115 protein-coding genes, 3 tRNA genes and 1 other RNA gene (2 of these 119 running past the window's edge) are annotated in these 115,343 nt (G+C 40.4%); 48 read left to right on the plus strand and 71 right to left on the minus strand.

What is annotated here, in order from left to right; genetic code table 11:
* Positions 1-233, minus strand: the beginning of a protein-coding gene (locus PY091_RS04655; protein WP_275648538.1) for a hypothetical protein. It extends 292 nt beyond the left edge of the window; 233 of the gene's 525 nt are visible here — the first part of the coding sequence; the start codon lies at positions 231-233; the stop codon falls past the left edge of the window.
* 199 nt (positions 234-432) lie between these two features.
* On the opposite strand from PY091_RS04655, the gene PY091_RS04660 reads away from it, so the two are divergent.
* A complete protein-coding gene (locus PY091_RS04660) occupies positions 433-624 on the plus strand; it encodes a hypothetical protein (protein ID WP_275648539.1) in 192 nt (63 codons plus the stop codon).
* A gap of 14 nt (positions 625-638) precedes the next feature.
* Here PY091_RS04660 and pyrF read toward each other — a convergent pair whose 3' ends face one another.
* Positions 639-1,460 (minus strand): orotidine-5'-phosphate decarboxylase, encoded by an 822-nt coding sequence (gene pyrF, locus PY091_RS04665; RefSeq protein WP_275648540.1) that lies wholly within the window; start codon positions 1,458-1,460, stop codon positions 639-641.
* Positions 1,461-1,495: 35 nt separating this feature from the next.
* Positions 1,496-2,572: a peptide chain release factor 1 gene (gene prfA / locus PY091_RS04670; RefSeq protein ID WP_275648541.1), complete on the minus strand. Its 1,077-nt coding sequence runs from the start codon at positions 2,570-2,572 to the stop codon at positions 1,496-1,498.
* A 355-nt stretch (positions 2,573-2,927) separates the two neighbouring features.
* On the opposite strand from prfA, the gene PY091_RS04675 reads away from it, so the two are divergent.
* The gene (locus tag PY091_RS04675) at positions 2,928-3,593 is read left to right on the plus strand and encodes an ATP-binding cassette domain-containing protein (RefSeq protein WP_275648542.1); all 666 of its coding nucleotides are present in this window, start codon (positions 2,928-2,930) and stop codon (positions 3,591-3,593) included.
* Here the strand turns inward: PY091_RS04675 and PY091_RS04680 are convergent.
* From PY091_RS04680 to PY091_RS04710, 7 genes are all read right to left on the minus strand, one after another.
* Positions 3,574-4,833, minus strand: coding sequence for a DUF3570 domain-containing protein (locus tag PY091_RS04680; RefSeq protein WP_275648543.1), 1,260 nt, complete (start codon positions 4,831-4,833; stop codon positions 3,574-3,576). The two genes, PY091_RS04675 and PY091_RS04680, sit on opposite strands and share 20 nt — an antisense overlap.
* Positions 4,834-4,901: 68 nt before the next feature.
* A complete protein-coding gene (locus PY091_RS04685; RefSeq protein WP_275648544.1) occupies positions 4,902-5,111 on the minus strand; it encodes a DUF4266 domain-containing protein in 210 nt (69 codons plus the stop codon).
* Positions 5,112-5,123: 12 nt separating this feature from the next.
* The gene (locus PY091_RS04690; protein ID WP_275648545.1) at positions 5,124-6,119 is read right to left on the minus strand and encodes an FAD:protein FMN transferase; all 996 of its coding nucleotides are present in this window, start codon (positions 6,117-6,119) and stop codon (positions 5,124-5,126) included.
* Complete coding sequence (locus tag PY091_RS04695; protein ID WP_275648546.1) at positions 6,116-6,553, minus strand: thioredoxin family protein; 438 nt, start codon at positions 6,551-6,553, stop codon at positions 6,116-6,118. Before PY091_RS04695 ends, PY091_RS04690 begins: the two co-directional genes overlap by 4 nt.
* A gap of 21 nt (positions 6,554-6,574) precedes the next feature.
* On the minus strand, positions 6,575-7,015 hold the full coding sequence (locus PY091_RS04700) for a QcrA and Rieske domain-containing protein (RefSeq protein WP_275648547.1): 441 nt from the start codon (positions 7,013-7,015) through the stop codon (positions 6,575-6,577).
* A 47-nt stretch (positions 7,016-7,062) separates the two neighbouring features.
* Complete coding sequence (locus PY091_RS04705) at positions 7,063-8,241, minus strand: AIR synthase related protein (RefSeq protein WP_275648548.1); 1,179 nt, start codon at positions 8,239-8,241, stop codon at positions 7,063-7,065.
* A gap of 79 nt (positions 8,242-8,320) precedes the next feature.
* Positions 8,321-10,507, minus strand: a complete 2,187-nt coding sequence (locus PY091_RS04710) for a glutamine synthetase III family protein (protein WP_275648549.1) — start codon at positions 10,505-10,507, stop codon at positions 8,321-8,323.
* A gap of 211 nt (positions 10,508-10,718) precedes the next feature.
* Here PY091_RS04710 and PY091_RS04715 point away from each other — a divergent pair, with 211 nt between their 5' ends.
* Positions 10,719-11,729, plus strand: coding sequence for a glutamine synthetase beta-grasp domain-containing protein (locus PY091_RS04715; RefSeq protein WP_275648550.1), 1,011 nt, complete (start codon positions 10,719-10,721; stop codon positions 11,727-11,729).
* A 61-nt stretch (positions 11,730-11,790) separates the two neighbouring features.
* Here the strand turns inward: PY091_RS04715 and PY091_RS04720 are convergent, their stop codons facing one another.
* A complete protein-coding gene (locus PY091_RS04720; RefSeq protein WP_275648551.1) occupies positions 11,791-12,729 on the minus strand; it encodes a calcium/sodium antiporter in 939 nt (312 codons plus the stop codon).
* Positions 12,730-12,879: 150 nt separating this feature from the next.
* Here PY091_RS04720 and PY091_RS04725 point away from each other — a divergent pair, with 150 nt between their 5' ends.
* The 3 genes from PY091_RS04725 to PY091_RS04735 all read left to right on the plus strand — a co-directional run bounded on the left by PY091_RS04725 (position 12,880) and on the right by PY091_RS04735 (position 15,709).
* On the plus strand, positions 12,880-13,239 hold the full coding sequence (locus PY091_RS04725) for a BlaI/MecI/CopY family transcriptional regulator (RefSeq protein ID WP_275648552.1): 360 nt from the start codon (positions 12,880-12,882) through the stop codon (positions 13,237-13,239).
* A complete protein-coding gene (locus PY091_RS04730; RefSeq protein WP_275648553.1) occupies positions 13,239-15,038 on the plus strand; it encodes a M56 family metallopeptidase in 1,800 nt (599 codons plus the stop codon). Before PY091_RS04725 ends, PY091_RS04730 begins: the two co-directional genes overlap by 1 nt.
* 521 nt (positions 15,039-15,559) lie before the next feature.
* Complete coding sequence (locus tag PY091_RS04735; protein ID WP_275648554.1) at positions 15,560-15,709, plus strand: SsrA-binding protein; 150 nt, start codon at positions 15,560-15,562, stop codon at positions 15,707-15,709.
* Here PY091_RS04735 and PY091_RS04740 read toward each other — a convergent pair.
* A complete protein-coding gene (locus tag PY091_RS04740; protein ID WP_275648555.1) occupies positions 15,700-16,212 on the minus strand; it encodes an adenine phosphoribosyltransferase in 513 nt (170 codons plus the stop codon). The two genes, PY091_RS04735 and PY091_RS04740, sit on opposite strands and share 10 nt — an antisense overlap.
* A gap of 63 nt (positions 16,213-16,275) precedes the next feature.
* On the opposite strand from PY091_RS04740, the gene PY091_RS04745 reads away from it, so the two are divergent.
* A tRNA-Arg gene (locus tag PY091_RS04745) sits at positions 16,276-16,349 on the plus strand.
* On the opposite strand, the gene PY091_RS04750 is transcribed toward PY091_RS04745, so the two are convergent.
* The 5 genes from PY091_RS04750 to PY091_RS04770 all read right to left on the minus strand — a co-directional run bounded on the left by PY091_RS04750 (position 16,315) and on the right by PY091_RS04770 (position 19,914).
* Positions 16,315-17,919, minus strand: a complete 1,605-nt coding sequence (locus PY091_RS04750; protein WP_275648556.1) for a recombinase family protein — start codon at positions 17,917-17,919, stop codon at positions 16,315-16,317. The two genes, PY091_RS04745 and PY091_RS04750, sit on opposite strands and share 35 nt — an antisense overlap.
* Positions 17,916-18,089, minus strand: coding sequence for a hypothetical protein (locus PY091_RS04755; RefSeq protein WP_275648557.1), 174 nt, complete (start codon positions 18,087-18,089; stop codon positions 17,916-17,918). The genes PY091_RS04750 and PY091_RS04755 overlap by 4 nt, the downstream gene beginning before the upstream one ends.
* Positions 18,090-18,225: 136 nt before the next feature.
* Positions 18,226-18,516 (minus strand): hypothetical protein, encoded by a 291-nt coding sequence (locus tag PY091_RS04760; protein ID WP_275648558.1) that lies wholly within the window; start codon positions 18,514-18,516, stop codon positions 18,226-18,228.
* An 11-nt stretch (positions 18,517-18,527) separates the two neighbouring features.
* Entirely contained in the window at positions 18,528-19,577 is a 1,050-nt protein-coding gene (locus PY091_RS04765; RefSeq protein WP_275648559.1) for a relaxase/mobilization nuclease domain-containing protein, read from the minus strand.
* Positions 19,567-19,914: a plasmid mobilization protein gene (locus PY091_RS04770; protein ID WP_275648560.1), complete on the minus strand. Its 348-nt coding sequence runs from the start codon at positions 19,912-19,914 to the stop codon at positions 19,567-19,569. The genes PY091_RS04765 and PY091_RS04770 overlap by 11 nt, the downstream gene beginning before the upstream one ends.
* Before the next feature lie 377 nt (positions 19,915-20,291).
* Between PY091_RS04770 and PY091_RS04775 the strand changes: the two genes are divergently transcribed.
* From PY091_RS04775 to PY091_RS04795, 5 genes are all read left to right on the plus strand, one after another.
* Positions 20,292-20,612, plus strand: coding sequence for a DUF6922 domain-containing protein (locus PY091_RS04775; protein ID WP_163636113.1), 321 nt, complete (start codon positions 20,292-20,294; stop codon positions 20,610-20,612).
* A complete protein-coding gene (locus PY091_RS04780) occupies positions 20,612-21,406 on the plus strand; it encodes a nucleotidyl transferase AbiEii/AbiGii toxin family protein (RefSeq protein WP_163636112.1) in 795 nt (264 codons plus the stop codon). Before PY091_RS04775 ends, PY091_RS04780 begins: the two co-directional genes overlap by 1 nt.
* Positions 21,407-22,343: 937 nt before the next feature.
* A complete protein-coding gene (locus tag PY091_RS04785; protein WP_163636110.1) occupies positions 22,344-22,934 on the plus strand; it encodes a Crp/Fnr family transcriptional regulator in 591 nt (196 codons plus the stop codon).
* A 77-nt stretch (positions 22,935-23,011) separates the two neighbouring features.
* Positions 23,012-24,310, plus strand: a complete 1,299-nt coding sequence (locus PY091_RS04790; RefSeq protein ID WP_163636109.1) for a M20 metallopeptidase family protein — start codon at positions 23,012-23,014, stop codon at positions 24,308-24,310.
* 137 nt (positions 24,311-24,447) lie between these two features.
* Positions 24,448-24,939, plus strand: coding sequence for a hypothetical protein (locus PY091_RS04795; protein ID WP_163636108.1), 492 nt, complete (start codon positions 24,448-24,450; stop codon positions 24,937-24,939).
* A 17-nt stretch (positions 24,940-24,956) separates the two neighbouring features.
* On the opposite strand, the gene PY091_RS04800 is transcribed toward PY091_RS04795, so the two are convergent.
* The 9 genes from PY091_RS04800 to PY091_RS04840 all read right to left on the minus strand — a co-directional run bounded on the left by PY091_RS04800 (position 24,957) and on the right by PY091_RS04840 (position 36,865).
* Positions 24,957-25,787 carry an isoprenoid biosynthesis enzyme family protein gene (locus PY091_RS04800; RefSeq protein ID WP_275648561.1) on the minus strand — a complete coding sequence of 277 codons (831 nt, stop codon included), beginning with the start codon at positions 25,785-25,787 and terminating at the stop codon, positions 24,957-24,959.
* 250 nt (positions 25,788-26,037) lie between these two features.
* On the minus strand, positions 26,038-27,210 hold the full coding sequence (locus tag PY091_RS04805) for a carboxypeptidase-like regulatory domain-containing protein (RefSeq protein WP_163636102.1): 1,173 nt from the start codon (positions 27,208-27,210) through the stop codon (positions 26,038-26,040).
* Positions 27,211-27,382: 172 nt separating this feature from the next.
* Entirely contained in the window at positions 27,383-27,526 is a 144-nt protein-coding gene (locus PY091_RS04810) for a hypothetical protein (protein WP_158657163.1), read from the minus strand.
* 351 nt (positions 27,527-27,877) lie between these two features.
* A complete protein-coding gene (locus PY091_RS04815) occupies positions 27,878-28,318 on the minus strand; it encodes a DsrE family protein (RefSeq protein ID WP_275648562.1) in 441 nt (146 codons plus the stop codon).
* 47 nt (positions 28,319-28,365) lie between these two features.
* Entirely contained in the window at positions 28,366-30,132 is a 1,767-nt protein-coding gene (locus PY091_RS04820; protein WP_275648563.1) for a hypothetical protein, read from the minus strand.
* 10 nt (positions 30,133-30,142) lie between these two features.
* The gene (locus tag PY091_RS04825; RefSeq protein WP_275648564.1) at positions 30,143-31,474 is read right to left on the minus strand and encodes a DUF4249 domain-containing protein; all 1,332 of its coding nucleotides are present in this window, start codon (positions 31,472-31,474) and stop codon (positions 30,143-30,145) included.
* A 23-nt stretch (positions 31,475-31,497) separates the two neighbouring features.
* Entirely contained in the window at positions 31,498-32,817 is a 1,320-nt protein-coding gene (locus PY091_RS04830) for a DUF4249 domain-containing protein (RefSeq protein WP_275648565.1), read from the minus strand.
* Positions 32,814-34,121, minus strand: coding sequence for a DUF4249 domain-containing protein (locus PY091_RS04835; RefSeq protein WP_275648566.1), 1,308 nt, complete (start codon positions 34,119-34,121; stop codon positions 32,814-32,816). Before PY091_RS04835 ends, PY091_RS04830 begins: the two co-directional genes overlap by 4 nt.
* Positions 34,121-36,865 carry a TonB-dependent receptor gene (locus tag PY091_RS04840; RefSeq protein WP_275648567.1) on the minus strand — a complete coding sequence of 915 codons (2,745 nt, stop codon included), beginning with the start codon at positions 36,863-36,865 and terminating at the stop codon, positions 34,121-34,123. Before PY091_RS04840 ends, PY091_RS04835 begins: the two co-directional genes overlap by 1 nt.
* Before the next feature lie 232 nt (positions 36,866-37,097).
* On the opposite strand from PY091_RS04840, the gene PY091_RS04845 reads away from it, so the two are divergent.
* A complete protein-coding gene (locus PY091_RS04845) occupies positions 37,098-38,705 on the plus strand; it encodes an amidohydrolase family protein (RefSeq protein ID WP_275648568.1) in 1,608 nt (535 codons plus the stop codon).
* A 63-nt stretch (positions 38,706-38,768) separates the two neighbouring features.
* Here the strand turns inward: PY091_RS04845 and PY091_RS04850 are convergent, their stop codons facing one another.
* The 6 genes from PY091_RS04850 to PY091_RS04875 all read right to left on the minus strand — a co-directional run bounded on the left by PY091_RS04850 (position 38,769) and on the right by PY091_RS04875 (position 43,078).
* Positions 38,769-39,380, minus strand: a complete 612-nt coding sequence (locus PY091_RS04850) for a hypothetical protein (RefSeq protein WP_275648569.1) — start codon at positions 39,378-39,380, stop codon at positions 38,769-38,771.
* A 150-nt stretch (positions 39,381-39,530) separates the two neighbouring features.
* Positions 39,531-39,806, minus strand: coding sequence for an ATP-dependent Clp protease adaptor ClpS (locus PY091_RS04855; RefSeq protein ID WP_275648570.1), 276 nt, complete (start codon positions 39,804-39,806; stop codon positions 39,531-39,533).
* A gap of 22 nt (positions 39,807-39,828) precedes the next feature.
* Positions 39,829-40,662 (minus strand): 50S ribosomal protein L11 methyltransferase, encoded by an 834-nt coding sequence (prmA, locus tag PY091_RS04860; protein WP_275648571.1) that lies wholly within the window; start codon positions 40,660-40,662, stop codon positions 39,829-39,831.
* 3 nt (positions 40,663-40,665) lie between these two features.
* On the minus strand, positions 40,666-41,415 hold the full coding sequence (gene tpiA, locus PY091_RS04865) for a triose-phosphate isomerase (RefSeq protein WP_275648572.1): 750 nt from the start codon (positions 41,413-41,415) through the stop codon (positions 40,666-40,668).
* Positions 41,416-41,444: 29 nt separating this feature from the next.
* On the minus strand, positions 41,445-42,539 hold the full coding sequence (locus tag PY091_RS04870) for a BT_3928 family protein (protein ID WP_275648573.1): 1,095 nt from the start codon (positions 42,537-42,539) through the stop codon (positions 41,445-41,447).
* A complete protein-coding gene (locus PY091_RS04875; RefSeq protein WP_275648574.1) occupies positions 42,536-43,078 on the minus strand; it encodes a DUF1599 domain-containing protein in 543 nt (180 codons plus the stop codon). The genes PY091_RS04870 and PY091_RS04875 overlap by 4 nt, the downstream gene beginning before the upstream one ends.
* Before the next feature lie 95 nt (positions 43,079-43,173).
* On the opposite strand from PY091_RS04875, the gene folP reads away from it, so the two are divergent.
* The 3 genes from folP to PY091_RS04890 are packed head-to-tail and all read left to right on the plus strand — an operon-like array spanning position 43,174 to position 45,616.
* Entirely contained in the window at positions 43,174-44,007 is an 834-nt protein-coding gene (gene folP, locus PY091_RS04880; protein WP_275648575.1) for a dihydropteroate synthase, read from the plus strand.
* A gap of 44 nt (positions 44,008-44,051) precedes the next feature.
* Positions 44,052-44,840, plus strand: coding sequence for a diadenylate cyclase CdaA (cdaA, locus tag PY091_RS04885; RefSeq protein ID WP_275648576.1), 789 nt, complete (start codon positions 44,052-44,054; stop codon positions 44,838-44,840).
* Positions 44,837-45,616 carry a DUF3667 domain-containing protein gene (locus tag PY091_RS04890; protein ID WP_275648577.1) on the plus strand — a complete coding sequence of 260 codons (780 nt, stop codon included), beginning with the start codon at positions 44,837-44,839 and terminating at the stop codon, positions 45,614-45,616. Before cdaA ends, PY091_RS04890 begins: the two co-directional genes overlap by 4 nt.
* Here the strand turns inward: PY091_RS04890 and PY091_RS04895 are convergent, their stop codons facing one another.
* Together PY091_RS04895 and truA are read right to left on the minus strand one after the other, a co-directional pair.
* Positions 45,617-47,389, minus strand: coding sequence for an ABC transporter ATP-binding protein (locus PY091_RS04895; protein ID WP_275648578.1), 1,773 nt, complete (start codon positions 47,387-47,389; stop codon positions 45,617-45,619).
* A complete protein-coding gene (gene truA, locus PY091_RS04900) occupies positions 47,373-48,128 on the minus strand; it encodes a tRNA pseudouridine(38-40) synthase TruA (RefSeq protein WP_275648579.1) in 756 nt (251 codons plus the stop codon). Before truA ends, PY091_RS04895 begins: the two co-directional genes overlap by 17 nt.
* Positions 48,129-48,216: 88 nt before the next feature.
* Between truA and PY091_RS04905 the strand changes: the two genes are divergently transcribed.
* Positions 48,217-48,711 carry a metallophosphoesterase family protein gene (locus PY091_RS04905; protein WP_275648580.1) on the plus strand — a complete coding sequence of 165 codons (495 nt, stop codon included), beginning with the start codon at positions 48,217-48,219 and terminating at the stop codon, positions 48,709-48,711.
* Positions 48,712-48,777: 66 nt separating this feature from the next.
* Here PY091_RS04905 and PY091_RS04910 read toward each other — a convergent pair whose 3' ends face one another.
* Positions 48,778-49,188, minus strand: a complete 411-nt coding sequence (locus PY091_RS04910) for a DUF4293 domain-containing protein (protein WP_275648581.1) — start codon at positions 49,186-49,188, stop codon at positions 48,778-48,780.
* Positions 49,189-49,377: 189 nt separating this feature from the next.
* Here PY091_RS04910 and rho point away from each other — a divergent pair, with 189 nt between their 5' ends.
* From rho to PY091_RS04930, 4 genes are all read left to right on the plus strand, one after another.
* Complete coding sequence (rho, locus tag PY091_RS04915) at positions 49,378-50,982, plus strand: transcription termination factor Rho (RefSeq protein ID WP_275648582.1); 1,605 nt, start codon at positions 49,378-49,380, stop codon at positions 50,980-50,982.
* 131 nt (positions 50,983-51,113) lie between these two features.
* Positions 51,114-51,764 carry a hypothetical protein gene (locus tag PY091_RS04920; protein WP_275648583.1) on the plus strand — a complete coding sequence of 217 codons (651 nt, stop codon included), beginning with the start codon at positions 51,114-51,116 and terminating at the stop codon, positions 51,762-51,764.
* A 126-nt stretch (positions 51,765-51,890) separates the two neighbouring features.
* A complete protein-coding gene (locus PY091_RS04925) occupies positions 51,891-52,457 on the plus strand; it encodes a hypothetical protein (RefSeq protein ID WP_275648584.1) in 567 nt (188 codons plus the stop codon).
* 105 nt (positions 52,458-52,562) lie between these two features.
* Positions 52,563-53,249 carry a hypothetical protein gene (locus tag PY091_RS04930; RefSeq protein WP_275648585.1) on the plus strand — a complete coding sequence of 229 codons (687 nt, stop codon included), beginning with the start codon at positions 52,563-52,565 and terminating at the stop codon, positions 53,247-53,249.
* Between the two features lie 62 nt (positions 53,250-53,311).
* Here the strand turns inward: PY091_RS04930 and rpsT are convergent, their stop codons facing one another.
* The 4 genes from rpsT to proS all read right to left on the minus strand — a co-directional run bounded on the left by rpsT (position 53,312) and on the right by proS (position 55,372).
* Positions 53,312-53,563 carry a 30S ribosomal protein S20 gene (gene rpsT / locus PY091_RS04935; protein WP_275648586.1) on the minus strand — a complete coding sequence of 84 codons (252 nt, stop codon included), beginning with the start codon at positions 53,561-53,563 and terminating at the stop codon, positions 53,312-53,314.
* A gap of 35 nt (positions 53,564-53,598) precedes the next feature.
* Positions 53,599-53,670 (minus strand) — tRNA-Glu (locus PY091_RS04940).
* Positions 53,671-53,743: 73 nt separating this feature from the next.
* Positions 53,744-53,815 (minus strand) — tRNA-Glu (locus tag PY091_RS04945).
* Positions 53,816-53,896: 81 nt separating this feature from the next.
* The gene (gene proS, locus PY091_RS04950) at positions 53,897-55,372 is read right to left on the minus strand and encodes a proline--tRNA ligase (protein WP_275648587.1); all 1,476 of its coding nucleotides are present in this window, start codon (positions 55,370-55,372) and stop codon (positions 53,897-53,899) included.
* Positions 55,373-55,466: 94 nt separating this feature from the next.
* Here proS and PY091_RS04955 point away from each other — a divergent pair, with 94 nt between their 5' ends.
* Both PY091_RS04955 and PY091_RS04960 read left to right on the plus strand, forming a co-directional pair.
* Positions 55,467-56,777, plus strand: coding sequence for a hypothetical protein (locus PY091_RS04955; RefSeq protein ID WP_275648588.1), 1,311 nt, complete (start codon positions 55,467-55,469; stop codon positions 56,775-56,777).
* 38 nt (positions 56,778-56,815) lie between these two features.
* Entirely contained in the window at positions 56,816-58,318 is a 1,503-nt protein-coding gene (locus PY091_RS04960) for an OmpP1/FadL family transporter (RefSeq protein ID WP_275648589.1), read from the plus strand.
* A 55-nt stretch (positions 58,319-58,373) separates the two neighbouring features.
* Here PY091_RS04960 and PY091_RS04965 read toward each other — a convergent pair whose 3' ends face one another.
* Positions 58,374-59,816, minus strand: coding sequence for a T9SS type B sorting domain-containing protein (locus tag PY091_RS04965; RefSeq protein WP_275648590.1), 1,443 nt, complete (start codon positions 59,814-59,816; stop codon positions 58,374-58,376).
* Positions 59,817-59,929: 113 nt separating this feature from the next.
* The gene (locus PY091_RS04970) at positions 59,930-61,732 is read right to left on the minus strand and encodes a T9SS type B sorting domain-containing protein (protein WP_275648591.1); all 1,803 of its coding nucleotides are present in this window, start codon (positions 61,730-61,732) and stop codon (positions 59,930-59,932) included.
* A 133-nt stretch (positions 61,733-61,865) separates the two neighbouring features.
* Here PY091_RS04970 and folE point away from each other — a divergent pair, with 133 nt between their 5' ends.
* Positions 61,866-62,546 (plus strand): GTP cyclohydrolase I FolE, encoded by a 681-nt coding sequence (gene folE, locus PY091_RS04975; protein ID WP_275648592.1) that lies wholly within the window; start codon positions 61,866-61,868, stop codon positions 62,544-62,546.
* A 15-nt stretch (positions 62,547-62,561) separates the two neighbouring features.
* Positions 62,562-64,043, plus strand: a complete 1,482-nt coding sequence (gene cysS / locus PY091_RS04980) for a cysteine--tRNA ligase (RefSeq protein ID WP_275648593.1) — start codon at positions 62,562-62,564, stop codon at positions 64,041-64,043.
* Here cysS and PY091_RS04985 read toward each other — a convergent pair.
* Complete coding sequence (locus PY091_RS04985) at positions 64,040-64,903, minus strand: AraC family transcriptional regulator (protein WP_275648594.1); 864 nt, start codon at positions 64,901-64,903, stop codon at positions 64,040-64,042. The two genes, cysS and PY091_RS04985, sit on opposite strands and share 4 nt — an antisense overlap.
* 257 nt (positions 64,904-65,160) lie before the next feature.
* On the opposite strand from PY091_RS04985, the gene exaC reads away from it, so the two are divergent.
* The 8 genes from exaC to PY091_RS05025 all read left to right on the plus strand — a co-directional run bounded on the left by exaC (position 65,161) and on the right by PY091_RS05025 (position 72,228).
* Positions 65,161-66,684, plus strand: a complete 1,524-nt coding sequence (gene exaC, locus PY091_RS04990) for an acetaldehyde dehydrogenase ExaC (protein ID WP_275648595.1) — start codon at positions 65,161-65,163, stop codon at positions 66,682-66,684.
* A 1-nt stretch (position 66,685) separates the two neighbouring features.
* A complete protein-coding gene (locus PY091_RS04995) occupies positions 66,686-67,072 on the plus strand; it encodes a DUF779 domain-containing protein (protein ID WP_275648596.1) in 387 nt (128 codons plus the stop codon).
* Positions 67,073-67,134: 62 nt separating this feature from the next.
* A complete protein-coding gene (yidD, locus tag PY091_RS05000; RefSeq protein ID WP_275648597.1) occupies positions 67,135-67,356 on the plus strand; it encodes a membrane protein insertion efficiency factor YidD in 222 nt (73 codons plus the stop codon).
* A 67-nt stretch (positions 67,357-67,423) separates the two neighbouring features.
* The gene (gene lgt / locus PY091_RS05005; RefSeq protein WP_275648598.1) at positions 67,424-68,386 is read left to right on the plus strand and encodes a prolipoprotein diacylglyceryl transferase; all 963 of its coding nucleotides are present in this window, start codon (positions 67,424-67,426) and stop codon (positions 68,384-68,386) included.
* Positions 68,387-68,390: 4 nt separating this feature from the next.
* A complete protein-coding gene (locus PY091_RS05010; protein ID WP_275648599.1) occupies positions 68,391-68,876 on the plus strand; it encodes a DUF192 domain-containing protein in 486 nt (161 codons plus the stop codon).
* Positions 68,877-69,401 (plus strand): GNAT family N-acetyltransferase, encoded by a 525-nt coding sequence (locus PY091_RS05015; RefSeq protein WP_275648600.1) that lies wholly within the window; start codon positions 68,877-68,879, stop codon positions 69,399-69,401.
* 30 nt (positions 69,402-69,431) lie between these two features.
* A complete protein-coding gene (locus PY091_RS05020) occupies positions 69,432-70,682 on the plus strand; it encodes an ATP-binding cassette domain-containing protein (protein ID WP_275648601.1) in 1,251 nt (416 codons plus the stop codon).
* Positions 70,683-70,764: 82 nt separating this feature from the next.
* Positions 70,765-72,228: a glycosyltransferase gene (locus PY091_RS05025; RefSeq protein ID WP_275648602.1), complete on the plus strand. Its 1,464-nt coding sequence runs from the start codon at positions 70,765-70,767 to the stop codon at positions 72,226-72,228.
* A gap of 73 nt (positions 72,229-72,301) precedes the next feature.
* On the opposite strand, the gene secDF is transcribed toward PY091_RS05025, so the two are convergent.
* Positions 72,302-75,268, minus strand: coding sequence for a protein translocase subunit SecDF (gene secDF, locus PY091_RS05030; RefSeq protein WP_275648603.1), 2,967 nt, complete (start codon positions 75,266-75,268; stop codon positions 72,302-72,304).
* A 223-nt stretch (positions 75,269-75,491) separates the two neighbouring features.
* Positions 75,492-76,418: a malate dehydrogenase gene (gene mdh / locus PY091_RS05035; protein ID WP_275648604.1), complete on the minus strand. Its 927-nt coding sequence runs from the start codon at positions 76,416-76,418 to the stop codon at positions 75,492-75,494.
* A 244-nt stretch (positions 76,419-76,662) separates the two neighbouring features.
* Between mdh and PY091_RS05040 the strand changes: the two genes are divergently transcribed.
* Positions 76,663-77,034, plus strand: coding sequence for a hypothetical protein (locus PY091_RS05040; protein ID WP_275648605.1), 372 nt, complete (start codon positions 76,663-76,665; stop codon positions 77,032-77,034).
* Between the two features lie 80 nt (positions 77,035-77,114).
* Here the strand turns inward: PY091_RS05040 and PY091_RS05045 are convergent, their stop codons facing one another.
* The 3 genes from PY091_RS05045 to asnB all read right to left on the minus strand — a co-directional run bounded on the left by PY091_RS05045 (position 77,115) and on the right by asnB (position 82,063).
* Entirely contained in the window at positions 77,115-78,125 is a 1,011-nt protein-coding gene (locus tag PY091_RS05045; protein ID WP_275648606.1) for a DUF6588 family protein, read from the minus strand.
* Between the two features lie 72 nt (positions 78,126-78,197).
* The gene (gene gyrB / locus PY091_RS05050; RefSeq protein WP_275648607.1) at positions 78,198-80,138 is read right to left on the minus strand and encodes a DNA topoisomerase (ATP-hydrolyzing) subunit B; all 1,941 of its coding nucleotides are present in this window, start codon (positions 80,136-80,138) and stop codon (positions 78,198-78,200) included.
* A 254-nt stretch (positions 80,139-80,392) separates the two neighbouring features.
* A complete protein-coding gene (asnB, locus tag PY091_RS05055; protein WP_275648608.1) occupies positions 80,393-82,063 on the minus strand; it encodes an asparagine synthase B in 1,671 nt (556 codons plus the stop codon).
* Between the two features lie 240 nt (positions 82,064-82,303).
* Between asnB and PY091_RS05060 the strand changes: the two genes are divergently transcribed.
* A complete protein-coding gene (locus PY091_RS05060) occupies positions 82,304-82,837 on the plus strand; it encodes a DUF2911 domain-containing protein (RefSeq protein WP_275648609.1) in 534 nt (177 codons plus the stop codon).
* Positions 82,838-82,947: 110 nt separating this feature from the next.
* Here the strand turns inward: PY091_RS05060 and PY091_RS05065 are convergent, their stop codons facing one another.
* The 4 genes from PY091_RS05065 to PY091_RS05080 form a co-directional block, all read right to left on the minus strand.
* The gene (locus tag PY091_RS05065; RefSeq protein WP_275648610.1) at positions 82,948-84,567 is read right to left on the minus strand and encodes an amidohydrolase; all 1,620 of its coding nucleotides are present in this window, start codon (positions 84,565-84,567) and stop codon (positions 82,948-82,950) included.
* A 42-nt stretch (positions 84,568-84,609) separates the two neighbouring features.
* Complete coding sequence (locus tag PY091_RS05070; protein WP_275648611.1) at positions 84,610-85,704, minus strand: OmpA family protein; 1,095 nt, start codon at positions 85,702-85,704, stop codon at positions 84,610-84,612.
* Positions 85,705-85,806: 102 nt separating this feature from the next.
* Positions 85,807-87,558, minus strand: coding sequence for a TonB-dependent receptor (locus PY091_RS05075; RefSeq protein WP_275648612.1), 1,752 nt, complete (start codon positions 87,556-87,558; stop codon positions 85,807-85,809).
* Between the two features lie 12 nt (positions 87,559-87,570).
* A complete protein-coding gene (locus tag PY091_RS05080) occupies positions 87,571-90,594 on the minus strand; it encodes a tetratricopeptide repeat protein (RefSeq protein WP_275648613.1) in 3,024 nt (1,007 codons plus the stop codon).
* A 147-nt stretch (positions 90,595-90,741) separates the two neighbouring features.
* Here PY091_RS05080 and PY091_RS05085 point away from each other — a divergent pair, with 147 nt between their 5' ends.
* Both PY091_RS05085 and ppgK read left to right on the plus strand, forming a co-directional pair.
* Positions 90,742-91,425: a cell division ATP-binding protein FtsE gene (locus tag PY091_RS05085; protein ID WP_275648614.1), complete on the plus strand. Its 684-nt coding sequence runs from the start codon at positions 90,742-90,744 to the stop codon at positions 91,423-91,425.
* A 97-nt stretch (positions 91,426-91,522) separates the two neighbouring features.
* Positions 91,523-92,281, plus strand: a complete 759-nt coding sequence (ppgK, locus tag PY091_RS05090; RefSeq protein ID WP_275648615.1) for a polyphosphate--glucose phosphotransferase — start codon at positions 91,523-91,525, stop codon at positions 92,279-92,281.
* 213 nt (positions 92,282-92,494) lie between these two features.
* On the opposite strand, the gene typA is transcribed toward ppgK, so the two are convergent.
* The 4 genes from typA to PY091_RS05110 form a co-directional block, all read right to left on the minus strand.
* Positions 92,495-94,294: a translational GTPase TypA gene (typA, locus tag PY091_RS05095; protein ID WP_275648616.1), complete on the minus strand. Its 1,800-nt coding sequence runs from the start codon at positions 94,292-94,294 to the stop codon at positions 92,495-92,497.
* A gap of 96 nt (positions 94,295-94,390) precedes the next feature.
* On the minus strand, positions 94,391-94,933 hold the full coding sequence (locus PY091_RS05100; protein WP_275648617.1) for a hypothetical protein: 543 nt from the start codon (positions 94,931-94,933) through the stop codon (positions 94,391-94,393).
* A gap of 53 nt (positions 94,934-94,986) precedes the next feature.
* Entirely contained in the window at positions 94,987-95,544 is a 558-nt protein-coding gene (locus PY091_RS05105) for a hypothetical protein (RefSeq protein WP_275648618.1), read from the minus strand.
* 65 nt (positions 95,545-95,609) lie between these two features.
* Positions 95,610-96,191 (minus strand): hypothetical protein, encoded by a 582-nt coding sequence (locus tag PY091_RS05110; protein WP_275648619.1) that lies wholly within the window; start codon positions 96,189-96,191, stop codon positions 95,610-95,612.
* A gap of 73 nt (positions 96,192-96,264) precedes the next feature.
* Here PY091_RS05110 and kdsA point away from each other — a divergent pair, with 73 nt between their 5' ends.
* From kdsA to PY091_RS05140, 6 genes are all read left to right on the plus strand, one after another.
* Complete coding sequence (gene kdsA / locus PY091_RS05115; protein WP_275648620.1) at positions 96,265-97,083, plus strand: 3-deoxy-8-phosphooctulonate synthase; 819 nt, start codon at positions 96,265-96,267, stop codon at positions 97,081-97,083.
* A gap of 162 nt (positions 97,084-97,245) precedes the next feature.
* Positions 97,246-99,708 (plus strand): TonB-dependent receptor, encoded by a 2,463-nt coding sequence (locus PY091_RS05120; protein ID WP_275648621.1) that lies wholly within the window; start codon positions 97,246-97,248, stop codon positions 99,706-99,708.
* 9 nt (positions 99,709-99,717) lie between these two features.
* A complete protein-coding gene (locus tag PY091_RS05125) occupies positions 99,718-100,434 on the plus strand; it encodes a DUF4198 domain-containing protein (protein ID WP_275648622.1) in 717 nt (238 codons plus the stop codon).
* A 3-nt stretch (positions 100,435-100,437) separates the two neighbouring features.
* The gene (locus PY091_RS05130) at positions 100,438-100,770 is read left to right on the plus strand and encodes a hypothetical protein (protein WP_275648623.1); all 333 of its coding nucleotides are present in this window, start codon (positions 100,438-100,440) and stop codon (positions 100,768-100,770) included.
* A 3-nt stretch (positions 100,771-100,773) separates the two neighbouring features.
* Complete coding sequence (locus tag PY091_RS05135) at positions 100,774-101,073, plus strand: hypothetical protein (RefSeq protein ID WP_275648624.1); 300 nt, start codon at positions 100,774-100,776, stop codon at positions 101,071-101,073.
* 3 nt (positions 101,074-101,076) lie between these two features.
* Positions 101,077-102,642 (plus strand): PepSY-associated TM helix domain-containing protein, encoded by a 1,566-nt coding sequence (locus tag PY091_RS05140; protein ID WP_275648625.1) that lies wholly within the window; start codon positions 101,077-101,079, stop codon positions 102,640-102,642.
* 2 nt (positions 102,643-102,644) lie between these two features.
* Here the strand turns inward: PY091_RS05140 and PY091_RS05145 are convergent, their stop codons facing one another.
* From PY091_RS05145 to PY091_RS05155, 3 genes are all read right to left on the minus strand, one after another.
* Positions 102,645-103,013, minus strand: coding sequence for a DUF1801 domain-containing protein (locus PY091_RS05145; RefSeq protein WP_275648626.1), 369 nt, complete (start codon positions 103,011-103,013; stop codon positions 102,645-102,647).
* Between the two features lie 18 nt (positions 103,014-103,031).
* A complete protein-coding gene (locus PY091_RS05150) occupies positions 103,032-103,898 on the minus strand; it encodes a DUF808 domain-containing protein (protein ID WP_275648627.1) in 867 nt (288 codons plus the stop codon).
* An 87-nt stretch (positions 103,899-103,985) separates the two neighbouring features.
* A complete protein-coding gene (locus PY091_RS05155) occupies positions 103,986-104,441 on the minus strand; it encodes a COG2426 family protein (RefSeq protein ID WP_275648628.1) in 456 nt (151 codons plus the stop codon).
* A 211-nt stretch (positions 104,442-104,652) separates the two neighbouring features.
* Between PY091_RS05155 and PY091_RS05160 the strand changes: the two genes are divergently transcribed.
* The gene (locus tag PY091_RS05160) at positions 104,653-105,768 is read left to right on the plus strand and encodes an Sb-PDE family phosphodiesterase (protein ID WP_275648629.1); all 1,116 of its coding nucleotides are present in this window, start codon (positions 104,653-104,655) and stop codon (positions 105,766-105,768) included.
* Positions 105,769-105,777: 9 nt separating this feature from the next.
* On the opposite strand, the gene PY091_RS05165 is transcribed toward PY091_RS05160, so the two are convergent.
* Positions 105,778-106,047: a hypothetical protein gene (locus PY091_RS05165; RefSeq protein WP_275648630.1), complete on the minus strand. Its 270-nt coding sequence runs from the start codon at positions 106,045-106,047 to the stop codon at positions 105,778-105,780.
* Positions 106,048-106,127: 80 nt separating this feature from the next.
* Positions 106,128-107,333, minus strand: coding sequence for an NAD(P)-dependent oxidoreductase (locus PY091_RS05170; protein ID WP_275648631.1), 1,206 nt, complete (start codon positions 107,331-107,333; stop codon positions 106,128-106,130).
* A 324-nt stretch (positions 107,334-107,657) separates the two neighbouring features.
* Between PY091_RS05170 and ssrA the strand changes: the two genes are divergently transcribed.
* Positions 107,658-108,057: a transfer-messenger RNA gene (ssrA, locus tag PY091_RS05175) on the plus strand.
* 71 nt (positions 108,058-108,128) lie between these two features.
* On the opposite strand, the gene PY091_RS05180 is transcribed toward ssrA, so the two are convergent.
* Both PY091_RS05180 and PY091_RS05185 read right to left on the minus strand, forming a co-directional pair.
* Positions 108,129-108,701, minus strand: coding sequence for a hypothetical protein (locus PY091_RS05180; RefSeq protein ID WP_275648632.1), 573 nt, complete (start codon positions 108,699-108,701; stop codon positions 108,129-108,131).
* An 18-nt stretch (positions 108,702-108,719) separates the two neighbouring features.
* Positions 108,720-108,872, minus strand: a complete 153-nt coding sequence (locus PY091_RS05185) for a hypothetical protein (RefSeq protein WP_275648633.1) — start codon at positions 108,870-108,872, stop codon at positions 108,720-108,722.
* Positions 108,873-108,992: 120 nt separating this feature from the next.
* Here PY091_RS05185 and PY091_RS05190 point away from each other — a divergent pair, with 120 nt between their 5' ends.
* Positions 108,993-109,286 (plus strand): helix-turn-helix domain-containing protein, encoded by a 294-nt coding sequence (locus PY091_RS05190; protein WP_275648634.1) that lies wholly within the window; start codon positions 108,993-108,995, stop codon positions 109,284-109,286.
* Here the strand turns inward: PY091_RS05190 and PY091_RS05195 are convergent.
* Entirely contained in the window at positions 109,277-109,957 is a 681-nt protein-coding gene (locus PY091_RS05195; protein ID WP_275648635.1) for a hypothetical protein, read from the minus strand. The genes PY091_RS05190 and PY091_RS05195 overlap by 10 nt on opposite strands.
* A gap of 69 nt (positions 109,958-110,026) precedes the next feature.
* On the opposite strand from PY091_RS05195, the gene PY091_RS05200 reads away from it, so the two are divergent.
* Both PY091_RS05200 and PY091_RS05205 read left to right on the plus strand, forming a co-directional pair.
* Positions 110,027-110,491 (plus strand): hypothetical protein, encoded by a 465-nt coding sequence (locus PY091_RS05200; protein WP_275648636.1) that lies wholly within the window; start codon positions 110,027-110,029, stop codon positions 110,489-110,491.
* Between the two features lie 17 nt (positions 110,492-110,508).
* The gene (locus tag PY091_RS05205; protein ID WP_275648637.1) at positions 110,509-110,754 is read left to right on the plus strand and encodes a hypothetical protein; all 246 of its coding nucleotides are present in this window, start codon (positions 110,509-110,511) and stop codon (positions 110,752-110,754) included.
* A 97-nt stretch (positions 110,755-110,851) separates the two neighbouring features.
* Here PY091_RS05205 and PY091_RS05210 read toward each other — a convergent pair whose 3' ends face one another.
* From PY091_RS05210 to PY091_RS05245, 8 genes are all read right to left on the minus strand, one after another.
* Positions 110,852-111,391: a DUF6169 family protein gene (locus PY091_RS05210; RefSeq protein ID WP_275648638.1), complete on the minus strand. Its 540-nt coding sequence runs from the start codon at positions 111,389-111,391 to the stop codon at positions 110,852-110,854.
* Between the two features lie 328 nt (positions 111,392-111,719).
* Positions 111,720-111,944 carry a hypothetical protein gene (locus tag PY091_RS05215; RefSeq protein ID WP_275648639.1) on the minus strand — a complete coding sequence of 75 codons (225 nt, stop codon included), beginning with the start codon at positions 111,942-111,944 and terminating at the stop codon, positions 111,720-111,722.
* A complete protein-coding gene (locus tag PY091_RS05220) occupies positions 111,941-112,240 on the minus strand; it encodes a hypothetical protein (protein WP_275648640.1) in 300 nt (99 codons plus the stop codon). The genes PY091_RS05215 and PY091_RS05220 overlap by 4 nt, the downstream gene beginning before the upstream one ends.
* Positions 112,233-112,472 (minus strand): hypothetical protein, encoded by a 240-nt coding sequence (locus PY091_RS05225; protein ID WP_275648641.1) that lies wholly within the window; start codon positions 112,470-112,472, stop codon positions 112,233-112,235. The genes PY091_RS05220 and PY091_RS05225 overlap by 8 nt, the downstream gene beginning before the upstream one ends.
* Positions 112,469-112,780, minus strand: coding sequence for a hypothetical protein (locus PY091_RS05230; protein ID WP_275648642.1), 312 nt, complete (start codon positions 112,778-112,780; stop codon positions 112,469-112,471). Before PY091_RS05230 ends, PY091_RS05225 begins: the two co-directional genes overlap by 4 nt.
* A 32-nt stretch (positions 112,781-112,812) precedes the next feature.
* A complete protein-coding gene (locus tag PY091_RS05235) occupies positions 112,813-113,163 on the minus strand; it encodes a hypothetical protein (RefSeq protein ID WP_275648643.1) in 351 nt (116 codons plus the stop codon).
* 3 nt (positions 113,164-113,166) lie between these two features.
* The gene (locus PY091_RS05240) at positions 113,167-113,778 is read right to left on the minus strand and encodes a hypothetical protein (RefSeq protein WP_275648644.1); all 612 of its coding nucleotides are present in this window, start codon (positions 113,776-113,778) and stop codon (positions 113,167-113,169) included.
* A gap of 38 nt (positions 113,779-113,816) precedes the next feature.
* On the minus strand, positions 113,817-115,343 hold the 3' portion of the coding sequence (locus PY091_RS05245) for a hypothetical protein (protein WP_275648645.1). It continues 669 nt past the right edge of the window; only the last 1,527 of its 2,196 coding nucleotides appear in the window; its start codon lies beyond the right edge, outside the window — the gene reads right to left on this strand; its stop codon occupies positions 113,817-113,819.

Raw genomic sequence — 115,343 nt, forward strand, 5'->3', positions numbered from 1 at the left:
GTATAACCCGCTTTGGCACTTGTCCAATTTTCGCGAATTACACACCCATCCTCTTCCAATTGAATTTTGCTATAACCAGCAGGCGAACCATCTTTAAAATTGACAACCTCCCACTCTCCTATCCAAAAATTAAAAGCCTTATGGTCTTCCGAACAACAGTTACAATTGGATTTATCTTGAGCGGATAAGTAAACTCCAAAAAGCAGAAAAAAGACAAACATTAAAATTCTCATGCAGATATTTGATGTTAACAATCCAGTCTTTTAAAGGTACGTTAATTTTAACCCAACATCATGTTATCGGTTTTCTTAAAAAGGCCTCGATTCGTTAAATTTTAGATAAATAACCTGATTTATAGACGTATACCCCTATTCAGAATAGTCCACCAGCACGTTTTGAACGTATCTTTGTTATTAACAAATCTTGAGAGCTATGAATAATCAGTATTGTAAAGTTGGAGCGGTTACCCCAATCACCGGACTAAGCCAAGCAGCATCGGTTTTAGAGGTAATGCATAAAAACTTCATGGAAAAAGCTGCCAACGTTTCGGGCAAGGACAATCAACTTGGGGAATTTTTTAAGAGCAAAGCTCAAAGCATAAAAAGAACATTGGAAAAATTGTAGGTTAAAACATTCGCCTATTTAAGTTTCGCCAGTTCCAGTTCCATTTCTTGCTGGATTTCCTGTGCCTTTTTTGCCGCGGTTGTTGCAAAGTCATCTCCCGTTGATGCATAAATAATTCCACGTGATGAATTTACCAACAGACCTACATCTTTGGTAATCCCATATTGGCAAACTTCTTGTAAACTACCACCTTGCGCTCCCACTCCGGGCACCAATAAAAAGCTTTCCGGAACAATTCTTCTGATATCTTCAAGATAAGTCGCCTTAGTGGCACCTACCACATACATTAAGCGCTCAGAACCCTTGTAGGTCTTAGAAACCGACAGTACTTCTTTGTACAGTTCGTGTCCATCTACGTTTTTGGTCTGAAAATCAAAAGCACCTTGATTGGAAGTCAACGCCAAAAGTATGGTATGCCTGTTCTCAAACTCCAAGAAAGGTTCCACAGAATCCTTGCCCATATAGGGCGCAATGGTTATGGAATCAAAATCCATGGTCTCAAAAAATGCTTTTGCATATCGCGTTGACGTGTTTCCTATATCACCTCGCTTTGCATCGGCAATCGTAAACATTTCCGGGTGATTGGAATTTAAATATTCCATGGTCCGCTCCAGTGATTTCCAACCTTGAAGACCATAAGCCTCATAAAAAGCAATGTTGGGCTTGTAGGCCACACAAAAGGGATGCGTGGCATCGATTATAGCCTTATTGAAAGCAAAAATAGGGTCCTCTTCTTTAAGAAGATGCTTTGGGATTTTATCCAAATCGGTGTCGAGACCAACACAGAGGAACGATTTCTTTAGACGTATCTGGGCAATTAAATCTTCTATCTTCATTATGATGGGTTCTCTACCGCACTTCTACTTTAAGATTAAAATATCTCCGAAGCTTCCTTGAGTTTTTCAGTGTTTTCCACCAACATCAACTCATCAATAATTTTCTGGATATCCCCGTTGATGATGTTTTGCAAATCGTAAAGAGTGAGTCCTATTCTGTGATCGGTTACCCTACCCTGCGGATAATTATAAGTACGGATTTTTGCCGAACGGTCGCCACTACTCACCTGAGAGTTGCGTTTGGCGGCATCCTCCGCCTGTTTTTTGGCTAATTCCATATCATACAAACGGGAACGAAGCACCTTAAACGCTTTATCCTTGTTTTTGTGCTGGGACTTCTCATCCTGACACTGTGCTACGATTCCAGTTGGTTCGTGTGTTAATCGAACCGCCGAATAGGTCGTGTTCACCGATTGCCCACCAGGTCCGGAAGAACAGAAGTAATCGATTCGAACATCTTTGGGATCTATCTGAACATCGAACTCCTCTGCTTCTGGAATTACCATAACGGTGGCCGCACTTGTATGCACCCTACCCTGGGTCTCGGTCTGCGGTACACGCTGTACGCGATGCACTCCTGCCTCGAACTTAAGCGTTCCATAAACATCCTCTCCGTTCACTTCAAAATGGATTTCTTTGTATCCGCCACTGGTTCCCTCGCTAAGGTCGATCACATTGGTTTTCCAACCTTTTGATTCGCAATACTTGGTGTACATACGGAATAGGTCGCCCGCAAAAATACTGGCTTCGTCACCACCTGTTCCCGCACGAATTTCCATGACCACGTTCTTCTCATCCTCGGGGTCCTTTGGAATCAACAGGTATTTGATTTCCTCTTCCAACTTGGGCATGGCGCTTTTCGCCTCGTCCAATTGCATTTTGGCCATTTCCACCATTTCCGCATCACTTCCGTCCGCAATGATTTCTTCTGCCTCTTCAATATTATTGGTAAGGGTAATGTATTCGTCGCGTTTATCGCTGAGCAACTTAAGATCTTTGTATTCCTTGTTGAGTTTTACATATCTCTTTTGGTCCGCAATAATATCCGGCTGAATGATAAGGTCCGAAACCTCATCAAAACGCTGTTTTACGATGTTGAGTTTGTCTAGCATAAATCAATCCTCCTATGGGAATGCGAATTTACGATTAATTTGTACATTTAGTAAATACCATGGTTTCATTATTCCGTCTTAAAACATACCTACTAGTTTTTCTGTTCTACAAAACCATTCTCTTGGCATCCAATTTATTAGCCATTCTCCTAATGGTTTTAGAATCTACTTTAGCCTCAATTATCGCTTTAAAATTGGTTTTTATTGGTTTGGTCACTCTTAGATTCTCAGATTCAAGATATTCCAAAGATTTGGTTTTATATCAAAATTTCGGCATCACCAAAACCGCCCTTCTCTTCCTTGCATTTGTATTTGACTTGCTGATATCCCTTATCATTTACCTAATATTTTTCTTTTGATTCTAGAAATTGACAACATAGAACTCTCCTTCAACAACAAAAACATTTTGAGAGGAGTGTATTTAAAAGCCGAGAGCGGAAAAGTTACAGGTATTTTGGGTAGAAACGGCTCTGGAAAAACATCATTGCTCAACATTTTATTTGGGAGTGTAAAGCCTAAATACAAATCCATCCGGATTGATGGGAAATTTATGAAAGGCCCCTTATTTCAAAAGAATCAAATCGCCTATTTACCTCAACACAGACTCCTTACTGGAAATATGAAAGTAAGTAGCAGCCTCAAATTGTTTAATATTGATTGGAATAACCTTATAAACGATTTTGAACATTTCAAACCATTCAAAAACCACTTTACTTCGGAACTTTCGGGAGGTGAACTCAGATTATTGGAAACCTATCTTATCTTGAATAGCAACAAAAACATTATACTCCTTGATGAGCCTTTTTCCAATCTAGCACCCTTATATATTTCCAAGATCAAGGACATCATTCAAGCACAAAAAGTCAATAAAATCATACTGCTGACTGATCATTTGTACGAAGAAATTGTTTCGCTGAGCGACGATTTGTATTTTCTGAAAAACGGATGCTCCAAATTGATTCACAATATGGCTGACCTCGAAAACGAGGGCTATTTACCTATTAATTCCCAACAAAAGTAGTCCCCAACGTCACGATAAAGGCATTAAGCCCGTCGCTCCTATCGTATTGGCTAAATCGCAAATTGATGGTTTTCAACCCAAAATTAAGTACTCTGGCAGTTGTAAAAATATCTTTGTACTGAACTCCCATCCCGTATTGATGAGCATCATAATCAGACAAATCGTAGTCCGAAGTATAAAACTCGTATGTAGACAGTGCTTGCTCTTTGGGATAAAAATAATCCGCTGCAGTCTGAGTGTAATACCGATATGTGGGATACAATGTAAACTTATCGGTAAGCTTTATTGGGGCTTCTAAACTAGCCGTATGCGAACTGATGCCCCAATCGTCCCAATAATAACGGTAATAGGAACGCAATATCACCACATCGTTCAAATAATAATTCAATCGGCCGCCCACAGGTATTTTAAAGCGGCTATCTGGCAACTGCTCCACGTTGTCCGCCAACTGGAACTCATCAATAAAAAAATCCTCAAAATCCGAAAAGTAAACACGCTGGAACGGCGTGCTCAACAATCCGTTTTGGGAAACTACATCCATAAACAAGGCTCCTTGTAATTTCTGACTCAAAATCTGTGAAAAACTAAGGGATACTGAGTAAGAATTCCTGTTCTCGCTTTCAAATTCAGAAAAAATTGGGCGGTATGTCCCATTTCCCGTAATGCGATCATCAAAAAAACCATCACGCAATTCTATCGGGTATTGCGAATTCCATTTATCCAAAAACACACGACCACTTAGTGTAATTTCAGTATTCTTTTCATTGAACAATTTGGTATAGCTTCCACCAAAACCAATTGAAAAATAATCGTATTCCGAAGAAAAATAGGCGTTGGCACTCCAAATAGTGTTCCGATCATCCGAACTATGTTGGTATGTGGGATTGATATAAACCAAGACATCTTTACGCGACTCTCCAGAAGAGGCATCGAACGGAGTTACATTGAGACCTCCATCCAAAGGGTTTACATTACTGGATGATGCCGAAGTGTAAGCTGACAGACCAACATCAACCGTTAAAATATCGTCCTCGTTCATGGGCATTCGAAGAACAATGCTGGATGTGGCATCGGTTAATTCTTCGGTTCCTTCTCCACCGGTAACGGCGGCATTTTGTCCATCTTGATTGTAATAACTGAACAATAAATCGACCTCACTTGCTTCCAGAACCCTTCGCTTGTAAGAAGTATCGTCTTGCTGTGACCAGCCGATGAATGCCATGGAAAAGAACAAGACCATGCAAGCGGATTTTACTATTCTGGACAATTGGGTCATAAGCTTTTTTATATGATTAGATAGTTGCAGCACTAATTACATCCGCACCCGCCTCCTGTTTTACCACCATTTGCTCCCGAAGAAGCTTCCCTGTAAATATGGAAATTGGTCTCAAACCTTTCGCAGGGCCTTGCACTCAATTGCATTTCTTCATCGTTCACATATACCTTGTCGTACTCGCGAACGGCAACACAGGAGCTTGAAAAAACTAAGAGTAGCAATAAAAAAAACGGTCTTCCCATATACTAAATGTACTAATTCGTATCGAACATTATTCCTGAACTGCGATGAACTTTATTCTCAGAATCCACGACAACGGCCTCTACCCCATCAATTTGATTGATCATATGCAGACCAACATCACGGCCCATCGTAAAGACCGCGGTAGCCAAAGCATCACACAACTCTGCTTGCTTGGCGAATATGGAAACACTATTGATGCCTTTGGTAGGGTAACCCGTTCTTGGATCAATAATATGAGAATATTTTTCACCGTTGAGCATTATATATTTTTCGTAATTCCCTGAGGTCGCCACCGATGACTCTACAATTGGGAGCCAACTAAATACTTTGTCCTTGCTCAGTGGATTGGCAATCCCAACCAACCATTTTTCACCTGTAACCTTGGTACCCCAAGTAGTAAGATCGCCTGAAGCATTTATAATTCCGCCCTTCACATCTTTGGATACGAGTAGGTCCTTCGCCTTATCAGCGGCATATCCCTTACCAATGGCACCAAAACCAATTTTCATCCCTTTTTCTGGGAGATATACGGTTAGGTTTTCCTGATCCAATTGAATTTTTTTGAATCCAACCTTTGCAACTGAGTGTTTAATTTCTGTTGTAGTAGGCACCTTATCCATGGTTCCATCGAACTTCCAGATATTGTCCATGGAGGCATAGGTAATATCAAAAGCCCCATCGGTAATTTCGGATATTTTTATGGCCCGCTCGATTAAATTGAACAACTCTCGACTAACCTTAACTGGCTTTATTCCCGCATTTTTGTTGATCAGTGTGGTTTCCGAATTTTCGCTCCAAGAAGAAATAATGGCTTCTATACGTTCAATTTCCGATACGGCTTCATCTATGTTGATATAGCCAATTTCTTCATTCGGTGCCACAACGGTTATCTCAAAGCGAGTCCCCATTAATTTCAGGGTCTTTTTTACCGTGACATCCGTTTGCCTCGACTGCCCGAACGACAGCAGGCAAAAAAGACTGCAGGTCAAGGCAACAAGGTTTTTCATTTCAGAAATTTATTCAGGGTCTTAATATATTTTTCCGGGCTGGTGCGGGCCACAAACCCTGTTGTGCCCAAAACATGCTGATCTTTATCCATAACCACAACCAAAGGGAAATAACCCTTTGGGTTATATTTCTCGGCCAGGGATTTATTCTGCTTCATTTTTTCCTCGGGCAATTTATTCTGCTTCTTTCTAGGGAAATCGGCATCGTACATTACGTAATGATCCAACGCATAGGCCTGGAACTCTTCGCTATCAAAAATATGTCGCTTTAAACGGATGCAGGGAGCACACCAATCGGAACCGGAGAAAACCAAAACTATGGGTTTGTCCTCAGCAGAGGCCTTGGTAAGGGCATCATCAAAACTTTCTTGCCATTGTTGTGCCTGTAGCATACCACAGCTGGCAAACAACAATATGTAGATTAATTTTTTCATTCGATTTGGGGATTCTAAAAACTATTCATAAACCCGTAAAACAGAGCCATTGAGTTCTGTATTGTAGACTGTCAGTGCTCTGGCCGGAGTCCCATCCACTTGATTGAGCGGTGTTCCATTTTGATCAAATCGTGAACCATGCACATCGCAGTAAAAGATACCTCCACTCTGGTCTACAAAACGAACTTGATCGTACGATTGATGACTACAAACTTGGCTTGCTGCCACATACTCTCCTTGGAGATTTCTGGCCACAACCACTAAGTCCTTCAGAATAAAACCGCCATTTTGGGAAAGATTGGAAGCTTCTGCCGATGTTAGGTCGATCGTAAAGTCGACTCCAGTAGGCTCTTCCACTAGATTTCCATCAATATCATCGTTGGAACATCCTTGTAAACAGGGAAATGTAAGGGCAAAGGCTGCGCCTGCACCCAAACTTCGAAGAAACTCTTTTCTCTCCATAGCGTAAGGTTTATATAAATTAACGCTATTTATAAAGAAATCGTATGCTAATATTCAAACTTGCCGTAAGGGCTCTGGATGGTCAATTTTTTATTTTCGGATGATTCCACGTGTCCCACAATCTGTGCATCCACATCAAAACTTTGTGAAATGGCAATGATTTCCTCTGCAACCTTCTCATCTACATACAATTCCATGCGATGACCACAATTGAACACTTGGTACATTTCTTTCCAATCGGTCCCGGATTGTTCTTGAATCAATTTAAACAAAGGTGGAATGGAAAACATATTATCCTTGATGATGTGGAGATTTTCCACAAAGTGAAGGATTTTGGTCTGGGCACCGCCACTGCAATGTACCATACCGTGAATCTCATCGGAAGAATATTGCGCTAACACTTTTTTGATAATGGGTGCGTAAGTTCTCGTTGGAGACAGAACCAGTTTTCCTGCATCCAGAGGGGAATCGGATACTTTATCCGTTAGTTTGGTGTTCCCCGAATACACTAATTCCTCAGGAACGGATGCATCGAAACTTTCAGGATATTTTTCTGCCAAATATTTAGAGAACACATCGTGTCGGGCCGAGGTTAAACCATTACTTCCCATTCCCCCATTATACTCGGTTTCATAACTCGCCTGTCCAAAGGAAGCCAAACCAACGATAACATCTCCTGCTTTGATATTGGCATTATCGATGACGTTCTTTCGCTCCATTCTTGCCGTTACAGTGGAATCTACAATTATGGTACGAACCAAATCCCCTACATCGGCAGTTTCCCCTCCCGTGGAGCGGATGGTAATCCCGTGTTTGTCCAAATCTGAAATCAGTTCCTCAGTCCCATTGATGATGGCTGAAATCACTTCTCCGGGAATCAGGTTTTTATTTCGCCCAATGGTAGAGGACAACATAATATTGTCAGTGGCACCCACACAGATCAGGTCATCAACGTTCATGATAAGCGCATCTTGGGCAATTCCTTTCCAAACCGAAATATCTCCTGTTTCCTTCCAGTACATATAGGCCAAAGAGGATTTGGTACCTGCACCATCGGCATGCATTACCAAGCAATGGTCCTCACTACCGGTCAAATAATCGGGTACAATTTTGCAGAACGCTTTGGGAAAAAGTCCTTTATCAATGTTTTTGATGGCATTGTGCACATCTTCCTTGGAGGCAGAAACACCTCTTTGCGCATATCTTTTACTGGTATCCGATGACATATGAAAGGTTTGGGCAAAAATAACGGAAAGCCATCAAATAATTGATATGCTTTCCGTCTTTTCCATTTTGTGATATTTTCTATTTAGAGAACAACATTTCTCGGTACTTGGTAAACGGCCAAAATTCATCAGCGATGAGTTTCTCCAAAGTATCCGAATGCTCCCGAATTTTGTCAAAATAAGGTCTTACGTTGTTGCAATATGCCTGCGCCTTTTTATCCACTACGGACATACCGTTGGCACGCCTACGTGCATCGGCCATCTCGTCCGTTAATCTTTTTATCTCAACAATGTGCTCACCAATTTGCTCCAATATGTTCAATTGGCCCTCGGCCACTTTCTTGTGTGCCGCTCCATACACATCTTTTAGCCCCTGAATGTTCTCGAGCAAAAGATTTTGATATTTAACAGCTGCCGGAATAATGTGGTTATAGACCATTTCTCCCAAAACGCGCCCTTCTATCTGGATATGGAAAATGTAAGCGCCCAATTCCACTTCCTTGTGGGCCTTGAGCTCTACCTCGTTCATCACATCCATCTGCTTGAAAAGTTCATAACTTTCCTTTGAGGTAATTACTTGAAGGGCTTCTGGCGTGTTTTTATTAAAGCTCAGTTTTCTTCTTCTGGCCTCTTCCTGCCATTCTATACCGTAGCCATCACCTTCAAAACGGATGCGTTTGGAAGTTTTTATGTATTCTCGAAGCACATTGAAAACAGCTTCGTCCTTTTTCAGATTTTTCTTGTCGATAAGGGCATCAACCTCTTTTTTAAAGTCGGTCAACTGTTTGGCCACAATGGTATTCAGCATGGTCATGGGCTTGGCACAGTTCATTTTCGCACCAACGCCCCGCATCTCGAACTTGTTACCGGTAAAGGCAAAAGGAGAAGTTCTGTTCCTATCCGTGTTGTCCAATAATATCTCGGGAATCTTGCCCACAACATTGAGCTTGAGCTCTGTTTTTTCCTGTGGGGACAATTTTCCTTTTGAAACACCTTCGAGTTCATCCAAAACATCACTCAATTGTTGACCAATAAAAATGGAAATGATCGGTGGTGGCGCTTCATTGGCGCCCAAACGATGATCATTACTGGCAGAAGTAATTGAAGCCCTTAACAATTCTTCGTAGGTGTCCACTGCTTTAATGGTGTTTACGAAAAAAGTCAAGAACTGAAGATTTTTCATTGGGGTGCTGCCCGGACTTAAAAGGTTCACTCCAGTGTCCGTGGCCAACGACCAGTTGTTATGCTTACCGGAACCGTTTATTCCAGAAAATGGCTTTTCATGAAAAAGTACCGAAAAGTTATATCTGTCGGCTATCTCTTCCATCACATCCATCAGTAATAGATTATGATCAACCGAGAGGTTCGCCTCTTCAAAAACGGGAGCCAGCTCAAACTGATTTGGCGCCACTTCATTGTGGCGGGTCTTTACAGGTATGCCTAGTTGGGTACACTCTTTTTCGAGTTCACTCATAAATCCTAGGACCCGCGGAGGAATCACCCCAAAATAGTGGTCGTCCAATTGTTGTCCTTTAGCAGAGAAATTACCCACCAAAGTCCTTCCCGTAACGGAGAGGTCCAAACGGGAATTCACCAAGGCCTTATCTATAAGAAAGTACTCTTGCTCCCAACCTAATGTGGCGTGTACTTTTTTTACGTTTTTATCAAAATATTGGGCCACCCCTGTTGCTGCTTGATCAATGGCATGCAAGGCTCGCAAAAGTGGAGCTTTATTATCCAAAGCCTCTCCTGTGTAAGCAACAAATATGGTAGGAATACAGAGAGTAGTCTTATACACAAAGGCAGGCGAAGTTGGGTCCCAAGCCGTGTACCCACGGGCCTCGAAAGTATTTCTGATTCCACCACTTGGAAAACTGGAAGCATCCGGTTCTTGTTGTACCAATTGTGCACCACCAAACTTTTCCATGGCCCTTCCATTGGGTAGTATATCAAAAAATGCATCGTGCTTTTCGGCAGTGGCCCCAGTTAATGGTTGAAACCAATGGGTATAATGGGTGGCCCCCATGGACAGTGCCCAGGCCTTCATACCTTCGGCAACTTGATCAGCAATTTTCCTGTCTATTTTATTTCCTTGGAATATGGCCGATTTCACTTTTTCAAAAGCCTCCTCGGTAAGGAATTGCAGCATCTTATCTTCATTAAAAACATTCTTTCCAAATAGGTCCGAACGCTTACCCGTCTCGTTGATGTTTGCATGTGCTCTATTACGGCTTTCGGCCAAGGCTTGGAATCTTGTTTTTGGCATTTTCAACAATCTTTAATTTTCAAATCTACAATTAACAATTTAATAAAATATACAGTAAAAATTACTTTTTTTTCAGTCAACCCTCTTTAAAACAGGGGTAATATAAATAATAAACCCAAGTTTGTGATTTTACCCCCATAAAACATTGATAATTAAATGAAAAAACTATTTTTGTTAATCATAAAATTGAGAACGATTAACTACCAGAATTATGAGCAAATCTAAATTAGAGTATCTATGGTTGGATGGCTATGAGCCAACAGCCAACATTAGAAGTAAGACTAGAATAGAAGAAGATTTTAGTGGTAAATTGGAAGATTGCCCAATGTGGTCTTTCGATGGTTCATCTACCAAACAGGCCGAAGGCGGTTCTTCTGACTGCTTGTTGAAGCCAGTAGCGATCTACCCCGATCCAGCAAGAAGAAATGGTTATTTGGTTATGACAGAGGTGTTGAATCCTGATGGAACTCCACACGAAAGTAACTCTAGAGCCACTATTGATGATGAGGATGATGACTTCTGGTTTGGATTTGAGCAGGAGTACTTTATTATGGACACTGCCACTCAGCTACCTTTAGGATTCCCTGTTGGTGGTTATCCTGGTCCTCAAGGACTATATTACTGCTCCGTAGGTGGAAGAAACACTTGGGGCAGGGATTTGGTTGAAGAGCACGCTGACCTGTGTTTGGATGCTGGACTTCAGTTCGAAGGTATCAACCAGGAGGTTGCTGCCGGACAGTGGGAGTTCCAATTGTTCGCTAAAGGAGCCAAAAAAGCTGGTGACGAAATCTGGGTAGCTCGTTATATGCTACAAAGATTGACTGAAAGCTATGGCTACTACATTGAGTACCACCCAAAACCAATTAAAGGTGATTGGAACGGTTCCGGTATGCACGCCAACTTCTCCAACACTTTGTTGAGAACCTGTGGATCTAAAGATGTTTACGAAAAAGTTTGTGAAGCTTTCCGTCCTGTTACTGCTGAGCACATTGCTGTATACGGTGAGTACAATGACGAAAGGTTGACAGGTAAGCACGAAACTGCTTCCATTTCTGACTTTAGCTACGGAGTTTCCGATAGAGGTGCTTCAATTCGTATTCCTATTATGACCGTAGAAAAAGGTTGGAAAGGATGGTTGGAAGACAGAAGACCTGCTTCTAACGCTGATCCTTACAAAGTTGCGGCTGTTATTGTTAAGACAGTAAAGTCCGCTGACGTATAGACACGTATATAAATTAGTTGTTGATTATAGATGAAAACCGTCCCGCTTTTTGGGGCGGTTTTTATTTTATGGTCATGTAGATAAAAGTTGCGTAAAACGCCAAAAGTACAAGTCCATCCCTCCATCCCAATCTTAAGCCTTTTGGGAAGAATACCAACGGGAAAATAAGAAAGGAGATTCCTAACATCCAGAAAATATCGCTGGACAATAATCCTTCGTCTACAACGGTAATCGGGGTAATTATTGAAGTAATCCCCAATACGGCCAATAAATTGAATATGTTGGAGCCGATAAGGTTACCCAATGATATTGCCTTTTCCTTTTTGATTACAGCAATAACCGATGCCGCCAACTCAGGAATACTGGTTCCTACAGAAACGATGGTGATACCGATTATCCTATCGCTCACACCAAAAGAAGAAGCCATACCTACGGCACCTTTTATCAGTAATTCGGAACCTCCCCATAAGGCCGTACCGCCAATACCCAAGAACAATGCAATCTTATAAAGTGGCAAGGGCACGTCATCTTCCGGCATCTCATCTTCAACAGCCGTTTTTTGAAATCGTAATAGGTATACCAAGAAAACAAAAAGAAGCGCTACCAAGATTATCCCCTCGTATTGCTGCAATACTCCATCAAAATAAATAAAGCCACAAAAAAGCAACGAAGATGCAATCATAACGGGCCAGTCGGTGGTATAAAAACTTTTCCTGACATCTATACTACCCATTATTACGGTAATGGCCAGAACAAGACCCAAATTGGCTATATTGGACCCAACCACATTTCCCAAGGACAAATCCGGAAAGCCATCCAGAGCTGCTTTTATACTAACAATAAGTTCGGGTGCCGAGGTGGCAAAGGAAACCACCGTCATTCCAATTACAATTTTTGGAATAAATAGGCGCAAAGACAATGCTACTGCTGATTTTAATAACCAATTACCTCCTGCAATAAGCAGAACCAGCCCCAATACAATAAAAAGTAGATTTCCCAAAAAGTGAATTTTAGGGTAAAGATAATGGAAGATTTATTCACTAAAGAAGGTTATTTAAAAAAGAAAAACTATAAAAATAGTTAACAAACTATAATAATAGTTGTTTAACTATGATTTTAGTATTATGTTTGGGCATCAAATGTTCAAATCATGCAAAAATTAACCAATAAGGAAGAGGAAATCATGAAGATCCTTTGGGAGCTGGAAAAGGCTTTTGTAAAGGAAATCTTGGAAAAAATAGAAGGTGAGAAACCGCATTACAATACGCTTTCCACGATTGTGAGGAATCTTCAGGAAAAGGGATTTGTGGATTACGAGGCCTTTGGCAACACACATCGCTACTTCCCTGTTGTGAGCAAGGAACAATACCGTAAAAAATATGTGAATGCGGCCATTGCCGATTATTATAATGATTCTTATAAAAGTTTGGTATCACACTTCGCCCAAGAAGAAAAGATATCCATCTCCGAACTTAAAGAAATTATAGATCTAATAGAAAAGACCAAGTAATGCAACCCATATTCAACTTCCTTATACAATCGGTATTAATTTCTGCAGGTTTTTTAGCTGTATATCATCTCTTTTTAAAACGAGAGACCTTATTCAAAGAGAATAGATTGTTTTTATTGTCCGGCTTGGTGCTTGCCTTTACGTTTCCTTTGATTAAAATTCAAAAAACCGTAGTGGTTTCCAGATCTTCGCTTCTACAAGTATCGGAGACAGGTGCCGACACTGCTCCCTTGACCACTGAAAGCAGCTTGTTTACCCTTGAAAACATTCTTATTGCTATATATATTGGTGTATGCCTGGTATTGTTGACTAGGTTTATCATTAAACTTTTTGCGCTAAAAAAACTGGCCAGCAACGCTCACAGAAGACGTGAAAAACCATATTTACATTTAGAAACAAAAAAGAAAATATCACCGTTTTCCTTTTTTAACTACATTTTTTACAACCCACACCTTTTTGATGCTAATGAACTTCACACGGTTTTAGAACACGAAAAAGTACACGCACGACAACTACATACCGTGGATATCCTATTGCTGGAATTATTAAAAATCGTTTTCTGGTTCAACCCTTTTCTATGGCTCTACAAAAGTGCTGTAAAACAAAACTTGGAATACCTAGCGGATTATTATGCCATTGCCGGTGTAGAAAGTAGAAAATCGTACCAGTACATTATGCTTAAGCAAGCAGTCGAAAAACAAGAATACAGTTTAGCTAATTCATTTTATAATTCATTAATCAAAAAACGAATAGTCATGTTAAATCAAAATCAATCCAAAAAAATCAATGTACTCAAAACCATGGCGGTCGCTCCACTACTAGGGCTGTTATTGGCTAGCTTTAGTATTGAGGAGACCTATCTTTACAAGGAATCCGATAGTGTTGATGCTATAATGGCAGACGAGACCACTAAAGAGGACAAAACTATTGAGTTGACCATTGACAAGAACACTACTGATACCGAGTTGGACAACATTAAAAAAGATTTGGCCAAAGATGGTATCGATTTCAGCTATACCACCGTTAGAAACGATGAAAGGGAAATCATAGGCATATCATTGCAAATGAGCGGTAAAAATTCAGAAGGCAAAACCTTTAGCGGCAATTACAATACTGATTCGCCCGGTCCTATTGGCCCCATTACCGTTTTATATGACGATGAGAACAACGCTGTCTCCTTTTGGAACGCACCAAAGAAGAATACCGTTAGAATACACACTTTAGATAAGGACAATATTTCTTGGACCACCTCGAACAAAGAAGAAATCGTGGTAAAGAAAGTCGATGGCAAGAAGAAGGTATTCATAAATGGCAAAGAGTTAGATGAAGACAAGATGCAAAGCATGGATATCCATTTAGATAATGAGGACGGAGAAGGAAGTGTTTTTGTGGTTCAAAGAAATAATGACGACACAAAACATGTAAAAATTGAAAAGATTGTAAGCAAAAAGGACGGAATGAATATCGTGAAAATTGTTGATTCCGACGATGAAAATGACAAAGAGGTGAAAATAAAGAAAACCTCTAAAGTAATGATCATCAAAGACTCCGATGATGATGAAGATATTGAAGTAATCGGAGATGACGATGATACCAGCTATGTTTTTATAGACAATGATGGAAAGACCGAGCCTCTTTATTACATCGACGGTAAAAAAGTAAAATCCAAAGATTTAAAAGACCTTTCCCCGAGCGCCATTAAAAATATGGTTGTACTTAAAGGTGACAAAGCTTTGGAGAAATATGGTAAAAAAGCAAAAAATGGGGTAATTGAGATTACTCTTAAGAAGAATAAGTGATTACGAAATAATCATTTTTTGATTAGTCCAATGAACCGTCTTTAAAGGCGGTTCTTTTTTTCTACCTAAACGAAAGCCCCAAAATCGACCTCTTTTTAAACGAAACCTCCCTTGGTTTTTAAAATCCACTTAAAAAAGCCCCTACAATTCTAACATTTTTTAACTTTTAATAGCTTTTTCTATTACAATTATAAACTTTCAACAAGGAGAAGTGTTTCAGTTGTAGAGCCTTGTCGTTTTTTTTAATTCAATCTCGTATTCATTTGCATAGATTTTAATGTAATCACTTGGAAGCATGACTTTTATCATTATATATTCGAAAATATAACAGTAGCATAATTGTTTTTTTTAACTCTAAATCAATCACAAAATGATCGCAATCGTAAAGTTTTTCATCACACTTCTCATGCAACTCTTAACGGTTATTTTTATATAAAACCGTGGAGGGTTACCTCTTTAAAAGCAACGTTCCATAGCTTGTAGCCAGCTTTATCTATATTTGTCCAAAGCGATATAGTTTTATGTTTTACAAGATATTGGCAAAAATCAATAAAGTGTTGCTCCCCTCCTACACCAAAAAGGGTTTAGATCTATCACAAGCATCTAAATTGCAGTTGGCCATAATAGGATGGCGATACTTTGTGACCAAAAAGGCTTTAGATCAATATTGAAGCAATGTTTCCTTGGGGTAACCTTTAATTTTTTCGGCACCTTTTAAAAAGGTAAGTTCAATTAAAAAATTGCACTGGACCACCTCTCCGCCAAGTTTTTCAACAAGTTTACATACCGCTTGGGCTGTTCCTCCCGTCGCCAGTACATCATCATGTATTAACACCCTATCGCCTTTTTCTATGGCATCTGCGTGGATTTCCAAGGTTCCTGTTCCATATTCCAAGTCATAAGATTCGGAAATGGTCTCAAAAGGAAGTTTACCCGACTTTCGAACGGTCACAAAACCGGCTCCGATTTTTTCGGCGAGCATGGGAGCAAATATAAAGCCTCGACTATCTACACCTACCACTTTGTCAATTTTCAAATTGGCAGTTAATCCAACAAGCGCTTCACCTGCTTTTTGAAAAGCTTTGGGGTCTTTTAACAAAGGGGTAATGTCCTTAAAAACCACGCCTGGCTTAGGGAAGTCCTTGATATCACGTATGTATGGGGCAAAATCCATTATTTTATTTGCTAGGGTTTTGTGGTAAAGTTAAAAAGAAATATATTTGCAGCCCTTAAATAAGGCCGCGTGGCGCAACTGAATAGCGCATCTGATTACGGCTCAGAAGGTTGCAGGTTTGAATCCTGCCGCGGTCACTAAACGGGATTTTTCACAAATCGAGTGGAAATTCCCGTTTTTTATTTCCTTTAAATTACCTGAAAACGAACTGATTGCGCCAAAAATTTCGTTGACCCGAAAAGTTTGAACTGCTTTGTTTTTGAAGTCATACACAATCCCGTCGGGGAACACCATATATTGTATGGCCCTTTTTGTTTCCAAATCCCCTAACCTCCATAAATACGATAAGTTACAAGCGTAATCGAGTGCTATTTTTACTGACTTTTTGAGGTTTGAACTATTTATCCCGCCATTCTCCAATTTCATCTCCAATTCCCTTTGTTTAGCTTTCAGTTCAGGCATAAAAAGATCATATTGGGACTTTGTGATTTCGTTCAACAAAACGAATCTTCTTTCCAATGTATTTATCTGCTCTCCGATTTGAGCGAGTTCTTTGGTCAATCGTTTTTGGTCGTTAAGTGCTTCTTGATTATTAGCCAACAAGGTATCGTGTATGATATCGGTCAAAGGTTCGATATACTTTTTATCGGCTATGGCATACCTGTTCAAAACATTTATAAACTCTTCATGAAGCTTTTTTGCGCTTCTGCTTTCCCTGCTTCCCTTACGCCTGTTCTTGTAATAATATAGCCCCTTTTTCTTCACGATAAACCCAGTATAAGGTGTCCCACAAACTGAAGATCTGACAAACTGTTTTAATGGCAGATTTTCATCGTCGTACGAATATTTCTTGGGTGTATCTCCCTCGTGAAGTAGATTATGGATCTTTAAAAAGATTTCTTTCGATATCAGGGCCTCGTGTTTTCCTTGAATCACTTCTCCAGGAATTAGGCTATTGACAATAAGTCCACAATAGAATGGATTTCTAAAAAGATCGGTCAATTTTTTTGCATGTATGTCCATGCCCTTTTCTTTGAGCCGTTTTGCAATCTCGACATGGGACATATTGGCATTGGCCTTCCATAAAAAAGCTTGCTTCAACAATTTTCCTTCTTCGGTAATTACGAAATTCGGGACCTTTCCTTTCCCAGGATTTGTATTGGTATATCCAAATGGGTAGGCTCCCGTCCAATGCCCCCTTCGCAGCTTCTCCCGCATTCCCGTAATGGATTTGTCCCTACGGACCTGATTGTCGAAGTGGGAGAACATATGGTACAGGTTTTCTTGGAAGGTCCCAGCACTCGTGGTTACATCGATTTCCTGGGTGGCCGAAATAACGGCCACTCCCTGCTTTTTTAACTGCTCGCTGATATAGGCACCGTTCGCGCCCGTACGTGAAAACCTATCGTAGGAATAGACAATGATATAGCCAATGTTCTTTCTCCTTTTGACATATTTCAACATCCTTTGAAATTCCCTACGTTCATCGCTCTTTGCGGATTCATAGGTTCCCCCGAAATATTCCAGAACTTCCAATTCCTTTCGAAGTGCATACTCCTGGCAATATTTAAGTTGGGTGCTGAGACTGGCATTTTTGTCAAATTGCTCTTTACTGGAAACACGGGTGTAGATAACGGCCGTATTGTTTTTCCCTATAATCCTCCCCTTTTCCCTTTTGGCAAATTGATCAAATACCTCTAAGTTCATATGTTCCCTTTTTGGATATGGCGGCAAACTATGTTGGCGAGTTCCCTGAGTTGCTCCAAGATTTTTTCCGCCTCTTCCTCCGAATAATCCTCAAACCCTTTAAATGTCTTGAGCCATGTGCTGTTGAATGTTCTGTTTTTCTGCCTTTGTTCAATGATTGTGTTGGACATTTCCATTAAATAGCAGTAGCTCCTTTATCTCGTATGGTCACTACCGTATTTGTATAAGCAGGCTTTAATTTACCTTTTTTAACTATTTAAATCCAGTATCGGATGACAATTTTATCCCTTGAATATTAATGGTTGGTTAACTTCTTTTAGTTTTTCCGGAAGGGGAGACTTTTTTCCTGAATATCCTGTTTACACAAACAATCTTACCATTGCTCTGTTTGATTTCCAGGTTCTGAAAATCATGTTGCTTCAACAGGTCTATAATTCGCTCTCCTGTATGCATTCTCTCAAGACCTTCAATAACATCTACCTCTCCATTTTTAACAATCAGTTTGATGGATATGAACCTTTTGCTGCGTACCATTTCCAATACCTGGATTTCGGAAGGGGACAATCCTGAAAGTTTTTGCTTGTTGATTTTTTCCATAAGTTCAAGTTTTATAGGCCCAGCCCTTTCCTTTTCTTTTTTCTTTTGGACTTTTTCCTCGCACCATGGTCATTGAGTTCTAGTTTGAAAGGGGTCCAATCCGTTTCATTAGCCAAAGGCCCGGTCATTCCATTTCCCTCAATTTTTCCCACATGACCTTTTGATTGTTCAGAAGGATCTTCAGTGCCTTTTGCAACTCCCTCACTTCTTGGCTCAGGTTTGATTGCCGTTCCAAGGTTTCCTTTACCAAATCTATCAGTTCCCCGTTCTTTTCCATTAGTCGATAGTACAACTGCACGGTCTCTGTCTTGCCCATAATCGATTTGTTTTACGATACTGTTCCATGAATATTTTTTGCCAAGCGTACTGCCTTTGTACACTATGCCTTTATAGTTGAACGATATGCCCGAGACCCTGCCCGTGGTCTCGCTTATGTTGAATCTTGGCGAGATATTTTGCTCCTGTAGCAACTTGATAAATCCTGTTGTGTCCGTTGCCCTTGAGATTGCCGAACCGATCCGCTCCTGAAGTATCAGTTTGATGGGCAGATTACCCGTTCTCAGGGTTTTCTCGATCTCTTTCTGGGTAAGCGGTTTTTCGGCACCAGTCTTTACAGAAATTTGGGACAGCCCGTATTTCCTTTCCAAATCATTGAGCACTTCCCGGCTCCTTCTTTTAATGTTGCTGTCACTTGTTGTCCTGCCCGAATACCTGACCCTGTTGGCCACTATATGGATGTGTTCGTGTTCCGTGTCCGTATGACGGTACATAATGAACTGGTTGTTATCGAAACCCATCCTCATCAGATAGTCGCATCCGAAGGATGCAAACTCCTTATCGTTCAATCGATCTGAGTAGGGCAGGTTCAAGGAAACATGGAATACCGCATTCCCAAGCCCCGGACGCAATTGCCTGACTAAATTGAATTCCTGTGTCATGTTTACCGCTGTGGATTGTCCGATATTGGAATCGATCACATATCCGACCCCTTCTTCCACCTTCTTTTCATTGTAGGCCAGAACTCCGTAAAAATCCTTTCCTATGGTTATCTTACCTATCATGGTTGGTGATATTTGATTTGAGCTGTTGCAACAACATTTTTACCTCCTCCAATTGTTTGGTGATACTGAACTCATCACGGATACCTGAGTTCGAGACCCTGGCAAGTTGGTTCAGGTTGTTTCCCACCCGGCTCAGTTCGACAAAAAGTTTCCGGTCCAAAGGATCTACCTTTTTGGTCGGCAGGGATTTTCCTGTACATTTCCTTCGGATATATTCGGCTGTGGACAATCCAATTGTCTTCGCATTGTTGCCAATGATCAAGTATTCGCTTTTTGAAACTCTGAAGGCTATGACAATCGTCCTTTGTTTTGATATGTCCTTTTTAGGTCTTGCCATTTTCTATGGTTTTGGTATTGTTCTAAAGGTCATTTGTAAACGAAGTGCGCAGTTTTTGTTTACAAAAACACAACTTGCTTCGTGACCTCCGATCAACTATATGGCAAACCTATAATCTATGGATTGTTTGCAGGGGTTTTGCCGTACATGGACTTTTGTACGGCAAATCGTTGAAGGGTCTTTTCAGAAGAGAAATAAAAAAATGTACTGAACTTGAACCAAGGATTTCCATGGAAAGAGGGAAACCGGTCAATACGTTCCTTTGGACGGAATTTTCCATATTAGATCAATGGTCCGATTTTCGTCCCAAGTCATATTGAACACGGGGCCATGGGCCGGACACCGGGATATTTCGTATATTTGATATAGAAAGAGCCATGAAAAAGTCGCACAACATAGCACCGTCCAAAGGAAAGAACCTAAAGGGTTACTTTCCCGGACCTGTATTTTGGGATGTCGACCCCAGCGTGCTTGATGTGGAAAAGGACAAGATCTTTATCATCGAAAGGGTACTGTCCCGCAATATGGGGGACCCACAATATTTTGAGCTTCTCGAAAGACTGTATCCGATAAGTGACATTGTCCGGTGCGCGAAAAGGAGCGAACAGATTCGGGGGAACAGCAGTATCAGGGCCGTGGCCGAACGTTATGGCATCAGACCGGACCATATGAAGAACTACAATCCTTCCTTTGGATAATGGCCGTCGACCAAGCCGTTTCGGACGAGCTGAAAAGCGTCATCGTCCAATTGATGCAAGCAGATTATTTAAGGGACTTTAACCTTGGAGGTGGCACCAACCTCGCTATCCGGCACAATCATAGGGTCTCCACGGACATCGACCTCTTTTCCCAAGGTGTGGTCGGGGTCGAAAGATTGAGGGCAATAAGTGCCTATTTCAGATCGACCTTCAAAGACGGGCTTTTAGGCCTCTTGGAGGAAAACTTCGGGGACAATCAAATGGCCTTTCTCAGGGTGAACGTACAAAGGAACGGGGTCCCGATCAAAATAGACATCATCCAAAATATTCCATTGCTCCATCCCATAGAAACATTTGACAACATTAGATTGATCAATGAACTCGACATCGGGGCATTGAAATTGGTGTCGGCCGTAAATCGCGGGACCCAAAAGGATTTTGGGGACCTTTTGTTGCTCTGTGGACTGTATTCCCTTGAAAGACTGCATACCGAGCTTATGAAAAGGGAAAGTATGTTCATCGGTAAAGAGTTTGGCACCATCTTCAACGTTGAGGGACTTCCCAGCGGTTTGGCCGGTGACCTGTCCGCCCTGGGCAATTTCAACAGGGCAACGGACCGAAAAAGTGAAAGCAACCGTCTTATCTTAACGGAAAATTCCATTATCCCGGGTTCTTGGCCCGAACTTGGCCTAAGATGGGCAGGGATCGTCGAGGCATATGCAAAGTCGAAAGGCTTGCGTTTTACTCCTCCTTCCAGAAAAAGGAGGTGGAAAAACAAAGGGATCGGTCTTTAAAAAATCCATCTTATAGTTGACAGTTCCCATTTTTGAAAGTTTACGCCGATACGTTTTTCCTTGATCTATTCTAACCTTTGTAGGAATGAAAAGTGGAAAGGGAGAAAAAAACAAAAGGAGTATGGCATCCAGGTAAGGGAACGTGAAAATCAACATTGCTCAATATACCCCTTCGTACCATTACATTAATTAAGTGCTCATCAGATTTGTTCAAATATTAAAACAACTCTTCATTCGTATAATTATATAATTGTACACATGTACAATTGTATATACATACAATTGCATATTTAATCATTTGTATGGATAAATGAGTTTGGAGATTATTCGAAAGGCTTCTTAAGATGTGCCCGGCATGATCAAAATATCATTTAAGGAAAAGACGGGCTTAGCAGGTATTCATTCATTGCCCATCTCGAACCAATGGGATTGTCTGTATCCTGAAGGGAAAAAGTATCTTTGGAAATCCCCTCTTTTCCCCCTTTCCACAAAAAGCACCCGTAAGGGTGCCGATCCCATGACAAAATCAATGGAACGATTCATATCCATTACATCGAAAAATAGGAACAAAACTTCAATGATATCTTTATCTTAAATGGCAAGTAGATACTCCAAGACCATGGAAGCCATACTGAACGATAAATTACGGAAATTGGTGTAGCCAATTAAAAAAAGACAAGTACAAAAATTGAGAACATCAGGAACAGTTTGTCTTTTCTCTTATACAGAGCGATATATTATATTTGTTTGCTTATATATTAAGTGTAATTCTTTAAATTACATTAATCGAACGTATTAATTGTAAATTGTATGGAAGTATCTTGTGTGTTACTCTTGAGTATATAATTGTCTTAAATAATTAAATTATAAATACGCTACGGACTGAACGTAACTTTGTTCAGCCATACATTGGTAATAAGCTAAAGAAACATCCCGAATGGAGCAAGAGTTTAAGGTTTATATCAAATCTTACCTAGAACAATTTCCTGATTTGAGCTCGGAGGAACTAACTTTCATTTCCTCATATCTTATTATAGAAAAGTATGGCAAAAAAGAATTTTTATTTAAAAGCGGGGAGGTTCAAAAGGAAGTGGGATTTGTTTGCAAGGGACTTTTGAGAAGATACTACGTCAATGAAAAAGGAAACAAAATAACAACGGGTTTTATAATTGAAAATAACTATGCCACAGATTATCCCGCATTCATAAGGCAAAAACCATCAAAGTATTTTATCGAATGTCTTGAGCCATCGGTAATCATAAAATTGCCATATGATAAAATTCAAGAAGGGTACGGTAAATTTAAAACAAGTGAAAGGTATGGTAGGTTGATAGCCGAATATGTTTTGACCGTGCAAACCGACAGGGTAGAAAGTCTTTTGTTTGAGACAGCTGAAGAGCGTTACTTGAATTTTATAGACCGAAACCCAGACCTTGTAAACAGAATTAGTTTAACGCATTTAGCAACGTACTTGGGTATAGAACGGCAATCATTGAGCAGAATACGGAGTAAGATCGCCAAAAAATGATTTTGTCACAAATGTGTCAGGTAGAAAAGCCGATGATGTTTCATTTTTGCAATAGTTAGTTCCATAATATTGTAAAAATGACTTCAAATAATAAAATAACCAAAACAGCCTTAATTACTCAATTCCTCTTTTTTGGACTTGTTTCCAGTGGCCAAAATACAACTGTTGAACCATCCACACATTTGAAAGTCCAAGAGCGAACCGACAAAATTTTCGATAGCTTTGTAAAAATTCGCAGGGACTTTCATACCAATCCCGAAGTGTCAGGGCAAGAGAAAAGAACTTCCAAAAAGATTGCTGAATACCTTTTATCCTTGGGCCTTGAAGTTAAAACTGGAATAGGTGGTCATGGAGTCCTTGGAATCTTAAAAACTGGTAAGAAAGGAAAGCATATTGCTTGGAGAGCAGATATTGATGCCCTTGCTTCCGACCATCCCGATGTTGTCGATTTTTCATCAAAAATTAAAGGTGTAAGACATATTTGTGGACACGATGTACATACAACTATTGCACTTGGGATAGCTAATGTTTTAACAAGTTTAAAAGAAAGCCTTACAGGAACTATTTACTTCATCTTTCAACCATCAGAAGAAAATTTGGCGGGGGCAAAAGCCATGCTTGATCATGGCCTGCTCAATAGTATAGACCCAGAAGAAATTTATGCATTACACATTGCACCTATGTCTGAGGGGATTGTTACTACCAAAGCAAGAAACCCTTATGCAGACTATAAGGGAATTCAAATTACCTTAAAAAACACAAAGGAGAAAACGGCTCTTATTCAGTTTACGAAAGAGCTTTTTTTACATCTTCAAAATGTTTCACCTGAAAGTGAATTCTGGGACAATAAAAATCTATTGGACCCCAATATAGGATTGGGAAATCCAAATACCATATTTAAGGATTATATTACCGTTGATTCAAATATTGCTGTTAAAGAAAGTGATAAGAAGATTACAATTAGGGCCTATCTAAGTGCTGAAAAGGAAACTCAATTAGACTTTCTTTTAAGTCAAATAAAAAAGAAATTTAAAGGATCGGACTATTCAGATCAATTTTTAAATAGTTCATTTTATTATGAGACAGCGCTAGTGCTTAATGATGAACGATTAACTTCATTGACCATACCTACAATAAGTAAGATTTACGGAAATGAACACGTTCTCCCCCTTTATGGAGCTATACCTGACGGACGTGGGGATGATTTTGCACTGTTTCAACGTGAAATTCCGGGAGTCTATTTTTTATTGGGTGCATCAAATTTTGAAAAAGGAATAGTTTCCATGCCTCATTCACCAAATTTTGCTGTTGATGAAAGTTGTATAAAAACGGGAATCAACTACTTTACATCAATGATAATAGAGAGACTTAAGTAATAAGGTCGGTTGCCTACTTGTTATAACCGAAAATAATAAAACCAAGATTAAATTGATTGATTACATTCCTTTTTTTGGTGTATATAGATGTATTTTATACCCATATAATCAAGTTAGCAACAATAAATAAACACAATATGAAACATTTTCTTTGCACAATAATTTTCTTGACCGCTTCAATTAGTTCCATAGCTCAAGAAAAAACTGATGTTACCGTTAAATCCATTAACGGAATTATCGATGAACTACTTGATCAAATAACCATCGAAAAGGGCGAGAAAATGGATACTATAGCAATTAGGAACTTATTTCATCCATCGGCCATATTTACAGTTGCTGATGTTACAAATGCTGAAACCGTATCACTTAATGATTTCCTCATCCTCTTGAAAGATCCTTACTATGAACAAGGATATCTTGAAAAAGAAATTCATAAAGTTGTTGATCAATACAATGGAATTGCCCAAGTATTCCAGACTTTTTATGGCAAGGACTCTGAGGGAGCTGAAGAAAAAGGAATAAACAGCTATCAATTAACATATTATGGCGATCGATGGTGGATAGTCAGTCTCTTATGGACCATAGAATCCAAAAGTGCCGGAATACCTGTAAAATATGGTGGGGAATAAGTGAAGAAGTTGCTGAGTTAACCACTAAACCACGCAACACCCATAGCCGAAACCGTTGACAACCATTTAACCAAAAAATACAATCTCCTGTTTGATGAAAAAATTTTCCCTAACCCTTGTTCTAATCTATCAATATGTTTTGATTTCAAGTATTTATTAAATCTTATATATCCATTTATATTCAGGTTGTTTATTGTGATTGTATTTTGCATCCGCTGCAATTCATCCTTCCATCTGGGCGCTTTATAATCTCTCACAAATTCAAAGGCCCTTATAATATGTTCATAAGCCTTTAAGTATAGTTCTTCGGCCACACCTTCCAGATAAAGAAGCTTTTTTTGATCACCTAAACTATATGATTCAATGTCATCGACTCTCTTTTCTAAGTGGTTTTTTGAAATATTGAACTGCTGATTAATATAGTCTTCCTCATAATCTGAAACATCATCCAATATTTGAAAAGCAACATAAAAATCCTTGTGCGATTTAAGAACGTTTTGGTATTCATTTCGATAATGTTTCCCTGTAAGTACAAATAGTGCGTCTATCGCTATTTTTCCAAAAGAAGACTTGTAATCGCATAAAACCTCATATTCCGCAAACGAAGATATATTGTGGCTTTGCTTGTCCAATTTATAAGCCTTAACATATTCAAATTTTCTTTTGCCCCATATATCCCAAAATTCAGAATCAGTTTCAAAGAAAGTCGATAATATCTTGACAGTTTCCTCTTGGCAGATATTAATTGTTAGAAAGACGTTGAAATTCGATGTTTCCTTTTTGTTGTCAAAAATATCGTCCATCAAAATAATGGACCGATAGTAAAGAAATCCAGCGATTGACAACATATCCAACACCTCTTTATCAGAAAAATCGAAAGCTGAATTGAAAAGATATGGGTAATATAAATAGTAATCAGGGTTGTTCCGGATAAACTTTTGGTAGCAAATATTATCGATTACTTCCTTGGGATAGCCAAGCCCATTCAAGTATATCTGTACATTTTCAATCGCTTCTTTGAAAAGATTGTCATCTCTGTAATCAAAAAAATATTTTGTACTTATCAACCAATCACTGTTTATATAATTTTCTTAAAAATCAATTACGTAAATCCCTTATGTCCTTTAATATCTTTCTTTCCTCTTCACTAAAGAACATTGTATTGTTCTCATTCCAGCCTTCCAACTTTGGTATTGCAATAACTTGTTTGTTAAATCCTTCTTCAACATCGTAGTTAGTAGACAACTTTTTTGGTGATATGTGTTCTACAAGCGTCAATATATATTTGGCGTTTGAACTGTACCTGTAGCTTTCTTGGCCTAAAATGCCGTTCCTAACGTTGTCCACTTCAACAAAAGAAAGGAAGTATTTATCATGGACTTTACGATATTTTATCGTTGCTTTTGCCTCTATTAATATAAATACAGGCTTTTTTGATTTTTTCCCCTCAAGGGATGATGCCACAATCGCTTTAATTTTTTCTGGATCTTTTTGCGTTTCTATCTGAACAATTGCCATGGTTTCTCTTTCAATATAAATTTTACCCATATTGTTGTTATAGATATTGTCGTTTGATGGTGAGAACCCGATAATGAGAATAGGGTTTTCCCTAGATTCGATTTCTCCAACATATTTGAAAGTATAGTCTGAAAGATTGTCAATATCGAACATTCTGCTTTTTGAACGTACCATATCGGCGTTCCGAACAATCGTGGCTATGCCCCCAACGGCATCTAAATTTAGCTTTGTGTGGTTTTCTGTTCGACGACCCTGAATGATTTCTGCTTGATAGCCTTGGGGATTATTGTCTCCTTCATTATAAGTCATAAAGGAAACTTCGGTTAACATAGCGCCTTTTCCATCTTCCTGTACACTTTCACGATAAAAGCCATAAAGATTAAATGGATTCGATATTATATTCTGTGGGATGCTTTTAATAGCTTTTATTATAATATCCTTTGCGGTTTCTCCCCTAACAAAGACCTCCTCCAAACTGATAATATAAGGACTCAACCAAATTGTATCCTTTTTACTTAAGTTATTTTTTTTGATATTTTTTTTTCGATAAGCTAAATGAGAGAATTCTATATTATTGGATTCGACAAAATAATCAATTGAAAATTTCCCAACTTCGTTTGTGGTTGTTCCCTGACCTTTTTCATCAGTGATGTGGGCAAACTGTATTGGCTCCCTGGTCATCGAATCCAATACTATTTGAGAATGTAGATGAATACTCCCAAGAAAAAAGACAATAAAGTATATCTTTTTCATAAATCAGGCATCTTTTGGTAAATATTAAGACTAATTCGTTTAGAACAATATACATCTATTTGAATTATTTAGCTGAATTGCAACGAATTAATAAAGAAATTATATAGGATATTAGGGCAAAAGAAATCCGGATTCATTTATCATGAATCCGGATGACAAAAGTTTGATAGGTTTAGAAAGTGTAACTAGCTCCAATATAGCCTCTACAATCACCACTTGTACAAGCATAATTACTCTCGTTTTTCCACTTTGCCATCTCTAATCTTTGCTCTAGTTCTTCGACTTTGAAGTTTTTTAAATCCTCACTTTTGTTCATAATTATAGTTTTAGGTTAATGCAATAAAATGCCTTTCTATTTGTAGTATTAAACTTATGAATATTTTTTTAAATTGACACTATCTGGGTTCAGATTATTCAAAATTTTTCTTAAAATGAAATCCACTACAATTATTACAATACTGTTTTGTAGCCTTCCTTAAAAATGTAGGATATCATTAAATTCAGTGACCTCCTTTGTATTTCTAATATTAAATGATTTAGCGATAATAGTTTCGATATCCTCCTTCAAAAAGTTTGAACTCTGTCCCGTTGAGGTCACGAACTCATAGTTCCATAAAAAAACGCCAAGCTCTGCTTAGGCGTTTTTTTATCCGTTAAATTTAAAGAATCAGTATGTTAGAGTGTTGTAGCCCTTTGCCTGTAATTGCAATACCCTTACTGTCCATGTTGCAACGGGTTCCATGCCAGGAATAAGTTGGTCTTCTGAAACACCCAATTTGCCCATGGCAACACTACAGACACTTACTCGCACCTTACCTTTATATTTTTGATATAATACTTCCAGCTCAGAGTCCTTGACCAGGTTCTTTACAAATTTACCTTTGGCAACGATTTCATAATCGGAAATCTCTACCCCACTGGCCACAAGTTTGTCATATAAGCTCAATACCCCCCTAAAATGGCGTTCTTCACTAACACCAAAAGCATATTGTTTTGTTTTTTGAAGGACGGAGACGATTTCGGCATCAAACTTATCCTGTGCAGTAACTTTGTTTGTTGTACACAGCATTATAATACCCAAAAAGAAGAAGGCTCGTAATATTTTCATTTGATCAAGGTTTAATTTTCAGCGTAATTGCCGTTATAAAAATACAATTATTGGCTGGCATCTTTCACTATGATCGTACTATAAACGGTAATGGGTTTGCCATAGGTCGTAAAACCGTCTAAAACCACTTCAAACTCACCTGTAAGGTCGGAGGTGTAAAACTCAAACTGTACATCTTCCTCCGCCACCTCTACATGGGGTTCCCAGAGCAGTATTCTTCGGTAATCCGGTATGCGTTTTCCATTCGCTGATTCCACTTGGTAACGCTGCTTAAAATAGTTCTTTTTGGGAGAGGCTTTTTTAATCGGCACATTGATACCATGTTCCGGCACGTAATTCTCAAAAAAATCACCTTCAATGGTTGTCACCGCCATCATTCCTTGATAATCCTTTCCAGCCATTCTAAATTGGTCTCTTACCAAACTAATGGACTCGATTTGCTTCGCATCAAAATCCTTGATTTTCTCATGGTCCGGTATATAAACCCCATCGAACAAAACAATAGCGGGAAAATCGTTGGCTTTTTCATTATAGGTTTCAAAATCTTGGGCTATACGAATATAATCGCTTCCATTGGGGTTATTTCTATAACCGGCGTAATTCAAAACTTCTACAAGCGTTTCTTGAAAAGTTGGAAAACGAGTAAAGTCGTCCAAGTTTATGGTCTGAGGTAAACCTCCATCAAAAGGATCAATGGGTGTTCCCAAAAGTACAGAGTCCGGTTTTATGGAGAAAAACTGGTTTTCCAATTGATTGTGAACACTGCGCAGTTCAATGGCATCGGCATAACCGGGCTTCAACACAAATGGATTAAAATCGAGTTCCGAAGCATCTAGGTGAGGTACTGAACCAAGGGCAACCTCAACATCCTGTATATTTTCGCTGACCTGCATTATGGCCCTACCCTGCTTATAATCCTTTCTTAAGTAGGTATAAAAATTGCCGTTATCATCTGTAGTAGCAAACTTTAACAAAAACTCCTCCCCCGGCACGGACACCACCATTTTGGTATCTCCCATCGAATTTCCACTTTTATCGGTGACCTTGCCGAATAAGAGTTCACCACGCTGTTCTGGTAAAAAAAGACTATCCCCAACGGTTTTATCCAATGCTCCCTTTACGTTTAAATACTCATTGGCATAGGATATGGCATTTTTGGCCGGACGCACGTCCATTTCACTCTTTTTTTGAATTTTTATGGTATAGTTGCCATGCCCCAGTTGCGCCTTATAATTTTTAAGGGACATTGTAACCTTTTCCCTAGTTCCAAAAACTTCCTTATCCAATTTGAGCTGCACTACGGAAGAATCCAAGGGCTGATCATAATCGGCAATCGGTGTTTCTTCTGTAGTATCTGTCAACAGCTGCGATTGATCTACTTGATAGGGGTTTATGATCACCAAGTCATCTTTAAAGACTTGCTCCATACCATTGTTTTTCATCCATTGGGTATAACCGAGTAGTTTATAATTCCCGGAAGGAACATCGGTATTGATAAAAAAGTCTCCTTGGGATTTTCCTCTCTGTAATCGAATCTTTTGTTCCAGCACATATTCCCCTTGCTGATTCACCAACGCTACATAGCCAACGAAACTTACATTACTGGCCCTATTGTTCTGTGCATTAAAGCAGTAAAAGGAGTAGTGCAAGTATTCACCTGTAAAAATAATTGGTCCTGTATGATGCAAAAAGACCTTTTCCTGGGGCAGGCTTTTTAAGTTTTGTAGCTCTTCTTGGCTACCGATTACATATTGTGCCTGCACTGGCAGGGCCACAGCTGCTAGAATCAAAAAAGCTATCCAATGTTTTTTCATAAGTCGTGTTTTAATCGATCCAAAAATCAGGTTTAACATTTGAGCCAACCACATTACAATCCCCACAAATTGTTGGGACAACAAAATAAGGTCCTTCGCATTCACCTGGCGGAATAGTGTTATCTTGGTAATATTCCACTAGACCAAGTTTAATACGGTCCATAAGGGAACGAGGGCACTGGCCCATAGAAGGAGGGGGTCCATCCCTTTCGGGATTAGGCAACATGGGCGCCGTAGGATTCTCGCAGTTTATGGTTCCAAAATATGGAGGGAGAGATTCTCCTGGGAACAAATCTTCGAAATTAAAATATAAGCGTTCGCTTACCTCGGTACTTACATCAAAAAAGCCCACTACCGGTACATTACCGCCTACACTAAAAACATTACCTTCTAAACTACCGGGTTGTACTTGACTAAAAAGTGACTCGCTTTGACTAAATGCTACCAATTTCTCATAAAAATCAAAAGCTTCCCGAGACACGCCCCTTTGTTTCACCAAAATACTGTATCGATGCGATATTATGGGATTATCGACCCCAATAAATCTTACCATGGTTCGTTCTGCCCTATTACCATTAAGAATATTAGCATTCAACAACACTTCTCCGGTTGAAAGGTCGGTTCTATAACAGACCTGCTCTTCCCTTTGCCTTGGAACCAATTGCACATCCGGATATAGAATCTCCTGCACATTACCTAGGTCATCAAAAACAAATTCATTTTCATCCCTAATAATCTCAAATTCATATGGGGTCCAATGGGGAGCAATTATTTTATATGTTTCTTCATAGGCGTATCGAAACAACTTGTTCCCATCAGATTCAAAAGATGAATCCACAAATATTCCGACACCATCCAAACCGGTGTCACTTACCATACGTTCAGCATAAATATTCTCTATGGAAGAGGTTTGGGGCAATCTCATAGGGTCAGATGTAAATTCTTCGTTATTTGATGTGGACACATACAATTGATAGGACACATTGGGAACAGCTCGAAAAGGAACTATGGATGCATAAGTACCGTCTTCAGTTTCTTCAAACCCATATACTATACCATTTTCTGCCCTAATTTCAACTTCTGCCCCACTTTCAAATTGAGGTCCCAAACCATGTTCAATTATTAAGGGCGTATGCACATTAAAGAGTCTATCTTCCTGAACATTTACGGTACTGTCTGTTTCCACACGTTGCATACGGCTCAAAAAAACTTTTTGAATGGTTTCCAAATCAGTAATATTCGCCTCTACTACCAAGGCCCCAACCATACTGGTATCGGCTAAAATATCGGCGGTAGCATCAAAAGGCTCTACACAGGCGGATACAACCAATAATAGAAACAAACCCTGTATGTAGACTTTAAAACTCACTCTTCTATCCAAAAATCAGGTTCCACATTACTGCCCAATAAGGTACAATCCCCGCAAATTCGGGGTACAAATACGTATGGCCCGCTGCACAAAGGGTCGGGCAATAAATCTTCGTCATATTCTCCGAAATAGCTTATTATCCCCAAATTAACCCGCTCTATCACCGATGTGGGGCAAGGATTAGGTTCTGGAGTTGGGTCACAATACGATTGATGTGATTCCTCTGCCGTTAGCAAATTGCAATTAAAAGGAAACTCAGGTAGTTCTTCATCTACAAAAAAGTCATCAAAATTGAAAAACAATCGCTGATCGGAAACACCCACGGCCTCTACATACCCTAACACATTTTCACTTGCACCGTCCTTTCTGTGTACATTGGCATAAATGGCACCAGGTTGTACTTGGGAAAAAATATTTTCGGATTTTGAAAACCCATTTAGGGTCTCGTAAAAAGAGTAAGCATCTGCAGATTGTACTTGCTGTTGCACCAGGATGCTGTATCGCTCTGAAATTATAAAATTATCCTTCCCAATAAACCGGACCATATGCTTGGATATATTCCTGTCCGGGCTCCCCGAAGTGCTAAATTGTTGTATAGTTGTGGATGCTACGGTATTATAACATACCCTATTTTGAACTTCTCTTGCTACAATTTCTAAATCGTATGTCGGAAAGGGAAGAGCACAAGGGTCATAATTTGTTAGCCTAAACTCGCTTCCAACCCAATTTGGAGATATGACCTTATAGGTTTCTTCATAGGTATAGCGATAAAACTGTGTATTGCCTTGTTGAGGATCACTATCCACATAAATGGCTACCCCCTCTTCACCATTATCGCTCACGGCACGTTCTGCATAAACATTTGTAAGTTGCGATCTACCTTCTAGCACCAGAGGGTCTGACTCATACTCCACACCATTCTGTGTTGAAATATCCAAAGTATATCCTACACCCATTTGCAATGCAAAAGGTTGGTTGGACAGGTAGGTGCCTTCTTCACCCTCGGTAAATTGGTAAGTTGATCCATCATCCCCAAAAACTCTCACTGTTGCCCCTCCTTCCATATCCACGGAATCAATAGATCGGCTCCCAAGCGGGATGTATGGATTATAAATGGTATCGGTCTCTAAATCCAAACGTAAACTACTTCGGCTCAAATATACCTTTTGGGTAATGGGTTCATCGGTAAAAACAGCTTCCACCACCAAGGCCGGTGATGTGTCATTCTCTTCCAATACATCAATTTCAAGCTCATCCAAACACGAAAAGCAGAAAAAAAGTACTGAAAACAGGCCTATGTATTTAAGAATCCTCATTCCACCCAAAAATCTGGTTCCACATTACTGCCCAACAGAGTACAATCCCCACAAATTCGGGGTACAAACACATATGGACCCGGACAGGATGCATTTGGCACCAATGCCTCATCGTATGCCTCGTAATAGGTTACGGTACCCTTATCCAGTCTACTCAATAAATCCTCGGGGCATGAGGGAGGTGGTGGTGAGTTATATATTCTAGCTGTCATGGGACTACAGTTGAAAGGAAACTGGGGCAGTTCTTCATCAGCAAAAAAGTCATCAAAATTGAAAAACAACCTTTGATCTGAGACTCCCACGGCCTCTACATAGCCCAACACGTTCTCATTTGAACCATCTTTTCTATGCACATTGGCGTAAAGTGCACCAGGTTGTACCTGCGAAAAAATATTTTCGGATTGCGAAAAACTTTTCAAGGTCTCGTAAAAAGAATAGGCATCTGCGGATTGTACTTGCTGTTGCACCAAAATACTATAGCGCTCAGAAATGATAAAGTTTTCTTTGCTGATAAACCGAACCATCTGTTTGGAAATATTCCTATCGGGACTACCAGCAGTGCTTATTTGTTCTATACTGGTTGATGGCACTGTATTGTAACAGATACGGTTTTGAACCTCTCGCTGCACAATATCCAAGTTAAAAAGTGGAGGATAAACAGAATTATCGTAACCCGTTAACTCAAAATCAATAGGACGCCAATCTGGCGCAACAACCTTATAGGTTTCTTCATAGGCAAAACGGTAAAATTGTGTATTGCCTTCTTGTGGCTCACTATCCACATAAATAGCGACCCCATCTTCACCACTATCGCTCAGGGTCCTTTCTGCATAAACATTGGTCAACTGGGACCTTCCTTCAACCAGTAAAGGGTCGGATTCATACTCCAATCCATTCCTTGTTGAAATATCCAGAGTATACCCCACTCCCATCTGTAAAGCAAATGGTTGATTGGAAAGATAGACTCCTTCTTCACCTTCTGTGAACTGATAAGTAACACCATCATCCCCCAAAAGTCTTACTGTTGCCCCTCCTTCCATATCCACAGAGTCAATGGGACGACTGCCCAATGGTATATACGGATTGTAAACGGTATCCGTCTCTAAATCTAAACGTAGACTACTTCGGCTCAAATATACCTTTTGGGTAATGAGCTCATCAGTAAAAACAGCTTCCACAACAAGTGCGGGAGAAGCATCTTCTTCCCCTAATGTATCAATTTCGAGTTCGTCCAAACATGCTCCGAAAACAGTAAGGAACACGAGGCACAGAACTATACGATATAAACCCTTTCTCAACTTCATCAAAATTTAAAATTATAGGTTATAGAAGGGATAGGAACTCCAAAAATGGAGCTCTGCAATGCTTTTACTTCACCATCCTCTGTTACAAAAAAGACAGAATACGGGTTGTTCCTGCCCAGAACATTATACACCTGAATAGTAATAAAACTATGTGCCAATTTATTCTTCTTGTGGTTACCCTCGATGTTGATGCCCAGGTCCAATCGATAATAATCGGGTATTCTAAACTTGTTCCTATCACTAAATGTGACGTAATCCGAATTATTGAACCTAAAGGTTCCCACAGGATAGGTAATGGGCCTTCCCGTTTGATAAACAAAGTTCATGGAAACACTGTACCGTTTCGTAAACTTGTAATTTGCGATTACACTAAGATCGTGCGGCTTGTCAAAATTAGATGGAAAAAATTCGCCATTGTTGATGCGCTCCTCACTGGTGTCTCCATCAAACTTATATTTTGATCTGGAATATGTGTAACTGAGCCACCCATTCAGATCTCCTCTGTTCTTTTTCAAAAGAAATTCAACACCATATGCTTTTCCCTCGCCTTGCAGTACCTCTGTCTCTACATTTTCATTGAGCAAAAGGTCGGCACCGGTCTTAAAATCGAGCACATCGTCCATTCTTTTGTAATATCCTTCCAAACTTAACTCGAACATGTTTTCCTTAAAATTCTTGAAGAAACCAAAGGTTGCCTGATAGCCTTTTTGAGGTTTAATGTTCAGGTCTGACAATTTCCATGTATCTATTGGCGATACCGTGGTATTATTGGATAAGGTATGGATAAATTGATATGAGTTGTTAAAACTCGCCTTTACCGAAAAATCTGGGGTAAAAAGGTAACGAGCGGAAACCCTGGCCTCCGGCCCACCATATGTTTTTATAAACTCCCCACTCCCATAACTTAAGGTATCCTGTACCGTGGATTCACTTCGTGGTGCCCCTTCTTGATAGGAGTTTTGGGTCGCCTCTCCCATTGCTGCATAAAATGCATATCGTGCCCCAACATCTATCAGAAGTTTATCGGACACCTTAAATTCATCTCCTATGAACAATGCCCCTTCCAATGCTTGTTCCCGATCAATGGAAACGGGATCTACATTGGAGTTTGGACCTTTGGGCTCCACATTACCAGGGTCAACCGAATAATATTTTGCGGACAGGCCATAATCCAATGTGTGTGCATCATTTAATCGAGTATTTAATTTATACCGTAATTCCGACTCATTTATAGTATAATCCAATTCGAAATTGCTGTTCCCTTCATCTTCATAATCAATTCCGAAATTATAGTTGCTATTGCTAGCCGTAAGTACTCCAGTGCTTTTCTCACTAAGCTTATGTGCCCATCTTACGGACCCCAATCGGTTGCTGTAATTATAAAGGGAATCGGAAGTAATGCTGAAATTATCTTTGCTGTAATATGCGGTACCTCTTATTTCACTGTTTTCGTTAAACCTGTGATGGTATTTGACAATGCCATCAAAAAAGGAAGCTTCGCTATTATTAAGGGATTCCTCGTCCAAAGCTTGTAAGATCCAGTCAGCATATGCGCCACGAGCACCCAAAATCAATGATGATTTATCTTCTTTTATCGGAATTTCAAGAGCGAGGTTACCCGTAACCGGGCCAATGGATCCCTCTCCCGATATTTTTTCCACATTTCCATTTTTGGTTTCGATATCCAATACGGATGAAAGTCGACCACCAAACTCAACGGGCGGAGCTCCTTTATATATATTTACTTTATCCGTTGTAAAAGGGTTCAACGCTTGAAAAATACCAAAGAAATGGGTGGGATTATAAATAACAGCATCGTCCAACAATACCAGGTTTTGGTCAGTTTTACCTCCCCTAACATTTAAACCTGTTGCACCTTCACCTGCAGAAGATATACCCGGCAGAGCTTTCGCTACTTCCAAAATATTCCGTTCCCCTAACACCAAAGGTATATCCTTGGATTCCTCGGAGCTTATCTCCTCGCTACCGGAAACGGCTTCTTCCACATTACTCACAGCATCCGCCTCTACTACAACTTCCTGCAACTGCTCCAAACTTTCCTGCAATAGTAGATTCAAGGTTCCATCATTGTACATAATAACTTCCCTCTCCGAGTCACGGATTCCCATTGCGCTGGTGGTAATTACATTGTAGCCGGCAGGCAATTCCATAGTAAACTCCCCCTGCTCATTGGTGACCGCCACACGACCACTGCCACGAGACCTAATGGCCAAATCTGGAATGGGGGAACCGGATTGGGCATTGATCACCCTACCGGTCAATTGATACGTTGGTCGTAAATTTTGTTCATCTGCCCTACCCACACGTGCTATAGGCAACTTTTGAGCGGTCTGGGACACCTCATCATTATAAAATGTAGGTGGTGGTATGTTATTCCGGTTTTCGGCAACTTGTGACATTATCACAGTATCCGAACGTTGGTAAAATGCCGGAGGAAGTTCGTCATAAACTACGGTGTTTTGTAGAAAGAACACCCGCCGTTCATCTTCCAAAACATAAAAGTTTAATGATGTATCCGATAAAATGCTTTCAAGAATATCGGTAATAGAGGCATTCGTGAAATTATCATTTATCTCTAAATCCTGAATCCAATCCTCGAGATAAAACAAAGAATAATTGGATTTATCCTCAAGTTCGTTGAGGAATTCTATGGTCGTTTTCGTATCACTTGAAATTGTGATAGGTTCGGTTTGTGAGAAAGTAAATTGTCCCCATAAAAACATGGTAAACAAACTTCCTATCTTTAAAAATAAAGAACGAGGTTTAAGAAAAAGTGTCAATGGTTTGTTGAATTAGCGTACATCAATTTAATAAAAAATCAATAGGATGCTTAAATTAGCGTATTAAATCTGCATTATTTATTGAGATAATGGGAAATCTTTAAATTTTCATCAAACCAAATAACAGATTTTTAATTGAATTGCCTTAGATTGAAAAACCAACTAAACCAATTATATGAAAATGCTAAAAACCAAAACTTTACTACTGGCTTTTTTACTTATTGGACTTTATTCCAATGCCCAAATTGAAAAAGCACCACCAAGGGCCGAAGGAGAAGGTCCGTGGTCCCAATTGATCATACGAGGTGTCACCGTTATCGATGGGACCCTATCACCTCCCATTGGTCCGGTAGATATTGTTGTGGAAAACAACAGAATTGTTTCCGTTGAAGTAGTGGGCTTTCCGGGTATGGACATTAACCCCAACAGAAGACCTCAATTAAAGCCAGGTGGAAAAGAACTGAATGCCGAAGGCATGTATCTGCTTCCCGGATTTGTGGACACACATGCCCACATTGGCGGAGTTCCCCAAGGAACACCTGCAGAATACGTGTACAAACTTTGGATGGGACATGGTATTACAACCATTTGTGACCCCGGTTCCGGTAACGGAATAGATTGGGTATTGGACCAGAAAGAAAAAAGTAACAAGAACGAAATTACAGCTCCCAGAATTCAGGCATACACATGGTTCGGAAGCAACTTGAACGGTGAAAGAGGACGAGGTGACATTACCACACCCGAAGCTGCTCGCGAATGGGTACGGGCAAATGCTAAAAAAGGCGCGGATGGCATAAAGTTCGGAGGTGGATTGCCAGAAGTAATGACGGCTGCTCTGGACGAAAACAAAAAACTAGGGCTTCGGTCCAAGACGCATCACGCGCAATTATATGTGGGTAGGTGGAACGTACTGAACAGTGCCAGAGCCGGGTTGACTTCCATGGAACACTGGTATGGACTCCCAGAAGCCATGTTCGAGGATAGGACGGTACAAGATTATTCTTTGGATTACAACTACCAAAACGAACAAGACCGCTTTGGCGAGGCTGGACAACTTTGGAAACAAGCGGCGAAACCTTTCTCCAAAAAGTGGAACGAAGTTATGGATGAATTGATTTCCTTGGACTTCTCCCTTTCCCCAACCATGGTTATTTACGAAGCAAATAGAGATTTGCAAAGGGCCAGACGAGCAGAATGGCACGAGGAGTATACATTGCCTTCGCTTTGGGAGTTTTATGCCCCAAGTAGGCAATCCCATGGTTCCTACTGGCATTACTGGGGTACCGAACAAGAAATTGATTGGAAAGAGAATTATAAACTTTGGATGACCTTTTTGAACGAATATAAAAACAGGGGCGGAAGGGTTACTATTGGCACCGATGCAGGGTTCATCTATCAGTTGTACGGATTTGCATACCCTCGGGAACTTGAGCTAATGAGAGAAGCAGGATTCCATCCATTGGAAGTGATCAAAGCGGCCACATTGAACGGAGCTGAAGCGCTTGGACTCGATGATGAAATTGGCACCATTAAAGTAGGCAAATTGGCCGATTTTGTAATTACGGAAGAAAATCCATTGGAAAACTTCAAATCCTTGTATGGTACAGGAGCCATTCAATTACAGGAAGACAACACAATTGAACGTGTAGGAGGTGTAAAATACACGATCAAAGATGGTATTGTTTACGATGCAAAAAAGTTACTGGAAGATGTAAAAGCCATTGTTGAAAAGGCCAAGTCAGCATCGAACTATGAAATTGTTCAACCTGGAATGAAACCTTGATCATCACTGATCAGATAAAACAATATTAAAAAAGGCGGCAATTGAATTTGTCGCCTTTTTTAATCAATCTTTATTTTCTAGGGAATCCAAGGTTTGTTTGGTATTTAGCAATTCCCTTTGCAACTTCTCATTCTCTAAAATATATTGTTCACGTAACTGCTCTATTCTCCGTTCAAACTCATCCGCAGGAACATAATCTGGTTCCAACAGTGTTTCTTTAAATATGCTAATCAGGGTAAACAGGAAACTTATGGCTACTGCAGCAATAAGACCAATGAGCAACGTTTTTTCCTTTTTTAAGGTTGGCGTTGTCGTTTTTTTAAGGAGCTTCTTTTCTTCTTTGGTGAGTTTTGGCCCAGTGGATAACTGACTCAAAAACACATCCCATTTCTCCTCTTCCTTTACATAAAGATTCATAAATCCGCCATCTTCCAAAAAATCCTCGGTACTTGGTGTGGATGCCAACATAAATATATCCATACCATTGCCTCCCATTACATCCAATAGGTTTGGGTCGTATTCTTTAATTTCCATGATCAATTTTTGGACGTACTCCAAACTATAGTTTGGCCTTAAAAACTCATCATAAAGGGTTTGGATTTGAAAGTAATCACTTCTTTCCAATGCATACTCCAGAAAACGATCCTTTAGTTCAGCCTTAAAAAATTCGCTCATTTTTCCGAATGGGTGGTTAAGCGGGTTGGTTTTTTTTTTGGCTAAGTTTAAAGAGTTGGGGTTAAATGGGCTAGGAATTCAAGGTTAAGAAATCATGAAAGTATATTTAGAAGTATTCTTATAAATGAACAACGAATTGAAATTATTGCACTACACAATCTCGGCACTAAGGCCAGCCTGTAATAGTTTGCTACATTTTGGTTTAAGAAAAGAGTATTCACCGGTCTTTACAGTGCATTTACCATTGTAATGTACGATCAGAGAACATTGTTCTGCTTGTTCGGGGGTATGATCACAAACATTGATCAAGGTTTCTATTACATGATCAAAGGTATTTACATCATCATTAAAAAGAACTATTTCGTGCTCCTTTATGGTTTCTTCTTCCACAAGAACATCTTCCAACTCTTTTTCTCTCGTACCCATAACTCACGGATTTTACTTCTTTCTAATTTACATATTTTGCTGCAACCCAGTTATTCTTGTCCAGATTTTTTTCAAATTCCAAACCGTAGGCTGCACATTTTGAAGAAATTGCATCTAAATCCTCTAAATAAAAGCCACTTAAAAAAAGTGTTCCTCCCTTTTTAAGGCAATCGACATAAACGGGGATGTCCTCCAAAAGGATATTTCGGTTGATATTGGCCAAGATTACATCAAACTTTTTGCCATCCAGCAAACTACTATCACCCTGAAATGCCTTGATATCTGGACAGTTGTTGCGCTCCACATTTTCCTCGGTATTCAAAAAGCACCATTCATCAATATCAATGGCCTCGGTATACCCAGCTCCTCGCTTTTTGGCCAATATGGCCAGCACACCGGTACCACAGCCCATATCCAATACTGACTTACCCTGAAAATCATTGTCCAATATATGTTGTAGCATCATATGGGTGGTTTCGTGATGACCCGTACCAAAACTCATTTTAGGTTCGATAATAATGTCATATTCCACTTCAATGGCTTCATGAAATGGTGCACGAACCATACACCTGTCCCCTACTATTATGGGATGAAAATTTTTCTCCCATTCGGCATTCCAGTTTTGCTGTTCAATTTCCTTACTGGTCCAGCTAATTTTAAAATTGGGATTTTGGAATACAAAGAGATTATCCAATATATCCTCTCGCCACTCAGATTTTAGGATATAAGCCAAAAGTCCTGTTTCATTTTCCACAAAACTTTCGAAACCCATTTCCCCCAACTCCGCAATCAAAATATCGGTTGCGGGTTGGAGTGGGTTTATTTTAAAATCGTATTCGAGATAAACCAAGGACATTGATTATATCGCCTTGATGATATCTGTAAAATCTTTTGCAACCAAAGAGGCACCACCTATTAAACCACCGTCAACATCGGGTTTTGAGAAAATTTCGGCGGCATTTGCTGGTTTTACGCTTCCTCCATAAAGTATGGAAACATCTTCTGCAATGGACGCATTGAATCCATCTGCAATGGTTTTTCTGATAAACGCGTGCATTTCCTGAGCTTGCTCTGGACTTGCCGTTTCGCCAGTACCAATAGCCCAAACAGGCTCATAGGCAAGAACGATTTTGCTCCAAGCACTTGCATCAAGATCAAATAGGGCATTTTTCAATTGGCTTTCCACCACGGAAAAATGTTTATCCGATTTTCTATCTTCCAATTCTTCACCAAAACAAAAAATAACCTTCAAACCTTTCTCGATGGCCGTTTTCATTTTTTTAGCTAATAGTTCATCGTTCTCCCCAAAGTACGCACGTCTTTCCGAGTGTCCAAGGATTACAACGTCCACACCTAAACTTAGCAACATATCGGCAGAAATCTCACCTGTGTAGGCTCCGCTTTCGGCAAAATGCATGTTCTGTGCAGCTACTTGTATTTTAGAATCTTGCAACGCTTGCTTGGCCGCCTGGAGGTTTACAAAGGTCGGCGCCACAATGACATCGGCATCGGTATCGGGTAGTTTGGCAGAGAGTTCGGCCAACAATTCCTCAGTTTCCTGTAGGTTTTTGTTCATCTTCCAGTTTCCTGCAACAATCTTAGTTCTCATGTTATTTGGATTTTTCTTTAGTGTTATGATTAGAAAGTAAGTTCGTCAAAATCGTTGTAATGGACCTTTTGCTGAATGGTTCCTTTACTGAGTACTAAAATAGCCGGATTGGAACGCACAATAGTCTTCAAAGTTGTTTCATCTGTAAAATAGAACTCAAAATCCAGTCCGTAAGTGTCTATTATCTTATTCGCCATATCACTGCTCGAAGCTGACATCCCAATGACTTTGTAACCCTTTTGTTTTGCCTTGGCAGTTACTTCGGCGACTCCCTCAAAAGCTTCAAGGTTACTTTTAGCCATATCGTAGGCGATCACCATTACCAATTTATCCTCTTCCAGCAATTCCGCCGCATAATCCTGTCCTTCTTGCTCAATGGTAAAATCGTGTATGGGCGGTTCGTAACCCGCTTGTATCTGAGTAGTTTCCACATCGATAAACTCCCCATCCACCGAAGGATAGTCCCCTTCGGTGACATATATTTTTTCTTGGCCATCTACCTTAAAACGCCAGGCATATTCGTAAACAGGCTTCGGGGCATCTTCGGGAACCGACATTCCCTCTTGAATGTTAGCACCAATTTTATAGGGTCTAAAATCTACCGATGGTAAATGGGCCAATACGTGATTTGCAAACAAAGCACAAGCTACCAATGATACGCCACCTATAATCCAATTGGTCTTTGAATTAAACAAGGGTGTAATATATTTTCTACCGAAAAACAGTATCAAAATAAAAACAAGGAGAATAACATCTTTGGTAAAGGATTCCCATGGTGTCAGTTTCACTGCATCCCCAAAGCACCCACAGTCGGTCACTTTATTGAAATATGCAGAATAAAAAGTCAAAAAGGTAAAGAACACAATCATGAGCAAAAGGCTCCAAACCGTGAATTTGGGTTTAAATCCAATCAAAAGTAAAACTCCCAAAATCACCTCAACAATGACCACAAAAATGGAGATGGCCAATGCCAAAGGGGTTAAAAATGGTAGGTCCAATACACCTGGGCTAAAATATTCTTCCAGTTTAAAGGAAAAGCCCATGGGATCGTTCAATTTTATAAGTCCACTTATAATGAACAACACTCCTACTATAATTCTTGATATCCAGACCAAATATTTCATTCTTCTTCTTTTAAATGAATCAATGCAAAAACAGCATAATTAACCATATCCTGATAGTTGGCATCCACACCTTCACTCACCAAAGTTGTCCCCTGGTTGTTCTCTATCTGTTTTACGCGCAACAACTTTTGCAAAATCAAATCCGTGAGCGAACTTACCCGCATATCCCGCCAAGCTTCCCCATAATCATGGTTTTTGTCCTCCATCAACTTTTTCGTGATAGCCACTTGCTCATCATAAAGTGCGATTGCTTCTTCAGCCGTTAGGTCCGGTTGCTCCACTACTCCTTTCTTTATCTGAATCAAAGCCATAATAGAGTAGTTTATGATTCCGATGAACTCGGAACGCTCACCTTCATCAACCTTTCTAACTTCATTTTGCTGAAGGCCACGAATGCGTTGGGCCTTGATAAAAATCTGGTCAGTTAACGACGGTAACCTAAGGATTCGCCAAGCAGTGCCATAATCCTTGGCTTTTTTTGAAAACAATTCACGACAGGTTTGTATCACCTCATCGTATTGTTGGGAAGTCTGCTGCATGTATTGTTGCTAATTTGCGTAAATTTCGTCCAACTTATCTGTGCTCAGAAGCACTTTGCCAAAGATAATGAAACCCAACAAAGCAGATATTTTTTATGACCATAAACTGCAAAGGTGAGCTTGTAGATCTAAAAAAGCCCAAAGTAATGGGTATCCTTAACCTTACTCCCGACTCTTTTTTTGATGGTGGAAAGTATAAGGACGAAGCATCCATTTTACATCAAGTTGAATATATGCTGAACCATGGAGCCACTTTTATTGACATGGGTGCCTACAGTTCCCGCCCCGGTGCAAAGCACGTTCCGGAAGATGAAGAATTGAAGCGAATGGTTCCCGTTATTGACCTTATCCTTAAAAAATTTCCAGATACTTTGATTTCCGTAGATACCTTCCGAAGCAAAGTGGCAAACGAAAGTATCGAAAACGGTGCTGCCATCATCAACGATATTGCGGCCGGGAATTTGGATAATGCCATGTTTGATACCGTTGCCAAACATCAAGTACCATACATTATGATGCATATGAAGGGGACACCCCAGTCCATGCAAAAAGAAGCGGAGTATGAGAATTTGATCAATGACCTTCGATTCTATTTTTCCGAAAAGATAAAAGAGACCACATCCAAAAAAATCAATGATATCATTATTGATCCAGGTTTTGGTTTTGCCAAAACAACAGGTCAAAATTATACATTGCTCAACCACTTAGATATGTTCCAAACCTTTGGTTTGCCCATTTTAATAGGCTTGAGCAGAAAGTCAATGATTTATAAGGTCTTGGAATCATCACCAAAAGAGGCGTTGAACGGCACCACGGCCTTGCACACCATTGCTCTTTTAAAAGGCGCCAACATTATTCGTGCACATGATGTAAAAGAAGCCTCGGAATGTGTTAAACTTGTAGAAGCTTTAAAAGAGAATGCACTCTGATTTGAGGTTCTCCTATTTTTGCTAATTTTACAAAAACGCTGCCATTGGATTTTCTAAATTTTCTCGAGTTCAAGATTACGGATGTCATTGACATAGTCCTCGTGGCCGCACTTCTCTATTACATTTATAAGCTGGTAAAAGGCACGGTGGCCATCAATATTTTTATTGGTATTGTAATTGTTTGGGCCCTCTGGAAATTGACCGAATTGCTCCAAATGAAAATGATCAGCAGCATGGTCGGTGGGTTTATGAACATTGGTCTGATCGCACTTATTATCGTATTCCAACAGGAGATCCGAAAATTTTTACTGATGATCGGTTCCACCAATTTTGCATCCAAACGAAATTTTCTCAAACATTTTAAATTCCTGAAACAAGAGGCCATCTCCACCAGTACCGATGTGGAGGCCATTATTGGTGCATGTGAGCGAATGGGCACTTCAAAAACCGGGGCGTTGATCGTTATTGAACGCAACAATTCCATGGATTTTGTAAAATCCACAGGAGATGCCATGAACATAAAAGTGACACAGCCCATTTTAGAAAGTATTTTCTTTAAGAACAGTCCATTGCACGACGGCGCTATTGTTATCCAGGATAATTATATTACCGCGACCCGTGTAATTCTCCCCGTTTCCAACGATCGAAATATTCCGCTACGTTTTGGACTGAGACACAGGGCCGCTGTAGGCATCACTGAAAAAACAGATGCCCTTTGCTTGGTAGTTAGCGAGGAGACAGGATCAATATCCTATATTAAAAATGGAGACTTTGTTCCCTTCAAAAACAGGGAGGAATTGGTGAAACGCATTAAAAAGGACTTGGAGCAATGACCTGTAAAAATTGTAACTCAAGACTACGCACTGATTTTCTTTATTGTCCTGCTTGTGGTGGAAAAGTGATCCGCAACAGAATTACCCTTAAAAATCTTTGGACCGATATTCTGGACAGATACTTTAATCTGGACAACACCTTCATCAATACGTTTGTTCATTTGTTCACCAAACCGGAAGCGGTTATCGAAGGATACCTGCATGGGCTTAGACGTAAATACTTAAACCCCATTAGTTATATCGGTATTGCACTGACACTTTCTGGATTAATCGTAGTTATGATGACCAAGTCTCTGGATTCCATGAGTTTTGATTTTTTGGAGACGGAAGCTCAAACGGTTTACCAAGAAAAATTAATGTCCTTTATTTCGGACTATCAAGCGATAATATTTATTATTTATATTCCTTTAATGGCTATTTCAGGGTGGCTATGTTTTGATGAAAAGAAATACAACTTTGCGGAACGGACCATTATTTTCACCTACACGCTTGCTCATTATAGCTTGCTCATTTTTATTCCCTCGGTAGTAATACTTTTATTTAGCCCAGAAATTTATATGTCGTTTTCCATGGTTGGTATTCTGGTAATGCTGATTTATACCGCCTTTGTAATTGTAAGAATTAGTAATTCTAATGGTATTGCCCTAATAGCAAGATTACTCTTGTTCTTTATGATTTTTGGAATTCTCTACTTGTTGTCCTCCATACTTATTCCAATCATCATGATTTTGTTGGGAGAAATAAGCCCGGAAGATTTACTGCCTTCCCCAAAATAATTAAGCCACCTCTTCTTCCAAGAACTGGGCATTGTACAAATCGTTGTAGTAACCACCTTTTTCCAATAGTTCTTTGTGGGTTCCTATTTCAATGATTTTCCCTGCATCCATCACGATAATCTTATCTGCTTTTTTGATGGTCGCCAAACGGTGGGCAATAATTATAGAAGTTCGCCCTTCGGTAATCTTATCGGTAGCCTGTTGAATCAATTGTTCGGAATAGGTATCCACGGAAGATGTGGCCTCATCCAAAATTAGAATACTCGGATTGCTTACATAAGCCCGCAAGAAGGCAATCAACTGACGCTGACCACTGGAAAGCATAGTGCCGCGCTCCTTTACATTATACTCGTACCCGCCCGGAAGGCTGGAAATAAATTCGTGCACTCCTATTTGTTTGGCCGCTGCTTCTATTTGTGCCGTGGTAATGTTTTTATCACGCAGCGAAATATTGTTGGCTATGGTATCCGCAAATAAGAAAACGTCTTGTAGCACAATGGCAATGTGGGAACGAAGTGATTGTAAGGTATAATCTTCCAAACACACATTGTCCACCTTTATTTTACCAGAATTGATTTCGTAGAAACGGTTGAGCAAATTAATGATAGTGGATTTACCAGCCCCCGTTGCACCAACAATAGCCACTGTTTCACCCGCATTTACATTGAAAGAGATACCGTGCAAGACTTCCTCATCCGGTACATACCCAAAACGTACATCCTTAAATTCAATATCCCCCTTTACATTCTTCTTTTCTACTGTTCCATTGTCATCGATATGACTGTCGGTATCCAAGATCTTAAAGACACGATTGGCCGCTACCATTCCCATCTGTAGAGTGTTGAACTTATCGGCTATCTGCCGTAAAGGTCTGAACAATAGGTCCATCAAGAAAAAGAAGGCCACAATGGCGCCTTTGTTGTCCATTCCAACATTCTCGATATTTTGTATTACTCCAAAATATACCACCAATCCAATACCAATGGAGTTGGAAATTTCCGCAATCGGAAAGAATATGGAGTTGTACCAAACTGTTTTTAACCAAGCATTTTGATGCTTTTCGTTGATTACTCGGAATTTTTCCTTTTCAATTTCCTCTCGGTTAAAAAGCTGAACAATCTTCATTCCTGCAATTCGCTCCTGTACAAATGAGTTAAGATTGGACACTTGCGCCCTCACTTCCACAAATGCCACCTTCATGGCTTGTTGAAACAAACGGGTCGCAACCAGAATAACCGGAAGTATCGCAAATACGATCAGTGCCAATTTCCAATTGATCACAACCATAATAATGGCTGCGGACAACATTTTAAGAGCGTCAGCCACAATCATAAAAAATCCTTGACTAAAAATCTCACCGATACGTTGCATATCCGCAACTGCCCTCGTTACCAAAACGCCAATGGAAGAATTATCGAAATAGGTCATTTTAAAACTGGTCATCTTTTCAAAAAGATTGACCCTAATATCCTTGATAACCGATTCTCCCAAAAGGTTTGCGTAGTAATTGAACAAAAGCTGGGTAGTTACCTGCCCCAATAAAAAGGCAAGCATTAATAGAACGTTGCTCAACAATTGTTCAGCATCTTTGTTTTCCAAAGATTGGTTAATGATGGTTTTGACCAATAAAGGTATACCTATGGCAAATGCAGCGGACAATATGGCCACTATGGCAACCAACCAAAAAATGCCCCTGTAGGGCCTGGTTCGCGAAAAAACCCGCTTGAACAATCTAAAATCAAACGCTTTTCCTACATCATCCTTTTTGCTCATCAAAAATTTCTTTTGGATATGAAACCTTGGTCAAATATAATCCTTTTGCAGGGACGGAGACTCCTGCCTCTCCCCTATCTTTACTGGCAATAACCTTGTGAATGTCCTGAACGGGCATTTTTCCCATGCCCACATCGAGCAAAGTACCTACTACTGCCCGTACCATATTTCGTAAAAAACGGTCGGCGGAAATGGTAAATACCAACTTCTCGCCTTGAATTGCCCAAACGGCCTGTCTAACATCACAATTGAATGTTTTAACATCGGTATTGGATTTGGAAAAACACTCAAAATCGGTATAATCCAAAAGAATTTGGGCAGCTTGGTTCATGGCTTCCAAATCAAGAGCATGTTTCACAAAATGGGCATGATCGAATAAAAATGGGTCCTTTTCCTTAACTATCCAATATTCGTAAGTGCGTTCCGTGGCATCGAACCTCGCATGAGCATCGTGAGCGACCGGATAGATTCCTTGCACCGCAATATCATCTGGCAAAAAGGCATTCAATCTATATACCAAGTCATCCACATCAGGAATGCCATCAACATTGAAATGACAGTACATTTCCCTTGCATGCACCCCTGCATCTGTCCTTCCCGCTCCTACAACCTCAACCTTTTCGCGCAACAATGTGGAGAAAGCCTTTTCCAGCACTTCTTGTACCGTAATGGCATTGGGTTGGTTCTGCCATCCATGGTAGGCCTTTCCGAAATAAGAAAATTGGACAAAATATCTCAAAGGGATCGCTTACTTTTAAGCCTGTAAAGATAATTGAATCCTTTCCAACATAATTCCAACCCTTGGTTTTTAGCATATTTTTAGCGAAATGACAAAAATTCTATTGCTTTCCGACACCCACGGACATATGGACAAGACCATATTAAAATACGCTGCGCAAGCCGATGAAATTTGGCATGCCGGCGACATTGGGAGCTTGACGGTGACAGACCAATTGGAGAACCTAAAACCTGTACGCGGTGTTCACGGAAACATTGATGACCACGTAATACAAAAAGAATTTCCGGAAGACAATAGGTTTATGTGCGAAGGTGTCGACGTTTGGATCACACATATTGGCGGTTATCCGAATAAATACAACATAAGGGTACGCGATGAAATAAGAAAAAATCCGCCTAAACTTTTTATTTGTGGGCATTCGCACATTTTAAAGGTGATGCACGATAAAAAGCTGGGACTATTGCACATGAATCCCGGTGCTTGCGGAAAACATGGCTTCCATCAAGTGCGAACCATGTTACGATTTGTAATCGATGGTGATAAGATATCTGATTTGGAAGTTGTAGAATTGGGAAAGCGCTAACACAAAACATAAAAATCCCGACCAAGGCCGGGATTTTTTCGCACTAATACTACTAAGATGTTAGGTTTAACGTAAGCGATCAACAGATTTTACAAGATCTTCATCCTTTTTGATAGCCCTGTTGGCCAGGACAAGAAAAACGATAGAAAATACAGGAATCAGCATCCCAATACCCTTCTCAGAAACTACAGTTTCTCCGGATAAGCTTAGCGATCGATAAACGAAAAATCCTAGTAAAAAAAGGTTCAATATCATATTCAATCTGTTTACCACAAATTGATTTTGTCTTTTCTTATACATTAAAATCGACACCACGGCCAAAACGGTAACCACGTAAAAAACCAGACTTACCATTACCTCGTCTTGGGCAAATACTTCTTTGCCACCAACTTCTACCCAAAGATTCAAAAAGAACGGAAGTACGCCCGAAATTAGGCCTACTATCAGTAAAAAAAACGTTTGTATACGCTGAATCATTGTGCAAATCGATTTCGAAACGCAAAAATAGGCGTCTTTTTGATAAATAAGGCCTTATTCTTAAAAAATAATTTGTAATATTGTCATGTTATTAGCAAGCACCTACCTCGGAATTCTTTCTCCAGTAGCATCCAAAATAACTTTACTTCAAATTTAGATTCACACAAGTTTAACTTATTTCTTTACTTAATGTTCGAGATTTCAGATCTAAAAGCTAAAAAGCTTCCTGAGTTGCAAGAGATTGCAAAGGATCTTAATGTTCCCAAATTCAAATCATTGAAAAAATTGGACCTGGTTTACCAAATACTGGATGTACAGGCTTCCAACCCTAAAGCTGTAGCGGAAACCGTCGCCGCTTCCAACGACGAAAAACCAGCCCCCAAACCAACAAGATCAAGAACTCCTCGTCCCAAGAAGACTGAGGACAAAGGTTCAAGTCCTAAAGGTGAAACTGCTGAAAAAGAGCCTCAAAAAAAGGCGCCAAGAAACAAAAAAGACGATTCTAAAGGACAAAGTCCACAACAGAAAAAGGACAATAAGCCGCAGAACAATGCCAATACCCAGAAGAATCAGAACAACAACAGAAGAAACAATCAGCACAACAAAGGTCATCACGACAAAAAGAGCAGCAATTTTGACAAGGATTTGAGAAACAGGTATAAAGAACCTGAATTCGAATTCGATAGCATAATTGAAAGCGAAGGTGTGTTGGATATTATGCAAGATGGTTACGGATTTTTGAGATCTTCCGATTACAACTATCTTTCTTCTCCCGATGATATTTATGTATCCCAATCCCAGATACGTCTGTTCGGTCTTAAATCCGGGGATACTGTTTTAGGAAATATTAGACCTCCCAAAGAAGGAGAAAAGTATTTCCCACTGATCAAAGTGAACAAAATTAATGGTCTAGACCCACAAGTGGTTCGGGACAGGGTAGCTTTTGAGCACCTTACTCCATTGTTTCCCAAGGAAAAGTTCAAATTAGCAGAAAAACAAAGTACTATTTCTACTAGGATCATGGATTTGTTCTCCCCAATAGGGAAAGGACAAAGGGGAATGATTGTTTCCCAGCCCAAAACGGGTAAAACCATGTTGTTAAAAGATATCGCCAATGCGATTGCTGCCAACCACCCAGAGGTTTACCAGATTATTTTATTGATAGATGAACGCCCTGAGGAGGTAACCGATATGCAGCGTAACGTACGTGGCGAGGTAGTTGCTTCTACTTTTGATAAAGAGGCTACCGAGCACGTAAGGGTTGCCAATATTGTTTTGGACAAAGCAAAAAGATTGGTAGAATGCGGACATGATGTGGTAATCCTTCTAGACTCCATTACACGTTTGGCACGTGCCTACAACACGGTACAACCAGCCTCTGGAAAAGTATTGAGTGGTGGTGTGGATGCGAATGCACTTCATAAACCAAAACGTTTCTTTGGTGCCGCACGTAACATAGAGAATGGTGGCTCGCTTTCCATTATTGCTACGGCCTTAACAGAAACCGGTTCTAAAATGGACGAGGTAATCTTTGAGGAATTCAAAGGTACCGGTAACATGGAGCTTCAATTGGATAGAAGAATTTCCAATAGAAGAATTTTCCCAGCTATCGACCTTATTTCTTCTTCTACACGAAGAGACGATTTGTTGCTGGATGAGAACACCATTCAACGTATGTGGATCATGCGCAAGTATTTGGCTGACATGAACCCTGTGGAAGCAATGGAGTTTATGGAGCAACGCATAAAACAAACTAAGAACAACGAGGAGTTTTTACTTACCATGAACGAGTAAAATCCAATAACCTCTATTCCATAAAGTTAAAAGCCCTTCAATTTTTTTGAAGGGCTTTTTGTTGAGCCAATTCTTAGAAAAGGCATATCTTTATTACGGTTTCCTCAAAACTGAACTATAAACACTTAACTATGAAAAACATCCAAAAGGCTTTTGCAGCTTTTTTGGGAGCTTCTATCTTGCTATTGGGAGCTTGCCAAGAATCACCTAAAAAAGAAGAACCAACAGATCCAAAACAAGAAGAAATCCTTCCTCCAGAAGGCATTATTTCCTTGGAGGAATCTAAATCCCTGTATGACAATTATACCAAAAACAGGGTAGAAATGATCAGCAAATTTGAAGCTGAACGCGATACCGAAGAAAAGTTTATCCCGGCACGTTTTACCACCTTCACTTATGCAGATATGAAACAATATATGGAATATGTTGAACATGAAGCTAAGGAAGCTGGCGTTAAAGTAGCCTCTCTTAGATTATATTTTGCCAACTACCCCAACAAGCCAGATTTTCCAGATGGCAAAAAAGTGGTACACCCAAGACAGAATTCTATTTTTATAGTACCTACCACTATGATCGATGGGGAGGAGCGAGGATTTTATATTGGAACCGACGGAAAAGCCAAATCCATAAAAGGAGTTGTTGGCAATACTGAAACAGGTGAACCAAATGAAACTACAACATCAAAAGCCAGTATTTTTCCTGCCACTCTATTTCAGGACGACATCAAAAGCTTAAACCTGAACCATGGAGGTTCCGGACCACCACCTTACACAGATTTCTAAAAGATGCCCGAAGAGCTCCTTAAATATTTGACCGATCACTTTTATGTCCCTTTATACTTTATAACATGGATTGTATCGGTTATTCGATATCGCAGGTATTTCGACACACCGTTGAAATACTTACCCATGATTATCATCTATACTTTTTTTACGGAGCTCTTGGGGGTACTTATTAAGTACAATAATAATTTTCAGTTTTTCTCGGATGGCAGGTATGCATGGCACAATGTTATAATATATAATGTGTACCAAATTGTCTTTTTTATTTTCTTTTTTGAAGTTTTTAGAAAAGTGACCAAAAAACCTTCCATCAAAAAGCAAATACGGTATTTGAGTATTTTATGCGTTGTAGTGTATATTACAAACGCGATAATCCTCAACCCTTTGCACAATCAGATGACCCACGCCCATATTATAGGCTCCATTATGATGGTGTATATTGTTGTGATGTACTTTCTGGAGAAAGTGTCCGAAGAGCCAGCACCGCCATTAAAATTCAATCTGCTTTTTTGGATTAGCTCAGGGCTCATAATTTTTTACACCCTCTTTTCTATAATTTCCACTATATACCTTCTTGATTTTGACATAGGCATACAAATCTATTTTAGACCGCTTTTGCTCACTTCCATTGCGTTGATGTATGGACTTATGATAGTAGGGCTGCTCGTTGGAAAAAGAAAAGCATTCCGATGATCAATAATAGAACATCAAATCAATAAAGCCTCCTTAACTGGGGGCTTTTTGCTTATTTTAGCGACTATTAAAAATTTGACAACCAATTGATGTGTCAAATCAACAATGGAGGAGCTTCTTAAATTTCTTAGTGAACATTACACTATCCCCTTTTATCTATTCGTATGGATTGTGGCGATGGCACGTTACCGTACCTATTTTGACACCCCATTAAAATATTACCCCATGTACCTGATGTACACCTTTTTAACCGAGGTGCTGGGCTATTTTGTGAAATATGTGGATGGTATTCAGTTTTTTTCTGATGAACGGTACAACTGGCACAATGTTATTATCTACAACATTTACTCCGTAATCAGTATGCTGTTCTTTTATTATGTCTATTGGAAGATCTTAAAGACCAAAAAATACCGGGATTGGGTCAAGTATGGCGCCATATTGGCCATGTTGGCCTATTTCGTAAGTGTGTTTTTCCAGAATCCGTTGCATTACAATCTGTATTATGCAGATATGATTTCCGCTTATATACTCATTTTTGTAATTGCACTTTACTATAAAGAAAAGAAAGTGGAGGACAATCCACTACCCCAATCACAAAACCTTATGTTTTGGACTAGTTTTGGACTAGTGGCCTTCCATCTATTTTTTCCGTTGATATTTTTGGCAGGTTATGAAGCGCCCCGATTTTATATCAATTATCACCTAAGGGATATACTACTTGTATTGATCTTGATTATGTACGGTTCTTTTATGGTTGGGGTCATCGTTCACAAACGAAGGGCTTTCAGATAACTATGGCAAATAAAAACGCCCCCATAAAGGAGGCGTTTAAACATATTATGCTTTGTCAAAAATTACAAGGCTGCAACTTTTGTCATTAGTTTACTCTTAAGGTTTGCGGCCTTATTGTTATGAATGATATTTTTCTTAGCTAATTTATCAATCATACCAACTACGGTAGGCAACAAAGCTTCAGCAGCTTTTTTATCTTCTTCGTTACGTAATTTTTTAATGGCATTACGCACGGTTTTGTGCTGATACCTGTTACGCAAACGTACTGCTTCGTTTCTTCTGATTCTCTTTAATGCTGACTTATGGTTTGCCATTGCTTAAAATTAATTCTTTCTAAATCCTTTCTTTGTAGCCCGTAGGGGAATCGAACCCCTGTTACCAGGATGAAAACCTGGCGTCCTAACCCCTAGACGAACGGGCCATTATTTCAATTTTCAAAGTTTAAACGTCTACAGCCTGTAAAATAAGCAAATTTCTGCTTAAACCTTGCTTTGTAGCCCGTAGGGGAATCGAACCCCTGTTACCAGGATGAAAACCTGGCGTCCTAACCCCTAGACGAACGGGCCATTATGCTTGCATAATTGCGGATGCAAAAATACAACTATTTTTAAGTCTTGCAACAGTATTTTTTATTTTTTGCAACCTGTTTAATAGGCCTTTGCAAACAACACCCTCCGAACAGACGGTTTTCCTGTTACAATACATTGCCCCTCTTCGTTTTCTGCATCCAATGGAATACAGCGAATAGTGGCCTTGGTCTCTTCTTTTATCTTATCCTCGGTTTCGGTGGTACCGTCCCAATGTGCGGATACAAAACCTCCTTTTTCCTCGATTACTTTTTTAAATTCTTCATAAGAATCCACTTTAGTAATATGCTCTTTTCGGTAATCAAGTGCTTTTTTAAAGATATTCTCCTGAATTTCATCCATCAAGGAAACTACTTTATCCACAACTTCTTCGGCCTTTACGACTTCCTTGGTCAATGTATCCCTACGAGCGACTTCGAAGGTGCCATTTTCAAGATCTCTGTTGCCAACTGCCAAACGTACAGGAACGCCCTTCAATTCATATTCATTGAATTTAAAGCCGGGTTTATGGGTATCCCTTGTATCAAACTTTACGGTAAGTCCCCTATCTCTCAACTCCTTCACCAAAGGATCTACTTTTTCAGAAATGGCATCCAATTGATCCAACCCTTTATAAATTGGGACAATTACCACTTGTATTGGTGCCAACTTTGGCGGCAATACCAAACCATTGTCATCACTGTGCGTCATTACCAAAGCTCCCATTAATCTTGTGGACACACCCCAGGATGTTGCCCAAACATAATCCTGGGTCCCCTCTTTATTGGCAAACTTTACATCAAAAGCCTTTGCAAAGTTCTGACCTAAAAAGTGAGAAGTACCGGCCTGCAGTGCCTTACCGTCTTGCATAAGCGCCTCTATACAATAAGTCTCCTCAGCCCCGGCAAAACGTTCACTCTCGGTTTTGGTTCCCTTGATTACGGGCACGCCCATATAATTCTCAACAAACTCGGCATACACATTCATCATAAGCTCTGCTTCTTCCAGTGCCTCTTCTCTTGTCTCATGTGCCGTATGCCCCTCTTGCCATAAAAATTCAGCTGTCCTTAAAAAAAGACGAGTTCTCATTTCCCATCGAACTACATTGGCCCACTGATTTATCTTTAATGGCAAATCCCTGTATGATTGTACCCACTTTCTAAATGTATCCCAAATAATGGTTTCGGATGTTGGACGAACGATCAGTTCCTCTTCCAGCTTCGCATTCTCATCTACCACAATTCCACTACCATCTTCCGCATTCTTTAATCGGTAATGGGTGACCACTGCGCATTCCTTGGCAAAGCCCTCTACATGGCTTGCCTCTTTGCTCAGGTAGGATTTTGGTATAAACAAGGGAAAATAGGCATTTTCATGACCTGTTTCCTTGAACATTTTATCCAATTGCGCCTGCATCTTTTCCCATATGGCATAGCCGTAAGGCTTTATTACCATACAACCTCTAACTCCCGAGTTTTCAGCCAAATCGGACTTTACAACCAGTTCGTTATACCATTTGGAATAATCTTCCGCTCTACTTGTTAAATTTTTACCCATCTATTGTAGTTTGGCACAAAACTTGTGACTTTGATAGTGAAATGATTGGGTAAAACTAATTATTTTTAGTATGTTCAACAATAAAAATTGCACCATGTTAAAGTCTTTACTCCATAATAAATTAGGAACCCCTACCATATTGATGGTTAGCGCCCTCTTTATGGCTTCTTGTGGTTCGTATCAACAAACTTCTTATTACGATGATGGCATCTACTCTTCCAACAATAGAGTTGTAGGCGTAGAGAAGAAAAATGCCCAGGCATTACGAATCGAAGAACAAGAGAACAATATATACGGAGATTATTTCGGAGATAAAGCCAATGAATATGGTGAAATCTTGGACAACGAAGTCTTTACCGATATAGACAGCTACTCCAGTCAAATGGCAAATGACACTATTCCTTATGGTGAACAAACCGATTACTTGGCTTACAACAATAATTATAATGGAAACCCAGGATGGGGTGACAACCCAACCAACATCTCCATAAATGTTTACGACAATAGTTGGGGATGGGGCGGATATTATGGATGGAACGACCCTTACTTTGCTTGGGGATGGGGATGGAATTACCCCTACTTCAACAATTGGGGATGGGGATGGAACAACCCTTGGAGATTTAACCGTTGGGGATGGGCCGGATATTACGGCTGGGGCTCCCCTTATGCTAGCTGGGGATGGGCTGGATATTATGGATGGGGAGCTTATGGTGGTTACTATGGCCGCTATTGGAACCGCCCATATTATGCCAGAAACTACTACGGCAACAGCTATGCCTACATTTCCGGCAGAAGAGGCTATACCTCAAGAATTCCAGGCACCACATTATCTTCTAGAAGAAGTACACTAAACACAAGATACAATAACAATAGTGGACGCTCCAATGCAACATTGTCTCGCAGCAACAGTGTAGCAAGAAGAAGTACACAAGGATACAGCAACAGATCTAATGTTAGAAGATCCATTAGTGCAGATGCGGTTGCAAGAAATAGAAATTACAGAACTAGCAGAAGTACAAGGACATCTCCTAGTTACAGCGGAACTTCTAGAACCACACGTCCATCTTACGGCTCATCTTCACGAGCAACCAGAAGCGGACAAAGCTATAACAGAAGTGGCTCATATTCCACCAGAAATTACGGAAGAACCACGAGAAGTTTTCAATCAAGAAGCTCTGCACCCAGTAGAAGCTACAGTAGATCATCCAGTGGAAATTCCAGCTCTAGAAGCTACAGGAGCAGTGGTTCATCAAGAAGCAGCAGGTCTAGCGGAAGTTACCGAAGTTCAGGTGGCAGCTCCAGAAGTTCTGGGGTAAGTAGATCCTCGGGCGGTTCAAGGTCTTCTGGAGGAGGTCGATCTTCTGGAGGAAGCAGCAGAGGTGGTCGCGGTGGCGGTAGACCATAATTCACATTAAACTAAATTGGTTAACAAAAAAAATAGAAATGAAAAGAGTCTTAACTTTCATAATGGTATTGGCATGCACTTTTGCAAGTGCCCAGACCATTGATGATGTACTGCGCTACAGTACCGAAGATTTGCAAGGAACCGCAAGATTTCAAGCCATGGGTGGTGCGTTTGGTGCTTTGGGTGGAGATTTATCCGCTTTGAACATTAACCCTGCTGGTTCCGCGGTATTCAATTTTAGTGAGATCGCCATTACCGGCTCCAACTACCACAGGAACAACGATGCCCTTTATGGCAATAACTTAAGAAATACAACTATCAATTCATTGGATTTCAATCAGGTTGGTGGTGTATTCGTCTTTAATTCTTCTGACAACAGTCCGTGGAAAAAAATAGCATTGGCAGTCAATTATGACCTAGTGCAGAATTTCGACAACGAATATATTGCATCAGGAACCACGGCAGTTGGGATAGACAATTATTTCCTCAATTTTGCCCAAGGAGAGCCTTTGGGGCCGTTGCGCACGCAACAAGGTGAATATATTGAGGACGCCTACTTGGATATAGGGGCCAATCTTGGATATTCCGCACAGCAAGCATTTCTTGGATTTCAATCTGGAATTATTGAACCAACGGATGATACTGATCAGAATACTTCCTATTTTTCGAATGCCCAATATGGCAATGTAAATCAGAGGTTTTTACAGAACACCTCAGGATACAACAGTAAATTCACATTGAACTTTGCAAGCCAGTATAGGGAAGACCTTTATTTAGGGGCCTCCATAAATTTCCATAATGTTCTTTATGACAGGATTACCTATTTAGACGAAGAAGGGTACGATGTGGACTCTCCAATCCAGTATATCTCTTTTGATAATTATTTACACACTGAGGGATATGGTTTTTCCTTTAGCTTAGGTGCGATTGCCAAGGTCAACGAGGCGATTCGTATTGGGGGAAGTTACCAATCACCAACATGGTATAGGTTGACCGATGATACATCTCAGCGCATCAATACAAATTTGGCCGTTCCGGATATTGATTTTATTAACTTCAGTATTGTCAATCTATATGAGGAATACAGGATAAAAACACCAGAAAAGTACACCGGTAGTGTGGCTTTGGTTTTTGGTCAAGACGGACTTATCAGTCTGGATTACTCCTATCAAGATATGTCCAAAGCTGAATTGAGACCTACCTCCGACCCTAGCTTCTCTGCTGAAAACAATTACATCTCAGAAACTCTGGGAGCAGTTAATTCCTATCGCATTGGAGGTGAATACAGAATTGAGCAAGTAAGTTTAAGAGCTGGATACCGATTTGAAGAAAGCCCTTATGAAAACAGTGATTTTATAGGGGACCTGAATGGTTTTTCTGCTGGTATCGGCTATAATTTTGGGCCAAATAGAGTGGACTTGGCCTATAGTAGAACTGAACAGGATGTTAACTCATATTTCTTTGATGGCGGAATCGACAGTGCTGCTTTGATCAATAGAATAAATACCAATATCTCATTGGGTTACACCTTAAAGTTTTAACTATTCTTAAAAAAGAAAATATAAGACAAGGTTGGAAGAAATTCCGGCCTTTTTTTTATCGCACCAACGAAAAGTGCCTACGAACAGAGGTAGCTACAAGAACACCTTCATTATCTTGCTCGTAATCCAATCTAAACCAATAATCGGAAGATGGCATATCCCTACCGTTAAAGGTTCCATCCCAACCAACGTTTACATCGATTTGTTTTAAAAGTTTTCCATATCTGTCAAATATGAACACTACTGGATTTATAAGCTCTTCCACTCCGTAGACATTCCAGTTATCGTGTATCCCATCACTATTGGGAGTAAAGAATTTTGGGTAACCAACCACCAAAAATTCTATTGGTTCGGTAATTCCACAACCGTTCTTATCGTTGATCACTACTGTATTAGTACCGGGCGGAACATCATAAAAAATTGGATCGTCCTGAAATTCACCTCCATTAATGGCGTACTCATAATTACCGTTCCCTACCGGAACAATTTCCACATTGTAAGGGTCGGTCTGATTACTGTTCACCAAATCATCAATCACACGGACCTCATCCAGCTCCGGTGTACCATAAAAGGTTATCAATACATCATCGGTTACCGTTGTTCCGAAAGTAGATGTTATCGTAACCCTATAACGTCCGGAGTTGGGACTGGAAACAATCAATTCTGTAGCTCCTGCTCCCGTGGCCAAAACAGTTTCATAGGTGCCATCATCGTCGGCATCCAATTCCCAAGTTATATCGGAAATACTTGGGCCCACAGGCGAATTTAATGCGGACAATGTAATATCCGGGTCGCCCTCACAGGCCACTATATCAAAACCTAAAAACTGATCACGCAGGGTACAATCCAATGCACTATCCTGATCGGCATCTACTGAGCTGCCGGTAAAGGTCAATATAAAATCTTCGGGTTCCTCGTCAAAATTGGTGTTGTAATTGTTAATGTACAGGTAATACACTTCACCTGCCGTAACATTCAACCATTCATCATAGGTGTTTTGACTTCCTTTTACAAAAGGAGCTCCTTCCCGCCCATCAACGGGATTAATACCAATACCGGTATAACCAGTATCGTTGTATTCATAATTACAGCGAATGGGTTGGGCGCTACCATCCCCAATTATGGTGCAGAAATTTTCGTTCGAAGTCTCATCAAAAGGACCATACAATGCAAAATCCCATTCAGCGGTTACAGGGCTTCCGGGGTTTACGGGTAAAGCTTCTATATCAAACCCTATTTGACCATTTGTTCCTGCTCTAAAAACGAACCAAGCCGTGTTGTTTTCAATATTCGCCGAACTCACACTTCCTTTTTCCAAGCAACCGGTTTGGGTAATTACTTCTGGGTCAAAGTCATCAATATCACCGCCTCCGTCCGTTGTTCCCATAATAGGGGCATCGGCGCAAACAGGAATTGCGGTCCTACAATCCGGTGAGTTTTGGGCGCTAACTATCTGGGCAAGAAACAGTATGCTGATAGCGCTAAATAGAGCTCTCATAGAATTTTGGGGCTAATGGTTATTCTACTTACAACCTGTATAACTCCATAACAGACCCTTTTAGTATGCTTTTAACGAAGAAATTTGTAGTTAATCGACAAACGGACAGCTTATTATCGCCTCAAAGAAAAATGACTCTGTAAATATTTGGCATATGTCCTATTGCCATCGTCGTCCAAATAAGATAGTTTAAACCAGTAATCCGTAGATGGCAGCGGCTTGCCATTAAAGCTTCCGTCCCAACCGGCATCAAAAGCATTCATTTGTTTTATAAGCTTTCCATAGCGGTCATAAATCGTAACGATTGGAGAGTTTAAAGTGGAAAGCCCTTCAATTTGCCAAGTTTCGTTGAGAACATCCCCGTTCGGTGAAAATATCGACATAAACCCGACAACAACAATATCCTCTTCAACAACGCCACAGCCATAAGGGTCACGCATGCTTACCGTATGAACACCTGGTGAGACCCCATCAAAAACATTACTGCCCTGGAATTCTCCCCCATCCATACTAAATTCATATTCCCCCATATTCTCCGTATTGATGGTGACGATATTGTTCACACTCATATCCTCAATATCTATACTGGAAATTTGAGGCATATTGGAAATATCAACGGTAATGGTTTTACTTGTTTCACAAACAACTCCATTGGATTGATGGGTAACCGTTAAGGTGTATTCTCCCTCCTGAGAAACTGTGATTGATGGTGTTTGCTCACCGGTACTCCATTGGTACACATAATTGAAATCGGGTTGCACCTCACCTATCTCCACACTTCCAACGGACTCACAGATAACGGCCCTTTCATCAAAATTTAGAATAGGGGTCTCAATTGCGTTTAAAACAAAGTTTTGGGAAGCATCAAAACAATCCGGATTGGCCAAGGAAGTAGTCCGAACATAAATAATCTCCGACCCTCCCATTAAAACATACTGCTTCTCCAATGGGTGGATTCCAGCATCTGCATCAATTTGCGAACTATGGTAGCTCACTATAAAATTATCCGGATCCATTCCCCCCAAGGCCTCGCTATTTTTAGTATTCAAGTCAAAGGTCATATCCACCTCATGGCAAAACGTTTCATCCGCCAAAGTTCCGGTAACGGGAACCTCATTGAACCCAACTTGCACATCACTCACCAAACTTTCTACAGAAGTGGTCACTACCACACGGTATTGCCCAGAGTCTTGTACGTTATAAGTAGCATTATTTTCGCCTGCGATCAATTGATAACCACTCCCCATATTACTGTACCATTCATAATTGATGGCACCCATGGTTGTGGCATCCAGTTCTACATTATCTCCCTGGCAAGCAGCGATAGGTGGTCCCAACAAATTACTCACAATGGAACAGTCCAAAGCACTATTGGGATGATCTGTCCAAATTTCCCCAGTAAACTGAATGGAAAAACCAGAATTTAAATTGCTAAAATTATTGATGAACAAGTAGTAGTCTTCTCCAGCCTCCACTTGAAGCCAATCCTCGTAGTGCACTGAATCCTCGATTCCCGTGGGGTCCTCGCCCACACCTATAAAAGAGGTGTTCTCACTATTGTCGAAAAAGTTGCAACGTATTGGGTCGCCCAAATTGTCACAATCGGTAGCCCTGTACAAGGCAAAATCCCAATCTTCGTTACTATTATGCCCAATATTGAAACCCAACTGTCCTGCCTCTGCCGTCCTAAAACGGTACCAGGCCGAATTGGATTCGATAGCACCGGTGGTAGTCTGTTCCAAACAACCACTAGAGGGAGCCCCATTAAAATCATCGGCACCATATCCATTGGTACCACCATTAATGGGCGTATTGCTGCAAATAGGTGTTGCATTGATACAATCTTGGGCCACCTGAGCATCCGCAGCTTGCCAAAACAGTATGAGTATTAAGGTCCTAAAGAGTGTTTTAAACATAAAAGACTGTAGGTTTGGGCATTATAAAAGTACCTTGACAGTACACTTAACAATAATTTATGTTGTCAAACGTCGGATAGCAGATGTTAAATCGGTCATTAATGTATATCTTTGCTCACCTTAAGCAATAGCTATGAAACTAGAGCAGGCATTGGAAGAACAATATGATGAAAGAGGAAACGACCATGTTGGTTCCTCATCGGATACCCCATTAAGGGATGATGCTTTTGTATTGAGCGACGAAGAAAAAATCGAAAGAATACAAAAAAGTGTAAGGGAAATTATGCTTACACTTGGCCTTGATTTGGATGATGACAGTTTAAAGGGAACTCCAAAAAGGGTCGCTAAAATGTATGTACAGGAAATTTTTGGCGGCTTGCACCCGGACAGGAAACCAAAATCATCAACTTTTGACAATAAATACAAATACGGTGAAATGTTGGTGGAAAAGAATATCGTGGTCTACTCCACTTGTGAGCACCACCTTCTTCCCATAGTAGGAAGGGCGCATATTGCCTATATCTCCAACGGTACCGTTGTTGGACTTTCCAAAATGAACCGTGTTGTGGATTATTTTGCAAAGCGTCCACAAGTGCAGGAACGAATGAACATCCAAATTGTCAAAGAGCTTCAAAAAGTATTGGGCACGGAAGATGTGGCTTGTGTAATCGATGCAAAGCACCTTTGTGTGAACTCTAGGGGCATACGCGATATCGAAAGCAGTACGGTGACCGCAGAGTATGGTGGAAAATTTAAAGAAGAGGCCACAAGAAGGGAGTTTTTGGATTATATAAACCTAGAAACCGAATTTTAAACACCAACCATTTAAATGCAACTTTATAAAGACCAAACCTTAAGAATCCATAATTCACTTACTGGAAAAAAAGACGTATTCGAACCCATAAACGAAGGTCATGTAGGCATGTATGTCTGTGGACCCACTGTTTATAGTAATGTTCACTTGGGCAACTGCCGTACTTTTATGTCTTTTGACATGATTTTCAGATACTTCAAACATTTGGGGTACAAAGTGCGTTACGTCCGTAACATAACAGATGCCGGGCATTTGGAAAACGATGCGGATGAAGGTGAGGACAAAATTGCAAAAAAAGCCAAGCTAGAGCAGATAGAGCCAATGGAGGTAGTGCAACGCTATACCGTTGATTTCCACAATACACTACAACAGTTTAATTTATTGCCCCCCAGCATTGAACCCACAGCCACGGGCCATATCATCGAGCAAATTGAAATTATAAAGGAGATTCTCGAAAAAGGTTTGGCCTATGAAGCAAATGGCTCTGTATACTTTGATGTTATCAAGTTCAATGAAAATCATGATTACGGTAAACTGAGCGGAAGAAAGTTGGAGGACATGATCACCAATACCCGTGAGCTTACCGCCCAGGACGAAAAAAGAAACCCTCAGGATTTTGCGCTTTGGAAAAAAGCCGAACCCCAACATATTATGCGATGGCCATCCCCATGGGGAGATGGTTTTCCGGGATGGCACCTGGAATGTACCGCGATGAGCACTAAATACTTAGGTGAAAATTTTGATATTCATGGTGGCGGAATGGACCTTAAGTTCCCACACCACGAGTGCGAAATCGCACAAGCCGAAGCCAGTACCGGAAAATCACCGGTAAACTATTGGATGCATGCCAATATGCTGACCCTGAACGGTAGAAAAATGTCCAAGTCCACAGACAACAACATCTATCCTGCCGAAATATTTAGTGGCAACAATAATATACTGAGCAAACCCTACACTCCCGCAGTAGTACGCTTTTTTATGATGCAGGCCCACTACACCAGTATTTTAGATCTTAGTGATGATGCCCTGCAGGCTTCCGAAAAAGGGTACAACCGTTTAATGGAAGCCCTTGACAACGTTGATAAATTAAAAACAAGTGGGAAGTCGGATTTTGATGTAAAAGCATGGCAGCAAAAATGCTATGAAGCCATGAACGACGACTTTAATACACCAATTTTAATAGCACAATTGTTCGAGGCCGTTAAACACATCAATCTTATAAAAGAAGATAACGAAACCATATCGGCAGAGGACAAAGACCTATTGGCAAGTTCGCTCAAAGCATTTGTATATGATGTCCTCGGTATAGAAAACCAATCCTTGACCAAGGATGATTCCAACACCCTTAACGGAGTAATGGAATTATTGATCGATATTAGAAACGAAGCACGGGCCAAAAAGGACTTTGCCACTTCTGACAAAATCAGAGATCAGTTGGTGGAATTGGGAATTCAAATAAAGGACGGTAAGGACGGAACAACCTTCAGCGTAAACTAGTGCTTTACGAATTTTGATTGGTACTCGCCTGGCGAAACATGAATTTTTCGCTTGAACAAACGGTTAAAATAAGAACGGTTCTCAAACCCACATTCCAAATAAATCTCCTTGATTTTCCTATGTGGATCTTTCAACAGGTTGATGGCCATTTTTATGCGTTCGCTATTTATATAGTCAATCGGTGTTACGCCCAATTCTTCCTTGAAAGTTTTATGAAAGTGGGATTCGCTCATACAGGCTTTTTTACTCAAATCACTGACAGATAAAGGCTCGTGCAAGTGCTGTGAAATATATTCAATTACATAAGCCAACCGATTGTTCGAACTTATTTTAGACGCATTTTGCATGTATTTTTCCCGGGTATTTCCCTGTAATATCCTAATAATCAATTCTTGCAACATATTGTCGACAAAAAAATCCTTGGACGGATGGTTTTCCGTAAACAGGTACAATAACCGTTGGATGATACCATAAATACTGGCATCATTTGTAAAATGATAGTTGTAATCCATCAATGCCCATTCGGTACCATCATGCTTTGGCATTGATTCGTTCATTAAATTGATGACCTTATTTATTTTCTCATCTGAAATTGCCATGGCCAAGCAACGTGTCGGATTCTCTTCGTTCGCCTCGGGAAAATCTATACACATAACTTCATTGGAAGGAAGTATTAAAGATTCACCAGGTAAAAAGTTAAAAGATTTCTTGTCACGCAGATGCATCACCTTTTTTCCGATCAACATTGAGGCAAGAACAGCTTGGTCAAATTGAAGAAGTACTTTTTCCGCCTGTAAATGCGTCTCGAACACATGCATCGATGCATTGTTCAACGTGTAGGAGGTTTGGTTCTCGACCAAATGTTCAAGCTTTCTTTCTTTAAAAAATTTCTCTGGCAACTGCATATAAACTACCTACTCCTTAATATATTATATAAATACTTACTAAATATAAAAATTATACTATGATATTTTGTTAAAAATATAAAAACAAAGAGAATCGGTCATGTCATTAATAGAATACGTCAGATGTACAGGATTCAAAATCAATACTTTTAGAATCAGTCACTTGAGCAAAGTGTAAACGAACTTAAAAATTAATTTTAACAACAAGTATTATGAGCAATGTACAAACTACTGAACAAAGTGTTTTGGAAAAACCAAAGTTCAAAGATCAGTATGAAAATTACATCGGTGGAAAATGGACCCCACCGACCAAAGGGGAATATTTTGACAATATATCCCCTGTAGATGGAAACGCATTTACCAAAATTGCGCGATCCACAGCAGAGGATGTGGACAAGGCCATCGATGCCGCTTGGGCAGCCGCGCCAGAGTGGAACAACTCCTCAGCAACTTATCGCAGTAATCTTTTATTGAAGATTGCCGATGTTATGGAACGAAATTTAGAGGTTTTGGCCCGTGCGGAAACTTGGGACAATGGTAAAGCCTTGCGTGAAACCCGTGCAGCGGATATGCCATTGGCCGTTGATCACTTTAGATATTTTGCCGGGGTTATTCGAGCAGAAGAAGGATCGGTAAGTGAATTGGACAGCAATACAGTTTCCATGAACGTTATGGAGCCACTGGGTGTTGTTGGTCAAATCATCCCTTGGAACTTCCCTATTCTGATGGCCGCCTGGAAATTGGCCCCAGCTTTGGCAGCAGGAAACTGTGTGGTGTTAAAACCAGCAGAGCAAACTCCTGTTGGAATCTTGATTTTGATGGAATTGATCGAGGATATCCTTCCTGCAGGTGTACTTAACATAGTTAACGGTTTTGGCCTGGAAGCAGGTAAACCATTGGCATCCAGCCCTAGAATCAAAAAAATAGCCTTTACAGGGGAGACCACTACTGGGCAATTGATCATGCAATATGCATCCAAGAACATTATCCCGGTAACATTGGAATTGGGAGGTAAATCACCCAATGTTTTCTTTGAAAGCATAATGGATGCCGATGACGAATTCTTCGACAAGTGCTTGGAAGGTGCTGTAATGTTCGCCTTAAACCAAGGTGAAGTATGTACCTGCCCATCCAGAATCTTGGTACAGGAAAGTATTTATGACAAATTCATTGAGCGTGTCGTGGAGCGTACCAAAGCCATTAAACTTGGTCACCCCTTAGACCCAACAACTATGATGGGTGCTCAAGCCTCAAACGATCAGTTCGAGAAAATTTTGAACTACATCCAAATAGGTAAAGAAGAAGGATGTGAAGTATTGGCAGGTGGTGAAGCAGCCTACAACGAAGGATTGGAAGGCGGATATTACATTCAACCCACTATCTTAAAAGGAAACAACAAAATGCGTGTGTTCCAAGAAGAAATTTTTGGTCCGGTAGTATGTGTCACTACTTTTAAAGATGAAGCCGAAGCTTTGGAAATTGCGAACGACACCCTATACGGTTTAGGCGCAGGGGTTTGGACTCGTGATATGCACCAAGCCTATAAAATCTCCAGACAGATACAAGCTGGTAGGGTTTGGGTAAACTGTTACCATAACTACCCTGCCCATGCACCATTTGGAGGGTACAAAAAATCTGGTATCGGTAGAGAAAATCATAAAATGATGCTCAGCCATTATACACAGACCAAAAACATGTTGATTTCCTATGACAAGAACAAATTAGGCTTTTTCTAGGATGGAAAATTTGATAAAACGCGTGTTGGTTTCGGACCAAGCCATAAAAATTATTAATCAGCTCAGGGAACGCCACGGTGAATTGATGTTTCACCAAAGTGGAGGCTGTTGCGACGGCTCCTCCCCTATGTGCTTTCCAAAAGGTGAGTTGATGCTCAATGAAAATGATGTAAAATTGGGCACCATCCACGGATGCGATTTTTTTATGAGCAAGGATCAGTTCGAATACTGGAAACACACACAACTTACAGTCGATGTGACCACGGGACGTGGTGCCAGTTTTAGTCTGGAAATACCGTTAGGACTCCGTTTTGTCATAAAGTCGAGATTATATACAGATGAGGAACGGGAACATTTAGAACCCGTGCAATCAGCTGAAGAAGTTTAATACAAGCCCCGACTTTGTCGGGGCTTTTTGCTACCTTGTATTTTCATTGCAGCTAAGATCTTATGAAGAAAATTTTGATAGCGCCGTTTATCCTCCTCGTGAGGTTTTACCAGCTTTTCATCTCCCCAATGCTCCCGTCTACCTGCCGCTATTCCCCAACTTGTTCGCAGTATACCTTGGAAGCTCTTAAAAAACATGGCCTGTTCAAGGGCGGCTGGCTCTCCATCAAACGTATCGCAAGTTGCAACCCGTGGGGAGGAAGTGGATATGACCCTGTCCCTTAAAAAATTGCGCTTTAATTAACACCGCCCAACCGTTCAAAGTAGTTATATTAGTCCAAAATTTAGATAAATGTATTTCCTCGGATTTGACTGGAACCCCGAAGGAACCCTTTTTAAATTGGGTTTCATACAGATAAAATATTATAATTTGTTATGGATTGCGGCCTTTGTTCTTGGCTGGTTCATCATGAAGAAAATCTTTGTGAATGAGAAAAAATCCATGGAAAAACTGGATTCCCTTTTTATTTATACTGTCGTCTCCATAATGCTTGGAGCCCGATTGGGACACGTTTTCTTTTATGATTGGGACTACTACAAAGATCACTTAGCTGAAATTCTATTGCCGATCCATGAAAATGCCAATAGTTCACTTTTTGGAATCATCAATGGATACGAGTTTACGGGTTTTACCGGTTTGGCAAGTCACGGTGCCACCATCGCGGCGATTATCGGAATATGGTTGTACACCCGTAAGTGGAAAGACATTAAAATGCTTTGGTTGTTGGACCGTTTAGTGATTCCTTCAGCCATAGGTGCTGCCTTTGTTAGGTTCGGAAATTTCTTTAACTCAGAAATCAATGGTAAAAAAGTGGACGAGTCCTATTTTTTGGCCACTCGGTTTATTCGAGATTCAGATGATATGCCCGCCTATCAAGCCATGGCGCTCACCAAGGAACAAACTCCGGGTGCCGCCTATAAGGCCATCCAGAACAATCCGGAATTTTCCGAGGTCTTACAAGCCATTCCATTTCGTCACCCAGCACAATTGTACGAAGCCATTTGCTACATTTTCGTATTTATTGCCCTATACCTTTTGTATTGGAAAACGGATTGGAAAAACAAACCAGGTTTCCTTTTTGGTTTGTTCATGGTACTCCTGTTCGTGGTTCGGTTCTTTGTGGAATTCTACAAGAAAAGTCAGGGTGGATTCGAAGACACACTTGGAATGCTCTCCACTGGGCAATGGCTCAGTATCCCCATGATACTTATCGGGGTTTACTTTATGATTAAACCTGCACCCGTAGAACTGTAACAGCATGGTACAAGTTGGAAAAATAGCAATATTGGCATTTGCCATCATATTTGCCTCTTGCAAAACGGAATCTAAACAATCCCTTAAAACAGAAACCATCTCCTTTACCAAGGAAGGTGAGTTAACTGTAATTTCTACTGAAACAGACTCTATAAAGGCCAGTTTCGATATTGAAATTGCTGAAACGGATTACGAGACCAAAACAGGTTTGATGTACCGAAAATCGATGAAAGAAGACCGGGGAATGCTTTTTATACAACCAACAGAGTCCCAGCAGTATTTTTATATGAAAAACACCGAAATCCCTCTGGACATCATATACATCAACTCGGGCATGAAAGTCGTGAGCTTTCAAAAAAACGCAGAACCCTTCAACGAGGCAACCTTGCCCTCTAACGCTCCTGCCAAATATGTATTTGAAATCAACGCGGGACTATCGGACAAATTGGGGCTTCAAGTCGGTGACAGCATCTCTTTTGTAAGGAATTAAATGTCAAAATATCTTTTAGAAAATCAATCTTCGGAACGATTGGTCTTTCGCAGACTGAAGCCATCTGATTTTGAAGATTGGCTGCCCTTTTATCACGACCCCAGATCTACCCAATACTGGGAAGGACTACCAACTGACCCGATTGAAGCTTGTAAAACTCAGTTTGACCGAATTTTTGAACGCTACAAAAACAATCTGGGTGGAATGAACGCTCTTATTTCCAAAGAATCAGGAGAATTGGTCGGTATCTGTGGTTTACTCGTGCAATCGGTTGACGACATACAAGAACTTGAAATCGGTTATTCCGTACTACCAACATTTTGGCGACAAGGTTTTGCGTTCGAAGCTGCAAAAAAATGTAAAGAGGTCGCTTTTAAAAATAACTTCGCCAAGTCTTTGATTTCCATCATCCATGTAGACAATCTGCCATCGCAAAAAGTAGCATTAAAAAATGGCATGTTGTTGGACAAAACCACCATCTACAAGAATAATCCAGTTCATATTTTTCGGGTGATGCAAGTATAATCGTAATTTTGAGGCCATACGTTTTAACCTATGACTCCAACCAAAAGTTACGCTATACTTACCCAGAACAATTCCAAAACCGACCAATTGGTAAAAGATATGCTTCGCAACAAAGCCATTGGTGAACTTGAGGAATTGCAAACCTTGAACGGTGTTCTTTTTTCACGATCGGAAATTAATCGGTACATGGATGAAGAGGAACGTCATGATATCAAAATATTGACAAAAGATAGCGACCAATACCTAAAAACCATGAGCAGTGGGGAGCAGAAAAAGGCATTGCTCAAATATTTGTTGGCACAGGACCCAGATTTTATGATCTTGGTCAACCCATTTGATAATTTGGATGTCGCCACACAAAGCAGTCTAAAAGAACAACTTTTACATATTGCTTCCAAAAAAATACTTGTTCAACTGGTGAGTAGGTTGGATGATATTTTACCCAATACAACAGATTTTTTAAAACTGGACGGTGAGATTTTACATAGGTATGAATCTCCCGAAGTCTTTTGGAAAGAAAACAAAACCGAGTCCATTAATTTTAATGGAGCCATTCCTGCACCCCTTTCCCCTGTTGATGTTAACCTAGAGGAACTGGTTAGTTTTAAAAAAGTCTCCGTTAGCTTTGATGGCCGCCAGGTATTGAATCAAATAGATTGGACCATCAAAAAAGGAGAGTTTTGGCAATTGATCGGACCTAATGGTAGTGGGAAGTCCACCTTACTCTCCATGATTACCGGTGACAGTCATAAAGGCTATGGCGAGGACCTCACGATTTTTGGACAAAAAAAAGGGAGCGGTGAAAGTGTTTGGGACCTCAAACAAAAAATTGGATACTACACGCCTGCCATCACCAATAAATTCCGTGGATATCACAGTCTGGAAAATATGATTATTTCTGGAATCCATGACTCTATTGGGTTGTACGTACAGCCTACCGATAGTGAAAAACAATTAGCTGGGGAATGGTTACATCTTTTAGACCTGAAAGATAGAAAAAATGACCACTTTCGGGATTTATCTGTTGGTGACAAACGCTTGGTTATGATGGCACGTGCCATGGTAAAACACCCACCTTTACTTATTTTGGACGAACCTACTGCAGGTTTGGACGATTCAAGTGCCAACTTGTTTGTAGCCTTGGTAAATAAAATTGCCAAGGAAAGTGATTCTGCCATTGTTTTTGTCTCTCATCGCAAAGAACCCCAGCTGAATCCCGAACAAATTTTTGAACTCCACCCAACCACAAATGGTTCTACCGGGGTTACAAACAACACGTAATGATTTAACCCACAACCAATTAACATACTCATCCGTTTTTTTGCTATCTTATAGGGAATTCAATCGTTAACCATTCCCTTTCATGCAAAAAATAAATGTAAAGCCAGGTGCCAAACTAGTGGACTACAAGGCATATGGCTCCCTCTATTCCTCTGTTCTAGACTTTATGGAACAGGCCAAAGACCCAATTGATTCCCTTAAGGGAAGAACTATTTGGATGATCAACTCCACAGCCATTGGTGGCGGTGTAGCCGAAATGCTTCCCAGTCAAATGCGCATATTGCGCGAATTAGGGGTATCCATTGAATGGCTGGTAATCGAAGCAAAAAAAGATGCCTTTTTTGATTTGACCAAGCGTATACATAATGCCATACATGGAAGTGGCAACGGTGTGTTCACAGAGGAGGACCGCAAAATCTACGAGGAAGTAAATCGCAATAACCTTTCAAAAGCGTTGGAACTCATTAATGATGGGGATATCGTTGTGGTCCACGACCCACAACCAATGCCATTGGCTGCGATGATAAAAAAAGAGAAAAACGTTTCCATAATTTGGCGATGCCATATTGGTTTGGAAGATGACACGGATGTAACGGATGCTGTTTGGAAGTTTTTGGAACCCTATACAAACGATTATGATCATTTTGTGTTCAGTCTTCCCTCCTACGTCCCCAAACCCCTAAAGAACAGAACTTCGATAATTCCACCGGCCATAGACCCTTTAAGCCACAAGAACCGAGAACTTCAATTACACAAGTGTATCGGTATTTTGTATCAATCAGGCATATTGGACGATCACAAGGCCATTCTTTATGATCGCTACGAGCACTTGGTTAGAAAGGTGATGCCCGATGGATCTTTTGATGTTCTGGATGCAGGCAAAAATTTAGATTTGATCTATCGTCCAATTGTCACGGAAATTTCACGATGGGATCGCTTAAAAGGTTTCAAGGAATTGATGGAAGCCTTTATTAAAATGAAATTGGACAACCGAAAATATGGGGATCCCGAAAGTTTGGAGTACAAACGTATTGAAATGACCTTATTGGTGATGGGTGGACCTGACCCTGCATTTGTCTCGGACGACCCCGAAGGCAAAGAGGTTTTAAAGGAATTGACCGAAACCTACAAGAAGGTGGATAAAAGTATGCAAAACGATATTGCCATACTGCTACTACCACTGGATAATCCCAAACAAAATGCATTGATCGTAAATGCGCTTCAGCGTACATCGAGCATTATTGTTCAAAATTCCATTCAAGAAGGATTTGGACTTACCGCCACCGAGGCCATGTGGAAAAGAAAACCTGTATTGGTTTCCAATGCTGCCGGTCTTAAATTCCAGGTAGTCCACAACAAGACAGGACAAATAAATCCTGACCCCACAAACATTGAGGGTTTGGCCAAAACTTTGGCCTATATGTTAAATCACCCCAAAGAAAGGGACAAATGGGGCTTTAACGGACAATTACGCGTCATTCAAAACTTTACCTTGTTCAGTCAATTATTGTCATGGCTAGAGACATTGTCCAACAACAAAGCCTAACAAAAGCATCAAAAAACAAAGGCCCTCAAAATTGAGGGCCTTTATTATAAAGTGTAATAAAAAAAACGAAAAACTATGCTCCTGTAGCAGCAGCAATTTTCTTCTTTAATGAGTCGAACATTACGGGTGTTGCGATAAATACAGAAGAGTAGGTACCTACAATTACACCTATAATCATTGCGAACATAAATCCTCTTAAGCTTTCACCTCCAAAAATGAAGATGGCCAACAACACGATCAATGTGGTAAGCGAGGTATTCAATGTTCTACTCAAAGTACTGTTCAAGGCTGCATTTATATTTTCTCCACCTTTAAAACCTTTAAGCCCTGTAATTTCACGAATACGGTCGAATACTACCACCGTATCGTTCAGGGAATAACCGATTACCGTTAGAATGGCGGCAATAAAGGCTTGGTCGATTTCCATATTAAACGGCATAATACTACCGGTTAAGGAGAATATACCCAATACGATCAATACATCGTGGAATACCGCAACAACGGCACCCAAAGAGAATTGCCATTTTCTAAATCGCAATAGAATGTAAAGGAAAACCACAGCCAAAGATCCTATAATGGCCAATATGGCACTCTTTTTAATATCATCCGCGATAGTTGGCCCTACCTTACGGTATTTCAAAACTCCTAAGTCCTCAGAGGTTCCGCCTGGTTTGAAGTCATCATAGCTGGTACCATCAGGGAAATACTTTTGAAGATGTGTGAACATTTCGTTCAAAATTTCAGTATCCACCTCAGGACCATTTTCTTCGAACCTATAGTTTGTGGTAATTATAATCTGATTGGCGGCACCAAAGGTTTTAGCATTTGTTCCACTACCAAAAACTGAATTCAGGTCACCAGCAATTTCTGATGGGTTCACCGCTTGCTCAAAACGGATTTGATAAGAACGTCCTCCTACAAAGTCAACACCTTGTTGAAGTTTAAGCGTAAACAATGAAATGATACTTACAGCTACCAAAATTCCAGAGATAACATATGCAATCTTGCGCTTGGACAAAAAGTCTATGCTCAAATTTTGGAACAAGTTCTTTGTAATACCAGTACTGAAATCCAATCTACGACCTTTTTTGTTTGTGTAGGCATTGATCATTAATCGGGTTACAAAAATTGCTGTAAACAAAGAGGTTACAATACCGATCATCAATGTAGTGGCAAAACCTTTAATAGGTCCAGAACCAAAAATAAAGAGGATAATTGCGGTTAAGCCAGTGGTAATGTTGGCATCCAAAATAGAAGAAAGTGCATTACCAAAACCATCAGCAATAGCTTGGGCCTTTCCTTTTCCTCTCTCCAATTCTTCTTTTACCCTTTCAAAGATAAGTACGTTGGCATCCACCGACATACCAATGGTCAATACGATACCCGCGATACCCGGCAATGTCAATACAGCTCCTAAGCTAGTCAAAACTCCAAATATCAACAGGATGTTGAACAACAATGCGATATCTGCGAAAACCCCTGCTCTTCCGTAATAGAAAATCATCCACACCAATACAAATAGCATGGCGATAACAAAAGACATCAAACCACTGTTGATGGCTTCTTGACCCAATGATGGTCCTACCACAAAGGAATCTATAATCTCTGCAGATGCAGGAAGTTTACCTGCACGCAATACGTTGGCAATATCTTTGGTCTCGTTTACCGTAAACGTACCTGTAATTTCTGAACGTCCTCCGGAAATTGGTCCTGAAGAAACACCTGGGGCTGTATATACCTTGTTATCCAAAACAATGGCAATACCTGTTTGATTGTTGTAAGCATCACCGGTCAATTCTTCCCACTCTTTGGCACCACGTGTGTTCATGGTCATGCTTACTGCGGGCTTATTGAATTGATCAAAGGTATCCTGTGCATCAGAAACTACATCTCCACTAATTCTTGGAGTACCCTCTCTATTCGATTTAAGTGCATATAAATCAACAACCTCTGCGTCTTGCGACGGGCGCTCCCAAAGGAACTTGGTAAATTGAATATCATTTGGCAACAATCTTTTTATCTCTGGCATTCTCAAATACCCACCTAACTCGGCAGTATCTGAAACCATCGCACGGGCAATGGCATGGCTACCTGGATTAGCAGGAATCAATTTGCCCAAAATAGGATTGGTCTCCACGGACATATCAAGAGAGTCCTGAGACACATCGGAAAGTAGAGAATCTATCTCCGATTCGGGTTTGGCAACTTCTTCCTCAGTAGCTTTTGGCTCCAAAATTTCTTTTAGTCGCTCATTGGCATTTACCAAGAAGTTTCCAATACTTTGATTGGTCTGTGGGTATGTTTCCCAGAACTCCAATTGTGCAGTACTGGACAATAGCTCTTGAGCCCTTGCAATATCTTTTGCACCTGGAAGCTCAACAACGATCCTTCCTGAGTTACCTTCCCTTTGAATGTTTGGCTGGGTCACCCCAAAACCGTCAATACGCTCACGAAGTACCTCGAATGCAGAAACAATGGATTCATCAATTTTTCTTCTGATGATAGGCTTTACCTCATCATCCGACATTTGGAAATTGATATCATCGCTAAGCCCTTTGTTTGCAAAAATATCGGGAGAAGCCAATTTGGTATCTCCTTTAATATTATCAAAAGCCTCGAAGAAAAGCTCCAAATAAGTATCATCACTATTGGTAGATGCTTCATCGGCATCGGCCAAAGCTTTGTTGAAAACCGGGTTTTTGGTATTGTTGGCCAAACCTTTCAAGATGTCCTTCACGGAAATCTGCAAGGTAACGTTGATACCCCCCTTAAGGTCCAATCCTTTGTTCAACTCTTTAGTCTTGGCTTCCTCATAGCTCGTAAAGCCCAAAACAGTGTTGTCACTGATGGAGTCCAAATACGATGCCTCTAAAGCTTCACGCTTTGCAACATAGTCTTCCTCAGCTTCCGAAATTTGGCTAACTGCATAAGCCTCAGCGTCTCCCTCCAACTTGTTAGTGATGAAAGTATAAGACAACTGATAGATGCTCACCAAGCCAAAAAGGATAGCGAAAAGCCTTATAAGTCCTTTATTCTGCATTGATTGTTAATTTTTTAGAAGTTTTCTTAAACAGCGTGCAAATATATCATTTCCGATAAGATTTGACAATAGAAATTGATGTAATTGCAATTACGGTTGATGGTTATGCTGTTAAAATGAAATTGTCATTCCGGACAGATCTCGAAAACTCCATGCAAATTGATGGAAAATTTTCGGTAGACTACGCCCGAAATGACAATCCAGTTGGTTATTGTCTATGTGTTTAAACCTCTAACAGTCCGTTGGTTTTCTTAACGCCTTCGGCACTTTCTTGCATTTTTGCCTTTTCAGCATCGGACAATTCAATCTCAACGATTTTCTCGATTCCGTCCTTGCCCAAGATTACTGGTACACCAATACAAATATCATCCAAACCATATTCGCCTTCCAATAATGTGGAACATGGGAACATCTTCTTTTGGTCGCATGCAATGGCCTGTACCAAGCCAGAAACGGCAGCTCCTGGAGCGTACCATGCACTAGTACCCAACAATCCGGTCAAAGTGGCTCCACCTACCTTGGTTTCTTCCACAACCCAGTTCATTTTCTCTTCGGATAGGAACTCGGAAACCTTAACACTGTTTCTTGTGGCATGACCGATCAAAGGAACCATACCTTTATCGCTGTGACCACCGATTACCATACCGTCAACATCGGAAATTGGCGCTTCTAGCGCTTGGGCCAATCTATACTTGAAACGCGCACTATCCAATGCACCGCCCATTCCAATAATTTTGTTCTTTGGCAATCCTGTGGCCTTGTGTACCAAATAAGTCATAGTATCCATAGGATTACTCACCACGATAATGGTTACGTTTGGAGAATGCTCCAATAAGCTGGTAGCTACTGTTTTAACGATTCCAGCGTTTATACCTATCAATTCCTCGCGGGTCATCCCTGGTTTACGTGGAATACCAGAGGTAATTACTGCGATATCACTACCGGCAGTTTTACTATAATCGTTGGTGCTTCCTGTGATTTTGGTATCAAAACCGTTCAAAGAGGCCGTTTGCATCAAATCCATGGCCTTTCCTTCAGCATAACCTTCTTTGATATCCAATAAAACAACTTCTGCTGCAAAATTTTTCATTGCTATGTACTCAGCACAGCTTGCTCCAACTGCGCCTGCTCCAACTACGGTAACTTTCATTTGTATAGATTTAAATTTTAGTCTTCAAAAATAAGGCATTTAAGGCAGAAATATGCTGACTTTTACCAGTTTTAGACGGCTCTTGGTTACAAAATGTGCTAAGTTGATATCGGTTTATGATATGTAAATGAGGCGTATTTTGGCAAAACCATATTCCGGACGTAAAATATTGAGCTTTTTATACAATAGTTTCCTACAAACTTACGTTCTATTAGTCCCAAAATCATTTTAACCTACTTGACCTATGAAAAAGCTCTTTTCATTGTTGTCCATTATTGGCATCATTGCCGTAAGCAACTGTACACGAGTACCGGACAACCACGACCCTATCTTGGGTATTTGGGCAAGAACCGAATCCCCCGATCTTCAAGAAAAAAACTCCAATACCATTCGTGAAGAGTGGATTTTTAACGATGTATATTTAGGTAGGTACCAAAAATATTCCAATTCCGAATTGATTTTTTATACCGATTTTAAATGGTCCGAACAAAACGGAACCTATTCCATTATTTATGGTGATCCCGAAGTAACGGATATTACTGTAAACTTGGAAAAGACTCAAGAACCAGAACAATTGACCTTGGGTAATGGCTCGGTCTTCGCCACCAGGGAATGACGTGAAGACTACATATATGAAAATAGGAGGCCCCTTTTACGGGGCCTTCTTTATTTTTGGTCGGTTGATTTGGTGGTTTTCTATCTGAAACCAAAGTTTACACCAAAGGTAAAGGTGCTGAATTCAGATATATTGTATTCTGCATTGAGCCTAAAGAACCCAAGTTTTAATTTTGTACCCAAATTGGCGGTTACCCCACTGACACTTTCAGAAACAGAGAAAGGATCAACAACCGTTTCTGAGAAAAAAGGTCCATTGGCCTCATAAGTCCCCAATAAATCAATGTCGGACTTGCCGGTAATATAGCCAACACCTCCGTAAAAATTGATCACTGGGATATTTTTGGTGGATACTACTGCGCTAAAATTCCATGTTTTAAAAGATGCATCGATGCGCTGATCACTGCCATCTATCGTGGAGGACTCCGTAAAATCGTATTCTCCATTTAAATTGGTGTACCCTATTACTGCAGAAATAGCAACGGGCAACACTTTGTCCGCCGGCAACATTTTAGTAAAATCGTATTGAAGACCCGCTCCGAACATTCCAATCTTGGCATCATCGTCAAACTTGATTTTTGGCAAAAATCTTGCTTTGACCTCCAATCCCTTTATTAAACCAACGCTCCCTTGAAGATATCCGGAGGGAATAAAATTCAGATCCTCTGCGGACAACCCAGTTGGCAAATTGAATTCTTCACGGAACAGACCACTTTCGTCTTCCACAAAAACAGTAACGTCCTCTATATCACCCAAACCTGTGGCGACCATTCTAGCTTGGCCAGGGTTATTTACAAAATCCAAATTTTCATATTCGGCAGGGTCGAGTAGAAAGGCTTTTTTATCGTCCTTATTTTTAAATCCTGTAATATTTCCGATCAAGGAAATCTCAAAGCCTCCGAGAGATTTCGCATCGGCAGTGTTATACCAACCATTGGATATACTGTAAATAGATGCTTCGGACACCGGAGCCAAATAAGCATTGGCAAAACGTTCGGCATCTGCTACACCGGAAACGAATATATCGTTCAAATCTTGGGCCCTACCTGCAAAAACAGACACTAAGGCAAGTGCAAAAATTATTCTTTTCATGATGTGAGATTTTTCCCAAAACTAAAAAACTCGCCTTTTTAGGGCGAGTTTTTGTTGTGAAATACCTCATATCTATGCGTCTATGTTCGCATAAACGGCATTTTTCTCTATAAATTCACGTCTTGGTGGCACTTCGTCCCCCATCAACATAGAGAATATTCGGTCTGATTCTGTAGCATTATCTATGCTCACTTGGCGCAATGTCCTAAACTCCGGGTTCATAGTAGTATCCCAAAGTTGTTCTGCATTCATCTCTCCAAGACCTTTATAACGTTGTATGCTTGCTCCACCGTTCATCTCTGCATTTATGGCTTCACGTTCCTTTTCGTTCCATGCATAGCGTTTTTTGGAACCTTTCTTGAGCAAATAAAGTGGAGGTGTTGCGATATACACATGTCCGCCCTCAATCAACTCCCTCATGTAACGGAAGAAAAATGTTAGAATCAAGGTCTCAATGTGGCTACCATCAACATCCGCATCACACATTATGACAACTTTATGGTATCGGAGCTTTTCCAAGTTCAATGCTTTACTGTCCTCTTCGGTACCAATGGTAACTCCAAGAGCAGTATAGATATTCTTGATCTCTTCGTTTTCGAACACTTTGTGTTGCATGGCTTTTTCAACGTTCAAGATTTTACCTCGTAACGGAAGTATCGCCTGAAAATTTCTGTCCCTACCTTGTTTGGCGGTTCCACCTGCGGAATCTCCCTCTACCAAGAACACCTCACATTTGGAAGGGTCTTGTTCCGAGCAATCGGATAATTTTCCTGGCAATCCACCAACACTCATTGGATTTTTGCGCTGTACCATTTCCCGTGCTTTGGCAGCAGCGTGCCTAGCTTGGGCTGCCAACTTCACCTTTTCAACAATTTGCTTGGCATCATCCGGATTCTCTTCCAAATAATCTGTCAGCATTTCGGAAACAGCTTGACTCACGGCACTGGTCACCTCTCGGTTACCCAATTTAGTTTTGGTCTGTCCCTCAAATTGTGGTTCCGCTACTTTTACAGAAACTATTGCAGTAAGTCCTTCACGAAAATCATCACCGGATATTTCGAACTTTAGCTTATCCAACATACCGGAATTATCGGCATACTTCTTAAGCGTAGTGGTCAAACCTCTTCTAAATCCGGAAAGGTGCGTACCCCCTTCGTGGGTGTTGATATTGTTTACATAGGAATGAAGGTTCTCGGTATAACCTGTATTGTACACCATGGCCACCTCTACAGGGATACCATTCTTTTCCCCTTCCATGGAAATAACATTCTGAATCAAAGGCTCCCTGGTACCATCCAAGAATTTGATGAATTCCTTTAGTCCTTCATCGGAGTGAAAGGTCTCTGAAACGAATTCTCCTTTTTCATCCTTATTTCTCTTATCCGTAAGCGTTATGGTAACCCCTTTGTTCAAATAGGCAAGCTCTCTCATCCTATTGGCAAGGGTCTCGTAGCTATACTCGGTAGTTTGGGTAAATATGGTATCGTCGGGAACAAAAGTTACAATGGTACCTGTTTCCTTGCTCTCTCCAACACTTTTTACAGGATATAGGGTCTTACCTCTTTCATATTCCTGTTCCCACACTTTTCCGTCCCTATAAACGGTAGCCTTTAAGTGGGAAGACAATGCATTCACACAGGATACACCAACTCCGTGCAATCCACCGGAAACTTTATAGGAATCCTTATCGAACTTACCTCCGGCACCGATTTTGGTCATAACGACCTCCAATGCGGAAACACCTTCCTTTTTATGAAGGTCCACAGGAATACCCCTACCGTTATCTTGGGTGGTTATAGAGTTATCCTCGTTGATGATTACATCTATCCTATCACAATGACCGGCCATGGCCTCATCTATGGAGTTATCCACCACTTCGTACACCAAATGGTGCAATCCCCTGACCCCTACATCCCCAATATACATGGAAGGTCTCATACGTACGTGCTCCATTCCCTCAAGGGCCTGGATACTATCCGCGGAGTATTGTTTCTTGTTAGCTTCTTCGCTCATATATTTTCAGTATTTGCCTCAATTTTTTCAAATCTTACAAATATAAACAATACCCCATGGAAATGGTCTGAAAGACCTCTAGGAAGAGGGTAAGTTATCAACAAATCCTGTGGAAAACAGCCTGTTTCAGCAGGATTTTCTTTATCAGGCTTACAGCAACTAAAAAGCCCCTTGGGCAAGGGGCTTTTACGGACTAATTAAAATGAAACAAATAGATTTACTGCTTCATATCGTTTGGTTGGTTTAAACGGGGGTTATTTCACATACGCATCGGTGTGAACCTTAGCCACAGCTCGTCCCGATGGGTCGTTCATATTCTTAAAGGCTTCATCCCACTCCAAGGCAATCTTGGTACTACAGGCCACGGATGGCTCCTGAGGCACGCTCAATGCCGCAGCATCTGAGGGGAAGTGACTTTCAAAAATTGTACGATAATAATATTCTTCTTTGGATGTTGGTGTCTGAATAGGAAACTTAAAATGTGCGTTCTCCAATTGCTCGTCGGAAATCTCTTCTGCCACCAGTGCTTTCAACGTATCGATCCAACTGTATCCTACACCATCCGAAAACTGCTCTTTTTGTCTCCAAGCCACGCTTTCGGGCAAATAATCTTCAAATGCCTTGCGAACCACCCATTTCTCCATACGTTCGCCATTGATCATTTTATCTTTTGGGTTAATGCTCATGGCCACATCCATAAATTCTTTGTCCAAGAATGGAACACGTCCTTCAATGCCCCATGCCGCCAAGGATTTGTTGGCTCTTAAGCAATCGTACATATGAAGTTTATCCAGTTTTCTTACGGTCTCTTCGTGAAAATCCTTTGGACTTGGCGCTTTATGGAAATAAAGGTATCCTCCGAACAGCTCATCTGCTCCTTCGCCCGAAAGCACCATTTTGATTCCCATAGATTTTATTACACGGGCCATAAGGTACATTGGAGTGGAAGCTCTGATCGTGGTGATATCATAGGTCTCCAAGTTATAGATAACATCCTTTATGGCATCCAAACCTTCTTGAATGGTAAATTTGATTTCGTGGTGCACAGTGCCAATATGATCAGCCACTTTTTGTGCCGCCGCCAAATCCGGAGAACCTTCCAATCCTACGGAGAAAGAGTGCAGTTGAGGCCACCATGCGTCTGCCGTATCTCCAGATTCAATACGTTTTTGAGAATATTTTTTAGCAATCGCTGATGTCACGGACGAATCCAAACCACCCGAAAGCAATACTCCGTAAGGCACATCGGACATTAACTGACGGTGAACAGCAGCCTCCAATGCTTCTTTTATCTTAGCAATACTGGTCTCATTTTCCTTTACTGCATCATATTCCATCCAGTCACGCTTGTACCATCTTACAAATTCTCCATCCGAACTGTGCATATAATGTCCCGGAGGAAACAACTGTATCTTGGAACAAGTGCCTTCCAATGCTTTTAGCTCAGAAGCCACATAAAAGGTTCCGTTCTTGTCCCAACCAATGTACAATGGGATAATCCCCATATGATCACGGGCTATGAAATATTCGTTTTTCTCCGAATCATAAATGGCAAAACCAAAAATTCCGTTCATTTCATCCACAAAGTCAGCTCCTTTTTCTTGATAAAGTGCCAAAATCACTTCACAGTCGGATTGTGTTTGGAACTCATATTTTCCATCAAACTGCTTTCTCAACTCTTGATGATTATATATTTCGCCATTGGCTGCCAAAACTAGTTTACCATCTGCACTGAACAGTGGTTGTTTTCCTGAAGCAGGATCCACAATGGCCAATCTCTCGTGGGCCAAGATGGCTTGGTCATCAGCATAAATTCCACTCCAATCCGGCCCTCTATGCCTAACTTTCTTCGACATCTCCAACAGTTGGGGCCTAAGTACTTCCGTACTTTCTTTTACATCAAATGCGCATACAATACCACACATAAAAATAAATTTAGTAACAATTTTAAAACAAAAATGAGTCCAAAGATTAATATATAAAAGTCTTAATTAAAAAAAGATAACATTTTGTAATTTTTTTGTCCATATAAACAATCAATTGTAATTTTTTTTACGTTTTATGCTTTTAACCCGAACGCTTTGTAAGGTTGATTAATTTTTGCGTCTGTATATTTATATCAATTTTATAATTAACTAGTTTTACAAGGAACTTAAATCACAATCATGAAAAAACTAACATTACTACTTTTGGTGTTTTGCACCAGTTTGGCATTCACTACCGAAGCAACTGCCCAGAAATTTAGCGGACTTGACAAAAGTCCTGCCGATATAGCTTTTTATCCAGCTAGCTCTAGGGAAGCCGACAAATCTGCACGTGTTATCTATAGCCGTCCACAATTAAAAGGACGTAGCTTGGCGGAATTGACCCCTGTTGGGAAGGTTTGGAGAACCGGTGCAAATGAAGCAACAGAAATTACATTTTACAAAGATGCCACTGTTGGAGGCAAAAGTATAAAGGCTGGTTCCTACGCTTTGTTTTCTATCCCTGGAGAAAATGAGTGGACCGTTATCTTGAACAGCAATCTACACCAATGGGGCGCTTATTCTTATGATAGCGATGGCGATGTGGTTCGTGCCACAGCAACCGTTTCTACAGACAGCGAAGAATTGGAAGCATTTGCTATTGCTTTTGATGATGATGGAAACTTGGTCATGGGCTGGGGAACTACAAGGGTTACCTTGCCTATCAGCTACTAATGAGTTTTAGCGTTAAAAAAAATAAAAGCCCCATTTTGGGGCTTTTTTTATTGTTCTTTGTTCTGTAAAAAGTTTTGATTCTTCACTTTGTTCAGAATGACAACAGGATATTATTTCTTCTGAACACCACCCAAGAAAACATGCTCTGCGCTTACATTCGGAATCTCTTCAGATGGAATCGTCATGATATCATCGCTCAATATTACAAAGTCAGCGAATTTACCAGGTTCAATACTGCCTTTTTCACCTTCCTCAAAATTGGAATAAGCTGCCCAAATCGTCATACCCTTTAATGTTTGTTCCCTGCTCAAGGCATTCTCCATCTGAAAACCACCTTCGGGATATTGTTCCACGTCTTGACGCGCCACTGCAGCATAAAAAGTTAAAAAGGGACTCACTTGCTCTACGGGAAAATCAGTACCCAAAGCTACCAAGCCCGCTTTGTTCAACAAGTCTTTGTAAGCGTACGCGCCTTGTACACGCTCGGAGCCTAACCTATCTTCCGCCCAGTACATATCACTGGTAGCATGGGTCGGTTGAACGGAGGGAATGATTCCTTTTTCGTAATAATCAAAATCGGAAGGAGAAATTACCTGTGCGTGTTCTACTTTCCATCGGCGGTCGGTTTTTCCTTCCAAAGCTTTGTCATAAGCGCGAAGCACTACAATATTGGCAGAATCACCAATAGCATGCGTATTCATTTGATAGTCTGTCGCTGCAATACGTTGTGCCAGCGCTTCAATCTGATCTACAGGGGTTACCATGGCCCCAAAATGACCTGGCTTATCCGAATATGGCGCTCGTAATGCGGCTCCTCTGGAACCTAAAGCCCCATCGCCATATACTTTTACAGAACGAACATTGAGTCCTTCTGTTCTGATGATACCCTTATTCAAAAAGTAATCTAAATTCTCTGGATAATTGGACACCATCGCATACACTCGAATGGATAGCTCACCAGCTTGTTGTAGACTATCGATCAACTCGATAATATCTCTGGACAGACCAGCATCGTTTACCGTGGTCAATCCATAACCCAAGGATATCTTTTCAGCATCTTTAAGTGCTTGAATTTGTTGTTCTTTGGTCAGTGGAGGAACAATAGGATCGATAAGTCCCATTGGATTGTCCACTAAAACACCTGTTAGCTCACCGTTTTCCTTTACGATTTCACCACCTTCGGTTACCGTATCAACGGTTATACCTGCCAAATCCAATGCTTTTTGATTGACCAAAAGGGCATGCCCATCGATACGGCGCAATGCCACTGGTGTGTCCGGAAACAATTCATCCAATTTATCCTTTGTCGGGAATTCCTTCACTTCCCAATCGTTTTGGTCCCATCCCCTACCTAGAATAAAGTTTGATGGACGTTCCGCTTGAAAGGCAACTACTTTTTCCAAGACTTCATCAAAACTTTGGGTGCCCACTAAATCCACAACTTGCTGGTTCTGTCCCAATCCATAAAAATGGCAATGTGCATCAATAAGACCGGGAACTATGGTCTTCTCCTCTGCATCCATCTGTTCTTTGGCATTATATTTTTTTGAAATTTCATCGGAATTGCCAACGGCAACAAACTTCCCGTCTTTGATGGCTATACTGGATGCTTTGGAAAAATCAGCATCTACCGTGTAAATGTTTGCATTGGTAACAATTAGGTCCACTTCTTCTTTGGTAGTGCAAGAAAACACCAAAAAAGAGGTTGCTAGAAAGAGTAACTTTTTCATGAATGATGGTTTCCACCAAAAATAGAAAAAGCGAACGGAATTTTATGGATTATCGTCCTCGAACTCGGTCATCACAAATTCTACGCGCCTGTTCTTTCTTCGGGCTTCATCAGTCAGAGTTGTGTCCAACGGCTTGCTATCCCCATATCCCTTGGATGTAATCCTATTTTTGTCCAGCCCTAGACCGATCAGATATTGAGCCACCGAGCCAGCACGCTCTCGTGATAATACATCATTGTACTCATCCGATCCCAAATCATCGGTATGTCCACTAATGGCAACCTTAAGGTTGGGGTGCTTCTTTAAATATTCATACACATCCTTAAGACTTTGCTCCGCCTTAGGCTGAAGATCAAAACGATCAAAATTAAAATTGACATGGTCCAGAACATAAACCTCATTGGTTTTGTACTCCGGGCCAAGATAGGTCAATGAAATATCGTCCAAATAGTAGTAGGCATAGCCTTCCTCAGTATTTGATGGGTTTTTACTGTCGATATAAGCGGTACCTGCGTTACTTTTAAAATTACCCAGGATCAAGTGGCTCTCAAACCCCTTGGCCACCATATCAATGGTCAATTCCATCCATGTTTGCTTATCCTGATAATACCCTGTGATAGGAAATTGTTTGATAGGAGTAGTTTGGACCGAAGTCGATAAAAGTTCACTTTGGGCCAACTCGCGTTTGGTATAAACAGATAGTGGCTTCTCCGAAAATACGGCGCCCATATCTTTAACTGCCCCATCCGATTTTTCCGAAAGACTAATAAACAAGCTCAACCGGTAACGACCTCCTTTTTCGAGTGTTTCTGTTAGCGGAACTTGGATGTATTCACGATAATCTCTTGGAGCAAAAAGATAGAGTCCTGCATAGGCCGCACCTTCGTATGGTTCCTGCTTTCCCTTAAAGTTCATTGGAACACCCAACTTGGTTCGGCTACATTCGTTAAAATAATCGGTAGTACCCAAGGTCGGAGCACTCCAATGCTCTGCATCCTTGTTTAAATTGCTCATTTTTACCGGGCAAGAAATAAAATCCTCAAAACCGCCATTCTGAACCAAATTTTGGGAAAAGGAAATAGCATTTGCCAACATAAATAAGGCTATGGACAATATGTAGTGAGGTCGAAGTTGCATGGTCTCCAATCATTTGGGAACCATCAATAACATGATAATCAGTGTCTTGACGGAAAGTTAAAAACGTTCCATCTGCAAGAATATTGCGTAAAATCCTACAAATTAAAAATCAAACTTATAAGAAACGCCAGCCAAAGCCTGGAATCCTTGCACTCTAAAATTGGCCCAACGCTGGTAATTGTTGTTCGCAATATTGGATGCTTTTACAAAAATGGAGAGTTGCTCATTGAACCTGTACCCTACATGTGCATTGGCATCAAAAAAGCCATCTAACGTTATTGGAGCATACGAAATGGTCGGAGGCACATTGTTGGTCAAGGCCACTGAAGTCAGAGCGTCTCTTTCTCCAACATAGAATAAATTGGCACCCATATACCATTGATCGGTAATTTGGTAATCCATAAACAAGGAACCTTTAATTGATGGCAAGTTCCAAGCAGGGTTATCGGTTTCAGTATCGTAATCATAAAATTCGGCGTTAACACCCAAAGAAAAATTACGGTTCACATCCACATTGATTTCCCCGAACACACCCAGTGTCTTCACATCGTCATAAAAAACTTGAAAGGAATTACCGTAGTAATAACTTTTTTCATCGGTTCTAGTGGTGTTGACCGTATTTTGATAAAAAAGTGGCTTTCTGTTTTCCGCCATGTACGAACCTTTCAGGTTATATCCCACATTGGAAGTCAACTGTCCTTTTAATCCCAAATACCCTTCATATTGCTGATCGGTAGGTCTTATGTGGAGCGTTGGCGACACATATGGATTCTCATCAACAAAATCGTGATAGGAGTTTTGCTTCAACTCCCCTTCTATTCCTCCATAAGCAATTACATTTTCGTCCATCACACGGTAAGAGGCCGTTACAGCAGGATAGATGTAAAAATTGTTCTCACTGTTTTCGATATCCAATCCGTAGACAATATTGGCACCTAGATTAATGGTCAAGTCATCTCTTAGAATCAAAAGGCTTGGGTTTACCCCAGCCTGAAGATGCCCATATTTCATCTCCCCCTGATTATCAAAAATATTAATGTCACTGTTTTTAAAACTACCTCCAACATAATCCACTTTGGCAGCAATCGTAATCAATTCCTCGGTTATGGGCAATTCAAAAGTTGGGTTGATTACCGCACGGTTCTCTGCTGATTCAGCTGCATCCCAAAAACGTCTTAACAAAACAGTTCCGCTCTTAAAATAGGAGTCCTCCATATGAAAATGGGCTTTGGCCTCCGCATTAAAATAGTTTTGTGTCTCGTCCATCGCATTGATTTCATCCTCACTGAACAATTCGCTCTGGATTCCGTACCAATTATAAAGTTGATGCTGTAATCCTATCGCAGCACCCCAATCCATATAACGGTCTTTTTTCGCATAGGAAGCGTTCAATTTGGTATTGTAGAAATCCGTATCCAAAGGCGTGGAGTCCAAATCCCCACGGGAAGAGGTGTGGGTTAGACCAAAATCCAAAAGGTCCTCACCCCTATTAAATTCGCGGCTCGTATAAAAATCTACCAAGGCATTGTTGTAATTGCCCAACCCTACCGATGCATAGGAATTGTACAAGGTAGGCGGTGGTGTCTTCTCCACTCCCGAAGCCTTTCCTTTTGCCGGGGTAAAGGTGGATGCCACGGGCACAGAAAATATACTGTAATTAATTTTCTTCTTTTGAAGTACTATGGAATCGTTTAGACTAGGTGACGACTTGATTTTAAAGGCATCCGAAACGGTCGGGGAATACGGTTTTACCACCGTTACCGTTTCCGTACCAATGTTATCCTCTTCCTGGGCGATAACAACTCCGCAAAGGCTCAAAAAAAGTAATGAAAATATATAGGTTCTCTTTTTCATGTCGTGTCTCGTTTAGTTTTCGTTGGGGTCTACGGATGAATTGCTCTCTGCTTCTTTGGCCTTGATCGTGGCCAGTTCATTTTCAGCATCCGAAACGATTTCCTGAAATTCGGAAAAATTGGAAATAACACTTTCCAAAATGTAGGTCGCTTGGAAGGCATCTCCCAAATTGTAGAAGTTCTTGGCCATGATCACCAAGCCTTTTCCTGCCCACTCCTTATACGCTGCATAATCCTTGGCCAACTTTTGAACGGACTCGTTGGAGGCTTCAAAATTCCCTTCCTTGTTCTTGAAATAAGCATCGTAGTACCAAGCTTCGGCAGCGAGCTCTCCAGATGCAATTTGCTTTACATCTTGATAAGCCGTTTTTGCCAAATTTTCGTTGTCCGTAGCAATGGCCGAACGTGCTATCATAATTTGAGCATCACTTTTAATCCGATCATCAATTTTAGGGGCATTCAACACCTTTTCGGCATAAGCAATGGTCTGCGAATAATCCTTTTGACCGTAAAAACCTTTCATCAAATTGGACTGGGCAAAGGTTTTGTTTTCCGAAATATCGGCAGTGTTTTCCAATCTTTTCAAATAAGGGATGGCACTGTTGTAATCCTGTTTATCCACATAAATCTCACAAACACGTGTCAATGCCTGTTCAGTGTACTCACCATTGCCACCATCGGCAACAGCCTTGTATTTTGGAAGGGCCTTCTCTTTTTCCCCATCAGCAAAGTAGAGCTGCGCCAAGGCAAAGTTGGCATTTTGCGCATGGAGTCCATTAGGGAATTCGTTCAAGTAATCTTCATAACCACGGATGGCGGCTGCTGTTTTGCCTTCAATTTGTTTTCTTTCTGCGGATTCAAAACTGGCATTATCAAGCTCGGTATCGGTTACCTCTACAAAGTCGAGATTTCTGGCCCAAGCGGCATATTCACTTACCCGACCTTCGTCCACATAAACCAATTTGGCGGTCGCCACCGCTTGTTTGGCTTCTTGAGTGTTCGGATATTTTTGGACCACTTCTTTAAGTTTGTACAAAGCCTGCTGATTTCGACTGGCATTATAATGAACCAAGCCTGATCGCAACAATCCTCTTGGGGCAAATTTGCTACCCGAGAATTCGTTCACAATGCGATCATAGGTTTGAAGCCCTAAATTTTCTTGATTATTACTGATGAGGGTATTGCCCAACTCAAACAGGGCATCATCTCGTAATGATGACCTAGGGAACATCCTCAAGAATTCGTTCAAGCCGTCAATTTTTCCAGCATTGTTACCCAAAAATCCATCACAAAGCGTCTTTTGGAATGCCGCATAATCACGTTCTGGCCCGTTCATTTTGGATGATGTATCGTAGGCCTTTTTTGCCAATTGGTATTTGCTGTTCACAAAATAACTGTCTCCCAAACGCAAATAACCATCGTTCTTTCTTTGATCATCAATGGCATTGGAGCTCACTACGTTTTGAAAATAGGATATGGCGTTGTTGTAATCTTTTAGTTTGAAGTACGAGTAGCCTAAATTATAATCCAACTGGTCATATTCTGAAAGTGATTTGGCCGCTGGCGAGTTCTGGAAACGCACAAAATCCACCAAAGCTTCCTCAAAACGGTTCAATCTGTAGGCCGATTCTGCCTTCCAGTAGCGTGCGCGTGCTTCAAAGTTTGTGTTATCTGCACTTTTCAGTGATTTATCGAATCGTTCCCAAGCTCCTTCGTAATCACCATCAATAAAAAGTTCCACTCCCCGGTAGTAGGCCACTTTCTGATAGGTCTCCTTGCTTGCATAGTTCTGGTTTTCTTCTAAAAGTTGCATGGCACCTTCAAAATTGCGAGAGGTGATATAGGAATCCACCAAAAGTTCCTGAATTTCCATTTGATGCTCATCCTTTGGATATTTTTCCAAGTACGTGGTCAACACTTGGGGAACAGGCTCATAGGCATTACCTATTTCGTAGCTCAAACGGGCATAGTTCAACCAAGCATCTTTTTGGATTTCTGGACTAAACTCCATTTGTGAAGCATTTCGAAAAGCATTCAAAGCCTCGGATTTTTTATCCAATTTTAAATAGCATTCTGCCAAATGGTAGTATGCATTTTGGGAAACGGCATTGGTGCCCCCTATAATTTTATTGAACTGTTGAATGGCTTTTTGGTAATCGCCCAATTTGTAATGGCTGTACCCCAACAGATAATAATCCGTATTGTTCCATTTACCGCGTTTACCCCTATATTCTTCCAAATATGGGATGGCCTCGGCATATTGTTCCAAATTAAAATAGCTTTCCCCGATAATCTTGTTCAATTCTGAAACTTCCTGACGATTTGATTTAGCCAGCTGCTTTTTCGCCATGGCAATGGCTTCCTCGAACTTGCCGAGTTTAAAATTCAGGTCGGCCTGATAGTAGGTCAACTTTTCATCAAGCAATTCGGGGTCTTGGATTTGATCGAACCGAGCGCTTGCAGAGTTATAATCATCTTGTTCGTAAGCGATATATCCCAAATAATATTTGGCCTGTGACCCGTATTTTTGGGAGGTGGTGACCTTGTTCAAATAGCGTTCCGCCTCTTGCGGACGTTTGGATGCATACAGAGCATAACCGTTGTTGAAGTTAAAACGGTCGCGCTCCGAATACGGCATGGAGTTTTCATCAACTTTTTTGTACCATTTTAGCGCGTACGGGTATTTTCCCGTTTCAAAATAGTAGTCGGCCACATCTAAAAATGCAGAGTTTCTTTTGGTAGAGGTTGGGTATCGTTCCACAAAATCCTCCATCATTTTATCCGCACCGCGTTGATTCAAACGAATGGCGGCATTGGCGGCATAATATGCGCTGTTGGCTTCGGTTTCCCCGTCTTTGGTACTGGCCTTTACAGACTCAAAAATACGCTGTGCTGCTTGGTATTGCTCATTGTTGTAGAGCGCCAAAGCATCTTGATAAGCTTTGTTTTCGTGGGTATATATTTTGGTTTCCTGTGCGGAAAGCACAAAAAAAGTTCCCATAAAAATGGGAATTAAAAGGAGGCTTTTTCGATTCATAGTGTTCTACGCTCTTCTCGATTGACTTTACTCATAACGTCAAAATTAAGGCCAAAGTATGTCAACACCTAAAAGTTCTAACATTTGGTTATACGATAATGAAGAATAATAATAGAACTTAGTACCTTTATTCCATAAAGTGATGTTATGCCCGAGACCATTGTAAAATTAAACGACGTAGCCGTATTTCAGAACGAGAACATGGTTCTCAACGAAATCGACCTGGAAGTTAAAAAAGGTGAATTTGTTTATGTAATTGGTAAAACGGGAAGCGGAAAAAGTAGTTTCATGAAAACACTTTATGCTGACCTTCCATTAAAACAAGGAGCTGGGCAAATTGTGGATTTCGACCTAAAAATGATGAAAGAAAAGGATATTCCCTTCTTGCGCAGGAAGCTAGGCATTGTTTTTCAGGATTTTAAACTGCTCCCCGATAGAAACGTCAACAACAATTTAAAATTTGTCCTAAAAGCAACAGGGTGGACAGACCCCAAAAAAATGGACAATAAAATTGAAGAGGTGTTGGACAAAGTTGGAATGAAAACCAAAGGTTTTAAGTTTCCCCACGAATTGTCCGGTGGTGAACAACAACGTATAGCTATTGCACGGGCCCTGCTCAACGACCCTGAACTTATTTTGGCCGACGAACCCACAGGAAACCTCGACCCTCAGACCAGTGTAGAGGTCATGAAGGTCTTACAAGATATTAACCAGAATGGTAGAACCATTATTATGGCCACGCACGATTATGCACTTATCCTAAAATACCCTCACAAAACCCTTAAATGTGATGGCAGTAAAGTTTTTGAAGTTATACAAAAAGCGATATAAATCCCATAATATCTGTGCATCACATTGATTTTCAACTAAATTACTTGATCAATAAAAGTTTTTGTTACTTTGTTTAAACTAATCTTGCTTCCTCTATATGGAAATTCTTGGTATTGATATAGGCGGATCAGGCATAAAAGGTGCCTTGGTTAATGCCGAAACCGGAGAAATGTTGACAGAACGTTTCCGTATCCCGACTCCAAAATCAAAAAAACCAAAAGACATGGCCAAAGTGGTGGCCAAAATCGTGGACCATTTTGATTATAAAGGTCCTGTAGGCTGTGGATTTCCTTCCATTGTAAAAAATGGTGTATGTAAATCCCCCGGAAATCTGGACCCAAGTTGGGTCGGTGTCAACATCGATGAATTGTTCACCGAATATACCGGACATGAGTTCACTGTTTTAAACGATGCCGATGCCGCTGGTTACGCCTCTATGAATTATGGGGTTGGAAAAGGCAAGAATGGTCTAGTGATTATGATAACCATTGGAACCGGCTTGGGAAGTGGTGCATTTTACAATGGAGTGCTCATCCCAAATTTTGAACTGGGCCAGATCCCCTACAAGAAATACAAAAAGATTGAAAAATGGGCGGCCGCTTCTGCAAAAGAGCGTGAAGACCTCAGTTTTAAAAAATGGGGCAAACGTTTCAATAAGTTTTTGAAACTGGTAGAGCTGATCGTTTGTCCGGACCTCATTATCGTAGGAGGAGGAACTTCAAAAAAATGGGAGGAATTCAGTCACCATATCGACATTGAAACAGAAGTAATAAAAGCAGAACTAATGAACCATGCCGGAATTATTGGAGCTGCTGTAGCATGCTTAAGAGAACAGCATCACGGACATTTGCACTGATTTTTTTGATACAAAACAATAGAGACAAGAAACAAGGCCTATATTGTCATTCCGAACGGAGTGAAGAATCTCAACAATCTGATCTCTACGTTCAATAAAAATGGATTCCGTATTGAAACACAGAACGAAACTGACCTCTTTAATATAATAAAAAAGCGAATGAAGATTGTTCCTCACTCGCTTTTTTTATTTGGACAAATGTCTTTTGTTCAATTAAACGACTTTGTTCCTTTTTCTATCCACTTCCTTTAGATAAATCTTTCTAATCCTCAAGTGATTTGGAGTTACTTCTACATACTCATCCTTTTGGATGTATTCTAGAGCTTCCTCCAATGAAAACTTAATGGCAGGAACAATCTTTGCTTTATCATCGGCTCCTGCAGAACGAACATTCGAAAGCTTTTTGGTCTTGGTCACGTTCACGGTCATATCATCTTGACGGGAGTTTTCACCAATAACCTGTCCTTCGTAGATATCCTCTCCCGGATCGATAAAGAACTTACCTCTTTCCTGAAGTTTATCAATGGAATAAGGTATTGCAGTACCATTTTCCATGGAAACCAATGAGCCGTTCAATCGTTGGGCGATATCCCCTTTCAATGGCTGATATTCGAAAAATCTATGCGCCATTATGGCCTCACCAGCTGTAGCGGTCAACAATTGGTTTCTAAGACCAATGATCCCCCTAGATGGAATAATGAATTCACACACCATTCGGGAACCTCTTGCTTCCATACTGGTCATCTCCCCTTTACGGATGGATACCATCTCAACAGCTTTACCTGAAACCTCTTCCGGCAAATCAATGGTCAAGTGCTCCACGGGCTCACATTTTACACCATCAATTTCCTTGATGATTACCTGTGGCTGACCGATTTGAAGCTCGTAACCTTCTCTACGCATGGTTTCGATCAAAACGGAAAGGTGTAACACCCCACGACCGAACACTAAGAATTTATCTGCACTATCGGTTTCTTGAACGCGAAGCGCCAAGTTTTTCTCCAATTCCTTTTCCAAACGCTCCTTGATGTGACGGGAAGTAACAAACTTTCCATCCTTGCCAAAGAAAGGGCTATCGTTAATAGTGAAAAGCATACTCATGGTAGGCTCATCAATTGCGATGGTCTTTAATTTTTCTGGATTCTCGATATCGGCAACGGTGTCTCCGATTTCGAATCCTTCCATACCTACAATGGCACAGATATCTCCTGCATTAACCTCTTCAACACGCAAACGTCCCAGACCTTCAAAAGTGTAAAGTTCCTTTATTCTGGTCTTAACGATCGAGCCATCTCTTTTTACCAAAGAAACCTGTTGTCCTTCACGAAGTTTACCACGTTGTAATCTACCGATGGCAATTCGTCCTGTAAAAGAAGAATAATCCAAGGATGTGATCAACATTTGGGTAGAACCTTCCTCTGGTTTAAACTCGGGAACGTGCTCAATGACCATGTCCAATAATGGTTCAATGTTTTCGGTTGGAGTTTTCCAATCCTCGCCCATCCAGTTGTTCTTTGCAGAACCATAAACTGTTGGGAAATCGAGCTGCCATTCTTCAGCACCCAACTCAAACATCAAATCGAACACTTTTTCGTGCACTTCTTCCGGGGTACAGTTTTCTTTATCAACTTTATTGATTACCACACAAGGTTTCAAACCAAGGTCGATAGCCTTTTGAAGTACGAAACGGGTCTGTGGCATTGGCCCCTCAAAGGCATCTACCAACAACAAAACCCCATCAGCCATATTCAATACACGTTCTACTTCCCCACCGAAATCGGCGTGACCAGGGGTATCTATGATATTAATTTTTGTGTCTTTGTAAACAACGGAAACGTTTTTGGAAACAATGGTAATTCCACGTTCCCTTTCCAGGTCGTTGTTATCCAATATCAGGTCGCCTTTGTTCTCATTTTCACGGAACAACTGGCAGTGGTACATAATTTTATCAACCAAGGTAGTCTTACCGTGGTCTACGTGTGCAATGATTGCAATGTTTTTGATTTTGGACATAACCTAAATTTTAAGCCCGCAAAGATACTGCTATTTTTCTCTTGTTGGCACACCTAAATGTTATTTTTATCTTATTGATTTAGTGTGAGTTCCATATTATTGCTTCCTACTGATTACCCAACCGAGCTTTAAAGCAAGAAAAATACCGAAGTTACTTTCAAATTCATCAAAGAAATAACCTGGTCCAACCTCAAATCTAAATTGTAATCCTTTTTGACCTGTACGCTGAAGACCATACACCGCACCAATTCCTCCAAAATAATCGGAAACATAATCCAAACTACCAATTATGGCCTTACCGCCTTGAACAGCAACCGTCGGAGCAATATAATTTCCAGTATTACCAGCGATGTTCTTCCCTTTTGCCAATCGTCTTTCGAAATTATAGTAATGTCGGTATTGGAGTCTACCAATGGGATAAATACCGAATCCATCATCCGTAAAACTAGACTCAACATAGGCAAAACCCATAGTAGCCTCTGCCGCTATAGTCGAGTTTTGGGAAAGTCCGTGTTCGTAGATAATGCCAGGCAGCAATACATTTAGGGTAAGTTGATTGTTTTCAACTTTTTTTGCAGATTGAGCGATTCCGATAGCTCCGATAGATAAGCATAGAAGTAAAGAGGAAATAGTTTTCATAAATGGTTAGTTTTAGTCTCCCCTTGAACAACAAATATTGTACCAGATAGAAGTTACAAACCAACACACCAACGCTTTTCGCTGATAATCCATCCTATACTCAAGTTTACCACAGGTTGAATGGTGCCTTTGAAAGGACCCACATAGTACCCGGCCCCAGCATCAATGGAGAAACTAAAACCTGAATCATAACTGCGCTGCACTCCGTAAACAAGACCGCCATAGCCATGAATTCCATCTACCAATTGACCTTCGACAACCCGGTCTCCGGGAGAAAAAACGGCCACCGAGGGCGCTATATAGTTTCCTGAATTCCCATAAATGGATCTTCTGCGTCTTTCGCGACTATTAAGATTGTGATAGTATCGGTTTTGAACGGTAATGGCCGGAAAGAAATCGAAATCTTCCAGCGGTTGCGAACTAGCTGGTTCCAAAGCAGCTTTATAAGCCACTCGAATATCCAAAGTACTGTTTACACCAAGGGCCATTTCGTACTCGACACCTGGATTTATGGCATTGAGCTTAAACTGGCGGACCTCGCAATTTGTCCCATATTGGGCATGTACAAAAAGTCCTGTTGACAGGAATGCCAAAAGAAGAAAGCGACGCATTGTAGGTTAATTTGGTATTAGTATAACCCAAACTTCTTCAAAATAGTATGTATGGATAACAATATTTAATCCAAATAAGGATCCTTTTTCTTACGTTTGGTAGCAACCCATCCGAAAGTAAAGTTGATCAACGGCCCATATCCGTTAGGGACGCCATCTCCACGGTAATACCCAGCACCAACTTCCAAATTAAAGTTAAAACCTTTTTCATAGGTTCGTTGAATGCCATAGACCATGCCATAAAAACCTAAATTAAAATCGCTGGGGCCTTCCACATCTGTGGAAATCCGCAATTGCGAAAAGAAAATGGCCTGCGCGGCCGCAATATAATTACCTGAATTGCCTGAGGTATTTTTTTCCAGTCTTTCCCTTCTATTAAAGTTATGATAGTAACGGTAACGGTTATTGGTAGCCAATCCAAACACATATCCCTCCTCATAGGTAGCGGTGGCCAAACCTAAATCAATGGAAACACTTTGGTTTTTAAACAAACCCAGTTCATAGGTAAACCCCGGACTCAAAAGGTTCAATTTAAACTGGTGGCGCTCCAGATGGGGCAAATCGAAGGTTCCGCCCCGTTCTTGCCATTGACCATGTGCAAAAACTGAAACAAAACAAAGTAAAATAAGATCATATTTATTTTTCATGGTTGATGGTTTGTGTCAATAAATCTAAAAAGGATACCATGGTTTAATGCTATATTTGTGCAAACTTTAAGAAATGGACATCACTAAAATTCCACAGATAAAACACACGGGGGGCGACAACTTTTTCTTATTGGCAGGGCCATGCGCCATTGAAGGTGAAGATATGGCCATGCGCATTGCAGAAAAGGTTGTGTCCATTACGGATAAACTAGAGATCCCTTATGTTTTCAAGGGCAGCTTTAAAAAAGCCAACCGTAGCCGTATAGATTCTTTTACTGGAATTGGTGATGAAAAGGCTCTAAAAATTTTGAAAAAGGTCTCCGAAACTTTCAAAGTTCCAACCATTACGGATATTCATGAGATTTCTGATGCCGCTATGGCTGCGGAATATGTGGATGTACTTCAAATCCCTGCATTTTTGGTAAGACAGACCGACTTGGTCGTGGCCGCTGCGGAAACGGGCAAGGTGGTTAACTTGAAGAAAGGACAATTTATGAGTCCAGAAAGCATGAAACATGCCGTTACCAAAGTTACGGATACCGGAAATGAGCAAGTTTGGATTACGGACCGTGGGACCATGTTCGGCTATCACGATATGATCGTTGATTTCCGCGGCGTTCCTACTATGAAACAGTATGCTCCCGTAGTTTTGGATGTGACCCACTCCCTACAACAGCCCAATCAATCATCGGGTGTAACCGGCGGTAGACCTGCTTTGATCGGAACAATGGCACGTGCTGGAATTGCAGCTGGTGTGGACGGATTGTTTATGGAAACCCATTTTGATCCTGCAAATGCCAAAAGTGATGGAGCCAACATGTTGGATTTAAGTTTGTTGGAAAAATTACTTACCGATTTAACTGCTATTCGCAAAACAATAAACTCACTTTAAACCCGCTTAAACTGTTAAAATTTATTTTTTAAAATACTGATTAACAGGATATTGAATTATTTTTTAAAACATTATTTATAATTAGTCTAATTATTCTTTGCTTGATTTAGCAACGGAATATACATTTGCACCACAAACTTATTTAGACCATTTATAAATAAAATGAAACATATACTTCTCATCCTGAGCTTGGCTTTTTATTCTTTGGCACAAGCACAATCAGGTAACATTTCAGGAAAAGTAACAGACCAAAGAAATAATCCTTTGGCCAATGTAAACATTGCTATTTCCAATACTAGTTTAGGAACAAACACCAACTATTCTGGTGAATATGAAATAGCTGAACTAGCCCCTGGCTCTTACACCTTAACGTTTTCGATGGTAGGTTTTGGAACCCAGAATAAAACCGTAACCGTTTATGCCAATCAGACCACCAATGTCCCGGTAATATCTTTGGTAGAACGTCAAGAACAACTTAATGAAGTTGTGGTAGAAGGAAACCAAGTGAACAAATTTGCTCGCAAAGCAAGTGTTTATGTTTCCAAAATGCCCTTAAAGGACATCGAAAACCCACAGGTTTACAATTCCATTTCCACCGAGTTGTTACAGGACCAAGTGGTCACTAATTTTGATGACGCCCTTAAAAATGCGCCTGGAATCGACAAATTATGGGAGTCCACAGGTAGGGGCAACGACGGAGCAGGTTATTTCTCACTTCGTGGATTTGCTGTTCAACCCACAATGATCAATGGATTACCAGGTTTGACCAACGGTAGTCCAGACCCAGCCAACATAGAATCCATCGAAGTCATCAAAGGTCCATCGGGAACACTGTATGGCAGTAGTTTAATTTCCTATGGTGGTTTGATCAACATCAACACCAAAAAACCATACTACGGATTCGGCGGGAACATCTCCTACACTTCCGGAAGTTATGGATTGAACCGAGTAAGTGCCGATGTCAATACCACTTTGGGCAACCAGAACAATATTGCCCTTCGTGTAAACACATCTTACCATACACAGAATAGCTATCAAGATGCTGGTTTTAGAAAATCGTTCTTCTTTGCGCCATCATTGGCATTCCAGGCAAGCGATAGACTTTCCTTTAACATCAACACCGAATTTTACAACGGCAGAAGCACCAACCAAACCATGCTCTTCCTTGATCGTGGTTCACCGCTTCGTGTGACCAATTTGGATGAATTGGGTTACGACTTTAAACGTTCGTACACCAGCAACGATTTATATATCGATACGCCAACCTACAGCCTTCAAGGTCAGATGAACTACATTTTGAGCGATTCTTGGACCTCTCAGACCGTAATCTCTAGATCCAATGCAAAATCTGATGGTTACTATTCTTACTTGTACGAAGTAAGTTCAACAGTAGAAGGCCTATCTGGTGCTCCACTAGAAGACGGTATTATTTTGGCACGTTATACCAGCAACCAAAATTCCGAGACCTTGGGAACTGATATCCAACAAAACTTTATCGGTGACTTCATGATTGGGAACATGCGTAACCGTTTGGTTGTTGGACTGGATTACCTTAAAACAAGAACCATCAACAACAGTACAGGCTACGGAAACCAAGGCTTTGCCTATGTTGGTTCAAATCCAGCCGAGTTCCAAGCTGTTGCTCCTGCCCTACACGATTATTTTGGAACCCCAATGGGAACCGGTTTGTACGACTCTGGTGTTTTGACACAGGCTGGAGCGGATGCGGGAATCGCCACCTTGGCCAATCCTGGAGCACAATTCAGTGAGGCTGAACAAGAAATTTTCAGTGCCTATGCCTCCAACGTGATCAATCTATTGCCGGAATTATCCGCAATGGCCAGTTTGCGTGTGGACCGTTTCTCCAACGACGGATACAATCAGACCGCATTCTCACCAAAATTCGGTTTGGTGTACCAACCTATTTTGAACAAAGTATCGGTTTTCGCCAACTACATGAACGGATTCAGTAATGTGGCCCCTGTAACCGAACTATCTGATGGGAACACTTCCGTACGAGCCTTGAACCCAGAACACGCCAACCAATTTGAAGTAGGAACCAAATTGAACTTGTTCAACGACAAGCTTTCTGCCACTTTGAGCTACTACGACATTAGCGTGAGCGATATGGCACAACGCATCGATACCGATGCCAACAACTATTTCTATACGCAAGACGGCGAACAGACCAGTAAAGGTTTTGAAGCGAGCATTACCGCCTCTCCAATTGAAGGATTGAACATTATTGCCGGCTATAGCTATAACGACAGTGAGTTAATTGAAGGAGATGCCAACTTTACCGGGTTTAGACCTGAGAGCGCAGGTCCCATGAACCTGGCCAACGTTTGGGCAAGCTACAGATTTACCCAAGGCACTTTGGAGAACTTTGGACTTGGATTTGGAGGTAACTATGCCAGCGAGAACAAAATCTTCAATAGATCCAATGGTACGTTTGCCATTGATGAGTACACCATTCTTAATGCATCCGCCTTTTACGATGCCAGGGATTTCAGAATCACATTGAAGTTGGACAACATCGCAAACAAAGACTATTATAAAGGTTGGTCTACCATCAGCCCTCAAAACTTGAGAAGTCTTTCTGCCAATTTCACCTATAAATTCTAAGAGCACCAAATGAAAAAACTCATAGCAACCTTATTGCTCATTACCCTGCCCGTACTGTCGGCCTCAGCTCACTATCTGTGGATCGAGACCAACGGTACAGGGGCCTTGGGCCAGGCACAAGAAGTCCGTGTGCATTATGGAGAATACACCTATGGTGTTATTGAAAAAGTGGAGGGCGAAGCCTTTCCATTGGTTTCCAAGTTTACCCTTTGGGTAATAGCCCCTGATGGCACAAAGACCCGATTGAGCACAGAAGCCAAAGAAGACTACTATCTGGCGAGCTTTACACCATCTCAGAAAGGCGTGTACACCATCGCTTTGAACAACAACGAGATTGATGTGATCGATTATACCCAATACGATTTCGGGATTTTCAAGACACATTATCATTCCACCGCAAAAGTTCAGGTAGGAACAGATGGCGATACCAAAACTGTAAACCCAGAAGGAATTGTAGTAAAGCAATTGAAAAATGATGGAGAGGAAATCAAACTTCAAGTATTGTATAAAGGGGAGCCCATTGCCAAAAACGAGCTTAAAGTCTATGTTTCCGACCTATGGTCCAAAACCTTGTACACCGACGATAATGGAGAGGTTTTCTTTGCCTTGCCTTGGGACACACAGTATATTGTGGAGACCACTACCAAGGAAGAAATGCCCGGCACTTACAATGGTGAGGATTATGAATTTATTTGGCATTGTGCCACGTATTGTATAAAACGATAAGCCATGGTGACCCTAATTTCATTCCTCACATTTGTTGCCCTTTATCTGCTTTACAGCACCTCTAGAAAGATGGCCGCCGTAGGCGAGTTAGGCATTGAGAAGTGGACGGGCGAAAACAAAAAAATAGCTCAAATAGCCAGTATGGCCCTAATGATTTTCTCATTGGGGCTTAGCTGCTTTTACTGGGGGCTAGGTTCGGGTACGTTCACTTTTTTCATCATTTTGATGACGGTTGCCAGTTTAGTGATTCTCTTGGCTCCCTTACGCTTGTTGAACTACCGCCTTTTGGGTGTTCTTTTTTTGTGCTCCATCCTTTTTGAAACCTTATTGTTCTAACCTATGCCCGCCAATAAAAAATATCTGACCCCTTCGCCATCACAACGATTTGCCAAAATTACCGCAGCCATTTTGGGCGGTCTTGTTGTGGCCGTGCTGTTCCATATGGCTTTGGCCAGCTGGTTCAACCATGTGGCAGTGATCATTACCAGCACCTTTACGGCCTTTATCCTTTGGGCAATTTTGATGGTTGTTGCCTTTTTGGGCAAAAATGGCTGGAAGGTATGGGGCATGTATCTATTGATCAGTCTTGTTCTGTCTGTCATATTCTATTTCGGAAACCAAACCAACCCACTTGTCTGAACCATGGGAAACCGCATTTACAATATTTTGTTCCATACGCATACCGTAAGCGGTATTGTGATCAGTGTAGCACTCTACATTATTTTCTTTACAGGATCTTTCTCTTTTTTCAGGGATGAAATCGCCAATTGGCAACGTGGTCATTCGGTGAGTCAAGAAGATGCATTGCCAGGTAGCGTGGATGCCCATCTCAACGACCTTTCCAAAGATTACAATTTGTTTGGACGGGATATCGAATTGAGACATTACTACAACGAAAGAAGCATTTCCGTCAATTTGGGAGCATCCAAGGATTCCTTGGCTTCAGAAGATGCCAAAGCACCTGTATTTTTCTATTTGGACCCTGAATCCAAAACCAAAACGGACGATTATGCAAGTAATTATCATTTGGGCGAATTCTTGTACCGGCTTCACTTTTTAGACCAAATCCCCTACCCCTATGGCAGAACATTGGCAGGGTTTGTAGCCTTCTTTTTCTTATTTGCCATCATTACAGGCCTCTTGGTGCATTGGAACAAAATTGTTTCCAACTTTTATACTTTTAGACCATGGGCCAAACTCAAAACCATGTGGACGGATGCCCATACCGCCCTTGGTGTGATAGGGTTTCCATTTCAGTTTGTGTATGCCGTAACGGGAGCCTTCTTTTTACTGAAGGGCATTTTGGTGCTTCCCATGGTGATGGGATTGTATGATGGTGACCAAAACCAATTGTATGAAGATTTAGAATACAACCATCCCGTGTACGAATTCCAAAATCAAAAATTGGAAAAAACCATCAACTTGGACCAATATGTCCAGGAAATGAAAGAAGAATGGGGCGATTTTCGGGTCACAGAGACACATATTTTCAACTACGGTGACCAAAATATGCACGCTGCCATAAGTGGCTATATGGGTTACGACACCAAACTTAATGGTCTGGGCTATCGCATTTACAAAATTGCAGATGGTTCCATTGCACAGGAAAAAGTACCGATTGCCCCTACTTCCTATTTGGATGGTGTAAAGAATATGATGTTCCGTCTTCATTTTGGCGATTACGCCGGCTATGGTTTACGAGTGATATCCTTTATTCTTGGTTTGGTTTCCTGTTTTGTGATTCTCTCCGGAATTATGATTTGGCTTGTGGCTCGTGATAAGAAGAACATTCCTGAAAAACGCAGAAAATTCAACCAGCAAGTGGCCAATTGGTATATGGCCATCTGTTTGACCCTTCTTCCTGTAACCGCTTTGGAATTTATTATCGTACAATTTGTACCAACTGTAAACATGGGCTTTCTCTACCAAACCTATTTTTGGATATGGTTTGTAGCCACCGTTTTCTTTATCCTTAAAAAGGATATTGCCTTTACCAATAAATGGACATTGATTTCTGGTGGAATTTTAGGATTGTTGGTTCCGGTTGCAAACGGAATTGCTTCGGGCAATTGGGTATGGGTAGCTTATCAAAATGGGTATCAGCACATCCTTTTGGTGGACTTGCTTTGGTTGGTTTTGGGACTAGTGGTTCTCTGGATTGCTTTCTTTAAACTGAATACTTCCAGAAAAGATCTTGTGCCTTACTAAATCTATTTTTTGTAAAACCCTTTGTGCTTTAGAGAGTAGCATTCCTGCAATACGTCCACCAATACGTCTTGATCAATTTCTTCCAATGAAAAATAGCGTAGGGATTTAACCACTTTTCGGTTTTCACTCACCATTTTATCCAAATGCAGTGTGAGATGGGCGGAATTCCAAAAGGCAATGTCCACGTATTTCTTTTTTTGCGACACATTTAAATAACAGATGGGCTGTTTTCCTGCATAGAAGCATGGGATTCCCCATTTGTATTTCATATCCACATCAGGAACAACAGACTCGATTACGGCTTTTAGATGCAATAAGATGCTTCTGAAAGGTTCTTTTTGTTTGATGATGTAATCTTCGGCCGGGTTCATAAAGCAGCTTACTGATGATTAACGCTTAAAAAGTTTTTTGACCAACTTCATCAAAAGAAGTGCAACAAAACCAATGACCAACCCAAAAATAAAATCTTTGAGCAAGGTCGGCAGGCTTGGGAACAAATGATGGAAAAATTCAATATTATGATTAAAAATCCCCCCAGAAACCAACAATAGGGCCAAAGTACCCACAATGGACAATCCTTTAATGATTTTGGGAAGAGCATTTACCAAAACTTTACCTACTTTATCCGAAAAACTATCGGTTTCTTCATTTAGGTTGATGAGTCGATAACCATAATCGTCCATTCGTACGATCAGTGCCACAATTCCGTATACACCCACAGTCGCCAACAATGCCACTACGGACACTGTCGCTATTTGAATGGTCAATGGCTCGTTGACCACGGTACTCAATGCAATAATAACAATCTCAATGGACAGGATAAAGTCCGTGATGATGGCCTGTTTTATTTTTTGCTTCTCAAGTTCTGGGAGTTCTTCTTCGGGAATATCAATGGGGTCTTTCGCATGCTCTTCCCCTTTTCGGTGAAAAATATATTCGTATACCTTTTCCGCTCCTTCATATGCCAGATAGACTCCACCCAAAATCAAAATAACGGTTATGGCCACTGGAAGATAAGCACTCAACAAAAATGCTATGGGAAGAATAATCAACTTGTTCAAAAATGAGCCTTTGGTAATGGCCCATAATACCGGGATTTCACGACTTGATAAAAAACCGGTCGCTTTTTCTGCATTCACCGCCAAGTCATCGCCCAAAATACCAGCTGTTTTCTTTGTCGCGATCTTACTCATGGTTGCCACATCATCCATCAATGCAGAGATATCGTCCAAAACAGCAAAAAAACCGGAAGCCATAAAATTGTTTTAAGGTTAGTGATCAAGTTGAGGACAAAATAAGTAAATCCCCTCTTAAGAATTGTAATTATCGAAAAAACAATTGACCTATATGCTTTCCATGGACATTAAAGTGGCTGCCCAAATAATTACGGATGAAAAAAAGATACCAATCGTATTGGCCGCAAAAGCTTGACGCTTTTTCATTTTAAAGAGATATGCAGCAATACTACCTGCATACACACCTGTACCCGGAAGAGGAATCATCACAAAAAGTACAATACCCAAAAAACCGAAACGCTGTATTTTTTTACCTGACCCTTTCTTTGCCCTTTGCCCTACGAACACCGCGGACTTTTTGTAGAAACGCCATTTAATAAGATGACGGTTTACGTATTCCAAAAAGAACATCATCATGGGAAATACTAGCACGTTTGCTGCAAAGCAAACAACAAAAACAAGGTACTCGTTCACCCCTTGGTACATACCGTAGGGAATGCCCACTTTGGCCTCACCAAATGGCGAAAGGCTCCACAATGCCGCAATAATTAAATCGATGTGCAAGGTAACGAGGTTTTAAGCTGACAAACCTAACAAGGAAATTGCGTTGTGCCGCCTTTTTGATCCTTAAAAATTTATTAATTGTGATTTTGGCAAATGCAATTTGGGAACCCAACACCCCAGCTGTTTTATCTTCAGGTTAACAGTTTGTAAAATGTATTGTTGTAGATTGAAACACATGTAAAGGTTTCATAGTTTTGATAAAACCTTCATCATGAAATTCCAATCTTTAGTTATCGCATTTTTTGCTGTTTCGCACCTAATGGCCCAAGAGCATACCCACCAAAGTTCCAGGGCACTTGAGTTTCCCAATATCCCCGGGTACACCACATTAAAAACGGATTTACACCAGCACACCGTTTTTTCCGATGGGAATGTATGGCCCAATATTCGGGTGATGGAAGCACTCCGTGATAATTTGGATGTAATTTCACTTACGGAACACATTGAGTACCAACCGCACAAAGAAGATATCCCTCATCCTGATAGAAACCGTTCCTATGAGATTGCATTAAAGGAAGCTCAGAATCATGACCTGATCCTTGTCCATGGATCGGAAATAACCCGCCAAGCTCCAGTTGGGCATAACAATGCCATCTTTATTGAAGATGCGAACCCACTCTTGGTCGACGACGCTGTGAATTCGTTTGCCGAAGCAAAAAAACAAGGCGCCTTTGTATTCTGGAACCACCCTGCTTGGTATGCCCAATCACCCAAGGGTAATCCGGTTTTGAGCGATTTTCAAAAAGAGCGGATCAATAAAGGGGAATTACACGGAATAGAAGTCATTAATACTGGCGATTATTCAGAAGAATCCCTTGCACTTGCCCTTGAAAATAATCTAACCATTATGGGCACAAGCGATATACACGGCCTAATTGATTGGGATTATATAGAAAAAGGACACACACGCCCAATCACACTTGTCTTTGCAAAGGAGAGAACCGTGGAATCCCTTAAAGAAGCGTTATTTGCCGGAAGGACTGTCGCAGTTTTTAATTCATTGTTAGTGGGAAAAACGGAAAATCTGGTACCCTTGCTCAATGCTTCGGTAAAATTTGAAAAGGCTAAATACATTGACAATACCACAATTCTGGAGATTACGTTACGGAATGTGACCAGTAGCGACCTGATTTTTGAAAATCAAATGCCCTACACCTTTTATTCCAGTTCCCCGGTTTTCACCATACCTGCCGGAGGCACAAAAACACTACAAATAAAGACACTTGAAAAAATAATGGACCTTACCCTAAAATTAAAGGCGTTGGGTGCATATGTCGCACCAAAGGAGCATCCCATTGTTAGCTGGAACATTAGACTGGAAGAATAACAGACTTTTTTAGGCCACCGAAGAAAATGAGGTGCCGTTAATGGCTTGATCAAAGTCGGGCAATAGTTTGCGAATATATTTACTCGGGGTCTTGTCTGAGATAGTCACCCACTTTTTATCAACATTCACATCAAAATGGAAAGTGGAAAAGTCGGTATCAACATCCAATCGGGACAACAAGAACCGCATAATCCTTGGCCTTAAACTGTATTCCATATCGATACAGGCTCTTTGCATTGCTGGATTGTCATCTCCAGAAAATACCCAATTGAACTTCACTGGCGTTTGAAAATTAGGAGGTACAATATACTAAAAAACAATGCATTACCAATTTTTGACGATTGTTTTTAGGTCGTTGGTCATTCTTTGCCGTCAACATAGTCCTGAAGGTAGGCATATCGGCGGGTCAGTTTGCCATTTTGGGTCATACGGGCCCTATCGAGCACACCATCCTTATCGTTGTTAAAAAACGATGGAATCACATGTTTGGAAAAGGCCTCGCCAAAACCAACGCTTGCATCCCTTGGCAATTCGCAAGGCAGATTGTCCACGGCCATCACTGCAATGGCATTTTCTGATTTAAAATCGACCTCTGTTTCGGATTGTGGATCATAACCATAAATAGGATCTGCAATAGTAGATGGCCTAATGGTTGTGGCTACTGGTCCATCGATATCGCAACTGACATCTGCCACCACCTTTATGTTGAAGTCAGGTTGTTTGGCATCTTCCCGGGTAAAGAGATAAGGAGCGCCATCTCCATAAAAATGTCCTGCAATGTAAAAATCGGTCACCTTGGCAAAACGGAAAAAGTCAGACTTATAGGCCTCGGGGTTTTGAAAAAAATCAGCTTTGTTTCCACGTACTCCATCCTTGCGTTTATTGTATTCCGAAGCATCTATCTGACAATATACAGGATAGTTGAAATCTTCTTTTAAATATTCTGAGACGCCAACTTGTTCCAATCCCATGGCATCGAGCATTTCTTTGGTGCCATTGCCCACTCTTCCTTTTCCTGTGAGCAGTATTTTGATGTTGGGCAGTTCTATTTTTTTAAGCTCGGTAATCAAGGCCTGCTGGTCCAACAGGGACTCTGCTTTTGGCAATTGATACAAATTATACTTTAAGCCATACGCCCTAAACCCATTATAGGCACCAACAATCCCAGCATAACGACCAAATGCCACCAAACGGGCACCCTTGGCATTTGTAATGACCTCATGGTCGTACATTTCTATATTTTTGTCCAAAATCGCGCGGAGCAGCTCGCGATTATAGGGTTGCTTTTTAATGGTATGGGAAAAGAAAAAATACTTTTTGTTGGGAATCAGTGCATCAATAGGAACTTCTTTAACTCCGAGCAATACTTCACAATCCTGCATATCGGATACCACTTTGAGTCCCTTATCGGCGTATTCCTTATCGGCGAAAACCCTGATGGGTGATGATTCGACCAATATTTCGGCATTTGGAAATTTTGAAAGGACATTTTGACATTCCTCTGGTGACAGTACCACTCTGCGATCGGGCGGATTTTTACGCTCCCTGATGATTCCGAACTTCATAGATTATTTTGGTATAATTGTTGACCAAAATAAGAGGAAAAGGCAGGGTTACCAAACTTTTTATTGTTTGATGGATATGCGTTACCTTTGCCGACCGTGTTAGGAATAGTGGCAGGTACCATGTACGGCCGATAGCCAGACCGAAATGTTGCAAAGCAATATTTTGGTAACGCCCATACTTCGACTGCACTCAGTGCAGGCCAAGTTCTTTGATAAAAAAGTGAGTAAATGTTTAGGCCCTTCGACGTAGTTTATGCTGAGCGTAGACGAAGTACTCAGGGCATAATTCGTTTACGGTAAGCAAAGCTTTACCTAACTCATTATGGGGCCGACCGGTTTTGACAGCAAGACCAATGGCGATGTAAGCATGCCGAGCGCTGGGATATAGCTCGTAAATCTCATGTTTCACACTTTTAATTGGCGAAAATAACTACGCTCTTGCCGCATAATCTGAATTATAGTAAGATGTGCCTCGTCCCTACAAGGTAGGGAAGCGAGATGTTCCTGAATAGCCCTTGTTGACGGCGATTCGTTTAGGAGCACCAAAAAAGTCAACACAAGGGTGTCCGCTCGCTTTGGCGACACCTCTAAAACCTAAAGAAGATAAGTGTATGTTAGGCCGTATCTGGTCAGGCATGCATCGAAAATTAAGCAGATACTAAGCATGTAGAAAGCATGGTTATTGCTTGTTTGGACGAGGGTTCGAATCCCTCCGGCTCCACTAGATACCCTCGTAAGTACATTGTTTACGGGGGTTTTAAATTATGGTTGACTTTTTAGTTGACTCTTTTGTATTTAGGCCACCTCTAAGGCCGCACTACCCTTTCTCATCATTCCAAGCCAGTCATTTAAGGAGTTGATAAACTTATCATAAGGCATTAGACCCTCGTTGAAGTAAGATTGGTGATGGGCGAAAATGTCCCTAAAATCTTCATCATTTAGTTGGTTAAACGCCCTTACCTCTTCCTCACTTGTTCCAAGTACTAAAAATTCAACTTGTTGTGGAAAATAAAAATCCAAATGGGACAAAGATGAAATTGCCATTCTAAGTTCTTCAAGTTTTTTGGTTTCCAAGAAGTACCGTTTGCGTTGGTCATCGTTAAACTTGGTTTTTTGGTTCAAAACCATATCCAATACGACATGAAATATTTCAATATCGATTCTTATAGGGCTTTCCATTTCTTCTAATAGAATATTGGCCTTGTGAATCTCCTGGACAACCCCCAAGGTATTTATGGCTGTTTTAAACCGTTCAATATCCTTTTCGTTGTTGTGTTCTGAATGGCTTACCATAAAAGCATTAAAAAACCCGTTCTTGTTAAATTTGTCGATAGCATATTTCATGCCTTCATCTGATAATACGATCATAATCTTTTGTTTTAAGTGTTATAGTTTAAATGATTTAAGTTTCATTCTTAGAAGCGAAGTTTTTTTGTTCAATTCAATAGCCCCTTCATCGGTAGGGTTTTGAAAGTGTGAATAGGCAGAATCCCAAACGGAATCGAATAAGTCACCTACTTGGTTTTGTTGATTTCTCATGGTTAAAATGTTAGTAATCATTTGATTTGTTTTTCAAATGTAACCATTACTTCTATATTATACAATCAATACTTATATTTTAACATTTTTTAAAAGCATTATTTGTATTATCTTTGGGATATGTTACGAATTGATGAGATTTTAAAGGAAAAGAATATATCTAACCTGGAGTTTGCGGAAATGTTGGACGTTTCTCCGACCTCGGCAAGTGCTTTTAAAAGTGGCAGGACGAAACCCAAATTTGATACCCTTGTTAAAATGGCCGAAGTTTTGGATGTAGATATAAGGGAACTGTTTCACCCAACTAAAGGGGGTGAGCTTTTAAATGGGTTTGTCCAATACAAAGACAAGGTTTATACAATCAATAACAAAAAGGACTTAGAAGGGCTGTTAGCGGCAATTAATCAATCATAGGGAAATTCCGTGTCGTGGATTAAAAAGTATTTTTCTTCTTCTGAATCCTCATTTAAAACTACCTCTTTGAAAGTTCCATCAACGTGCATACAAAGTATTTCTTCGCCTCTGTGCATAAATATCTCAACCAATTCAATTTTTAGAGCCTCTAGGTCATAAGTTAGCCCGGCAGCGTAAACAGTTTTCCCGTATAGGTCTGGATTAGCATGATGATAGCTTATGTGCCAAAAATCTTCCCCTGTCGCATTGTGAATACCCAATATAAGTGATAATTCCTGTTCTTCCTTATCATCCAATAAGGGCAGTAGCTTATCGTAAAAATCAGTTGTTGCATAGGCAAATTCCATAAGATCAGCGACATCATCCGGCCTCAAAAACATTGCTTGCCCAGGGTCGGTAATACACTCTTCCGCATAATCATAAAGATCATCTAAATCGTAAACCAAATATGACCTATCCTTATATTGTGAAATCATTGGGCCGGATTTAGATTTTCCTTTAAATGGTTTAATCTTGAAATCGTCCAAGGTGCAGCCCAGAGCGATAGTGAAGGCTTCTGTATATTGCTTTAAATCAGTCAAAATGGTTAGGTTTTGCTTATTAAAACTACAAAATTTCCGTTTCCTTTGTTTGATTTTATTTAATTCTTTGTGTCTTTTACGGGATTTCATTTGTAAGATTATTCCTTGATTTATACATTTAAAGGAATTCCCCCCCTTTTTAATTCAAACACTACAAAAATGAAAAAACTATTATTAGTTGCATTGCTTTTTATATCATGTTCAAAAAGCGATAATGAAGGTACAAATCAAGGCTCCTTAGATCCAATCATTGGAGATTGGACAATTATTGAGTCCGGCGGAGCTTTAAATGATGGAGAGACCTTTAAGGAGTCAATGCCATGCAGTAATGCCCAAAAACTTCATTTTTACCAGGATAATCTGTTTGAATTAGAGATTTGGTGGGGTGATGGCAATGGCGGGTGTGATTTTGATCGTATTCAAGAAGGTGAGTGGATAAAAACAACCCGAAGCGATTATCCAGGGGCTAATTATAGACTCATATATTATGAAATACCCGGCTATTTGGACAGAGAAACTGGTTATCCAAAAATTTCTTTTGAAGGAAACAACATGACAATTCGCTATGATTATGAAGAAAGTAGTTATTTTAAATACTCTTACAAGACATATACTAGGGAATAAAGACTTACAAAATAAACATGGGGTTGTTGATTATAATATTGCTTTTTATAGGATTACCAGTTTTAGGCTACTTTCTATTTACTGGCCTATTTGATGCTATTTTTGGCAAAAGCGATAATGACCCCTACTCACCATCAAAACCAACTAAAATAATAGATAAGTCTGTCCATCATCATTATCATGATAATAGACAAATCCATGTGGATGGAGAAAATTTTGAATCATTAGTGGATAAGGACAAAAACCACCAAAATGAGGCTTAGAATCAACCAATAAGTCAACTGATACTGTTAACTACTGATATTCAATATTTTAAATTGCATTTAGTGGAGACGGGAGGTATTGAATTAAAACTTGAAGCTATTCCTTTATATTGTTCATGAATTCTATTTCATCTCTATAAGAAGCTACCATACTTTCTTCGTCATATACATCTGGGTTAAATATTATACAAGTATGGATTTCATCCGTAGGGGTAGTTATGAGATGAGGAAAGGCTAATAAATGACCATTACTATAACTTGTGTACCACCTTTTAAATTTGTTCTGACGACTTCTTCCCTTACCATCAAGATTATCACAAACGTATGTAATAACCTCATGAGGATTATTGATAACATATGTTTCAATAATGTGACATATGGTTATACCGACTTTAAAATCAATTGGAGGAAGATTTTCAGTATTACAAAATACACTAATAGTCCTAATGACCTCCACCCCAGAAAAATCAAATGGAAAATGGTCAAACCTCACACCATATTCAAATCCTGAGCTTGAACTAAACAAAAAAAGAGGGTGATCAACACCCTCTCCTTGATGATATTCATAAATATTATTATTCAGCAACTTTGATTTCTCCGTTTTTGATTTTACGGCACACCTCTTTATTGCGCTCACGTTTTTCTAACATCATTTTATAGAAAAACTGACCGACCTTTTCAGAAGTCTTTATTTCTTTTGTAGATTTCATGAGTGTTTTAGCCTAGTGTTTATTAATACAAAAGTACTATTATTAATAGTATTACACAATACGTTTAACAACATAAAGTAACACATTTACAACATATTATAGCGAAAAACATACCAAAATGCAACATATTTAACACTAACTTATAGAATTGTCAATAATAATACCAGTCATTTCATATATAAGACTCTGAAAATCAATAAATATTACATTAAAACATAGTTTTTTTGATATGTTGCATCAGTGTTACATCAAAAACTAAAGAACAACCATCCCCCAACCCAGGAACAATCGCTCAACATCCTTTATCCTGAATAAGAGACTTCCCTCTTCTTTTGGCTCCAAGTATTTTAAAGCTACCTTTCCCGCTGCCCTGGTGAGTTTTCCGTAACCATTAGATTCTTGAATCAAATAGAATGGTGTATAAAACTCTTCAGAAGCCTGTAGTTCTTCCAAAAATTTTAATTCATCTTCCTTTTTCATAGCATCCCATTATTTTCGATTCTTTTTAACTCCCTATCAGTTGGAACGGTTCCATCAATTTTGATTTTGTGCTTGTTATAGTGAGTGATTTGTCTAATTATCTTATCCATAAAACCATCCGGCAATTCTACCACTTTTTCACGCCCATTACCAAGTTTCCATCTATCTACAATCTGTTGGAGTTTGGCAGTTACATCATTAGTTAGCTTCCAAAAGTCAACTCTCCAATTAATCGGCTGCTCCTTTTCAAGTTGTTCAAGAAAATCCAATTCCTTTTTTGCTAAATCCTTATCCATGGTCACCTCTTCTGATTTTTCCTATTATTTCATCAAACCCATTCTCAACATCGTCTGTGTTGAAATACTTTTTACCATCAACCACCTCATATTCAAAATAACCCGCTGCTATATCTCCAACTTTGCTGTTTACGAAAAAACCTGTGTCTCCATTCAATGCCAAAAACAATGGGGGCCATTTTTCAATGCTTTCAATTTCCAACGCTTCCAATAGTTTCAATTCGTCGTTCATGACACTTTTTTAAGTTTTGATCTTAATTCCTGAATTCTTTCCCTTCTTTCCTCTGGGGTCATCATAAGAAGTTCTTCAACCGTTGATACCTCCTGAAATTCGGTACGGCTCAACTTTGGCAAGGAATATTCTAAAAGTTTCACAATTGTATCAACCCGCTCTTTCCCTGATAGTTCCTTTAGATCATTTTGGATTTTATCCCAATTGTCATCAATTAGGTTTTCAACCCTGGCACGTAACGCCTCTGTTTTTTTATTGGGGGTGCCTTTACGACGACCCCCAAACTTTTTACCTGTTGTATTTGCCATTTTCTTCCAAACTACTTTAAACTACTTTAGTTTTAAATGAAAGCCTCTCTAAAGGCCTTATAATCGCTTTTGTACTCTGAGCCAGTAAGAGACGTACCAGTGTTCTCACGCTTCCAGATGTTCTCAAATACCTTTACGCCATTAAACTTGTCCTTTATTTGGATTTGGTTTCCCATAGATGGGGGGACCACTAGCCCACTCCATTGTTTTGCCAAATGTTCAGCTGCACTTGAATACATATCTAGTTTGCTCACAAGCTTAATGGATGCATCTTCAATAAACGCCTCTCGTCTTTCCTCTATTGGGTCTGTTCCATCAGTATTGTGCTCCTTGGCCGTTTCCCAAATAATAACCTCCGCTTTTCTTTTCATTTCCTTTTCCATGACCTATAAATTTTTGATTCCTGTTGCACTTGGAGAAAATCCTTTATCGGTAACATTTACCACTTTAAGTATTTTGGATACTCGCTCTTTGCCTTCGAAGTTTGCGTTATGAAAGCCTAATTTCGAAGGAATCCAACGGTATTTATTGAAAAGTTCTGAAAGTTCCTCGGCAAACTTCAAAGCTTCCTTCTGTTTGTCCGTATTGGCTATAATTGCATGTTTCGATTTAATTGCTTGGTGGCCTTTTTCCGTTATCTCAAACCATGCTCCATTCAAGGCGGAATATTCTAAAAATTTATGCCTTTTGGATGCTACTGTTAAAAGACTTTCCAATGGTGAAGGGTCAACTCCCATGGCTTCATAATTAAACTCTTTGGTTGCATTTGGGAATGGGAACTTTGCCTTTAACTTTTCCAAGACAAAATCATAGCCCTTTTCAAGAATTTCCCTCCGTTGTTTTTCTGTTGGTTTTTCTCCAAAGAAATCATCAACTGCTTGGAACGCCTCATTGATTTCATTGACCTTTTTTGATTCTTGTTCGGTCATTATCCGAACACCATCACGATTGTACCCTAGTACCGGGTCTTTAACTGCTGTTTTTGCTTCTGCTGTCATTATTAAAAAATTAAAATTAAACTCTGTTTATATTGTTGTTAGATATTGTTGACCTCTACCAGTTTATGTTTGCCCTCCTTGTTTGCATCGACCTTTACCAACCTGAAATACTCTATACCATCCCCGGTATCTACTGCGACCATCCCAAACCAGTTAGGAACACCCTTTGTTTGTCCGGTAATGATTTCCTCCAATTCATCACTTACTTCCAAATCAAAATCGACACTTATAGGCCTTATCCTTGGTTTATCCAGCCTTGAATGTGGAATGGGTGCATCTTCCCTCAAAAGAGCTTCATTCTCCCTCTTGCTTTCAAAAGAGCTGTTACAATTACTTGAATTGAAGTAGATGTATTCAAGTGGATAGTGATACAATCCCACATTAATTTCAGAAGAATGATTTAGGAGAAACCTTGCGGGCGTAAATTCTAGATTAAAGGCGGTGCCCACTTTATAGATATTCTTTGGCTCCTCTTCAAAATCGTAATGCTGCCATTTCTTGATATAGTACCCTGTTCCTGATTTATAGCAATCAACCACCAATAAATCACTATCATATTGCGTATCCTCATCGGGGAACTCTGAAAATGGTTTTCGCCTTGCCAGTTCTATATCAACGTCACCCAATCTGTACGGGCTTAGGTATTCATAAACCGATTCACTTTTATTGTTCACGGTTGACCAGCTTGCCTTGCCGGAAATTGACTGAAGCCCAGCTACCTCTTCATAGTTATCCCCTCCCTTGTCACTACCTAAAGTGATTGACTTATAGAAGTTGTCTTTTAATGTTTTCCTTTCTAAATCCGAAGATGGTTGTAGATATGTGGTAGTCCTTTTACCGTATTCATCCTCACTTACCTCTGCATACTTGATGCCTATAAAGTTCTGTTGGGTATAGGTCAAGAGTTCTACCCTCATACGCTCTTTATTTCCCACCTTTTCAACCCACCATGCAATGGGTCTTATTGCGTACAAGTGCTTTAAAAAATCCTCCAATGAAGTGGTAAACTGTATCTTTCTTTCCTCATCCGTTCCCTCTTGTATGACATCAGGGAAGTTCCTTGCCCAAAAACCGTTAGTTACCAAGTGGCCTTCCCAAATACCGTTATCTTCCATTTCTGAACAGTAGAAAGCATTGGATTGTCCAGTGATCTTAGCCACCAGTCTTTCACCTAGTGTTTTGTAGGTCAAACAGTTCATTGCAGAAGCCGGAAAAGTTGAATCCTCTCTTATTTCCAAAGTTGTATTGTAGTACTCGTATTTGATGCCGTCCAAGGTGTCAGAGAAAACTCCGAATGTGATATAATCCCCTTGTTGCACTTCTAAAGGATAGTTGTTGAAATCAAAACTTGCAGTGTTCAATAATGCCGTTGAAATACTATCAAGTGGTATCACTTCTTTTTTTTCAAAACCTCCATTGCCATCATCCCTGTATCTTAAAATATCAAGTCTTAAAGTTCCGGGCCAAGGCGTGTCCACCATTTGAAGTTCTATTCGACCGTTTAATTTCAGAACAGTGTCAAAGTCTGCACCGCTTACCAAAAATCCCGCAAAAAGATCACCTCC

The organism is Flagellimonas okinawensis (assembly GCF_029194005.1).
GTDB lineage: Bacteria > Bacteroidota > Bacteroidia > Flavobacteriales > Flavobacteriaceae > Flagellimonas > Flagellimonas okinawensis.

Bases quoted from the DNA above. Each gene is read 5' to 3' on its own strand.
- PY091_RS04660 (WP_275648539.1), top strand. From the start codon at position 433: ATGAATAATCAGTATTGTAAAGTTGGAGCGGTTACCCCAATCACCGGA.
- PY091_RS05185 (WP_275648633.1), bottom strand. From the start codon at position 108,872: ATGAGAAATCAACAAAACCAAGTAGGTGACTTATTCGATTCCGTTTGG.
- PY091_RS05010 (WP_275648599.1), top strand. From the start codon at position 68,391: ATGGTACAAGTTGGAAAAATAGCAATATTGGCATTTGCCATCATATTT.
- PY091_RS05195 (WP_275648635.1), bottom strand. From the start codon at position 109,957: ATGAAATCCCGTAAAAGACACAAAGAATTAAATAAAATCAAACAAAGG.
- PY091_RS05235 (WP_275648643.1), bottom strand. From the start codon at position 113,163: ATGGAAAAGGAAATGAAAAGAAAAGCGGAGGTTATTATTTGGGAAACG.
- PY091_RS05230 (WP_275648642.1), bottom strand. From the start codon at position 112,780: ATGGCAAATACAACAGGTAAAAAGTTTGGGGGTCGTCGTAAAGGCACC.
- PY091_RS05160 (WP_275648629.1), top strand. From the start codon at position 104,653: ATGAAATTCCAATCTTTAGTTATCGCATTTTTTGCTGTTTCGCACCTA.
- PY091_RS05130 (WP_275648623.1), top strand. From the start codon at position 100,438: ATGGTGACCCTAATTTCATTCCTCACATTTGTTGCCCTTTATCTGCTT.
- PY091_RS04875 (WP_275648574.1), bottom strand. From the start codon at position 43,078: ATGCAGCAGACTTCCCAACAATACGATGAGGTGATACAAACCTGTCGT.
- exaC (WP_275648595.1), top strand. From the start codon at position 65,161: ATGAGCAATGTACAAACTACTGAACAAAGTGTTTTGGAAAAACCAAAG.
- PY091_RS04715 (WP_275648550.1), top strand. From the start codon at position 10,719: ATGAGCAAATCTAAATTAGAGTATCTATGGTTGGATGGCTATGAGCCA.
- PY091_RS04725 (WP_275648552.1), top strand. From the start codon at position 12,880: ATGCAAAAATTAACCAATAAGGAAGAGGAAATCATGAAGATCCTTTGG.
- PY091_RS04955 (WP_275648588.1), top strand. From the start codon at position 55,467: ATGTTAAAGTCTTTACTCCATAATAAATTAGGAACCCCTACCATATTG.
- PY091_RS04810 (WP_158657163.1), bottom strand. From the start codon at position 27,526: ATGAACAAAAGTGAGGATTTAAAAAACTTCAAAGTCGAAGAACTAGAG.
- pyrF (WP_275648540.1), bottom strand. From the start codon at position 1,460: ATGAAGATAGAAGATTTAATTGCCCAGATACGTCTAAAGAAATCGTTC.
- proS (WP_275648587.1), bottom strand. From the start codon at position 55,372: ATGGGTAAAAATTTAACAAGTAGAGCGGAAGATTATTCCAAATGGTAT.
- PY091_RS05135 (WP_275648624.1), top strand. From the start codon at position 100,774: ATGCCCGCCAATAAAAAATATCTGACCCCTTCGCCATCACAACGATTT.
- PY091_RS04705 (WP_275648548.1), bottom strand. From the start codon at position 8,241: ATGTCATCGGATACCAGTAAAAGATATGCGCAAAGAGGTGTTTCTGCC.
- secDF (WP_275648603.1), bottom strand. From the start codon at position 75,268: ATGCAGAATAAAGGACTTATAAGGCTTTTCGCTATCCTTTTTGGCTTG.
- PY091_RS04850 (WP_275648569.1), bottom strand. From the start codon at position 39,380: ATGAGCGAATTTTTTAAGGCTGAACTAAAGGATCGTTTTCTGGAGTAT.
- PY091_RS04790 (WP_163636109.1), top strand. From the start codon at position 23,012: ATGACTTCAAATAATAAAATAACCAAAACAGCCTTAATTACTCAATTC.
- gyrB (WP_275648607.1), bottom strand. From the start codon at position 80,138: ATGAGCGAAGAAGCTAACAAGAAACAATACTCCGCGGATAGTATCCAG.
- PY091_RS04755 (WP_275648557.1), bottom strand. From the start codon at position 18,089: ATGTCCAACACAATCATTGAACAAAGGCAGAAAAACAGAACATTCAAC.
- PY091_RS04820 (WP_275648563.1), bottom strand. From the start codon at position 30,132: ATGAAAAAACATTGGATAGCTTTTTTGATTCTAGCAGCTGTGGCCCTG.
- rpsT (WP_275648586.1), bottom strand. From the start codon at position 53,563: ATGGCAAACCATAAGTCAGCATTAAAGAGAATCAGAAGAAACGAAGCA.
- PY091_RS05075 (WP_275648612.1), bottom strand. From the start codon at position 87,558: ATGAAAAAGAGAACCTATATATTTTCATTACTTTTTTTGAGCCTTTGC.
- PY091_RS04730 (WP_275648553.1), top strand. From the start codon at position 13,239: ATGCAACCCATATTCAACTTCCTTATACAATCGGTATTAATTTCTGCA.
- PY091_RS04995 (WP_275648596.1), top strand. From the start codon at position 66,686: ATGGAAAATTTGATAAAACGCGTGTTGGTTTCGGACCAAGCCATAAAA.
- PY091_RS04770 (WP_275648560.1), bottom strand. From the start codon at position 19,914: ATGGCAAGACCTAAAAAGGACATATCAAAACAAAGGACGATTGTCATA.
- PY091_RS04920 (WP_275648583.1), top strand. From the start codon at position 51,114: ATGAAAAACATCCAAAAGGCTTTTGCAGCTTTTTTGGGAGCTTCTATC.
- kdsA (WP_275648620.1), top strand. From the start codon at position 96,265: ATGGACATCACTAAAATTCCACAGATAAAACACACGGGGGGCGACAAC.
- PY091_RS04795 (WP_163636108.1), top strand. From the start codon at position 24,448: ATGAAACATTTTCTTTGCACAATAATTTTCTTGACCGCTTCAATTAGT.
- PY091_RS05125 (WP_275648622.1), top strand. From the start codon at position 99,718: ATGAAAAAACTCATAGCAACCTTATTGCTCATTACCCTGCCCGTACTG.
- PY091_RS05145 (WP_275648626.1), bottom strand. From the start codon at position 103,013: ATGAACCCGGCCGAAGATTACATCATCAAACAAAAAGAACCTTTCAGA.
- PY091_RS04680 (WP_275648543.1), bottom strand. From the start codon at position 4,833: ATGGTCTTGTTCTTTTCCATGGCATTCATCGGCTGGTCACAGCAAGAC.
- tpiA (WP_275648572.1), bottom strand. From the start codon at position 41,415: ATGAGAACTAAGATTGTTGCAGGAAACTGGAAGATGAACAAAAACCTA.
- PY091_RS04760 (WP_275648558.1), bottom strand. From the start codon at position 18,516: ATGGAAAAAATCAACAAGCAAAAACTTTCAGGATTGTCCCCTTCCGAA.
- prfA (WP_275648541.1), bottom strand. From the start codon at position 2,572: ATGCTAGACAAACTCAACATCGTAAAACAGCGTTTTGATGAGGTTTCG.
- PY091_RS04895 (WP_275648578.1), bottom strand. From the start codon at position 47,389: ATGAGCAAAAAGGATGATGTAGGAAAAGCGTTTGATTTTAGATTGTTC.
- PY091_RS04780 (WP_163636112.1), top strand. From the start codon at position 20,612: ATGGCCGTCGACCAAGCCGTTTCGGACGAGCTGAAAAGCGTCATCGTC.
- PY091_RS05200 (WP_275648636.1), top strand. From the start codon at position 110,027: ATGAAAAAACTATTATTAGTTGCATTGCTTTTTATATCATGTTCAAAA.
- PY091_RS05085 (WP_275648614.1), top strand. From the start codon at position 90,742: ATGCCCGAGACCATTGTAAAATTAAACGACGTAGCCGTATTTCAGAAC.
- PY091_RS05140 (WP_275648625.1), top strand. From the start codon at position 101,077: ATGGGAAACCGCATTTACAATATTTTGTTCCATACGCATACCGTAAGC.
- PY091_RS05070 (WP_275648611.1), bottom strand. From the start codon at position 85,704: ATGCAACTTCGACCTCACTACATATTGTCCATAGCCTTATTTATGTTG.
- PY091_RS04800 (WP_275648561.1), bottom strand. From the start codon at position 25,787: ATGTTGTCAATCGCTGGATTTCTTTACTATCGGTCCATTATTTTGATG.
- folP (WP_275648575.1), top strand. From the start codon at position 43,174: ATGACCATAAACTGCAAAGGTGAGCTTGTAGATCTAAAAAAGCCCAAA.
- PY091_RS04890 (WP_275648577.1), top strand. From the start codon at position 44,837: ATGACCTGTAAAAATTGTAACTCAAGACTACGCACTGATTTTCTTTAT.
- PY091_RS05060 (WP_275648609.1), top strand. From the start codon at position 82,304: ATGAAAAAACTAACATTACTACTTTTGGTGTTTTGCACCAGTTTGGCA.
- PY091_RS04735 (WP_275648554.1), top strand. From the start codon at position 15,560: ATGTTTTACAAGATATTGGCAAAAATCAATAAAGTGTTGCTCCCCTCC.
- PY091_RS04775 (WP_163636113.1), top strand. From the start codon at position 20,292: ATGAAAAAGTCGCACAACATAGCACCGTCCAAAGGAAAGAACCTAAAG.
- PY091_RS04710 (WP_275648549.1), bottom strand. From the start codon at position 10,507: ATGCCAAAAACAAGATTCCAAGCCTTGGCCGAAAGCCGTAATAGAGCA.
- PY091_RS04840 (WP_275648567.1), bottom strand. From the start codon at position 36,865: ATGTTTTTATGGGGACAATTTACTTTCTCACAAACCGAACCTATCACA.
- asnB (WP_275648608.1), bottom strand. From the start codon at position 82,063: ATGTGTGGTATTGTATGCGCATTTGATGTAAAAGAAAGTACGGAAGTA.
- PY091_RS04740 (WP_275648555.1), bottom strand. From the start codon at position 16,212: ATGGATTTTGCCCCATACATACGTGATATCAAGGACTTCCCTAAGCCA.
- PY091_RS05170 (WP_275648631.1), bottom strand. From the start codon at position 107,333: ATGAAGTTCGGAATCATCAGGGAGCGTAAAAATCCGCCCGATCGCAGA.
- prmA (WP_275648571.1), bottom strand. From the start codon at position 40,662: ATGTCCTTGGTTTATCTCGAATACGATTTTAAAATAAACCCACTCCAA.
- PY091_RS04960 (WP_275648589.1), top strand. From the start codon at position 56,816: ATGAAAAGAGTCTTAACTTTCATAATGGTATTGGCATGCACTTTTGCA.
- ppgK (WP_275648615.1), top strand. From the start codon at position 91,523: ATGGAAATTCTTGGTATTGATATAGGCGGATCAGGCATAAAAGGTGCC.
- PY091_RS05225 (WP_275648641.1), bottom strand. From the start codon at position 112,472: ATGAACGACGAATTGAAACTATTGGAAGCGTTGGAAATTGAAAGCATT.
- PY091_RS05020 (WP_275648601.1), top strand. From the start codon at position 69,432: ATGACTCCAACCAAAAGTTACGCTATACTTACCCAGAACAATTCCAAA.
- PY091_RS05110 (WP_275648619.1), bottom strand. From the start codon at position 96,191: ATGAAAAATAAATATGATCTTATTTTACTTTGTTTTGTTTCAGTTTTT.
- typA (WP_275648616.1), bottom strand. From the start codon at position 94,294: ATGTCCAAAATCAAAAACATTGCAATCATTGCACACGTAGACCACGGT.
- PY091_RS05105 (WP_275648618.1), bottom strand. From the start codon at position 95,544: ATGCGTCGCTTTCTTCTTTTGGCATTCCTGTCAACAGGACTTTTTGTA.
- PY091_RS05180 (WP_275648632.1), bottom strand. From the start codon at position 108,701: ATGATCGTATTATCAGATGAAGGCATGAAATATGCTATCGACAAATTT.
- PY091_RS05065 (WP_275648610.1), bottom strand. From the start codon at position 84,567: ATGAAAAAGTTACTCTTTCTAGCAACCTCTTTTTTGGTGTTTTCTTGC.
- PY091_RS04845 (WP_275648568.1), top strand. From the start codon at position 37,098: ATGAAAATGCTAAAAACCAAAACTTTACTACTGGCTTTTTTACTTATT.
- PY091_RS05015 (WP_275648600.1), top strand. From the start codon at position 68,877: ATGTCAAAATATCTTTTAGAAAATCAATCTTCGGAACGATTGGTCTTT.
- PY091_RS04695 (WP_275648546.1), bottom strand. From the start codon at position 6,553: ATGAAAAAATTAATCTACATATTGTTGTTTGCCAGCTGTGGTATGCTA.
- PY091_RS04690 (WP_275648545.1), bottom strand. From the start codon at position 6,119: ATGAAAAACCTTGTTGCCTTGACCTGCAGTCTTTTTTGCCTGCTGTCG.
- PY091_RS04815 (WP_275648562.1), bottom strand. From the start codon at position 28,318: ATGAAAATATTACGAGCCTTCTTCTTTTTGGGTATTATAATGCTGTGT.
- PY091_RS04970 (WP_275648591.1), bottom strand. From the start codon at position 61,732: ATGTTTAAAACACTCTTTAGGACCTTAATACTCATACTGTTTTGGCAA.
- PY091_RS04700 (WP_275648547.1), bottom strand. From the start codon at position 7,015: ATGGAGAGAAAAGAGTTTCTTCGAAGTTTGGGTGCAGGCGCAGCCTTT.
- PY091_RS04930 (WP_275648585.1), top strand. From the start codon at position 52,563: ATGGAGGAGCTTCTTAAATTTCTTAGTGAACATTACACTATCCCCTTT.
- PY091_RS05100 (WP_275648617.1), bottom strand. From the start codon at position 94,933: ATGAAAACTATTTCCTCTTTACTTCTATGCTTATCTATCGGAGCTATC.
- PY091_RS05080 (WP_275648613.1), bottom strand. From the start codon at position 90,594: ATGAATCGAAAAAGCCTCCTTTTAATTCCCATTTTTATGGGAACTTTT.
- folE (WP_275648592.1), top strand. From the start codon at position 61,866: ATGAAACTAGAGCAGGCATTGGAAGAACAATATGATGAAAGAGGAAAC.
- PY091_RS04785 (WP_163636110.1), top strand. From the start codon at position 22,344: ATGGAGCAAGAGTTTAAGGTTTATATCAAATCTTACCTAGAACAATTT.
- PY091_RS04805 (WP_163636102.1), bottom strand. From the start codon at position 27,210: ATGAAAAAGATATACTTTATTGTCTTTTTTCTTGGGAGTATTCATCTA.
- PY091_RS04765 (WP_275648559.1), bottom strand. From the start codon at position 19,577: ATGATAGGTAAGATAACCATAGGAAAGGATTTTTACGGAGTTCTGGCC.
- PY091_RS05040 (WP_275648605.1), top strand. From the start codon at position 76,663: ATGAAAAAGCTCTTTTCATTGTTGTCCATTATTGGCATCATTGCCGTA.
- PY091_RS05120 (WP_275648621.1), top strand. From the start codon at position 97,246: ATGAAACATATACTTCTCATCCTGAGCTTGGCTTTTTATTCTTTGGCA.
- lgt (WP_275648598.1), top strand. From the start codon at position 67,424: ATGTATTTCCTCGGATTTGACTGGAACCCCGAAGGAACCCTTTTTAAA.
- mdh (WP_275648604.1), bottom strand. From the start codon at position 76,418: ATGAAAGTTACCGTAGTTGGAGCAGGCGCAGTTGGAGCAAGCTGTGCT.
- PY091_RS05150 (WP_275648627.1), bottom strand. From the start codon at position 103,898: ATGGCTTCCGGTTTTTTTGCTGTTTTGGACGATATCTCTGCATTGATG.
- PY091_RS04965 (WP_275648590.1), bottom strand. From the start codon at position 59,816: ATGAGAGCTCTATTTAGCGCTATCAGCATACTGTTTCTTGCCCAGATA.
- PY091_RS05240 (WP_275648644.1), bottom strand. From the start codon at position 113,778: ATGACAGCAGAAGCAAAAACAGCAGTTAAAGACCCGGTACTAGGGTAC.
- PY091_RS04830 (WP_275648565.1), bottom strand. From the start codon at position 32,817: ATGAGGATTCTTAAATACATAGGCCTGTTTTCAGTACTTTTTTTCTGC.
- PY091_RS04835 (WP_275648566.1), bottom strand. From the start codon at position 34,121: ATGAAGTTGAGAAAGGGTTTATATCGTATAGTTCTGTGCCTCGTGTTC.
- PY091_RS05205 (WP_275648637.1), top strand. From the start codon at position 110,509: ATGGGGTTGTTGATTATAATATTGCTTTTTATAGGATTACCAGTTTTA.
- PY091_RS04750 (WP_275648556.1), bottom strand. From the start codon at position 17,919: ATGAACTTAGAGGTATTTGATCAATTTGCCAAAAGGGAAAAGGGGAGG.
- PY091_RS04870 (WP_275648573.1), bottom strand. From the start codon at position 42,539: ATGAAATATTTGGTCTGGATATCAAGAATTATAGTAGGAGTGTTGTTC.
- yidD (WP_275648597.1), top strand. From the start codon at position 67,135: ATGAAGAAAATTTTGATAGCGCCGTTTATCCTCCTCGTGAGGTTTTAC.
- PY091_RS05190 (WP_275648634.1), top strand. From the start codon at position 108,993: ATGTTACGAATTGATGAGATTTTAAAGGAAAAGAATATATCTAACCTG.
- PY091_RS04925 (WP_275648584.1), top strand. From the start codon at position 51,891: ATGATTATCATCTATACTTTTTTTACGGAGCTCTTGGGGGTACTTATT.
- cysS (WP_275648593.1), top strand. From the start codon at position 62,562: ATGCAACTTTATAAAGACCAAACCTTAAGAATCCATAATTCACTTACT.
- PY091_RS04905 (WP_275648580.1), top strand. From the start codon at position 48,217: ATGACAAAAATTCTATTGCTTTCCGACACCCACGGACATATGGACAAG.
- PY091_RS04910 (WP_275648581.1), bottom strand. From the start codon at position 49,188: ATGATTCAGCGTATACAAACGTTTTTTTTACTGATAGTAGGCCTAATT.
- rho (WP_275648582.1), top strand. From the start codon at position 49,378: ATGTTCGAGATTTCAGATCTAAAAGCTAAAAAGCTTCCTGAGTTGCAA.
- PY091_RS05220 (WP_275648640.1), bottom strand. From the start codon at position 112,240: ATGGATAAGGATTTAGCAAAAAAGGAATTGGATTTTCTTGAACAACTT.
- PY091_RS05025 (WP_275648602.1), top strand. From the start codon at position 70,765: ATGCAAAAAATAAATGTAAAGCCAGGTGCCAAACTAGTGGACTACAAG.
- PY091_RS04685 (WP_275648544.1), bottom strand. From the start codon at position 5,111: ATGGGAAGACCGTTTTTTTTATTGCTACTCTTAGTTTTTTCAAGCTCC.
- PY091_RS04855 (WP_275648570.1), bottom strand. From the start codon at position 39,806: ATGGGTACGAGAGAAAAAGAGTTGGAAGATGTTCTTGTGGAAGAAGAA.
- PY091_RS05045 (WP_275648606.1), bottom strand. From the start codon at position 78,125: ATGAAAAGAATAATTTTTGCACTTGCCTTAGTGTCTGTTTTTGCAGGT.
- PY091_RS05215 (WP_275648639.1), bottom strand. From the start codon at position 111,944: ATGAAAAAGGAAGATGAATTAAAATTTTTGGAAGAACTACAGGCTTCT.